The 102832-nt window shown below is 69.7% G+C and carries 102 protein-coding genes and 1 rRNA gene; 52 read left to right on the top strand and 51 right to left on the bottom strand.

Annotation, left to right across the window (positions count from 1 at the left end):
* Positions 1-83, top strand: a 5S ribosomal RNA gene (gene rrf, locus ACIBI5_RS49890); the annotation flags it as partial.
* Between the two features lie 663 nt (positions 84-746).
* On the opposite strand, the gene ACIBI5_RS49885 is transcribed toward rrf, so the two are convergent.
* Complete coding sequence (locus ACIBI5_RS49885; RefSeq protein ID WP_397258166.1) at positions 747-1208, bottom strand: Lrp/AsnC family transcriptional regulator; 462 nt, start codon at positions 1206-1208, stop codon at positions 747-749.
* Between the two features lie 218 nt (positions 1209-1426).
* On the opposite strand from ACIBI5_RS49885, the gene ACIBI5_RS49880 reads away from it, so the two are divergent.
* Both ACIBI5_RS49880 and ACIBI5_RS49875 read left to right on the top strand, forming a co-directional pair.
* Complete coding sequence (locus tag ACIBI5_RS49880) at positions 1427-2308, top strand: phenylalanine 4-monooxygenase (protein WP_397258164.1); 882 nt, start codon at positions 1427-1429, stop codon at positions 2306-2308.
* A gap of 48 nt (positions 2309-2356) precedes the next feature.
* Positions 2357-3388: a serine hydrolase gene (locus ACIBI5_RS49875; protein WP_397258162.1), complete on the top strand. Its 1032-nt coding sequence runs from the start codon at positions 2357-2359 to the stop codon at positions 3386-3388.
* Between the two features lie 4 nt (positions 3389-3392).
* On the opposite strand, the gene ACIBI5_RS49870 is transcribed toward ACIBI5_RS49875, so the two are convergent.
* Genes ACIBI5_RS49870 through ACIBI5_RS49850 form a run of 5 tightly spaced genes read right to left on the bottom strand, consistent with a single transcriptional unit; the run spans position 3393 to position 7785 of the window.
* Positions 3393-4097 carry a response regulator transcription factor gene (locus ACIBI5_RS49870; protein WP_397258160.1) on the bottom strand — a complete coding sequence of 235 codons (705 nt, stop codon included), beginning with the start codon at positions 4095-4097 and terminating at the stop codon, positions 3393-3395.
* Positions 4097-4924, bottom strand: a complete 828-nt coding sequence (pstB, locus tag ACIBI5_RS49865) for a phosphate ABC transporter ATP-binding protein PstB (RefSeq protein ID WP_221341587.1) — start codon at positions 4922-4924, stop codon at positions 4097-4099. The genes ACIBI5_RS49870 and pstB overlap by 1 nt, the downstream gene beginning before the upstream one ends.
* A 19-nt stretch (positions 4925-4943) precedes the next feature.
* Positions 4944-5840 carry a phosphate ABC transporter permease PstA gene (gene pstA, locus ACIBI5_RS49860; RefSeq protein ID WP_397258159.1) on the bottom strand — a complete coding sequence of 299 codons (897 nt, stop codon included), beginning with the start codon at positions 5838-5840 and terminating at the stop codon, positions 4944-4946.
* A complete protein-coding gene (gene pstC, locus ACIBI5_RS49855; RefSeq protein ID WP_397258157.1) occupies positions 5840-6781 on the bottom strand; it encodes a phosphate ABC transporter permease subunit PstC in 942 nt (313 codons plus the stop codon). The genes pstA and pstC overlap by 1 nt, the downstream gene beginning before the upstream one ends.
* On the bottom strand, positions 6781-7785 hold the full coding sequence (locus tag ACIBI5_RS49850; protein WP_397258155.1) for a PstS family phosphate ABC transporter substrate-binding protein: 1005 nt from the start codon (positions 7783-7785) through the stop codon (positions 6781-6783). Before ACIBI5_RS49850 ends, pstC begins: the two co-directional genes overlap by 1 nt.
* 150 nt (positions 7786-7935) lie before the next feature.
* Between ACIBI5_RS49850 and ACIBI5_RS49845 the strand changes: the two genes are divergently transcribed.
* Together ACIBI5_RS49845 and ACIBI5_RS49840 are read left to right on the top strand one after the other, a co-directional pair.
* Positions 7936-8406 carry a low molecular weight protein-tyrosine-phosphatase gene (locus ACIBI5_RS49845; RefSeq protein ID WP_397258153.1) on the top strand — a complete coding sequence of 157 codons (471 nt, stop codon included), beginning with the start codon at positions 7936-7938 and terminating at the stop codon, positions 8404-8406.
* The gene (locus ACIBI5_RS49840; RefSeq protein ID WP_397258151.1) at positions 8403-9188 is read left to right on the top strand and encodes a fructosamine kinase family protein; all 786 of its coding nucleotides are present in this window, start codon (positions 8403-8405) and stop codon (positions 9186-9188) included. The genes ACIBI5_RS49845 and ACIBI5_RS49840 overlap by 4 nt, the downstream gene beginning before the upstream one ends.
* Here the strand turns inward: ACIBI5_RS49840 and hisN are convergent, their stop codons facing one another.
* On the bottom strand, positions 9189-10007 hold the full coding sequence (hisN, locus tag ACIBI5_RS49835) for a histidinol-phosphatase (protein WP_397258149.1): 819 nt from the start codon (positions 10005-10007) through the stop codon (positions 9189-9191).
* 94 nt (positions 10008-10101) lie between these two features.
* Between hisN and ACIBI5_RS49830 the strand changes: the two genes are divergently transcribed.
* The gene (locus ACIBI5_RS49830) at positions 10102-10545 is read left to right on the top strand and encodes a DUF4442 domain-containing protein (protein WP_397258147.1); all 444 of its coding nucleotides are present in this window, start codon (positions 10102-10104) and stop codon (positions 10543-10545) included.
* A 241-nt stretch (positions 10546-10786) separates the two neighbouring features.
* Here ACIBI5_RS49830 and ACIBI5_RS49825 read toward each other — a convergent pair whose 3' ends face one another.
* The 3 genes from ACIBI5_RS49825 to aroA all read right to left on the bottom strand — a co-directional run bounded on the left by ACIBI5_RS49825 (position 10787) and on the right by aroA (position 14213).
* The gene (locus ACIBI5_RS49825; protein ID WP_397258146.1) at positions 10787-11686 is read right to left on the bottom strand and encodes a zinc-binding dehydrogenase; all 900 of its coding nucleotides are present in this window, start codon (positions 11684-11686) and stop codon (positions 10787-10789) included.
* A 185-nt stretch (positions 11687-11871) separates the two neighbouring features.
* Positions 11872-12915 carry a ribosome small subunit-dependent GTPase A gene (gene rsgA / locus ACIBI5_RS49820; RefSeq protein ID WP_397258173.1) on the bottom strand — a complete coding sequence of 348 codons (1044 nt, stop codon included), beginning with the start codon at positions 12913-12915 and terminating at the stop codon, positions 11872-11874.
* Entirely contained in the window at positions 12912-14213 is a 1302-nt protein-coding gene (aroA, locus tag ACIBI5_RS49815; protein WP_397258144.1) for a 3-phosphoshikimate 1-carboxyvinyltransferase, read from the bottom strand. The genes rsgA and aroA overlap by 4 nt, the downstream gene beginning before the upstream one ends.
* An 87-nt stretch (positions 14214-14300) precedes the next feature.
* On the opposite strand from aroA, the gene ACIBI5_RS49810 reads away from it, so the two are divergent.
* On the top strand, positions 14301-15047 hold the full coding sequence (locus tag ACIBI5_RS49810; RefSeq protein WP_397258142.1) for an SOS response-associated peptidase: 747 nt from the start codon (positions 14301-14303) through the stop codon (positions 15045-15047).
* A 152-nt stretch (positions 15048-15199) separates the two neighbouring features.
* Positions 15200-15532, top strand: a complete 333-nt coding sequence (locus ACIBI5_RS49805) for a TraR/DksA C4-type zinc finger protein (RefSeq protein ID WP_184972441.1) — start codon at positions 15200-15202, stop codon at positions 15530-15532.
* Here ACIBI5_RS49805 and ACIBI5_RS49800 read toward each other — a convergent pair.
* The gene (locus tag ACIBI5_RS49800; protein WP_379638938.1) at positions 15529-16263 is read right to left on the bottom strand and encodes a class I SAM-dependent methyltransferase; all 735 of its coding nucleotides are present in this window, start codon (positions 16261-16263) and stop codon (positions 15529-15531) included. The two genes, ACIBI5_RS49805 and ACIBI5_RS49800, sit on opposite strands and share 4 nt — an antisense overlap.
* 253 nt (positions 16264-16516) lie before the next feature.
* On the opposite strand from ACIBI5_RS49800, the gene ACIBI5_RS49795 reads away from it, so the two are divergent.
* From ACIBI5_RS49795 to ACIBI5_RS49765, 7 genes are all read left to right on the top strand, one after another.
* Positions 16517-17122 (top strand): sigma-70 family RNA polymerase sigma factor, encoded by a 606-nt coding sequence (locus ACIBI5_RS49795; protein ID WP_397108455.1) that lies wholly within the window; start codon positions 16517-16519, stop codon positions 17120-17122.
* A complete protein-coding gene (rsrA, locus tag ACIBI5_RS49790; RefSeq protein WP_184972447.1) occupies positions 17119-17385 on the top strand; it encodes a mycothiol system anti-sigma-R factor in 267 nt (88 codons plus the stop codon). Before ACIBI5_RS49795 ends, rsrA begins: the two co-directional genes overlap by 4 nt.
* Positions 17386-17395: 10 nt before the next feature.
* Positions 17396-18334 (top strand): NAD-dependent epimerase/dehydratase family protein, encoded by a 939-nt coding sequence (locus ACIBI5_RS49785; protein ID WP_397258140.1) that lies wholly within the window; start codon positions 17396-17398, stop codon positions 18332-18334.
* Between the two features lie 236 nt (positions 18335-18570).
* Positions 18571-19920: an HD-GYP domain-containing protein gene (locus ACIBI5_RS49780; protein WP_397258139.1), complete on the top strand. Its 1350-nt coding sequence runs from the start codon at positions 18571-18573 to the stop codon at positions 19918-19920.
* Positions 19917-21179: an HD-GYP domain-containing protein gene (locus ACIBI5_RS49775; RefSeq protein ID WP_184972453.1), complete on the top strand. Its 1263-nt coding sequence runs from the start codon at positions 19917-19919 to the stop codon at positions 21177-21179. Before ACIBI5_RS49780 ends, ACIBI5_RS49775 begins: the two co-directional genes overlap by 4 nt.
* 176 nt (positions 21180-21355) lie before the next feature.
* On the top strand, positions 21356-22738 hold the full coding sequence (locus ACIBI5_RS49770) for an acetyl/propionyl/methylcrotonyl-CoA carboxylase subunit alpha (protein ID WP_397258137.1): 1383 nt from the start codon (positions 21356-21358) through the stop codon (positions 22736-22738).
* A gap of 42 nt (positions 22739-22780) precedes the next feature.
* Entirely contained in the window at positions 22781-22993 is a 213-nt protein-coding gene (locus ACIBI5_RS49765; RefSeq protein WP_397258135.1) for a biotin/lipoyl-binding carrier protein, read from the top strand.
* Here ACIBI5_RS49765 and ACIBI5_RS49760 read toward each other — a convergent pair.
* The gene (locus tag ACIBI5_RS49760) at positions 22983-23363 is read right to left on the bottom strand and encodes a thioesterase family protein (RefSeq protein ID WP_397258133.1); all 381 of its coding nucleotides are present in this window, start codon (positions 23361-23363) and stop codon (positions 22983-22985) included. The genes ACIBI5_RS49765 and ACIBI5_RS49760 overlap by 11 nt on opposite strands.
* A 239-nt stretch (positions 23364-23602) precedes the next feature.
* Between ACIBI5_RS49760 and ACIBI5_RS49755 the strand changes: the two genes are divergently transcribed.
* Positions 23603-25168 (top strand): protein kinase, encoded by a 1566-nt coding sequence (locus ACIBI5_RS49755; protein ID WP_397258131.1) that lies wholly within the window; start codon positions 23603-23605, stop codon positions 25166-25168.
* A 5-nt stretch (positions 25169-25173) separates the two neighbouring features.
* On the opposite strand, the gene ACIBI5_RS49750 is transcribed toward ACIBI5_RS49755, so the two are convergent.
* The 4 genes from ACIBI5_RS49750 to ACIBI5_RS49735 are packed head-to-tail and all read right to left on the bottom strand — an operon-like array spanning position 25174 to position 29428.
* A complete protein-coding gene (locus tag ACIBI5_RS49750) occupies positions 25174-26820 on the bottom strand; it encodes an acetolactate synthase (protein ID WP_397258130.1) in 1647 nt (548 codons plus the stop codon).
* A 39-nt stretch (positions 26821-26859) separates the two neighbouring features.
* Positions 26860-27627 (bottom strand): DUF4097 family beta strand repeat-containing protein, encoded by a 768-nt coding sequence (locus ACIBI5_RS49745; protein ID WP_397258128.1) that lies wholly within the window; start codon positions 27625-27627, stop codon positions 26860-26862.
* The gene (locus ACIBI5_RS49740; RefSeq protein WP_397258126.1) at positions 27624-28277 is read right to left on the bottom strand and encodes a response regulator; all 654 of its coding nucleotides are present in this window, start codon (positions 28275-28277) and stop codon (positions 27624-27626) included. Before ACIBI5_RS49740 ends, ACIBI5_RS49745 begins: the two co-directional genes overlap by 4 nt.
* Positions 28268-29428, bottom strand: coding sequence for a histidine kinase (locus tag ACIBI5_RS49735; RefSeq protein ID WP_397258124.1), 1161 nt, complete (start codon positions 29426-29428; stop codon positions 28268-28270). The genes ACIBI5_RS49740 and ACIBI5_RS49735 overlap by 10 nt, the downstream gene beginning before the upstream one ends.
* Before the next feature lie 147 nt (positions 29429-29575).
* Between ACIBI5_RS49735 and ACIBI5_RS49730 the strand changes: the two genes are divergently transcribed.
* Positions 29576-30208 (top strand): hypothetical protein, encoded by a 633-nt coding sequence (locus ACIBI5_RS49730; protein WP_397258122.1) that lies wholly within the window; start codon positions 29576-29578, stop codon positions 30206-30208.
* Between the two features lie 31 nt (positions 30209-30239).
* Here the strand turns inward: ACIBI5_RS49730 and bioD are convergent, their stop codons facing one another.
* The 3 genes from bioD to ACIBI5_RS49715 all read right to left on the bottom strand — a co-directional run bounded on the left by bioD (position 30240) and on the right by ACIBI5_RS49715 (position 32304).
* Complete coding sequence (gene bioD / locus ACIBI5_RS49725; protein ID WP_397258120.1) at positions 30240-30956, bottom strand: dethiobiotin synthase; 717 nt, start codon at positions 30954-30956, stop codon at positions 30240-30242.
* Between the two features lie 149 nt (positions 30957-31105).
* Entirely contained in the window at positions 31106-31825 is a 720-nt protein-coding gene (locus tag ACIBI5_RS49720) for a GntR family transcriptional regulator (protein WP_184972473.1), read from the bottom strand.
* On the bottom strand, positions 31822-32304 hold the full coding sequence (locus tag ACIBI5_RS49715) for an aminotransferase class I/II-fold pyridoxal phosphate-dependent enzyme (RefSeq protein WP_397258119.1): 483 nt from the start codon (positions 32302-32304) through the stop codon (positions 31822-31824). Before ACIBI5_RS49715 ends, ACIBI5_RS49720 begins: the two co-directional genes overlap by 4 nt.
* A gap of 549 nt (positions 32305-32853) precedes the next feature.
* Here ACIBI5_RS49715 and ACIBI5_RS49710 point away from each other — a divergent pair.
* Positions 32854-34344, top strand: a complete 1491-nt coding sequence (locus ACIBI5_RS49710; RefSeq protein WP_397258117.1) for a histidine kinase N-terminal domain-containing protein — start codon at positions 32854-32856, stop codon at positions 34342-34344.
* 381 nt (positions 34345-34725) lie between these two features.
* Here the strand turns inward: ACIBI5_RS49710 and ACIBI5_RS49705 are convergent, their stop codons facing one another.
* On the bottom strand, positions 34726-34977 hold the full coding sequence (locus tag ACIBI5_RS49705) for a WhiB family transcriptional regulator (protein WP_184972476.1): 252 nt from the start codon (positions 34975-34977) through the stop codon (positions 34726-34728).
* Positions 34978-35250: 273 nt separating this feature from the next.
* Positions 35251-36192, bottom strand: coding sequence for a diacylglycerol/lipid kinase family protein (locus ACIBI5_RS49700; RefSeq protein WP_397258115.1), 942 nt, complete (start codon positions 36190-36192; stop codon positions 35251-35253).
* A 456-nt stretch (positions 36193-36648) separates the two neighbouring features.
* Here ACIBI5_RS49700 and ACIBI5_RS49695 point away from each other — a divergent pair, with 456 nt between their 5' ends.
* Positions 36649-37008, top strand: coding sequence for a hypothetical protein (locus tag ACIBI5_RS49695; protein WP_397258113.1), 360 nt, complete (start codon positions 36649-36651; stop codon positions 37006-37008).
* Here the strand turns inward: ACIBI5_RS49695 and ACIBI5_RS49690 are convergent.
* The 3 genes from ACIBI5_RS49690 to sodN all read right to left on the bottom strand — a co-directional run bounded on the left by ACIBI5_RS49690 (position 37005) and on the right by sodN (position 38773).
* The gene (locus ACIBI5_RS49690) at positions 37005-37784 is read right to left on the bottom strand and encodes an RNA polymerase sigma factor SigF (RefSeq protein ID WP_379612213.1); all 780 of its coding nucleotides are present in this window, start codon (positions 37782-37784) and stop codon (positions 37005-37007) included. The two genes, ACIBI5_RS49695 and ACIBI5_RS49690, sit on opposite strands and share 4 nt — an antisense overlap.
* Positions 37785-37801: 17 nt before the next feature.
* Complete coding sequence (locus ACIBI5_RS49685; protein ID WP_184972484.1) at positions 37802-38227, bottom strand: anti-sigma factor; 426 nt, start codon at positions 38225-38227, stop codon at positions 37802-37804.
* 144 nt (positions 38228-38371) lie between these two features.
* A complete protein-coding gene (sodN, locus tag ACIBI5_RS49680) occupies positions 38372-38773 on the bottom strand; it encodes a superoxide dismutase, Ni (protein WP_221341572.1) in 402 nt (133 codons plus the stop codon).
* A 72-nt stretch (positions 38774-38845) separates the two neighbouring features.
* On the opposite strand from sodN, the gene ACIBI5_RS49675 reads away from it, so the two are divergent.
* Positions 38846-39181 (top strand): S24 family peptidase, encoded by a 336-nt coding sequence (locus ACIBI5_RS49675; RefSeq protein ID WP_397258111.1) that lies wholly within the window; start codon positions 38846-38848, stop codon positions 39179-39181.
* Here the strand turns inward: ACIBI5_RS49675 and ACIBI5_RS49670 are convergent.
* Genes ACIBI5_RS49670 through ACIBI5_RS49655 form a run of 4 tightly spaced genes read right to left on the bottom strand, consistent with a single transcriptional unit; the run spans position 39130 to position 42348 of the window.
* Positions 39130-39897: an ABC transporter substrate-binding protein gene (locus ACIBI5_RS49670; RefSeq protein WP_397258109.1), complete on the bottom strand. Its 768-nt coding sequence runs from the start codon at positions 39895-39897 to the stop codon at positions 39130-39132. The genes ACIBI5_RS49675 and ACIBI5_RS49670 overlap by 52 nt on opposite strands.
* Before the next feature lie 47 nt (positions 39898-39944).
* A complete protein-coding gene (locus ACIBI5_RS49665) occupies positions 39945-40691 on the bottom strand; it encodes an amino acid ABC transporter ATP-binding protein (protein ID WP_397258107.1) in 747 nt (248 codons plus the stop codon).
* Positions 40688-41497 carry an amino acid ABC transporter permease gene (locus ACIBI5_RS49660; protein ID WP_397258105.1) on the bottom strand — a complete coding sequence of 270 codons (810 nt, stop codon included), beginning with the start codon at positions 41495-41497 and terminating at the stop codon, positions 40688-40690. Before ACIBI5_RS49660 ends, ACIBI5_RS49665 begins: the two co-directional genes overlap by 4 nt.
* Positions 41497-42348 (bottom strand): ABC transporter substrate-binding protein, encoded by an 852-nt coding sequence (locus ACIBI5_RS49655; RefSeq protein WP_397258103.1) that lies wholly within the window; start codon positions 42346-42348, stop codon positions 41497-41499. Before ACIBI5_RS49655 ends, ACIBI5_RS49660 begins: the two co-directional genes overlap by 1 nt.
* 274 nt (positions 42349-42622) lie before the next feature.
* Between ACIBI5_RS49655 and ACIBI5_RS49650 the strand changes: the two genes are divergently transcribed.
* From ACIBI5_RS49650 to ACIBI5_RS49635, 4 genes are all read left to right on the top strand, one after another.
* A complete protein-coding gene (locus ACIBI5_RS49650; protein WP_397258101.1) occupies positions 42623-43813 on the top strand; it encodes an NADP-dependent malic enzyme in 1191 nt (396 codons plus the stop codon).
* Between the two features lie 109 nt (positions 43814-43922).
* A complete protein-coding gene (locus ACIBI5_RS49645; RefSeq protein WP_397258099.1) occupies positions 43923-44375 on the top strand; it encodes a hypothetical protein in 453 nt (150 codons plus the stop codon).
* 103 nt (positions 44376-44478) lie between these two features.
* Positions 44479-45837, top strand: a complete 1359-nt coding sequence (locus ACIBI5_RS49640; RefSeq protein WP_397258097.1) for a hypothetical protein — start codon at positions 44479-44481, stop codon at positions 45835-45837.
* A gap of 36 nt (positions 45838-45873) precedes the next feature.
* Positions 45874-46095, top strand: a complete 222-nt coding sequence (locus ACIBI5_RS49635) for a sigma factor-like helix-turn-helix DNA-binding protein (protein ID WP_397258095.1) — start codon at positions 45874-45876, stop codon at positions 46093-46095.
* A 48-nt stretch (positions 46096-46143) separates the two neighbouring features.
* On the opposite strand, the gene ACIBI5_RS49630 is transcribed toward ACIBI5_RS49635, so the two are convergent.
* The 6 genes from ACIBI5_RS49630 to ACIBI5_RS49605 all read right to left on the bottom strand — a co-directional run bounded on the left by ACIBI5_RS49630 (position 46144) and on the right by ACIBI5_RS49605 (position 54517).
* On the bottom strand, positions 46144-47628 hold the full coding sequence (locus tag ACIBI5_RS49630; protein WP_397258094.1) for a trypsin-like serine peptidase: 1485 nt from the start codon (positions 47626-47628) through the stop codon (positions 46144-46146).
* A gap of 181 nt (positions 47629-47809) precedes the next feature.
* The gene (locus ACIBI5_RS49625; RefSeq protein WP_397258092.1) at positions 47810-49378 is read right to left on the bottom strand and encodes a trypsin-like serine peptidase; all 1569 of its coding nucleotides are present in this window, start codon (positions 49376-49378) and stop codon (positions 47810-47812) included.
* Positions 49379-49811: 433 nt separating this feature from the next.
* Positions 49812-51341, bottom strand: a complete 1530-nt coding sequence (locus tag ACIBI5_RS49620; protein ID WP_397258090.1) for a trypsin-like serine peptidase — start codon at positions 51339-51341, stop codon at positions 49812-49814.
* A 312-nt stretch (positions 51342-51653) separates the two neighbouring features.
* A complete protein-coding gene (locus tag ACIBI5_RS49615) occupies positions 51654-52073 on the bottom strand; it encodes a hypothetical protein (RefSeq protein WP_397258088.1) in 420 nt (139 codons plus the stop codon).
* Positions 52074-52140: 67 nt separating this feature from the next.
* Complete coding sequence (locus ACIBI5_RS49610) at positions 52141-53223, bottom strand: trypsin-like serine peptidase (protein WP_397108402.1); 1083 nt, start codon at positions 53221-53223, stop codon at positions 52141-52143.
* A 202-nt stretch (positions 53224-53425) separates the two neighbouring features.
* Positions 53426-54517 (bottom strand): trypsin-like serine peptidase, encoded by a 1092-nt coding sequence (locus tag ACIBI5_RS49605; RefSeq protein ID WP_397258086.1) that lies wholly within the window; start codon positions 54515-54517, stop codon positions 53426-53428.
* Positions 54518-54785: 268 nt separating this feature from the next.
* Between ACIBI5_RS49605 and ACIBI5_RS49600 the strand changes: the two genes are divergently transcribed.
* Entirely contained in the window at positions 54786-55055 is a 270-nt protein-coding gene (locus ACIBI5_RS49600) for an SSI family serine proteinase inhibitor (protein ID WP_397258084.1), read from the top strand.
* A gap of 64 nt (positions 55056-55119) precedes the next feature.
* On the opposite strand, the gene ACIBI5_RS49595 is transcribed toward ACIBI5_RS49600, so the two are convergent.
* The gene (locus ACIBI5_RS49595; RefSeq protein WP_397258082.1) at positions 55120-56244 is read right to left on the bottom strand and encodes a trypsin-like serine peptidase; all 1125 of its coding nucleotides are present in this window, start codon (positions 56242-56244) and stop codon (positions 55120-55122) included.
* Between the two features lie 321 nt (positions 56245-56565).
* Here ACIBI5_RS49595 and ACIBI5_RS49590 point away from each other — a divergent pair, with 321 nt between their 5' ends.
* From ACIBI5_RS49590 to ACIBI5_RS49575, 4 genes are all read left to right on the top strand, one after another.
* Positions 56566-58005: an acetyl-CoA synthetase gene (locus tag ACIBI5_RS49590; protein ID WP_397258080.1), complete on the top strand. Its 1440-nt coding sequence runs from the start codon at positions 56566-56568 to the stop codon at positions 58003-58005.
* 83 nt (positions 58006-58088) lie between these two features.
* A complete protein-coding gene (locus ACIBI5_RS49585; RefSeq protein WP_397258078.1) occupies positions 58089-58367 on the top strand; it encodes a DUF6364 family protein in 279 nt (92 codons plus the stop codon).
* The gene (locus ACIBI5_RS49580; protein WP_397258075.1) at positions 58354-58782 is read left to right on the top strand and encodes a type II toxin-antitoxin system VapC family toxin; all 429 of its coding nucleotides are present in this window, start codon (positions 58354-58356) and stop codon (positions 58780-58782) included. Before ACIBI5_RS49585 ends, ACIBI5_RS49580 begins: the two co-directional genes overlap by 14 nt.
* Positions 58783-58827: 45 nt before the next feature.
* Positions 58828-59715 (top strand): hypothetical protein, encoded by an 888-nt coding sequence (locus tag ACIBI5_RS49575; protein WP_397258073.1) that lies wholly within the window; start codon positions 58828-58830, stop codon positions 59713-59715.
* Positions 59716-59965: 250 nt separating this feature from the next.
* Here ACIBI5_RS49575 and ACIBI5_RS49570 read toward each other — a convergent pair whose 3' ends face one another.
* The 7 genes from ACIBI5_RS49570 to ACIBI5_RS49540 form a co-directional block, all read right to left on the bottom strand.
* Complete coding sequence (locus ACIBI5_RS49570) at positions 59966-60823, bottom strand: oxygenase MpaB family protein (protein WP_397258071.1); 858 nt, start codon at positions 60821-60823, stop codon at positions 59966-59968.
* A 75-nt stretch (positions 60824-60898) separates the two neighbouring features.
* Positions 60899-61855 (bottom strand): zinc-binding dehydrogenase, encoded by a 957-nt coding sequence (locus ACIBI5_RS49565; RefSeq protein ID WP_397258069.1) that lies wholly within the window; start codon positions 61853-61855, stop codon positions 60899-60901.
* Positions 61856-61877: 22 nt separating this feature from the next.
* Positions 61878-62582 (bottom strand): PadR family transcriptional regulator, encoded by a 705-nt coding sequence (locus ACIBI5_RS49560; protein WP_397258067.1) that lies wholly within the window; start codon positions 62580-62582, stop codon positions 61878-61880.
* Positions 62579-63382: a DUF4097 family beta strand repeat-containing protein gene (locus ACIBI5_RS49555; protein ID WP_397258065.1), complete on the bottom strand. Its 804-nt coding sequence runs from the start codon at positions 63380-63382 to the stop codon at positions 62579-62581. Before ACIBI5_RS49555 ends, ACIBI5_RS49560 begins: the two co-directional genes overlap by 4 nt.
* Positions 63383-63470: 88 nt before the next feature.
* Positions 63471-63647, bottom strand: coding sequence for a DUF6104 family protein (locus ACIBI5_RS49550; RefSeq protein WP_184972535.1), 177 nt, complete (start codon positions 63645-63647; stop codon positions 63471-63473).
* A gap of 57 nt (positions 63648-63704) precedes the next feature.
* Positions 63705-67358 carry a multifunctional oxoglutarate decarboxylase/oxoglutarate dehydrogenase thiamine pyrophosphate-binding subunit/dihydrolipoyllysine-residue succinyltransferase subunit gene (locus tag ACIBI5_RS49545; protein WP_397258064.1) on the bottom strand — a complete coding sequence of 1218 codons (3654 nt, stop codon included), beginning with the start codon at positions 67356-67358 and terminating at the stop codon, positions 63705-63707.
* Between the two features lie 204 nt (positions 67359-67562).
* Positions 67563-68207: a B3/4 domain-containing protein gene (locus ACIBI5_RS49540; RefSeq protein ID WP_397258062.1), complete on the bottom strand. Its 645-nt coding sequence runs from the start codon at positions 68205-68207 to the stop codon at positions 67563-67565.
* Between the two features lie 71 nt (positions 68208-68278).
* Here ACIBI5_RS49540 and ACIBI5_RS49535 point away from each other — a divergent pair, with 71 nt between their 5' ends.
* Genes ACIBI5_RS49535 through ACIBI5_RS49525 form a run of 3 tightly spaced genes read left to right on the top strand, consistent with a single transcriptional unit; the run spans position 68279 to position 71405 of the window.
* Positions 68279-68839 carry an ArsR/SmtB family transcription factor gene (locus tag ACIBI5_RS49535; RefSeq protein WP_397258060.1) on the top strand — a complete coding sequence of 187 codons (561 nt, stop codon included), beginning with the start codon at positions 68279-68281 and terminating at the stop codon, positions 68837-68839.
* Positions 68836-70089, top strand: coding sequence for an MFS transporter (locus tag ACIBI5_RS49530; RefSeq protein ID WP_397258058.1), 1254 nt, complete (start codon positions 68836-68838; stop codon positions 70087-70089). Before ACIBI5_RS49535 ends, ACIBI5_RS49530 begins: the two co-directional genes overlap by 4 nt.
* On the top strand, positions 70086-71405 hold the full coding sequence (locus ACIBI5_RS49525) for an MFS transporter (RefSeq protein WP_397258056.1): 1320 nt from the start codon (positions 70086-70088) through the stop codon (positions 71403-71405). The genes ACIBI5_RS49530 and ACIBI5_RS49525 overlap by 4 nt, the downstream gene beginning before the upstream one ends.
* 5 nt (positions 71406-71410) lie before the next feature.
* On the opposite strand, the gene ACIBI5_RS49520 is transcribed toward ACIBI5_RS49525, so the two are convergent.
* Both ACIBI5_RS49520 and ACIBI5_RS49515 read right to left on the bottom strand, forming a co-directional pair.
* Complete coding sequence (locus tag ACIBI5_RS49520; RefSeq protein ID WP_397258054.1) at positions 71411-72016, bottom strand: DNA-binding response regulator; 606 nt, start codon at positions 72014-72016, stop codon at positions 71411-71413.
* Entirely contained in the window at positions 72013-73113 is a 1101-nt protein-coding gene (locus ACIBI5_RS49515; RefSeq protein ID WP_397258052.1) for a sensor histidine kinase, read from the bottom strand. Before ACIBI5_RS49515 ends, ACIBI5_RS49520 begins: the two co-directional genes overlap by 4 nt.
* Positions 73114-73228: 115 nt before the next feature.
* On the opposite strand from ACIBI5_RS49515, the gene ACIBI5_RS49510 reads away from it, so the two are divergent.
* The 5 genes from ACIBI5_RS49510 to ACIBI5_RS49490 all read left to right on the top strand — a co-directional run bounded on the left by ACIBI5_RS49510 (position 73229) and on the right by ACIBI5_RS49490 (position 77654).
* Positions 73229-74293: an MBL fold metallo-hydrolase gene (locus ACIBI5_RS49510; RefSeq protein WP_397258050.1), complete on the top strand. Its 1065-nt coding sequence runs from the start codon at positions 73229-73231 to the stop codon at positions 74291-74293.
* Between the two features lie 180 nt (positions 74294-74473).
* Complete coding sequence (locus ACIBI5_RS49505) at positions 74474-75157, top strand: ABC transporter ATP-binding protein (RefSeq protein WP_397258048.1); 684 nt, start codon at positions 74474-74476, stop codon at positions 75155-75157.
* 144 nt (positions 75158-75301) lie between these two features.
* Entirely contained in the window at positions 75302-76588 is a 1287-nt protein-coding gene (locus tag ACIBI5_RS49500; RefSeq protein WP_397258172.1) for an LLM class flavin-dependent oxidoreductase, read from the top strand.
* A complete protein-coding gene (locus ACIBI5_RS49495; protein ID WP_397258046.1) occupies positions 76585-77151 on the top strand; it encodes an NADPH-dependent FMN reductase in 567 nt (188 codons plus the stop codon). The genes ACIBI5_RS49500 and ACIBI5_RS49495 overlap by 4 nt, the downstream gene beginning before the upstream one ends.
* The gene (locus ACIBI5_RS49490) at positions 77148-77654 is read left to right on the top strand and encodes a flavin reductase family protein (protein ID WP_397258044.1); all 507 of its coding nucleotides are present in this window, start codon (positions 77148-77150) and stop codon (positions 77652-77654) included. The genes ACIBI5_RS49495 and ACIBI5_RS49490 overlap by 4 nt, the downstream gene beginning before the upstream one ends.
* Positions 77655-78027: 373 nt before the next feature.
* On the opposite strand, the gene ACIBI5_RS49485 is transcribed toward ACIBI5_RS49490, so the two are convergent.
* Positions 78028-79077: a dihydrodipicolinate reductase gene (locus ACIBI5_RS49485; RefSeq protein ID WP_397258042.1), complete on the bottom strand. Its 1050-nt coding sequence runs from the start codon at positions 79075-79077 to the stop codon at positions 78028-78030.
* A 182-nt stretch (positions 79078-79259) separates the two neighbouring features.
* Between ACIBI5_RS49485 and ACIBI5_RS49480 the strand changes: the two genes are divergently transcribed.
* From ACIBI5_RS49480 to ACIBI5_RS49450, 7 genes are all read left to right on the top strand, one after another.
* Positions 79260-80132 (top strand): SDR family oxidoreductase, encoded by an 873-nt coding sequence (locus ACIBI5_RS49480; RefSeq protein WP_397258040.1) that lies wholly within the window; start codon positions 79260-79262, stop codon positions 80130-80132.
* Positions 80133-80279: 147 nt separating this feature from the next.
* Complete coding sequence (locus ACIBI5_RS49475) at positions 80280-81380, top strand: sensor histidine kinase (protein WP_397258038.1); 1101 nt, start codon at positions 80280-80282, stop codon at positions 81378-81380.
* 124 nt (positions 81381-81504) lie between these two features.
* The gene (gene lanKC, locus ACIBI5_RS49470; RefSeq protein WP_397258170.1) at positions 81505-83991 is read left to right on the top strand and encodes a class III lanthionine synthetase LanKC; all 2487 of its coding nucleotides are present in this window, start codon (positions 81505-81507) and stop codon (positions 83989-83991) included.
* A 5-nt stretch (positions 83992-83996) separates the two neighbouring features.
* Entirely contained in the window at positions 83997-84128 is a 132-nt protein-coding gene (locus ACIBI5_RS49465; protein ID WP_397108348.1) for a SapB/AmfS family lanthipeptide, read from the top strand.
* A gap of 71 nt (positions 84129-84199) precedes the next feature.
* On the top strand, positions 84200-85858 hold the full coding sequence (locus ACIBI5_RS49460) for an ABC transporter transmembrane domain-containing protein (RefSeq protein ID WP_397258036.1): 1659 nt from the start codon (positions 84200-84202) through the stop codon (positions 85856-85858).
* Positions 85855-87558 carry an ABC transporter ATP-binding protein gene (locus ACIBI5_RS49455; RefSeq protein WP_397258034.1) on the top strand — a complete coding sequence of 568 codons (1704 nt, stop codon included), beginning with the start codon at positions 85855-85857 and terminating at the stop codon, positions 87556-87558. Before ACIBI5_RS49460 ends, ACIBI5_RS49455 begins: the two co-directional genes overlap by 4 nt.
* Positions 87555-89567 (top strand): prolyl oligopeptidase family protein, encoded by a 2013-nt coding sequence (locus tag ACIBI5_RS49450; RefSeq protein WP_397258033.1) that lies wholly within the window; start codon positions 87555-87557, stop codon positions 89565-89567. The genes ACIBI5_RS49455 and ACIBI5_RS49450 overlap by 4 nt, the downstream gene beginning before the upstream one ends.
* On the opposite strand, the gene ACIBI5_RS49445 is transcribed toward ACIBI5_RS49450, so the two are convergent.
* Positions 89553-90164 carry a DNA-binding response regulator gene (locus ACIBI5_RS49445; RefSeq protein WP_397258031.1) on the bottom strand — a complete coding sequence of 204 codons (612 nt, stop codon included), beginning with the start codon at positions 90162-90164 and terminating at the stop codon, positions 89553-89555. The genes ACIBI5_RS49450 and ACIBI5_RS49445 overlap by 15 nt on opposite strands.
* 355 nt (positions 90165-90519) lie before the next feature.
* Between ACIBI5_RS49445 and ACIBI5_RS49440 the strand changes: the two genes are divergently transcribed.
* Genes ACIBI5_RS49440 through ACIBI5_RS49415 form a run of 6 tightly spaced genes read left to right on the top strand, consistent with a single transcriptional unit; the run spans position 90520 to position 97321 of the window.
* Positions 90520-91677, top strand: coding sequence for an ROK family protein (locus ACIBI5_RS49440; RefSeq protein WP_397258029.1), 1158 nt, complete (start codon positions 90520-90522; stop codon positions 91675-91677).
* 8 nt (positions 91678-91685) lie between these two features.
* The gene (locus tag ACIBI5_RS49435) at positions 91686-93164 is read left to right on the top strand and encodes a sugar ABC transporter ATP-binding protein (protein WP_397258027.1); all 1479 of its coding nucleotides are present in this window, start codon (positions 91686-91688) and stop codon (positions 93162-93164) included.
* Complete coding sequence (locus tag ACIBI5_RS49430; RefSeq protein WP_397258025.1) at positions 93161-94150, top strand: ABC transporter permease; 990 nt, start codon at positions 93161-93163, stop codon at positions 94148-94150. Before ACIBI5_RS49435 ends, ACIBI5_RS49430 begins: the two co-directional genes overlap by 4 nt.
* Positions 94147-95202: an ABC transporter substrate-binding protein gene (locus ACIBI5_RS49425; protein WP_379612160.1), complete on the top strand. Its 1056-nt coding sequence runs from the start codon at positions 94147-94149 to the stop codon at positions 95200-95202. Before ACIBI5_RS49430 ends, ACIBI5_RS49425 begins: the two co-directional genes overlap by 4 nt.
* 14 nt (positions 95203-95216) lie before the next feature.
* Positions 95217-96317 (top strand): Gfo/Idh/MocA family protein, encoded by a 1101-nt coding sequence (locus ACIBI5_RS49420; RefSeq protein ID WP_397258023.1) that lies wholly within the window; start codon positions 95217-95219, stop codon positions 96315-96317.
* The gene (locus ACIBI5_RS49415; protein WP_397258021.1) at positions 96314-97321 is read left to right on the top strand and encodes a sugar phosphate isomerase/epimerase family protein; all 1008 of its coding nucleotides are present in this window, start codon (positions 96314-96316) and stop codon (positions 97319-97321) included. Before ACIBI5_RS49420 ends, ACIBI5_RS49415 begins: the two co-directional genes overlap by 4 nt.
* Positions 97322-97354: 33 nt before the next feature.
* Here ACIBI5_RS49415 and ACIBI5_RS49410 read toward each other — a convergent pair whose 3' ends face one another.
* Positions 97355-97909, bottom strand: coding sequence for a TetR/AcrR family transcriptional regulator (locus tag ACIBI5_RS49410; RefSeq protein WP_397258019.1), 555 nt, complete (start codon positions 97907-97909; stop codon positions 97355-97357).
* Positions 97910-97996: 87 nt separating this feature from the next.
* Here ACIBI5_RS49410 and ACIBI5_RS49405 point away from each other — a divergent pair, with 87 nt between their 5' ends.
* A complete protein-coding gene (locus ACIBI5_RS49405) occupies positions 97997-98413 on the top strand; it encodes an organic hydroperoxide resistance protein (RefSeq protein ID WP_397258016.1) in 417 nt (138 codons plus the stop codon).
* A gap of 141 nt (positions 98414-98554) precedes the next feature.
* Here the strand turns inward: ACIBI5_RS49405 and ACIBI5_RS49400 are convergent, their stop codons facing one another.
* The 3 genes from ACIBI5_RS49400 to ACIBI5_RS49390 are packed head-to-tail and all read right to left on the bottom strand — an operon-like array spanning position 98555 to position 100295.
* Positions 98555-99640 (bottom strand): Zn-dependent alcohol dehydrogenase, encoded by a 1086-nt coding sequence (locus ACIBI5_RS49400; RefSeq protein ID WP_397258014.1) that lies wholly within the window; start codon positions 99638-99640, stop codon positions 98555-98557.
* Between the two features lie 14 nt (positions 99641-99654).
* Positions 99655-99846: a ferredoxin gene (locus tag ACIBI5_RS49395; RefSeq protein ID WP_397258012.1), complete on the bottom strand. Its 192-nt coding sequence runs from the start codon at positions 99844-99846 to the stop codon at positions 99655-99657.
* The gene (locus ACIBI5_RS49390) at positions 99843-100295 is read right to left on the bottom strand and encodes a pyridoxamine 5'-phosphate oxidase family protein (protein WP_397258010.1); all 453 of its coding nucleotides are present in this window, start codon (positions 100293-100295) and stop codon (positions 99843-99845) included. Before ACIBI5_RS49390 ends, ACIBI5_RS49395 begins: the two co-directional genes overlap by 4 nt.
* 85 nt (positions 100296-100380) lie before the next feature.
* Here ACIBI5_RS49390 and ACIBI5_RS49385 point away from each other — a divergent pair, with 85 nt between their 5' ends.
* On the top strand, positions 100381-101010 hold the full coding sequence (locus ACIBI5_RS49385; protein WP_397258168.1) for a class I SAM-dependent methyltransferase: 630 nt from the start codon (positions 100381-100383) through the stop codon (positions 101008-101010).
* 84 nt (positions 101011-101094) lie between these two features.
* Here the strand turns inward: ACIBI5_RS49385 and ACIBI5_RS49380 are convergent, their stop codons facing one another.
* A complete protein-coding gene (locus ACIBI5_RS49380) occupies positions 101095-102702 on the bottom strand; it encodes a rhodanese-like domain-containing protein (RefSeq protein WP_397258008.1) in 1608 nt (535 codons plus the stop codon).
* Between the last annotated feature and the right edge of the window lie 130 nt (positions 102703-102832).

The following is a 102832-nucleotide window of genomic DNA, read 5'->3' as shown; positions in this document are numbered from 1 at the left end:
ACATTCCGAACCCGGAAGTTAAGCTTCTCAGCGCCGATGGTACTGCACTCGGGAGGGTGTGGGAGAGTAGGTCACCGCCGCACAAACACGTATGCACGATGAAGGGGTCCAACCTTAGGGTTGGGCCCCTTTTTCGCGTTCACCCCACCACACAACACGCAACACGACCTTCGTGCGCGCCTCCCAGCACACCACCCCCGCCTGCACCTTCCACCCCCGCCTGCGCCTCCACCACACCACCCCGTGCGCGCCACCGCCCCCGCCTGCACCCTCCACCCCCGTCTGCGTCTCCATCCCCCCTCGTGCGCCTCCACCACACGACCCCCCTCGTGCGCCTCCACACGCCAACCCGCCAGCCGGGCCTGGCCACCCCGCCCTGCGGCCACCTTGCCCCGGACGAGGTGGCCGCACCGCCCCGGCGAGCGCCCGCCGGCCCCACCTCGCCCTCCCCACCCACATCGCCGCCCTCCCCACCTCGCCTCGACGCCCACCCACCCCTCGATGCCCCACCCTCGACGCCCACCCATCCCCCGCCACCTCCCCGACGCTTGTCCGGCGCTTGTCCGGCGCCGGTGCGACGAACACCCCCACGGGCGCGAACGGCGCAACGCGCACGGCGCTCGGGTCCGTCTCGTCGCTTGTCCAGCGCCGGTCCTGGGAGAGCTCGGGCGGGTGTGTTGGGCCGGGGCGGATCCGTCGTGGCATTCTGCATCCCCGCCGCCCCGGTGGGACGGATCCTTCTTGGGTTATGGGGTTGCTGCTGTGTTGAGGAGGGGCTCTATGCGGAACGGGATCTGCGTGGAGAGGGCGATGGTGGAGTCGGTGCGTTGGACGGCGGGCGAGGCCAGGACTGTGGCGATGATCTCCTGGAGGTGTTCGGTGCTTTTCGCCACCACTCGGCACAGCAGGTCGTGCTGGCCGCTGGTGCCGTGGACCTCCAGGATCTCCGGGATCTCGTGCAGGGCCTCTACGGACTCGGTCAGCCGGCCCTGGGCTATCTGGAGCCACACGAACGCCAGGATCGGGTAGCCGACCCTGGCGGGTTCGACCGTGGGGCCGAAGTCGGTGATCACGCCGCGGGTCGTCAGCTTTTCCACGCGGGCCTGGACGGTGCCCCTGGCCACCCCCAGGAGGCGGGCCAGTTCGGTCAGGCCGATGCGGGGGTGTGCCCGCATGGTCGTCAGCAGGCGGGCGTCCAGTTCATCCATGCGTCTACCCCTGTGCGATACGACCAGGGATCGAGGCCGTCCCTGTATGAGGCGGAGCCTATCTGGCGTTGGGCTGTACGTTTCGGCCAAGGGTGGCACGACCTATGCGCTGTGCGGAATGACTAGCTTCCGCAGATCATGGCGGGCGATTTGAGGCGGATCGTGCAGTCCAACTGCTCGCTCTTGCCAGCGAATCAGGAAATTGCTGTCATGTGCACATGTTCGAGGAAGCACAGTACTTCGCCCCGGTCGAGACGCAGGGGGATGGCTCGGTCGTGGTCGAGCTTGCGCAGTCGCATCCGGGGTTCGCCGATCCGGTCTACCGGGCGCGGCGTAACGCGATCGCGGGGCTGGCCGTGAACCATCGGCGGGGGATGCCGATTCCGGCCGCCGAGTACACCGAGGAAGAGCACGGCATCTGGGCGCTGGTCGCGGGGGAGCTGGCCGTCAAGCACAAGCGCTACGCCACTGAGGAGTACCTGGAGGGAGCTGCTCGGCTCGGCCTGCCGTATGAGCGGATTCCGCAGTTGGAGGAAGTGAGTGAGCTGCTGGAGCCGCTCACCGGGTTCCGGTATCTGCCGGCGGCGGGGCTGGTGCCGCTGCGGGAGTTCTATGGGGTGCTGGCTGATGGGCTGTTCCACTCCACTCAGTACATTCGGCATCATTCTGTGCCGTTCTACACGCCTGAGCCTGATGTCATCCATGAGGTGATCGGGCATGCCAACGCGCTGGCGAACGATCGGTTCGCGGCGCTCTACCGGCTGGCCGGGGATGCCGCGCGGCGGGTCGAGGGGGACGAGGCGCTGGAGTTCGTGTCCAAGGTCTTCTGGTTCACGATGGAGTTCGGCGTGATGGCGGAGCGGGACGAGCTGCGCGCCTATGGGGCGGGGATTCTGTCGTCCTATGGGGAGATCGAGGAGTTTCGCGGGATGCGGATCCGGCCGCTCGATCTGCGCGACATGGGGCAGACGGAGTACGACATCACGAAGTACCAGGATGTCCTGTTCCGGGCGGAGTCCATGCGGCATCTGGAGGACGTGGTCGGGGAGTTCTGGGCCACCTGCGACGACGACTCGATCGCGAAACTTACCCACGTCTAGCAGTCCCCGTGATTTATCACGATAATGCGTGACAAATCACGGGGGAGAGTGGGATACGTGTGGTGGCGGGTGTTCGCGGCCTCCGCGCTCGTCCTGCCCACCAGCCTGTACGGCCTGCCGCCCGTCAACCACAGATCACCCGCCCGGCAACCACACACGGCCCGAGCCGCCCCGTTGATCGGCCCCACCCGGCCGACCACCGAAGAGGATCACGGCACGCCACCGGACGGCACCCAAGCGCCGCCGCCGGACGGAACCTGGGAACCACAGGCCACGCCGCCGGACGGAACCCGGGCCACACAGGCCACGCCGCCGCCCAAGGAAGGCACGGACGAGCATGAGCCCAAGCCGCCCCCACTCAACCCCAAGGCGATCACCAAGCGGCTGAACCGCTACCTGGCCGGCCGTCCGGGTCCGGTCACCGCCACCGTCAAGGACCTGGCCACCGGCCGCGTCTACCGCTACCACAAGGGCGAGCGCCTCATCACCGCCAGCACCGCCAAGGCGCTCATCCTGATGGCCCTGCTCCGCAAAACCCCGTGGCGCAAACTGGACAAAGCCACTCGCCGCGACGCCGACATCATGATCCGCTACAGCGACAACCACGCGGCCGACCGGCTGTGGACACGCATCGGCGGCGCCGCCGGCTTCACGAAGGCGGCCAGGAAGTTCGGGCTGCGGCACACGAGCGGTGTGCCCGGCGACTGCCTCGACCTGTACTGCTGGGGCATCACCAGGACCTCGGCCGACGACCAGGTCAGGCTCATGAACGCGCTGGTGTCGAAGAGGAGCCCACTCCCGGAGAAGGAGCGCGAGCGAGTGCTCAAGCTGATGGGCGCGGTGATCGACGGCCAGAACTGGGGCGTGAGCGCGGGCGCGTGCGAGGGCCAGCGGACAGCGCTGAAGAACGGCTGGCTCAAGCGGGTCTCCACCAAGCGCTGGGCCGTGGTCAGCGTGGGCCTGATCGGCAGAAGGTACGCGGTGGCGGTCCTGACCGAGGGCAGCCCGCAGGTGGGCGACGGCATCGCCATGGTCGAAGGCGTGGTCACCCGGATCCTGCGCTCATTCAGGAAGTGCTAGGAAGCTAAGGCGTCACCAGGCGATAGCCCACACCTCTGACCGTCTGGATGAGCTGGTCGTCCTCGTCGCCGAGCCGTGCGCGCAGCCGTTTGACGTGGACGGCGATGGTGTTGGTGGACGTGGCGTCGGTGGCGTTCCACACGTGCCGCATGATCTGCTCGCGCGTCACCGTGCGGTCCGCGTTGCGCATCAGGTAGTGCAGCAGCTCGAACTCACGCAGCGGCAGGTGTACGGCCCGGCCGCTCACCCGCACCTGGTAGGCGCGTACGTCGAGCTCCACCTCACCCACCCGCAGCAGCGTGCGCGACTCCGGAGAGGCGGCCTGCACGAACGGGAGCAACTCCAGCACCCGGTACGGCCGGGCCACACAGGCCGCCGCTCCCGCCGCCAGAGCCTGCACCGCCTGCTCGGCATGCCCTTCGCCGACGCCGAGCAGTACGGGAACGGCTCGCGTCAGCCGTACTGCTCGCACGAACTCCACGGCGCTGATGACCGGCAGGGTCGCCGAGACCAGCACCACATCGGGCCTGAGAGCTCCAGCTTGGAGCAACGCCTGCGCGCCGTCGCTGACTCCGGCGACGGTCACGCCCTCGCGTTCGAGCGCGGTGGCCAGCTCCTGGACGATGCTCTCGTCGGGATCGGCCACCAGCAGCACGGGCGCCGTACGAGTGTCCCCGTGCACCTCGGATGCCGTCTGCTGGTGGGCCATCAGCCGAATCGTCCGGTGATGTAGTCCTCGGTGCGCTTGTCAGAGGGATTGGTGAAGATTCGGCTGGTCTCGTCGAACTCCACCAGGCGGCCGTGCCGTACGCTCTGCTCGTCCACTTCGGCGGTGAAGAACGCCGTGCGGTCGGACACGCGTGCGGCCTGCTGCATGTTGTGCGTCACGATCACGATCGTGTAGTCGCGCGACAGCTCCTGCATCAGATCCTCGATCTTGGTGGTGGCGATCGGGTCGAGGGCGGAGCAGGGCTCGTCCATGAGGATGACCTCGGGCCTGACCGCGATCGCGCGGGCGATGCACAGTCGCTGCTGCTGGCCACCGGACAGGGACAGGGCGTTCTGCTTGAGCTTGTCCTTGACCTCGTCCCAGAGGGCCGCCTGGGTGAGCGCCTGCTCGACCAGGTCGTCCATCTTGCCCTTCATGCCGTTGACGCGGGGGCCGTAGGCGATGTTGTCGTAGATCGACTTGGGGAAGGGGTTCGGCTTCTGGAAGACCATGCCGATTCGGCGGCGTACCTCGATGGGGTCGACGTGGTCGCCGTAGAGGTCCTCGCCGTGGTACATGATCGAACCGGCGGCACGGGCGCCTGGGATGAGGTCGTTCATCCGGTTGAAGCAGCGCAGCACCGTGGACTTGCCACAGCCGGACGGACCGATCATGGCGGTGATCTCGCGGTTGCCGATGGTCAGGTCGACTCCGCGGACGGCCTCGTAGTCGCCGTAGAAGACGCTGAGATTCGAGACGGTGAACACCGGGTCCAGAGCCTCGATGTTCCGGGGGGCCTCCGGCCCGCGAACGGTGATGTTCGGCATGATCTCGGTCATTTCTTCCTTACCACCGCTTCTGGTAGCGGTTACGGAGCCAGATGGCCGCTGAGTTCATCAGCAGCAGGATCGCGAGCAGGACCACGATGGCCGCCGCGCCCACGACCTGGACCTCGGGACGAGAGTTGGTGATCAGGTTGTAGATCTGGACCGGCAGGACGGAGAAGCTGCTGCTCAGCCCGTCAGGGTTGAAGCGGACCAGCGTGGCCGCACCGAGCAGCAGGAACGGCGCCGCCTCGCCGATCGCGCGAGACAGCGCCAGGATGGAGCCGGTCGCGATGCCGGGCACCGAAGCCGGCAGCACCTGCCGCCAAATCGTCTGCCACTGCGTGGCGCCGAGGGCCAGCGAGCCCTCGCGGATGGACGGCGGCACCGCCTTGATCGCTTCGCGGGCGGCGATGATCACGATGGGCAGCACCAGGAGCGACAGCGTGATCGCACCGGTGATCACGCTCGGGCCGAGGCCGAAGCCGCGGGAGATGACGCCGAGACCGAGGATGCCGTAGACGATCGAGGGGACCGCCGCCAGGTTGGCGATGTTCAGCTCGATCAGCCGGTTGTACCACTTGGTCTTGTCGGCGTACTCCTCCAGGTAGACCGCGGCGAGCACACCCGTGGGCAGTGCCATGATCGCGGTCAGCGCGACCACCCACAGCGTGCCCATGATGCCGGACAGCACACCGGCCGTCGCGGCGTTGACCGACCGCAGCGACGGGAAGTTCTGGATGAGGTTCAGGTCGAGACGCTGCCAGCCCTGCGTCACCACGTAGACGAGCAGGACCACCAGGAAGATCATGGCGATGCCCAGGCTGGCGAGCAGAGCGATCCGGAACAGGTGCTCCTTGACCGGTCTGCCCTGGCTGGCCAGCCGTACGGTCGAGGCAGGCGTGGACAGGATTGCCATCAGTCGTACACCTCGCGGTACTTCTGCACCATCCGGGCGCTGAACCAGTTCATCGCGAAGGTGATGATGAACAGCAGCGAACCCACGGCGAAGATCGTCTTGTAGGGGATCGAGCCGGTCGAGAGGTCGCCGGCGCCGGCCTGGGCGATGAAGGCCGCCATGGTGGCCATCTCGTTCGTCGGGTCGAAGGTGAAGATCGACTTGAAGCCGCCCGCGACCGCCACGATCATCGTCTCGCCCGCGGCGCGGGAGATCGCCAGGATGACCGCGGCCACGATGCCGGAGAACGCCGCGGGCACCACGACGCGGACCGAGGTCAGCATCTTCGAGGCGCCCAGCGCGAAGGAACCCTCGCGCAGGCCGTTCGGCACCGCCGCCATCGAGTCCTCGGCGAGGGAGGCGACGATCGGGATGATCATGATGCCGACGAGCAGGCCGGCCGAGAGCGCGTTCTTCGCCTCAAGGTTCAGGAAGGGGAAGACGTCCTTCAGCAGCGGAGTGAGGAAGGACAGCGCGAAGTAGCCGAAGACGACGGTCGGCACACCGGCCAGGATCTCGAGGACCGGCTTGAAGAACTTGCGGACGCCCGGCTTGGCGTACTCCGAGAGGTAGATCGCCGCGGCGAGGCCCAGCGGCACCGCCACGATGACGGCGATCAGCGTGATCTCCAGCGTGGCCACGACGATCGGCCAGACGCCGAACGTGGCCGGCTTGATCAGCGGGCCCCAGTTGGTCGAGCCGAAGAACTGGGCGAGGCTGACCTCTCCGAAGAACTCGATCGTCGGCTCGACGAGCGAGTAGATGATGCCGACCGTGGTCGCGATGGAGACCAGCGCCGCCGCAAGAAGCAGCGCCTTGACGATCGCCTCTCCGTAACGCGGGCGCGACCGCGCCAGGGACCTTCCGGTCCCCGGTGCGGTCGCCCGGTGCTGTGCAGCCATCAGCCCGCCTTCAGCGCCGTGATGTCACTCTTGAGCTTGGCCTCCTGCTCGGCGTTGAGCGGGATGAACTTCGCCTCCTTGGCCAGCGAGCCGATGTTGGCGCTCAGGTAGTCGAGGAAGCCGGCGACCTCGGGCCGCTTCACGGCCGCGGTCGACGGGTAGACGAACAGCGAGCGAGCCAGCGGGGTGTACTTGCCACCCTGGGCGGCCTCCACGCTGGGGGCGACGCAGCCGCTGCCGGAGTCGATCTCCACGGCGGTCAGCTTGTCCATGTTCTCTTCGTAGTAGGTGAACCCGAAGTAGCCCAGGCCGCCCTTGGCGCCGGCGACGCCGTTGACGATGTCGTTGTCGTTCTCGGAGGGGCTGTAGTCCTTGCGGCTCGCGCCCTCCTCACCGTTGATCTCGTCGGTGAAGTAGTCGAACGTGCCGGAGTCGGCGCCGGGGCCGTAGAGCTTCAGGGCCTCCGCGGGGAACTTGGCGTCGACGTCCTTCCAGGTCTTGACCTTGCCCTCGGCGGCGGGCTCCCACATCTTCTTGAGCTGCGCCGTGGTCAGGCACTTGGCCCAGGTGTTCTCCTTGGGCACCACGACGGTCAGGGCGTCGGTGGCCACCGTCAGTTCGGTGAACTTGATGCCCTTGCCCTCGCAGAGGGTCTTCTCCTCGTCCTTGATCGGGCGGGAGGCGTTGGAGATGTCGGTCTCGCCGGCGCAGAACTTCTCGAAGCCGCCACCGGTGCCCGAGGTACCGACCGGAACCTTGACCTGCGGCTGCTCCTCGCCGAACGCCTCGCTCGCAACCGAGATGAGCGGGGCGACGGTGCTGGAACCGTCGATCTTGATCTCGCCGCTCAGGCCCGCGGGGGGCTCGGAGGCGCCGGCCGAAGAGGGGGCGGAGGCCTCGGGGCTGGTGGCCGCTGTGTTACCGCCGCCGCCACAGGCCGCCGCGAGGGAAACGACGAAGGCGGCCGTCGCCACCGCGCTGAGGCGGCGCTGTCCACTGGTCACGGTTTGTGTCCTTCTCGTATGGAGATCCTTGCTTGCTACGTGACCGATAAAACTTGGGGAAAGTGAACGGAAATGAAACGAGTCGTGACCGGCGACGGAAGTCGTGCCTCGCCTCGTGTGAATAGCTCCTCAAGCGGCATGCTTGACCCCATGACCTACCGCGTATGCCTGGTGTGCATGGGAAACATCTGCCGCTCGCCCATGGCCGAGGTGGTCCTGCGGGCCACGCTGGCCGAGCACGGACTGGACGAGGTGGTGGTGGACAGCGCGGGAACCGGTGACTGGCACGTCGGCGGGCCCATGGACCAGCGGGCCGCGCAGACGCTGGCCGAGCGCGGCTACGACGGTTCCGCCCATCGGGCCAGGCAGTTCACCGGGGATTGGTTCGGCCGTTATGACCTGGTCCTGGCCATGGACACGGCCAACCTTCGGGCGCTCAGGCGGCTCGCGCCCGCCGGGCGGGAGGTCAGGTTGTTCCGCTCGTTCGACCCGTCCGCGCCGGCGGAGGCGGAGGTGCCCGATCCCTATTACGGTGGCCAGGATGGCTTCGACGAGGTGTTGCGGCAGGTCAAGGCGGCTTCGGAAGGGCTTGCCAAGCACTTGGCCGACGAGCTCCGGTGAGGGTGGTCGAGCGGCTCGGCTCCTCGCACGGATGGCGGTTGGAGCGGGGTTTCCTGGCCGACGGGCGCGAGGTCTTCGCCAAGTCCGGAGTTGTTTCCCCTTTGTTCACTTCCGAGGCGGCCGGACTGCGGTGGCTGGGCGAGGTGATCGACGTGCCCGAGGTGATCGAGGCGGGCGCGGACCGGCTCGTGCTGTCCTGGGTACCGACCGAGCCGCCCACACCGGACGCGGCCGAGCGTTTCGGGCGGGGGCTCGCGCGGATGCACCGCGCCGGGGCCGACGCCTTCGGCGCGCCGTGGCCGGGATTCATCGCCGAGCTCCCGATGGACAACTCGCCCGCGCCCGACTGGCCCGCCTTCTACGCCGCGCGCCGCGTTCTTCCCTTTGTACGGCGGGCCGCCGCGTTGACCGCCGAGGACAGAGACCGGCTGGAGCGGTCCGTGGCGATGTTTCCGGAGATTTCGGGGCCGGTGGAGCCGCCGGCGCGGATCCACGGCGACCTGTGGGGCGGGAATCTGCTGTGGTCCGGCGGGACCGGGGTGCTCATCGACCCGGCGGCACATGGCGGACACCGGGAGAGCGATCTGGCCATGCTGGCTCTGTTCGGCGTGCCGTACCTGGACCGGATTCTTGGGGCCTATCAGGAGGAGCACCCGCTCGCGGACGGATGGCGGGAACGGGTGCCCCTGCACCAGTTGCATCCGCTGCTGGTGCATGTCGTGCTTTTTGGCGAGAGCTACCGGGGACAGCTGATGCGCGCTGTGGATCGGCTTCTGGGCTGATCAGGCGTTGAGGTGGTTCAGGACCGTGTCGTGGAGCGCGCCGTTCGTGCACACGAGGCTGCCGCCTTCGAGGCTGGGCGCGCCGGCGACGTCGCTCCACCGCCCGCCGGCCTCCTCGACGATCACCGTGAGCGCCGCCATGTCCCACGGAGACAGCTCCGGCTCGGCCGACAGGTCGACGGCGCCCTCGGCGACCATCATGTGTGACCAGAAGTCGCCATACGCCCTGGTACGCCAGCAGGCGCGGTTCAGGTCGAGGAAGTTGTTGAGCTTGCCCTGCTTCTCCCAGCCGCCGAAGCTGGAGTAGGAGAACGAGGCGTCGCCCAGATCGGTCACCGCCGAGACCCGCATGCGGCTGGCCTTGGTGAGGCTCTTGCCGGTCCACGCGCCGCCGTCTCTGGCCGCCCACCAGCGCCGGCCGAGCGCGGGCGCCGAGACGAGCCCGACGACGACCTCGCCGTGGTCCATGAGCGCGATGAGCGTGGCCCAGACGGGCACGCCGCGTACGTAGTTCTTGGTCCCGTCGATCGGATCGATGATCCACGATCGGGCGCCCCAGCCGGTCCGCCCGAATTCCTCGCCCACCACGGCGTCGCGCGGACGGGCCCGCCGCAGCGTGCCGCGGATCGCCTCCTCCACCGCACGGTCGGCGTCGCTGACCGGCGTGAGGTCCGGCTTGGTGTCGACCTTGAGATCGACCGCCTTGAACCGCCGCAGGGTCATGTCATCGGCGGCGTCCGCCATGACGTGCGCGAGGCGTAGATCGTCGTTGTAACCCGTCACGATGAGCCACGCTACCGTGCCGGGCACACGCCGCATCAGAGGCCGATTCCCCCTTTCTTGCTGACATTCCCCACCATTTGCCGCAACTCTGGACGTGGCTTCATGTGTTACTGGTGAGTAGCATTGCGGCATGTCTTTTGATGTGGGCGCTTTCATGCTCCAGACCGTGCCGTTCGCGAACACCCTCGGGGTCGTCTTCGACAAGGTGAGCGACGGGTACGCCCTGTGCCGTCTGCCGGACCGTGCCGACCTGCACAACCATGTGGCGGGACCGCATGCCGGGGCCCTGTTCACGCTGGCCGAGTCGGCGTCCGGGGCGGCCATGCTGTCGGCGCTGGGCGACCAGTTGTCGCGCGCGGTGCCGCTGGCGACCGGGGCGACCATTCGGTACCGGAAGCTGGCGATGGGCGAGGTGACCGCCGAGGCGCATCTCCAGGTCGAGCGGTCCGAGGTGGTGGGGCGGTTGGACGCGGGGGAGCGGCCGGAGTTCGAGGTGGCGGTGGAGCTCAAGAACGCCGAGGGCGTCCTGGTCAGCGAGATGACCGTCTCCTGGACCCTCCGCCCCAACCGCTGACCCCGCTACCACCACCCCATGAGCCCCACGCGCTGGGCCCAGCGGCACCCACCCCGTGGCCTCCGCCCGACCAGGGGCTCTCGCCTCAGCCAGGACGCTCGTCACCCGGTCCCAGGCGCCGGCCAGGCGAGCTGACACCCCGGGGCGCAACCCCTGTGGTGGGCTCCTCGTGCGGCCGCCGGTGCTCGTCGCGGGGTCGGGTCGTGGCTCGCTCGATGGGCGCTTCGGCCCTTCCGGGTGATCAGGGGAGGGTGAGGACGGCCTTGCCCCGGACTTCGCGGGACAGCAGGGCCTCGGCCGCGACGGTGGCCTGGTCCCACGGGCCGCGCCAGCCGATCTCGACCTCCAGCTCGCCCTGCTCCAGGAGCGCGAGGAGATGGGCGAGGTCCGGGCCGAAGGGCGCGCTGACGTTGAAGTTCTCGATCCGGCCGCGTGCCGAGGCCGAGCCCGCCCGTTCGAAGTCGATCAGCGTCGGCTGTTTCGCCGCCCGGCCGATGGCCTGGACGACGCCGTCGTCCTCAAGCCGGTAGAACGCCTCGGCCAACTGCTGGCCGCCTACGGTGTCCAGCACGCCGTACACGCGCTCGGTCAGGTCTGCGGGGCCGCTGACGATCTCGGCGGCGCCCAGCGCGCGCAGGCCCTCCGCACGGGCCGGGCCGCTCGCCGACGCGATCACCCGCGCACCCTCACGAGCGGCCAGTTGTACGGCGAAGCGCCCCACCCCGCCCGACGCCCCGGTGACCAGGACCCGCCGCCCGGCGATCGGGCCAAGCCGACGCACGGCCTGCACGGCTGTCACCCCAGCCACCGGCAACGCCGCAGCGACCCCCAGATCCACAGAATCGGGAACCACCGCGAGCTCAGCGGTGTCCACGGCCCGCAACTCCGCCCAGGCCCCCGACCAGTCAAAGCTCACGACCCGGGTGCCGACGGCCGGCCCCGATCCGTCGGCGGCCGCCCGCACGACCACACCCGCGGCGTCCCACCCGGGCACCCGCCGCGACCGAGGATCGTGGTAGGCCACCTCACCGAAGTTGAGCGACACCGCCGACACCCGGATGAGCACCTGAGACGCGGTGGGCACAGGCTCGGCGACGGTGGCGATGGACAGTTCCGGCTGGAAGATCAGCGCTTTCATCATGCCGAGAACCCTGCCACCCACCCCTCACGACCCACGCACACCCCACGCACGACCCGCCGACCTCCACGACCCGCCCGAGCGCTGGCCCGCACGGTGGGCCGCCCGTGTCCACCCCGTCGGCCAACAGACACCCCACCCACGCCCTTGGCGGCTCTGGTCCGGCCTCTGTCCCCGCGAGAGCGGAGTTACTCGGCGGAGGGTTCGGGGTCGCGGGTGGCGAGGAGGCGGCGGAGGCTGTCGAGGCGGGCCGGGTCGGCGTGGCCGTCGGCGACCCAGGCGTCGAGTGCGCAGTCGGGGCCGCGGTGGGTGCAGCCCTTGGGGCAGTTGACGGTGACCTCGATGAGGTCGGGGAAGGCGGCCAGCACGGTTTCCACCGAGATGTGGGCCAGGCCGAAGCTGCGTACCCCGGGCGTGTCGATGATCCAGCCGCCCTCGGGCAGCTCCAGCGCCACGGCGGAGGTGGAGGTGTGGCGGCCGCGGCCGGTCACGGCGTTCACGTGGGAGACGGCCCGGTTCGCGTCCGGGACCAGGACGTTGACCAGGGTGGACTTGCCCACGCCTGAATGGCCCACCAGCACGCTGACGCGACCGGTGAGGTGGTCGCGCAGTTCCTCCAGTGAGCCGCCCTTGTGGACGACCACGTGGGGGACGCCGAGCGGTTCGTACAGGGAGAGCAGCTCGTCCGGCGGCGCCAGGTCCGACTTGGTCAGGCACAGCAGGGGCTCGATGTCGGCGTCGAAGGCCGCCACCAGGATGCGGTCGATCATGCGCGGCCGGGGTGGCGGCTCGGCCAGGGCGGTCACGATGACCAGCTGGTCGGCGTTGGCCACGACCGGGCGCTCGATGCCGTCGGTGTCATCGGTGTCGTCGGCGGAACGGCGCAGCATCGAGGTGCGGGGTTCGACGCGGACGATGCGGGCAAGGGTGTCGGGTTCGCCGGAGACATCACCGACGATCGCCACCCGGTCACCCACGACGATGCCCTTACGCCCGAGTTCGCGCGCCTTCATCGCGACCACCAGACGGCGAACGGGCTTGGCCTTCCTACGCCCCCGGCCCCCGGACGCGGCGGGCGCCGCCTCCACCAGCGTCGTGTAGCGGCCCCGGTCGACGGCGACCACGAAGCCCTCGACGGCGTCCTCGTGGGCAGGACGAATCCGGGTCCTCGGCCGCGAACCCTTACCCGGCCTGACCCTGACGTCGTCCTCGTCGTATTCCCGCCGCTTCAGCGGTCTACTCCCCCCAGCATCTCCCCCCACATGCGGGTGAACTCCGGCAGGGTCTTACCCGTTGTCGCGATGTTCTCCACTTCGACGCCGGGCACCGCCAGCCCGATGACCGCTCCGGCGGTGGCCATGCGGTGGTCGGCGTAGCTGTGGAAGACACCGGCGTGGAGCGCGCGCGGCCGTACGATCAGGCCGTCGTCCGTCTCCTCCGCGTCGCCGCCCAGGCGGTTGATCTCGGTGACGAGCGCCTCGATGCGATCGGTCTCGTGGCCCCGGATGTGCGCGATGCCGCGCAGCCTGCTCGGCGTGGTGGCCAGGGCGGCCAGCGCGGCGATCGTGGGCGTCAGCTCGGACACGTCACGCAGGTCGGCGTCAATACCGATGATCTGCCCGGCACCGGCGCTGGTGAGGGTGAGAGCGGCCACGCCCTCGCCGGTCGGCGTCAGTTCGATGGTGGCGCCCATCCGGGTGAGCAGGTCGCGCAGGACGTCGCCCGGCTGGGTGGTGCGCAGCGGCCAGTCGGGGATGGTGACCGAGCCGCCCGCGACCATGGCGGCGGCCAGGAACGGCGCCGCGTTGGACAGGTCGGGCTCGACGGTCGTCTCCCGTGCCGCGATCGGGCCCGGGGCGACTCGCCACACGTCGGGTTCTGTGTCGTCGACGCCCACGCCCGCCGCCCTGAGCATCTGGACCGTCATGAGGATGTGGGGCTGCGAGGGGACCGGCGGGCCCGCGTGCCTGATCGTGACGCCCTTTTCGAAGCGGGCCGCCGCCAGCAGCAGTCCTGAGACGAACTGGGATGAGCCCGACGCGTCTATCGTCACCTCGCCGCCGCTCAGCGGGCCTCGGATGGTGAACGGCAGCGCGTCGTTGTCGATCGATGCCCCGAGGGCGCGCAGCGCGTCGAGGATCGGACCCATCGGGCGCCTGCGGGCGTGGGCGTCGCCGTCGAAGCGCACCTCGCCGTCGGCCAGCGCCGCCATCGGAGGTACGAACCGCATCACCGTTCCGGCCAGGCCGACGTCGATGCTCGCGCCGCCGGTGACGGGGCCGGGGGTGACGCGCCAGTCGATGCCCGCCGCGGTTTCGGCCACGGTCTCGAAGCCCGCTCCGAGCGCGCGCAGGGCCGCCACCATGAGGTCGGCGTCGCGGCTGCGCAGCGCCTGGCGGACCAGGCCCGGACCGTCGGCGAGCGCGGCCAGCAGGAGCGCGCGGTTGGTCACCGACTTGGAGCCGGGCAGGGCGACGGTGGCCACGACGGGAGCGGTCGCGACCGGGGCTGGCCAGTGCTGAGCGGGCATGGTCAAAGACTACTGGCAGCCGGTACGGCAGGCCGCAGCCTGTGGATGGAGCGCGAACGCCGCCCCCGAACATGGCAGGGTGGTGCTATGTGCGGTAGATACGCCTCGGCGCGGAAGAAGCACGAGCTGCTGGAGGAGTTCCAGGTCGAGCTCGACGCCGAGCCCGACAAGGAGCTGAGCCCCGACTACAACGTGGCCCCCACCAAGCAGGTCTACGCGGTCCTGAGCCGCGTGCCCGAGGAGGCCGAGCGCGCGGTCAGGCAGTTGCGGGTGGTCAAGTGGGGTCTGGTGCCCGTATGGGCGAAGGACCCCTCGGTGGGCTCCCGGATGATCAACGCGCGGGCCGAGACGCTGGCCGAGAAGCCGGCCTACAAGCAGGCCTTCGCCAAGCGCCGCTGCCTGATCCCGGCCGACGGGTACTTCGAGTGGATGCCGGTCGAGGGCGACAAAAAGAAGAAGCAGCCCTACTTCATCCATCCCGAGGACGGCGGGGTGCTGGCGATGGCCGGGCTGTACGAGTTCTGGAAGGACAAGACGCGCGCGGACGACGACCCGCTGAAGTGGCTGGTCACCTGCACGGTCATCACGACGGACGCCGAGGACGACCTCGGCCACATCCACGACCGGATGCCGATGATGATCGAGCGGGAGCGGTGGGCGGAGTGGCTGGATCCGAAGCTCACCGACACCTCGGCGGCCCAGGGGCTGTTGATCCCGGCGCAGTCAGGCCGGCTGGTTGCGTACCCGGTGTCCACAGATGTGAACAATGTCCGGAACAACGGGCCGGACCTCATCAAACCCCTGCCTGACCCAGGAGAAAGCGGACTTTTCTAGAAGGTGTAAGAACCTCGCCAAGTGGGCATCCGGTGGAAAAGCGATGCGACCGTTCACTCGGTGTCACCGCGACATTCACCCCCTATTTGCGCAGGGCGGGACCACCGGGGAGTCTCGCCAGGCTCCCCTCACCTGCCCGGAGGTGCGGATTCGTGGACCACACGACCGCTCGTGAACGCCTGGACAGCATGCTCGCCGAACTCGACCGCTCCATCAGGGTCCTGACCGGCGAGCCCGTCGCCGTGCGTGAGCGTTCGGCGGCCGACGCCGGGTCCGATCTCACCGAGGCCGACCGCGCCCAGGCCATGCTCGACGTGGCCGTCGCGCAGCGCCGCGCCGTCGTGAACGCGCTTAGGCGCATCGACGACGGCGTCTACGGCGAATGCGTCGACTGCGGCAAACCGGTCCCGGAAGGACGCTTGGAGGCCCGCCCAGAGGCCGCCCGCTGCGTGCAGTGCCAGTCGAAGCAGGAGCGGCGCCGCTAGGACTTGCGGGCGCTGGCCACCAGGTGGATGCCGACGGTGTCGTCGTCGTCGGGGTGCGCCTCCAGTTCGGTGCGCACCAGCCAGGCCAGCGACCGGGAGTCGGAGCCGAGCACGTGGTCGACGGTCGAGGGGGACAGGACGGTGCGCGGCCGTACCCACTCGACCTCCAGGCCCGCGCCCATCAGCAGCTCGCGCAGCTGACCGCTGCTGAAGCAGCGGGTGATGCCGCCGTCGGGCCAGGGGACGAGCATGACCTCGCCCGTCTGGCGCAGGTGCTGCCACTGGCCCTGCTCGGCCAGGATCGCCATGCCCAGCACCAGCGAGTCGACGCACAGCAGCGCGCGCCCGCCGGGGCGCAGCACGCGGGCCACGTCGGACATCGCCGACTCGGCCATGAGCTCCACCGACATGGCGCGCTCCTCCGCGAGCACCGCGTCCACGCTCTCGTCGGGCAGGAAGGACAGATCGTCCGAGCGCACCTGGCGGACTCTGACGTCGCGCAACCTGGCCTGATCGGCGGTTCTGCGGAAGTCGACGACCTCGATCACCTTGTGGCCGGCGCGCGCGGCCTGGCCGGACCAGCGTCCGCGCCCGCCGGACAGGTCGAGGATCACCGAGGGCTGGCCGGGAAGCCACCTGCTCAGCTGTTCGGCGACGACCGCGCGATAGAACGTCCAGTACGGCCCGAGGGTCCCCGAGCCGTTCAGTTCCTCGGCCGGAATGGGCAGCACACGCGACTCCTGGGTTGCGGGACAATGGCTACCAACCGGTACGTATTCATCTTCCCCGCACCGGGTTGTTCGTCACCTTCTATCTTGCGGGAACAGACGCGGGCGCGGGTGGGTTGAGTCGAGCATGCTCGCAGTTGCAGGTCGTCCACAGCCACCGTCACCCGGCCCCAGTGACCGGCGACTTGGTGCCAAGCAGGTATTCTCCCCTGAGTACGGTGTACCGCAGCAGCCGGCCACCGGTGATCTTAGGGGGGTGGGTCCGGTGCCCGCGACAGGCGCGGAGACTCTGGAGCAGCGCAGTGAGCGGTTCGAGCGCGACGTCATGCCGTATCTCGAGCAGCTCTACTCCGCCGCGCTCCGGATGACCCGGAACCCGGCGGATGCGGAGGACCTGCTTCAGGAGACCTTCGCCAAGGCGTTCGCCTCGTTCCATCAGTTCCAGGAGGGCACGAACCTCAAGGCGTGGCTCTACCGGATCCTGACCAACACCTTCATCAACAGCTACCGCAAGAAGCAGCGGGAGCCGAAGCAGTCGGGCACCGAGGAGATCGAGGACTGGCAGCTCGCGCGCGCCGAGTCCCACACCTCGTCCGGCCTGAAGTCCGCCGAGGTGGAGGCGCTTGAGCACCTGCCCGACGGCGACATCAAGCAGGCGCTCGCGGCGCTGCCCGAGGAGTTCAGGATCGCGGTCTACCTCGCCGACGTCGAGGGGTTCCCCTACAAGGAGATCGCCGACATCATGGGCACCCCGATCGGCACCGTGATGTCCCGGCTGCACCGCGGCCGCAGACAGTTGCGGAGCCTGCTCGAGGACTATGCTCGCGACCGTGGCCTTGTCCCTGCGGAGGGGTCGAAATGAGCTGTGGCAACCCGCATGACACCGACTGTCGTGAAGTGCTGGACAAGGTCTACGCCTACATCGACGGAGAGCTCGGAGAGGGCGACTGCGTCGACATCCGGGTGCACCTCGACGAGTGCGACCCGTGCCTCAAGGAGTACGACCTCGACAAGGTCGTGAAGCAGCTCGTGGCCAAGCACTGCGGTTGCGATCCGGTGCCGGCCGATCTCAGGTCCAAGGTGCTCGGCCGTATCGAGCAGGTCCGGGCGGAGCTGTCCGACTAAGATCTTCCCCATGCGCGTGGTGGTCACCGGAGGAGCCGGTTTCATCGGGTCGAATCTCGTCGACCGCCTGCTGGGTGACGGCCACGACGTGGTCGCCGTGGACGACTTCTCCTCCGGCAGCCGTGCCAACCTGGCCGGCGCCCTGGCGCATGAGCGCTTCCGCCTGTGCGAGCTGGACATCCGCGACCCTGCGATGATCGCGCTGGGCGCGGAGTGGAAGCCCGAGGTGATCTGTCACCTGGCCGCGCAGATCAGCGTCCGCAGGAGCGTGGCCGACCCGGTGCACGACGCGCGGGTCAACGTCGAAGGCACCGCGTCGGTGCTGGCCGCCGCGCGCGAGGGTGGCAGCCGCAAGGTGGTGTTCGCCTCCTCCGTCGCGGTGTACGGCCGGCCGCCCGCGATCCCGGTTCCCGCCGACGCCCCGGCCGACCCCCGCTCGCCGTACGCGGCCTCGAAGCTCAGCGCCGAGACGTATCTGTCGACCTTCCACGCTCTGTACGGCCTGGAGTACACCACGCTCGTCCTCTCCAACGTCTACGGCCCGCGCCAGTCCCCCGACGGCGAGGCCGGCGTGGTCGCCATCTTCACCGACGCCCTGCTCAACGGCGTGCCCACGGTCCTGTACGGCGACGGCACGCAGACCCGCGACTACGTCTTCGTGGACGACGTGGTCGACGGCTTCGTGCGCGCGTGCGGCGCCGACGGCAACGCGTGCCGCTTCAATTTGGGCACCGGCATCCAGACCACCGACCGCCGCCTGCACTCGCTCATCGCCGACGCGGTGGGCGCCCATGACAAGCCGGGCTTCGCGCAGCCCAGGCCGGGCGACCTGCCGGCCATGGCCGTGGACCCGGTGCCCGCCTACGACGGGCTGTCCTGGCAGCCCGCGAGTGACCTCGCCAGTGGCCTGCGCGCCACAGTCGAGTGGAGGCGGAGTTGCCGCAGGTAGTGGCTTGATTACGCTTTGCTTGCGATTCTCGACTCCGCCCGTTTCAGCACGTCAACTTCTGTAGCGTGAATCACAGAATTCGACGTGGAGGAAGTGGATGTTGAAGGTTTCGACCGCCCGGCTGATCACGGCGCTCGTGCTGATCACACCGGTCGTTCTCCTCTTGGCGACCGGCGGGGGCGGTGGCGCCCTCCCGCCCGGAGTCTCCTGGACCTGAGCTCCAAAGGGGAGCCGCAATGCGTGATCTCTCGTGGCCTGCGAAGGTCTATCTGTTCGCCGTGATCGGCGCGGCGACCGCGCTGTTCGCCCACAGCCTGATCACCAAGGGGCAGCTGGTCGCCTCGGAGAGCCTCGGCATCCTGCTCGTGCTCGCGCTGCTGTTCCTGGTGTGCGAGTCGATGCCGACGCTGCTCAACGTGGAGCAGTTCGCCGTGTCGGTGAGCTTCTCCGCCGCGCTGGCCGCGGTGGTGCTCATCGGAATGGAGGGCGCCGCGCTGGTCGGCCTCACGGCGGTCCTGAGCGTACGGCCCGGCCTGCCGTTGATCAAGCGGCTGTTCAACGGCGCCCAGTTCGCCCTGTGCGGTTATGCCGCCGGCTGGGTCTACCAGCAGTTAGGCGGAGTCTCCGGGGTCCCGCAGGTCAACGCGTTCGACGACCTGATCGGCCCCTACGCGGCGGCCACGGCCGTCTTCGTGCCGCTCAACATCGTGCTGACGCTCACCATGATCTCGCTGGCCACGCAGGTGAGCGCGGGCGAGGTGCCGATGCGGGGCATGGTGCAGTTCCTTCTGACCTATCTCGGCTACGGCACGTTCGGCCTGCTGGTGGCGGGACTGTGGGCGACGATCCAGTCGATCTCGGCGGTGCTGGTGCTGCTGCCGCTGTTCGTGGCCAGGTGGGCCTTCGGCCAGTACCACGCGCAGCAGCGCTCTTACGACGCCACGATGGCCGCGCTGTGCCAGGCCGTCGAGACGAAGGACTACTACACCCGCGGCCACTGCACCCGCGTCTCGCTCGCCTCCACCATGATCGCGCAGGAGATCGGCATGGGCATGGACCGGCTGCGGGCCATCCGCTACGCCGGCATGCTCCACGACGTCGGCAAGCTGGGCGTGCCCACGAAGGTGCTGCAGAAGGAGGGCCCGCTGACCGAGGAGGAGTTCGCCGCGATCCAGCTGCACCCGATGCGGGGCCTGGAGATCGTACGCGGCATCGACTTCCTCGACGAGGCCTTCGCCGGGATCATGCACCACCACGAACGCCATGACGGCAAGGGATACCCGATGGGGCTGGCCGGGCCGGAGATCCCGGAGTTCGCCCGGGTCATCGCGGTGGCCGACGCGTTCGACTCGATGACCTCCGACCGCTCCTACCGGGGCGCGCGCCCGGTCGAGGTGGCGGTGGGCGAGTTGGAGCGGGGCGCGGGCACCCAGTTCGATCCGGTCATGGTGGCGGCGTTCATCAAGGCGCTGGAACGCAACCCGTGGCAGCCGCAGCGCCGTGTGGAGCCGCCGCCCGAGGACGCCGCCACGATCAAGGACCACGACGACCCGACCATGCCGATCCAAGTAGTGACGGGCCAATGAAACGCGCCTTTCAGGGCCTGGACTCCGGGCAGTTGTTGCTGATCTGCGCCGCCGGGCTGGTGGCCGTGGCGGGGGTGGCCCACACCGCGGCGGTCGGGCTCGACCGTCCGGAGGTGGCCATCGGCTTCGGCGCGCTGATCGCGGTCGGCGAGCTGGCCCGGCTGACCATGCCGGGCAACAGGGAGGTGGCCCCGATCGGCGCCGCCGCCGCGCTCGGCTACACGCTCCTGCTCGACCTGGCCACCAACCCGCTGCGTCACTCGGCGCTGCAGGTGGTGGCGGTGATCGCGGTCGGCATGATGGCCGGTGCGCTGCCGCATCTGGCGGTGGGCCGGCCGCCGCGCCTGGACGCGATGGCCAGGCGGCTGCTGACCGGCGCGTTGCTGGCCTTCGCCTTCCGCCCGCTGGCCGGCACCCTGCACGAGCTGACGCTGGGCGATCGCGGCACCTGGTGGCCCGCGCTGACGGTGATGGTCACGCTGATCGCGCTCACCCTCGGCATCGACGTGCTGATCGCCGCGATGCTCCGCGCCGAGCAGGTGCGCACCGCGTTCAAGGTGGCGGTCAGCGACGAGGTCCGCACCGCCTTCCCGCTGGGCGCGGCGGTCGCCGCCTCCGGCGTGCTGCTCGCGCTGGCCTCCCACAGCATGGACCTGGTGGCGCTGGTCGTCTTCGCCGCGCCCCTGCTGGTCACGCAGGTCGCCTTCCGCAAGTACGCCGGCATCCGCGCCACCTACCTGCAGACGGTACGCGCGCTGTCGCGGGTGACCGAGGTGGGCGGCTACGTCGAGCCCGGCCACTCCCGCAGGGTGAGCCGCCTGTCAGTGGCGATCGGCCGCGAACTGGGCATGTCCGAGCCGGAGCTCCTGGAGCTGGAGTACGCGGCGCTGATGCACGACATCGGCCAGCTGTCGCTGCGCGACCCGATCCCGGGCGGCGCGACCGTGCTGACCGATCCCGAGCAGGCCAGGCGGATCGCCGAGCTGGGCGCGGAGGTCATCAGGCAGACCGGCGTGCTGGACCGTGTGGCCGACGTGGTGCGCCGCCAGTGCGACCCGATCGACGAGGATCCGCCGCTGTCGAGCCGCATCATCAAGGTGGCCAACGCCTACGACGACCTCGTCGGCGGCTCCACCGACCGCGACCGCGCCGGCGCCGCACTCGAACGGCTGCGCCTGGCGGGCGGCTCCGAGTACGACGCCGCCTGCATCGGCGGGCTGGCCCGCGTGGTCGACCGGGCGCCTGCCCACCGGATTTAGGGGGGTCGGGACGGAGATCAGGAGGGTTTCCGGCCTCGTACAAAGCGGCGGGCCGTTCGGGGCGACATAGCGGTCCTCTTGCCCCTCTCCTTTGTGTGGTTCCTACAGAACACCCTCCCGGGATCGATGGTTTTGCGGGGAAGGGGTGGCTGAGGGCGCGGTCGTAGGGTTGGCGCGTGCTTACAGCGACCCTGGGGACCCTGGGACCCGTTCTGATCGCCAACAGAGGTGAGATCGCGCGGCGGATCAACCGCACGGTCCGGCGGCTGGGCCTGCGCGCCGTCGCGGTCTACTCCGAGGCCGACGCCGATCTGCCGTTCGTCACCGAGGCCGACGAGGCGGTGCCGCTCGGCCCGGCCAATCCCGCGCAGTCCTATCTCGACGTGGACAAGGTGCTCGCGGCGGCCCGGCTGACGGGGGCGCGTGCCGTACATCCGGGATATGGCTTTCTCGCGGAGAACGCGGCGTTCGCCCGCGCGGTGACCGAGGCCGGGCTGGTGTGGATCGGACCCGCGCCCGAGGCGATCGAGCAGATGGGCGACAAGATCAACGCGCGCAACCTGATGGAGGCCGCCGGTGTGCCGGTGGCGGCGGGCACCCGCGAGCCGGCCACCGATCTCGAGCGGGCCGTGACCGCGGCCGCCGAGATCGGCTATCCGGTCATGGTGAAGACGGCCGGCGGCGGTGGCGGCATCGGGATGAGCGTCGCGCACGACGAGAAGGGGCTGGCCAAGGCGTTCGAGCAGGCGTCCAGGGCGGCGGCGCGCTTCGCCGGCGCGGCCACGGCCGGTGGCGAGGGCGACGTGCCGGCCGGTCCGGCGATCCTGCTGGAGCGCTACATCGAGCGGGCCCGCCACGTCGAGGTGCAGATCCTCGGCCTGCCCGACGGCCGCGTCGTGGCGCTGGGCGAGCGCGACTGCTCGGTGCAGCGCCGCCACCAGAAGGTCGTCGAGGAGTCCCCGTCGCCCGGCGTCACGCCCGAGCTGCGTGAGCGCATGCTGGCCGCCGCGGTGCGGGCCGGCGAGGCGGTGGGATATCTGGGCGCTGGCACCGTGGAGTGCCTGGTCGACGCCGACAAGCAGGACTTCGTCTTCCTGGAGATGAACACCAGGCTCCAGGTGGAGCACCCGGTCACCGAGCTCGTCACCGGCCTCGACCTGGTGGAGCTCCAGCTGCGGGTGGCCGCGGGCGAGAACCCCGAGGTAGGCCCGGAGCCGCGCGGCCACGCGATCGAGTTCCGCGTCTATGCCGAGGATCCCAAGCGTTTTTTCCCCGGACCTGGAAAGATCACGGTCTGGCGGGAGCCGGCCGGCGCCCGGGTCGACTCCGGCTACGTGGAAGGCAACACGGTCACCCCGTTCTACGATCCCCTCATGGCCAAGCTGTGCGTGTACGGCGACAGCCGCGCGCAGGCCATCGAGCGGGCCAAGGACGCGGTCGCCGGGTTCGCCGTCGAGGGCCCCAAGAACAACCTGCCGTTCTGCGCGGAGCTGCTGGACAACGCGGAGTTCGTCAGCGGGGACTATGACACGGGTCTGGTCGGGCGTATGCGTGCATAACGCACGTGACATGGTTGGATCGTCAGGAAGAGGGGAGCACCCGTGGCCGAGGTACACGCGGAGATGGTGGCGAACGTCTGGAAGGTCGTCGTCAAGGAGGGCGACACCGTCGAGGACGGCGACACGCTGGTCATTCTCGAGTCGATGAAGATGGAGATCCCCGTCCTCGCCGAGGACCCCGGCGTGGTGGTGGCGCTCAAGGTCGCCGAGGGTGACGTGATCCAGGAAGGCGACCTGATCGCCGTCATCGAGTAGCGCGCTCGATGAACCGTTCGCGGTCGACGACGACCCGCTCGATGGTGCCCTGACCGACCAGCGTGGTGCGGTCGCGGGCGACGAAGCTGAAGACCAGTCGCCGGCCGTCGACTTCGGTGAGCTCGGTGGTGATCTCGACGTGGGTGCCGACCGGGCTGGCCGCCAGGTGTTCGAGCTGGACTCGGGTCCCGACTGACGTCTCGCCCGCGCCCAGATGCGGGCGTACGGCCTGCACCGTGGCCATCTCGGCCAGCGCGAGCAGCCGCGGCGTGGCCAGCACCGGCACATCGCCGCTGCCGATCTTGGTGGCGGTGTCCTCACGCTCGACCATGATGAGCAGCTGAGACCGGAGGCCGGGAGCGAGCGTCATGGCCTCAGCCTACTGGTGGTGCGGATGGCACCGGTGGGGCCCGGATCTCCGGGAAACGCGGACAAGGTCCATCAGAAGGCCGCAGGATAGGGTTTGTACGGCTTGTGGCATATGAGTGGCGTGTGGGACGCCAGGGTCATACACTCTCGAAGTTCCGTGACCTCTGTGTTACCCCGCTGCGACACAAGTTCGCTTTGTTGGTGTCTGGGGTTGGAGAGGCAGGGGGTACCGGGGGAGACATGGTCGCGCAAGGGACGACGCTGGCGGGGAGGTATCGCCTCGACACCCGCATCGGCGCCGGTGGCATGGGCGAGGTCTGGCGTGGCGAGGACATCGTCCTCGCGCGAACCGTCGCCGTCAAAGTGCTGCTCCCAGGTCGGATGGACGACCCCGGCTTCGTGGCCCGCTTCCAGGGCGAGGCACGAGCCATGGCCACGATCAACCACCCGGGCGTCGTGGACGTCTACGACTACGGAGTCAGCGGCGACACCGTCTACCTGGTGATGAAGTTCGTCGACGGCGAACCGCTCGACCGCCTGTTGATTCGCCTCGGCCGCATCGCGCCCGAGCCGGCGATGGAGCTCATCGCGCAGGCGGCCTCCGCGCTGCAGGCCGTACACGACCAGGGCATCGTGCACCGGGACGTGAAGCCGGGCAACCTGATGGTCCAGCGCGACGGCACGCTCGTGCTCACCGACTTCGGCATCGCCCGCTCCGACCTGGCCAACCGGCTCACCGACGCCGGCATGGTGCTCGGCACCGCCGCCTACTGCGCGCCCGAGCAGGCCGAAGGCGCCCCCGTGACCCCCGCGGTCGACATCTACGCGCTCGGCGTGGTCGCCTACGAATGCCTCGTCGGCCAGCGCCCCTTCGACGGCGACAGCGCGGTCACGATCGCGCTCAAGCACATCAGGGAAGCTCCGCCACCCCTGCCCGCCGAGATCCCGCCGGCCGTGCGCGCGCTGGTGGAGAAGGCGCTGTCCAAGGACCCGGCCAGGCGTTTCGCCAGCGCCGCCGAGATGAGCCGCGCCTCCCGCCAGGTCGCCGCCGGCGAGGTGCCCGACGTGGTCACCGGCGCGACGATGGCGCCGCCGGTCGAGGCGTACCAGACGGGAGCGGTCCAGGGGCCGCCCGCCCCGCCCTCCGACGACAACACCACCGTCGCCCAGCCGCGCCGCGGCAACCGGCGCGCCGCCAAGGCCCGTCGCAGGGGCGGCCTGGTCGCCGCGATCGCGGTCGCCCTGGTACTCGGCGTGGGCGCGGGCGCGATCGCGATCACCGGGATGACCACGGACGGCGACCCGGAGACGCCCGCCACCCGGGTCGGCTCCGAGGTGACCACCACCAAGCCCTCGGCGCCCAAGAACACCAGGACCAAGCACCGGCCCGTCACGACTCCTCCCGAGGAGCCGACGCGCCAGCCGACCAGGGCTGAGCCCACCGAGGACCCGGAGCCGACCAGGACGCCAGACCCGACGAAGACGCCCACGACCACGCCGTCGGCCACGAAGGGCACCAAGACGCCGTCGCCCACTCCGGCGATCAAGAAGCCGGTGCCGGGAGTGGTCAACATGAAGTACCCGGACGCCCGTAGGATCATCACCTCCGCCGGGTTCACCGTCCGCGTGGACGACCAGGAACGCGGCCAGTTCCCCGAGCGCTGCCTGACCGTGGTCGAGCAGAGTCCGGGCGCCGGCGCCAAGCTGGAGCTGAAGAAGGTCGTCCAGCTGACGCTGGTCAACACCGAGCTCTGCTCCCCGACGCCGACGCCTTCCCCGACGCCGACGCCGAGCCTCAAGCAGTAGCCGCCTCAGACCCCCGTGGTGTTGCGGGGGTAGGCGATCTGCGGGTCCGTCGCGATGTTCACCATGTACGGCACGCCGGAGTCGAAGGCCCGCCGCAGCGCGGGACCGATCTCCGACGGCCTGGTCACCAGCTCGCCGCCGCCGCCCAGCGCCGTCACCACCTGGTCGTAGCGGGTCTGCGGCCGCAGCTCGGCGGCCACGTCGTAGCCGTAGAGCATCTGCATCGGGTGCTTCTCCAGGCCCCAGATGCCGTTGTTGCCGCAGATCATGACGACGGGCAGGCCGTGCCGTACCAGGGAGTCGACGTCCATGAGGGAGAAGCCCGCGGCGCCGTCGCCGAGCAGCAGCACGACCTGCGAGGACGGGCGGGCCAGACGGGCGGCGATCGAGTAGCCGAGACCGGTCCCCAGGCAGCCGTACGGGCCGGGGTCGAGCCAGTTGCCCGGCTGCTTCGGCTCCACGTACTTGCCCGCGTAGGAGACGAAGTCGCCGCCGTCGCCGATCACCACGGCGTCGTCGGCGAGGATCTTGTTCAGTTCGCCGTAGATGCGCATGGGGTGGATCGGGTCGGAGCCGGCGGCCAGGAGGTCGGCGTCGGCGGCGACGGCCGCGGCCGCGGTCTCGGCCAGCCTGGCGGTCCAGGGGGCGTAGCGGGCGGGCTTGATGTCGGCTTCGCCGCATGCCGTACCCAGGCTCCAGAAGACCACCGACAGGTCGCCCGCGGCCGACGCGGCCGGTTGCATGTGGGTGGCGAGCTGCGACGGCGCGTCCACGATGTGCACCACGCGCGCCAGCGAGGTGCCGTTCTTGCCGCCGAACCAGCCGTAGCCCAGGCGGAAGTCGAGCGGGGTGCCGACCACGATGACCAGGTCCGCCTCGCCGAACGCCTGTCCGCGGGCACGCGTGACCAGCAGGTCGTGGCCGGCGGGCAGGATGCCGCGGCCCTGGCCGTTGAGGATCACCGGCAGCTTCCACGACTCGGCGAAGTCGCGGGCCGCCTCCTCGGCGCGGTCCATCCACACGTCGGAGCCGAGCACCAGCACCGGCCGCTCCGCCTCTCCGATCAGACGGGCGATCGTCGCGACGTCATCCGGGTCCGGCTCCAGCGGCGACGGGGTCTGGGTGTCGGCGGCGTGCACGGGTGAGGGGGAGAACAGGTGGTCCATGGCGAAGTCGATGAACACCGGGCCGCGGTGCGGCGCGATCGCCGTGCGGAAGGCCATCTCGACGTCCTGGCCGATCGAGTCGGGGCCGGTGGCGGTGAAGGCCAGCTTGGTGATCGGTTCGAGCAGGGGAGGATGGTTCAGCTCCTGGAGCGCGCCGCTGCCCCAGCGCGACTGCGGCGCCCGGCCGCCCATCACGACCAGGGGCGAGCCGTTGAAATGCGCGGTGGCGACGCCGCTGACACCGTTCGTGATGCCGGGGCCGGCGGTCAGCACCGCCAGGCCGGGCTTGCGGGTGAGCCTCGCCGTGGCCTCGGCGGCGAAGACGGCGCTCTGCTCGTGGCGTACGTCGAGGATCCGCATGTCCTCGTGCACCGCGCCGTCGTACAACGGGAAGACGTGGCCTCCGGAGAGGGTGAACATGGTCTCGATGCCATAGGCCTTGGACACGGCGACGGCTGCGTCACCGGCATGCTTCGCGGACTCCATGCCGGGAACCTACCAACCAGTCACCTCCTCAAACAGAGGTCATCCACAGCAGATGTCGACCCGGCCGTACTGGGCACGGGCGTCGATCTTGCGGACCGAGGAAGGGTCGTGGACCACGTCGACGTCGGGGGTCTCCGCCTGGACGGTGACGTCATAGGCGCCGTCCTCCACGTTGATCCTGATGTCGCCCTGCGTGCGGACCAGCGCCTTCACGTTCATGGGCCGCTCACGGAAGTTGAGCTCGACCTGTCCCTCGCCGGTCTCGGTGTCGGCCGTGTCGCCGCGCAGGTCGTAGGCGCGGATGCTGCCGGAACCACTGCGCGCCCACAACGTGCCCACGGTCTGGGTGACGCCGATGTCCCCGGAGACCGTGGTCATGCGGACGTCGCCGTACAGGCTGTCGACCCGGAGGGTGCCGGCCTCCACCGTCGCGTCCAGGTTGGTCTCCGAGGGCACGAAGACCGTGTAGTCGGTGTCGCACGTGAGGCGGCGGTCGTTGTTGATGTTGGGGCAGTCCGCGGCCAGGCGCAGGGTGGTGCCGTTCCAGTCCTCGGAGACGTTCGGCCGCGTCTCCGACCAGCGCAGCCGCTGGTCGAGCTGGATCTCGCCGGCGGCGCCCGGCACGATCGACACGCTCACGTCGCCGCGCGCCTCGACCTGGAGCTTCTTGCCGACGAAAGGGATGGTGCGCGTGCTCTGGTGCGTCGGCGGGCGGGCACGGGCGAAGCCCGCCCACATCCCGCCGCCGGCCAGGAACAGCGCGAGCACCGTCAGCACGGCGCCGAACGTCAGCCAGACCGCCCTCACAGCGCGCTCCTGATCTTGAGGAAGTGCAGGACCGCCAGCACCCGGCGGTGGTCGCCTTCGGCGGGCGAGAGGTCGAGCTTGGTGAAGATGTTGCCGATGTGCTTGCCGACCGCCCCTTCGCTGAGCACGAGCTCCTGCCCGATGCCGGCGTTCGAGCGGCCCTCGGCCATCAGCTTCAGCACCTCCTGCTCGCGCGGGGTGAGCCGGTCGAGCGGGTCGCTGTGCCCGCGCAGGAGAAGCTGGGAGACCACCTCGGGGTCCAGGACCGTGCCGCCCGCCGCCACCCGGCGCAGCGCGTCGATGAACTCGGTCACGTCGGCCACCCGGTCCTTCAACAGGTAACCGACGCTGCCGGTCGCCGAGGAGAGCAACTGGGCGGCGTAGCGTTCCTCGACGTACTGCGAGAGCACCAGAACGGCCAGCTCCGGCTGCTGGCGGCGCAGCACGAGCGCGGCGCGCAGGCCCTCGTCGGTGTGCGTGGGCGGCATCCGGACGTCGGTCAGCACGAGGTCGGGCCGGTGCTCGTCGGCGGCCCGCAACAGCCCCTCGGCGTCGCCCGAGGTCGCCACCACCCGCATGCCGGAGGCTTCGAGCAGCCGGATGAGCCCTTCCCTGAGCAGAACGGAGTCCTCGGCCAGCACTACTCGCACGGTAGCTCCACTTCGATCATCGTCGGCCCGCCGAGCGGGCTTTCCAGGTGCAGCGATCCATCCACCGAGCGGACGCGTTGCGCCAGCCCGCGCAGCCCGGTTCCGCCCTCCATGCTGGCCCCGCCCCGCCCGTCGTCCACGATCGTCAGCGTCAGCCATTGGTCGCGCCGGCGCACCGAGATCTCGGCGGACCGCGCCTGGGCGTGCTTGGCGATGTTGGTGAGCGCCTCGGATACCACGAAGAACGCGACCGCCTCGATGGTGGGCGAGACCCGTTGGGCGATGTCGACGCGCAGCCGTACCGGCACCAGGGAGCGGGCGGCGACGCCGGACAGGGCCGCGTCCAGGCCCTGGTCGTTGAGTACCGCGGGGTGCAGGCCGCGCACGAAGTCGCGTAGCTCGCGCAGGGCCTGCTTGGCCTCCTCGTGCGCCTGCTCGATGGCTTCCTTGGCGGGCGCCGGCAGGTCGGTGAGGGTGGCGCGGGCCAGGCCCAGGTTCATGGCCAGCGACACCAGCCGCTGCTGGGCGCCGTCGTGCAGGTCACGCTCGATGCGGCGGCGCTCGGCGTCGGCGGCGTCGATCACGCCCGCCCTGCTCTCCTGGAGGTTCTCGATGCGCTCGCCGAGCTCAGCGTGGCTCGGCCCCAGCAGCGCCCGCGCGATCGAGATCTCCAGTACAGCCATCGCCCGCGCCGCGATCGGAGCCAGCATCAGCATGGCCAGTCCCACGGCCGTGAACAACGACGCCACGACCGGATTGCGCAGATCGAACCTGAACACCCCCGGCGGCGGCTGCAGCACCGGCTGCAGGAACGCGGTCAGCCCCACCAGCCCGCCGCCCCACAACCCGCAGACCAGCACGACAGCGAACGCGCTCAGCACCGGCGCCAGCAAGTGGAAGCCGATCTGCCGCCACAGCCGCCGGTCGCGCCAGGCCGTGCTGCGCGGCACCGGCGGCAGCACGAACCCCAGGAAGGCGGCCAGGCGCGAACGCTGCACCGCGGTCAGGCCGCGCACGCTGCGCCGCAGCACCGGCGGCAGGACGGCCAGCACGACCGTCAGCACGGCGAGCACCACGGCGATCGGCACACCGGTCACGACATGCGCCGTGTCCAGCCAGGTACGCGCCGACCAGGGGCGGGGGACTTTCATGCTCTCCAACCTATGGACTGGCCGCCGATCCTCGACAGGGGTCTGCTGGGCGAAGTGGGGGTGGTGCTAGCCCCACCCTGCCTTACGTCCGAACCAGTGGGCCACGATCCGCATCTCACGAAGGGGGACCGGGACAGGGGAGGAACGATGATGAAGACAGGGATCGTCCTCGCGGCGGTGACCGCGACGCTGGTGTGGGGCGTACCCGCGCAGGCCGCCTCTTCGGCGCTGCCGAAGGGCCTCCTGCTGACGGAGCCCGCCGCGCGCGGGCTGCACAAGGACGTCGAGCAATGGAAGATCAGCGACGCGCGTACGGCGGGCCTGCTGCTCGACCCGTGCGAGCACCGCTACTGGTCCGGCAAGAAGGCGGCCGACCGGGGCCGGATCGCCTCCCGGACGATCGTCAAGACGGTCGAGGTCGAGTCCTGGGGTGAGCAGGTGGCCCTCTACCGCGACGTGAAGGCGGCCAAGACGGTCATGAACGGCCTGCGCGCCGACCTGAAGCGCTGCGCCGTCAGCGGCGACGACTTCCTGAAGTCCACCTACACCAGCCGTCCGCTCAAGGTCGGCGACGAGGGCATCAGGGCGGTCCAGCGGGACTACGAGGGGGCCATGCGCTTCGCCGCGGTCAGGAAGGGCGCGGCCGTGCTCATCTACATCGAGGTCGGCGACTCCGGGCGTGGGCTGCCGGTCAAGGACTTCAAGGCGCTGGTGAAGCAGGCCAGGACGATGGCGGCACGGGTGTGCGGACTGCCGCAGGCCCGCTGCCGGAACGCCTGACGGTCACCACGCGGGCTTGAACGCCTGACGGTCACCGCGCGGGCTTGAACGTCTGGCGGAACCTCGCGGGGTCGAAACCGCCCCCCAGCGTGGGACCGAGGGCGGCGTGGGCCAGTGCGGCGAAGTCGGGGTGGCCGGCGGCGTTCGCGGGAAGCGCGCCGGCCAGCGGACGGGCGGCCAGCATCTCCAGGTCGGCCACGTTCAGGCGCTCGGCCAGGTCCGGCTCGTCCGGCCACGACCCGATCACCAGCCCGGCCAGGTCGAGGCCCCGGTGCGCGAGCGCCTCCAGCGTCAGCGCGGTGTGGTTGAGCGTGCCGAGCCCGGGGCCCGCCACGACCAGCACCTGCGCGGTCAGCAGCCGGGCCAGGTCGGCGAGCGTGGTGCCGTCCTCGTCGAAGCGCACCAGCAGGCCGCCCACGCCTTCGACCAGGACGAGCTGGTTCGACTCCGCCAGCTCCCGCACCCGCACCGCCACCTCGGGCAGCGACACCGGCGGCAGACCGCTCGCGCGGGCAGCCGCCGCGGGCGAGAGCGGGTCCGGGTAGCGGGCGAACTCGAAGGTGGTGGTGACCCCGGAGAGCCTGATCACCTCGTCCAGGTCAGCGGGTTCGCCGGGCCTCACGCCGGTCTGGGCGGGCTTGACCACGGCCACGTTCGCGCCCCGCCGCCTGGCCAGGGCGGCGACCGCGGCGGTGACGACCGTCATGCCCACTCCGGTGTCGGTCCCCGTGACTACCACGACACTCATGAGGCCCACGATAGCGACCGCACGGCCGGCCCAGGGCGCGGCCGTCACGGCGAGGTGGCGGCGCGCCCGATGGGCGTGGAAGCGACTTGGGGTGCGCGGGTGGTGGCGGGGGGTGGGTGGTGCGGCTTGCCGTAAGGGGGAATGGAGTTTTAGGGGCGGCGTAGGCGGGTGACGAATTTGTAGCGGTCGCCGCGGTAGAGGGATTGTGCCCACTCGACCGGATTGCCGTCGGCGTCGAAGGCGTGGCGGGTCAGCAGGAGCATCGGGAGGCCGACGTCCACGCCGAGGGCCTTCGCGTCGTACGGCGTGGCGAGGACCGTCTCGATGATCTCCTCGGCGTCTGTGAGGCGCACGTTGTAGGCGTTGTGCAGCGTCTCGTAGAGCGAGGAGTGCACTTCCAGCTCGCGGCGCAGCCTGGGGAAGCGGCGGGCCGAGAGGTGGGTGGTGTCGATGGAGACGGGTTCGCCGTTGGCCAGGCGCAGGCGGTGGATGCGCAGCACGCGTCCGCCCGGGTTGATGGCCAGGCGGCGGGCGAGCGGCTCGTCGGCGGTGATGTAGCCGATCTCCAGGATCTTGGTGTCCGGTTCGAGCCCGGCGGTGCGCAGGTCGCCGATGTAAGAGGTCAGCTGCAGGACCTGCGCCACCTTGGGCTGGGCGACAAATGTGCCCTTGCCCTGGATGCGCAGCAGCCTGCCCTCCACCACGAGCTCGGTGAGCGCCTGGCGCACCGTCGTGCGCGACGTCTCGAAGCGTACGGCCAGCGTCCGCTCGGGCGGCAGCGCGGTACCCGGCGGCAGGCTCTTGGTCAGTTCGAGCAGGCTGCGTTTGACGTCGTAGTACTTAGGTACGCGAGGGGGGTCCTCAGTCACGCTCTCACCTTCACTTCTGCCACGGCGGTGAGGGCGTGTCTGATCACCGCGAGATCATCGGAACTCAGATTGGCCCGAGCGGTCAACCACAGGCAAGAGTGTCGTGTGGGCACTGGCGGCGGCCGGAGGCATCCGACGCGTACGCCGTGCTCCGCACAGGTGGCGGCGACCCCCAGTGCGGTCTCCGGCGCCCCTCGGACGACCGGCACGACAGCTCCTGCCGGGACGCCGGTATCCAGGCCGGACTCGCGGGCCACGGCGGCCAGCTCGCCCGCCTGGACACGCGCGCGTACTGGCAGCTCAGGCTGACTGAGAAGGATATCCACCACGGGGCATGCGGCGCTCACGCGGGCCTGGGCTGGGGCCGTGTCCGAGGTGAACGACCTCGCTGAGTCGATCAACGTGCTGGTCACCTCCGGGGTCGCTCGCACAGTTCCGGCTGGGAAACTGAGCGATGGGGACAGTGTGACGGTTCTCACAATGTGAGATTCCCGAAAAAACCCATTTGAGTGCACAATCCCCCACCCTTCCCCGCCCCTGCCCCACCCCGCCGCCCCTCACCCACCCCACCACGCCTCCTGCCTCGGGCCGCCCGCACCTCCGGCATCTGCCACGCCCGCACCCCCACCAGGCCCGCACCCCCACCTGTCTGCACCTCCACCCGCCCACCACAGCTCCGTCTTCCCGCCCGCCGCGCCTCGCCCCCACCGCGCCGCGTCCCTCCGGCCAGGCCTGGCCCTCCACCTGCCCCGCGACTCCACCCGTCCACCGCACCAGTGGCCGCCGGTTCCGCACCCCGGCGTCTCCGCTCGGCCACCGCACCAGCGGCCTTCGGCCTCGTGTCTCCTGGGCCGCCTGTGCCCGACGTGCTCGGGTCGGCGTCGTCCGTGTGCCCTTCGGTGTCCGGTCTTCCGCCCCCATGGGCAACCGGGTAGTTGTGCCCGGGATTGGTCCCGTAGGGCGCGAAACGGCTCGGGCAGCGGGTGGTCGGTTTGGTTGTAGCGGTGCTAAGCACGCATGATGCACTCGTGCCGACTCTCAGCGACCTCGTCGTCCGCCACACCGCCCTTGACGAGGCTGATCTTGACTGGCTGCACTCGCTGGTCTCCGACTGGCAGCTGCTGGCCGACCTCTCGTTCGCCGATCTCATCCTGTGGACGCCCCTGCTGGAGGAGCGTGGCTGGATCGCGATCGCGCAGATGCGTCCCACCACCGGCCCCACCGTCTACCACGACGACATCGTCGGCAGCGTCGTCGGCCGCGGCGAGCGCCACCTGATCGACACCGCGTGGAACGAGCGCCGCATCTGCCGCGAGGGCGACCCCGACTGGTCGACGGGCGTTCCGGTCCGCGAGGAGACGATTCCGGTACGCCGCACGCTGCCCGACGGCTCCGGCCGCTTCATCGGCGTCATCCAGCGCTCCACGAACCTGTCGTCGGCCCGCACCCCCTCCCGCCTCGAACTCACCTACCTCCAGAGCGCCTCCGACCTGGCCCAGATGGTGGCGGAGGGACGGTTCCCGTTCTCGGGGGAGGAGCCGATCCTGGTGCGGTCGCCCCGGGTGGGCGACGGCCTGCTCAGGCTGGACCGTGCCGGACGCGTCACCTACGCCTCCCCGAACGCCCTGTCCGCCTACCGCCGCCTGGGCCTGCACGCCGACCTCGTGGGCGCCGAGCTGGGCCGCGTCACGGCGCAGCTCTGCTACTCCGACGAGCCCATCAACGAGGACCTCATGATCGTGGCCAGCGGGCGCGCGGCCAAGGAGACCGAGGTGGAGTCGGGCGGCACGATCGTTCAGCTCCGGGCGATCCCGTTGATCGTGGGCGGCGGCCGTATCGGAGCGCTGGTCCTCATCCGCGACGTCACCGAGCTGCGCCGCCGCGAACGCGAGCTGATGACCAAGGACGCCACCATCCGGGAGATCCACCACCGCGTCAAGAACAACCTCCAGACCGTGGCCGCCCTCCTCCGCCTCCAGGCCAGGCGCCTACGCGTCCCCGAGGGCAGGGAGGCGTTGGAAGAGGCGGTGCGCCGCGTGGGTTCGATCGCGATCGTGCACGAGACGCTCTCGCACGCCCCCGAGGAGTTCGTGGACTTCGACGACATCGCCGACCGCGTGATCGCCATGGCGGGAGAGGTGTCGGCTCCCGAGGCCGCCGTCACCCCGCGCCGGGTGGGCGCGTTCGGCATCCTCCCGTCGCTGATCGCCACCCCGCTGGCCATGGCCCTGACCGAACTCCTCCAGAACGCCCTCCAGCACGGCCGCCCCAAGCGCCTCCAGGTGGTGGTGAAGGCCGAGCCCGAGCGCCTGAACATCCTCGTCTGGGACGACGGCCTGGGCCTCCCCGAGGACTTCGACCTGGAGAACTCCACCAGCCTCGGCCTGCAGATCGTCCGCACCCTGGTGGTCGGCGAACTCTCCGGCAAACTCGCCCTGGCCCCTCGCGACGGCGGCGGCACCGAGGCCTCCCTCTCGATCCCCCTCCCCACCGCCCCTCCCGACACGTCCCGCCCCTAGGACGCGCCGCAACAGGCCATTTCGAGGGTACGGCGGGCGTGTTCCTGGGGATACGCGGGATGCGAGCCCTGGGGCCGGAGGCAGGGCTGACGGCACCACTCAGGGCGCGAGCTTGGGGTGACGCGGCGTTGGCCTGCGATTTTGGTGGTCGGCGCTTGGGCTGGGCCGGTCAGGCGTTGCGGGGGTGGCATGCGGAAGCCGCCACGGCGCGTTCTTGGTCGTCCAAGGGGTCGGACCACTTGGGCGGCCAAGGATGCGCCGTGACGGCGGGTACCACGTCCGACGTGAGAAGCGATCCCCACGATCGGCGCCCGCCAAGGGCGGCGGGTGGTGTCAGGCCGGCTGCGCCGTACCTTATGATGATCTTCAAAGACCTTGTGCTCAGAGGGCGGCGGCGCGAGTGCGGGCGCGGCGGCGCTTGAGTGCGCGGCGCTCGTCTTCGCTCAGGCCACCCCACACGCCGGCGTCCTGACCGGACTCCAGCGCCCACTTCAGGCACTTCTCGACGGCCGAGCAGGAACGACAGACCTGCTTGGCCTCCTCGATCTGCATGAGCGCGGGGCCGGTGTTGCCGATCGGGAAGAACAGCTCGGGGTCCACGTCACGGCAGGCAGCTCGGTGGCGCCAGTCCATGCGTCACTCCTTAGTGGATGGAGCCGGTGGTTGACTCCGTGCGGCTAGTACTTTGTGAAGAGATTCACTAACTCGCGCGAACCTTTCCCGAATCCTGTGGACCCGGGGATGCCCGCTGAACACCGGCAGACCTCTAAGGGGCTGATTAAAGGTCCTACGTTCCGATGTCATTCACGAGCTTTTCAGCCACGCAGAGTGCACGCAAGAGGGTTGGTGGGAAGTTTTGGCGGAGATGGATGTCGGATGCGTCACACAATGACCGAATGTAACCATCTAGACCAGAACTTGTAACGCGTTCGGTGTAGCCCGGAATGTGATGGATTCTCGCTCGCCGAGGTAGTCACCGTCGAGCTGAAAGGCGACGGGGCGTTCGGCGGTCAGCGTGAACTCGGCCTCGTCGTGCAACTGGACCAGGTGGCGTCCGGACGGAAGGCGATCACTCTCCGTGAGGATCTTGCGGATCAGCGGCACCATGGTCGGGAGCCCCAGCCGCTGGAGCCCCAGCAGGTCGAGCCCGGTCTCGAAACTCGCCCACGGAGTCGGGGTGACCGGATGCGTGCCCACGTAGGTCCAGGGCGAGGTGTTCGAGATGATCGCCATGAAGATCCCGTGCGCGGTCGGGATGCCGGGGCCGGTGAGCGTCATGGCCGGGGTGCGCTTGTCGGTGGCGACATAGTGGCGTAGCGCGGTGTTCACATAACGTGCGGGAGTGGCCTTCCTGCCGCTCCCGCGCAGCCCCTCGACGGCCCTGATCACCTCGGCGTCATAGCCCATGCCCGAACAGAAGATGAAGTACCTGCCCTCATCCTCCCATTGGGCATGTCCCAAACTCACGATCCGCCGCCGGTCCTCCCGCAGCGCCTCCAGTACCGCCCCCGTGGCCTCGACAGGGTCGTTGGGCAGGCCGAGCGCGCGGGCGAAGACGTTCGCGCTGCCGCCGGGGATCACGATGAGCGCGGGCCGCTCGGTCGCGCTGGTGGCGGACGTGTTGAGCAGGCCGTTCACCGTTTCGTTGACAGTCCCGTCCCCACCGAGTACGGCTACCGCGTCGAACCCCTTCGCCGCCGCCTTCCCGGCCAGAGCCGCCGCGTGCCCGCGATAGCCGGTCTCCTCGACGGTCAGATCAACGGCGGCGCCCAGGGCGCGGATGAGGACGTCGCGGGTCCGCGAGTTCGTGGTGGTCGCCTTGGGGTTGACCAGCAACATCGCACGCATGCTTCCACCGTAACCGCTACCTGATCGCCCCACTCCTCCCACACCCACCCAAAAACCCCACACCCACCAAACCTCAAGAACCAGAACAACCCGACCACCCGGGTGAAGCGGCTTCGACGAGCCACAACCCGGCGGCGTTAGCCCGCGCTCTTCCCGGCGCCGAGACGGCGGGACGTTGGACGGTGGGGCTCGGCGCTGCCGGCAGGTGGCCGGCCTGGGGCACGGTGGCTGGTCAACGTGGGCCGTGACGGCGGGGACCACGTCCGACGTGAGAAGCGACCCCCACGATCGGCGCCCGCCCGCGACGGCGGGTGGGGGCGGCTGGGCTTGCCGTAACGGAGCGTGGGCTTGTGAGGGGGGCCTTGTGAGGGGGGCTTGTGAGAGGAGAAGAGCAGCGACGGCCGGGGAGGGAATGGCGGCTAGGGTGAAGGGGTGACGCGTCCTGGGACTTTGTTGGTGGCGGCGGTGTTGGTGGCCCTGGAGGGGCTGGTGGCCCTGGGCCTGGGGGTTTACGTCGCCGTCGAGGCCATCGTGGGCAGGCCGGAGAGCATGACGAGCGCCGTCGCTGAGGCCGGGTTCGGGCTGCTGGTCGGGGCCGGGCTGCTGTGGGTCGCGTGGGGCGGGTTGTTCAAGGTGGAGCGGTGGGGGAGGGCGCCGAGCGTGCTCACCCAGATCTTCATGATCCCGGTGGCTGTCACGCTGATCCAGGCGGACCGGCCGGCCCTGGGGTTCCCGCTGATGGCGGTCGCCCTGGTCGGCCTCGGCGTGCTGCTGGCGCCCCCCACCACGAAGGCGCTCTACGGGGAGGACGGCTAGTCCTCGGCGGTCAGTCCCTCGCGTAGCTGCGCGAGCGTGCGGGCCAGCAGGCGCGATACGTGCATCTGCGAGATCCCGAGCTCGGTGGCGATCTGCGATTGCGTCATGTTCCCGAAGAACCGCAGCAGCAGGATGCGCTTCTCGCGCGGCGGCAGCCGTTCGAGCAGCGGTTTGAGCGATTCGCGGTACTCGACGCCTTCGAGCGACTCGTCCACGATGCCGAGCGAGTCGGACACGGCGGGCGCGTCGTCGTCGCCGGAGTCGGGCGCGTCGAGCGAGACGGTCGAGTAGGCGTTGGCCGACTCCAGGCCCTCCAGAACCTCTTCCTCGGTCATCTTGAGGAAGGCGGCCAGTTCGGCCACGGTCGGGGCGCGGCCCTCGCGCTGCGACAGTTCGCTTATCGCCTTCGTCAGCGACAGCTTCAGCTCCTGCAGGCGGCGTGGTACGCGGACCGCCCAGCCCTTGTCGCGGAAGTGACGCTTGATCTCGCCGACGATCGTCGGCGTGGCGTAGGTGGAGAACTCCACGCCGCGAGCGAGGTCGAAGCGGTCGATGGACTTGATCAGGCCGATGGTGGCGACCTGGGTGAGGTCGTCCAGCCATTCGCCGCGGTTGCGGAAGCGGCGGGCCAGGTACTCGACAAGGGGAAGGTGAAGCTCGACCAGCTCGTCCCGGATGCGCTGACGGCGCGGCTCGTCGGGACCTAGCTCGGCCAGCTCGGCGAAGAGCATGCGGGCACGCACCCTGTCGGGGACGGCGTGTTCGCTGGTGGCCATGGCTCCAGTCCTTTCCGTCACGCCGGCCTCGCCGCGCCTCGGCGCTTACGCAGGACGATCGCCATGCGGTCGGGGGAGTCGGTCACGGCGTCCACGTCATCCGCAAGGGCGGTCAGCACCATCCACGCGAAGTCATCGCGTTTGGGCGCCGAGTTGCCCACGGTCGCGACCTCCACACTGACCTGCATCTCCTGCCCGGTCAGCTCGAACTCGGCCGTCAGGTCGGTGCCTGGCACCGCCTCGGTCAGCAGCATGGCGCACGCCTCGTCGACGGCGATCCGCAGATCCTCGATCTCGTCGAGCGTGAAGTCAAGCCGCGCGGCCAGCCCGGCGGTTGCCGTACGCAGCACGGACAGGTAGGCGCTCGCTGCGGGGAGCCTGATGCTCACCACGTCGCGGATGCCCGCCACGCCCTCAGCGCGCGTCTCGGTTTCCTCGGTCACGTTCCTCCCTCGGGTCAGCGACCCCGTACGGTTTCGACGCTGACTGCAACTTACCGCCCCGGAGAGGTGCTTGGCGGATTCAGACTCGCCAACGAACGAAAAGGCTCTGCGTGGCTGGTACCACACAGAGCCTTATCTCCCGATTTAGGCGGCCTTAGTCGCCCAGAAGATCTTGGAGATTTCGTCGATCTTGCCGAGAAGGTCGTCGGCCTTGGCCACGTCTACCGTGCCCTTGCCGCCCGCCGCGCCGGCCAGCTTCGTGGCCTCCCAGAACAGCTGGTGCAGCTGCGGGTACTGCTCCAGGTGCGGGGGCTTGAAGTAGTCGGTCCAGAGCACCCACAGGTGGTGCTTGACGAGCTCGCTGCGCTCCTCCTTGATCGTGAGGGCGCGCGAGCGGAAGACCGGGTCCTCGTTGCCGGCGTACTTCTCCATGATCGCCTTGACCGACTCCGCCTCGATCCGGGCCTGAGCGGGGTCGTAGACGCCGCAGGGCAGGTCGCAGTGAGCGGAAGCGACATGCTTGGGTCGTAGCAGTCGTGCGAGCATCAGAAAGTCCTTCCTTGATGCTGAGTCAGCTTGGTCCGGTTACCGACCTTACTCGGCTGCAAACGCCCATGGATGAGGGGGTCACAGCACATGAGAGTGCGTGTCGAAGGGGACTCCATGCGGCCCGCGCTCCGTCCGGGCGACTGGCTGCTGGTACGGCGGGGCGCCACGGTCCACCCGGGAGACCTGGTCGTCGCCCGCCTGCCCGGCGATCCCGCGCGCCTCATCGTCAAGCGGGCCCAATGGCACGGCGAGGAGGGATGGTGGCTGGAGAGCGACAACCAGCGCGCTCCGGGCAGACGCGACAGCTGGGACTTCGGCCCGGTCGACGACATCGTGGGCCGTGTCGTGCTGCGCTACTGGCCGTTGCTCAGGTTGCCCAGCCATTTGTCGCGCAACCGCGTGTAGGTTCCGTCTTTTCTGGCACGTTCCAGAACCGTGTTCACCGTGCGGAGCAGCTCGGTGTCTCCCTTGCGTACGGCGATGCCGTACTCCTCGCCGGTCTCCAGGCTCTCCAGCAGCTTCAGCTCCTTGCCGAGCTTGAGCTTGGTCAGCCAGAGCGCGATCACCGGCCGGTCCTGGATCAGCGCGTCCACGTGCCCGGCCTGCAGCCCGATCAGCTGCTGCAGCGAATCGTCGTACTCGACGACGGTCAGACCCTTCTCGCGCGCGTAGTCGGCGCCCGTGGTGCCCGTCTGGACGCCGACCTTGATCTTGGCGCCCGTCAGCTTCTTCAGCTTGCTGTCCCTGCGCACCAGGACGGCCTGGGAGGCCTCGAAGTAGGGCGTGGAGAAGTCGAGGTTCTTCTTGCGCTCGGCGGTGATCGTGATTCCGGCGGCGGCCAGGTCGCAGGTGCCGTCGTTGAGCGCGCTGCCGTTCTGGATGGCGTCGAACTCGACGCTGACGACCTTGAGCGGCCGGCGCAGTTCCTGGGCCACCAGGGAGACCAGGTCCACGTCGAAGCCGACGATGACGCCCTCCTGCTCGAACTCGAACGGCTCGTAGGGCGTGTTGGTGCACATGGTGAGGGCGCCGGAGGGGTCGCCGTGCCGTACGCGCTCGGTTCCGCAGGCGGCGAGCGCGAGCAGCGCGAGACCGGCCGAGATCACCGCGCGACGTCTCACGCGGGCGGGGGAGCCCGCATGAGACGTTCTGCCGCGTGCGGTGCTCATCAGCCCTCGGGGTGCAGGACGCGCCGCAGGAACGCCCTGGTCCGCTCGTGCTGCGGGTCGCCGATGAGCTGGGCGGGGGTGCCCTCCTCGACGATCACGCCGCCGTCCATGAACACGACCCGGTCGGCCACCTCGCGGGCGAAGCCCATCTCGTGGGTGACGACCATCATCGTCATGCCCTCCTCCGCCAGCTTGCGCATGACCGTGAGCACGTCGCCGACGAGCTCGGGGTCGAGGGCGCTGGTGGGCTCGTCGAACAGCATCAGGTCGGGGTTCATCGCCAGCGCCCTGGCGATGGCCACGCGCTGCTGCTGGCCGCCGGAGAGCTCGGAGGGGCGGGCGGAGCACTTGGCGCCCACGCCGACCTTGTCCAGGTTCTCCCTGGCGATGATCTCCGCTTCCTTCTTGCTGCGCTTGAGGACCCGCTGCTGGGAGATCATGACGTTCTGCAGAGCCGTCATGTGCGGGAACAGGTTGAACTGCTGGAAGACCATGCCGATGCGGCGGCGTACGGCGTCGATGTCCACGTCGGGGTCGGTCACCTCGACGCCCTCGACGAACACCTTGCCCTCGGTCGGCTGCTCCAGCATGTTCACACAGCGGAGCAGCGTGGACTTGCCCGAGCCCGACGGCCCGATGACGCAGACGACCTGTCCGGGATCGATGGTGAAGTCGATGCCCTTGAGCACGTGGTTGTCGCCGAAGCTCTTGTGCAGGTTCCTGACGTCGATGGCGTGTGGCGTCATCGTTTCTCCAGCCTGCGTGCGAGGTAGCCGAGCGGGATCGTGACCAGGAGGTAGGTGATGCCCGCCGCCATGATCGGAGTGGCGTTGGAGTGCTCGGAGGCCAGGTCGTTGCCGAACTTGGCCAGCTCCACGTACTGGCTCGACACCCCGAGGAACAACACCAGCGAGGAGTCCTTGAGCAGCATCACGAACTGGTTGGTCGTCGGCGGGATGACGATCCTGACGGCCTGCGGGACGACCACCGTGAACAGCGCCCTGCTCGCCGACATGCCGAGCGATCGGGCGGCCTCGGTCTGGCCCTTCGGCACGGCCTGGAGTCCGGCGCGGAAGACCTCGGCCTGGTAGGCCGCGCCGATCACGCCGAGGCCGAGGAAGACCGAGCCGTAGATGCCGAAGGGCAACACGAAGCCGGGCAGCGCCACCGGAAGGAAGGTGATCATGATGAAGATCAGGACCGCGGGCAGGCCGCGGAAGATCTCGATGTAGATCGTCGCGATCCACCTGTAGACGGCCACCTGGGACATGCGCATGAGCGCGAAGAGCAGCCCGAAGACGAAGGCGAGGATGAACCCGCCCAACGTGTAGACGACCGTGTTCTTCAACGCGATCGTAAACAACTCGGGAAGCGTTTCCCGGGCGACATCGAGTTTGGCGAAGTTCTGGGCCAGGTTCGGCCAGTCCACGTAGAAGACCAGCCCGATGGCGGCGAGGCCCAGGACGACGTACTGGACGATCCGCGTGACCCGCTGCTTCTGGCGAGGGCTGAGCCGGGCCCGGCCCGGCTCAGCCACCGTAGACGGCTTCATCAGCCCAGCTCACCAGGCTTCTTGTCGAACCACTTCACGAAGATCTGCTCGTAGGTGCCGTCCTTCTTGGCGGCCTCGATCGACTCGTTGATGGTCTTGAGCAGGACCGGGTCGGCGTTCTTCTTGAGGCCGATGCCGTACTGCTCGCCGGTGTCGAGGCTGGCGATCACCTCGAACTTGGCGGCCACGTCCGGCTTCTTCAGCCAGGTGAGCACGACGGGCAGGTCCTGGACGATGACGTCGGCCTGGCCGGCCTGCAGGGCGAGCAGTTCCTTGGCCGAGTCGGCGTACTCGACCGGGTCGAAGCCCTTGCCCTTCACGAACTCCAGGCCGGTGGTGCTGGCCTGGGCGCCGAGCTTGAGTCCCTTGGCCTTGACGTCGTCCAGTGACGTGGCGCCGGTGCCCTTCTTGGCCAGCAGGGCCTGGGTGGCGTCGAAGTACGGCACGGAGAAGTCGATGTTCTTCTGACGCTCAGGAGTGATCGTCATGCCCGCGGCGGCGACGTCGCACTTGCCGGAGGCCATGGCCGCGCCGCTCTTGATCTGGGCGAAGTCGATGTCGACGATTTCCTGGGTCACGCCGAGCTTCTTGGCGGCCAGGTCGACGATGTCGACGTCGAACCCCACCACCTTGTCGCCTTCCTTGAACTGGAAAGGTTCATAAGGGATGTTCGTGCATGTCGTGAGCTTGCCGGGGTTCACCAGCTTGGCGCCGCCCGCGGCGGTGCCGCCCGTCGGTTGCGCGGTGTCGGTGCCCGCCTGCTGGCCGCCGCAGGCGGACAGCGTCAGGGCGGCGGTGATAGCGAGCGTGCCTACGGCGTAGCCACGGCGTCGCGAGGACCAGAGGGCCATGTTCGGCCTCCTCATGAGGTATGCCACGAAAGTAAGGTTTTGTGAAGTTTAGATGGCGGTTAGTAGCAGTCCGTGCGTTCTGATTTAACGATGCGTCAACAGAACGGCGTCAGCTCCGACACCTGATCTATCTCACCATGTGGCACAATCATGAAACGGGTGACCCCCGTACCCCTCACGAGACGACCCATCGACGAGGGGAACCTGGCAGCTACCGAAGCCAGGCCTCCTTGTGGCGTCTGTCCTTCCGTCCGATGAACCTACAGGGGTCTCTGTGGCTGTCACGCCCGCTTCCACCTCGCTCGATTCCTTCGACCTGGATCCCGCTTTCGCGCTGCACCGCGGCGGCAAGCTGGAGGTCCGCTCGACCATCCCCGTCCGTAACAAGGACGACCTCTCCCTCGCCTACACCCCCGGAGTGGCCCGCGTCTGCTCGGCCATCGCCGACTCCCCGGAGCTGGTCAACGATTACACCTGGGTCTCGAATGTGGTCGCCGTCGTCTCCGACGGCACCGCTGTGCTAGGCCTCGGCGACATCGGCCCGGCCGCCGCGATGCCCGTCATGGAGGGCAAGGCCCTCCTGTTCAAGGAGTTCGGGGGCGTCGACGCGGTCCCCATCTGCCTCGCCTGCACCGACGTCGACGCGCTCGTCGAGACGGTGGTACGGCTCGCGCCCTCCTTCGGCGGCATCAACCTGGAGGACATCAGCGCCCCCCGGTGCTTCGAGGTCGAGGACCGGCTACGCGACCTGCTCGACATCCCGGTCTTCCACGACGACCAGCACGGCACCGCCATCGTGGCCCTGGCCGCGCTCAAGAACGCCGCGCGGGTCACCGGACGCTCCCTGTCCGACCTGCGCGCCGTGGTGGCCGGAGCGGGCGCCTCCGGTGTCGCGGTGAGCCGCATCCTGCTGGAGGCCGGCATCGGCGACATCGCCGTGGCCGACTCCAAGGGCCTGCTCCACCTGGGACGTACCGACCTCAACCCGGTCAAGGCCGCGCTCGCCCGCGACACCAACAAGGGCGGCCATTCCGGCTCCACCGAGTCGGCGCTCGCCGGCGCCGACGTCTTCATCGGGCTGTCGGGCTCGACCGTCGCCGAGGAGGCCATCGCCTCCATGGCACCCGACGCGATCGTGTTCGCCCTGTCGAACCCGACCCCCGAGATCGACCCGGCCGCCGCCCGCCGCCACGCGAGCGTCGTGGCCACGGGCCGCTCCGACTACCCCAACCAGATCAACAACGTGCTGGCCTTCCCCGGCGTCTTCCGCGGCGCCCTCGACGTGCGCGCCCGCACGATCACCGAGAACATGAAGGTGGCCGCCGCCGACGCCCTGGCCGACGTGGTGGCCGACGACCTGACCCCCGACTACATCATCCCGAGCCCGTTCGACGCCCGGGTGGCGCCCGCGGTGACGGCCGCCGTCGCCGCCCAGGCCCAGATCGACGGGGTCAGCCGCATCTAGTCCCGCACGATCGCAGCGCCCGGCCGGAGCAATCCGGCCGGGCGCTTTCTGCAAGCCGTTCTTAAGCGACGTTTGAGAAGCTCGCGGAAACGTCGATCTTGGAGGACAGATGAAAGCCGTTCTGGTCAGCGCGGCGGCCGCCGCGATGCTTCTCGTCGCGACCACCCCGGCCTCCGCGGAAACCGCCACAGGCCTCAAGACCGTGTACGGCTGGGCGAAGATCTCCGGCAACTCCCACCTGATCCTGACCCCGTACAAGGCGTCGCTGGGCGAGATCGGGGAGAGCGGCCTGCTCGGCTGGTCACTGGACAAGAAGACCGGCAAGCCGATCCGGATCGCCTACACGGAAGGGCTGGACTACCGCCAGGTCAACAAGAAGTGCGGCAACCGGGCCGCCGGATACCCCCACGACAGCGCCACCAAGAAGGCCTACGGCAAGACCAAGTGCGACCCGATCCACCTCTGGCAGCGGCTCAAGAAGGGCCGCATGGCGGTGCGCGTGGTCTTCGACGACACCAAGCGCCCGATGGCCGTACGCGTCTGGGAGCTGAACCTGCCGTAGCCCGCCTCGTCTTTAGGAACTGCAGAAAACCTCTTTACTCTTCGTGCTATAAAGGGAGCGCTCTGTAAGGATGGCGGGCGCCGGCTCCCGGGCGAGGAGAGCTATGGAACGCGAGCCCAACCGACTGCTCCAGCGAGTCATCGTGGAGGCGGGCTTCTCACACAAGGGCCTTGCCCGGCGGCTGAACGATCTGGGAGCAGCGCGCGGCACCCCCGGCCTCAAGTACGACCACAGCTCCGTTCTGCGCTGGATCGGTGGTCAGCGGCCGAGGGAACCGGTTCCATGCCTTCTCGCGGAGATCTTCGCGCTCCGGCTCGGCAGGCCGGTGACCGCGGAAGAACTCGGCATGCCGGCCATGACCACACCCCTCGATCTCGGGCAGGAGTTCACGCACACCTGGCAGGAGGGGGTCGCTACCGTGACAGCACTGTGGCGCGCGGATGTGGAGAGGCGGAGGTTCCTGCTCGACTCGACGTTCGCGATCGGGGCGGGCTCGGTGGGGGCCCTGCGCTGGTTGGCGGCGCCGGCGGAGGGGAGGCCGACCGGCGGGGGAGGGCGCAGGGTCGGCAACGCGGACATCGCCGCGATTCACGAGGTGACCCGTTCGTTCGGGGAACTGGACAACCGATTCGGCAGCGGCCGCGTGCGCTCCTCGGTCGTGAAATATCTGGACACCGCCGTCTCGCCGCTCCTCAAGGACGGCTCCTACGGCGAAGCCACCGGCCGCCAGCTGGCCTCGGCAGCCGCCGAACTCACCCGCCTGGCCGGCTGGATGGCCTACGACCTCGAACAGCACGGCCTCGCCCAGCGCTACCTGATCCAGGCGCTGCGCCTGGCCCGCGGCGCCGCCGACCACGCCCTGGGCGGTGAGATCCTGGCCGGGATGGCCCACCAGGCCATCTACATGGGTCAGCACGGCCACGCACTCGACCTGGCCCGCGCCGCGCAGCTGTCGGCCGGGCGGGCGGGCGTACGGACGCTCCTGGCCTCCGCCCACGTCCTGGAGGCCCACGCCCACGCCGGACTCGGCGACGCCCGTGCCTGCGGCGTCTCGCTCAACGAGTCCGAGCAGGCCTTCGCCGCCCGCCGTACCGAGGAGGAGCCGGCGTGGCTCGGGTACTTCGACGAGGCGTATCTGGCGGCCAAGTTCGCCCACTGCTTCCGCGACCTCGGCGACGGCGAGCGCGCCGTCCGCCACGCGCGCCGCTCGCTGCAGATGGACGGCCGCTTCGTGCGCGGCCGCATGTTCAACCTCTCCCTGCTGTCGGCCGGGCTCCTGCAGGACGGCGAACTTGAGGAAGCCTGCGCCGCCGCGACCGACGCGCTGGTCCTGGGCGCCGAACTCCAGTCGGCCCGCTCCCGCTCCTACGCCGCCGACCTACGCCGCCGCCTCGAACCGCACCAGCAGGAGCGGGCCGTACAGGAACTCACGGAACGCACCCGCGACCTGGCCTCCGTCTGACGTCACATCCGGCGCCCGCGAATCGTCACTGCGGGTATGGACAGCAGTGATGACGAGGACAAGCTCTTGGCCGACGCCGTGCGGCTGGCCTTGCTGGACGTGCTGAAGACCCTGTCACCGGCCGAACGGCTCGCCTTCGTGCTGCATGCTCTGTTCGGCCTGCCGTACCAGGAGATCGCGGCCCTCTTGAACCGCTCACCGGCGGCGACGCGGCGGCTCGTCGACGACGCCCGCCGCCGCCTGGACGGCCACCTCTGAACACGCGAAAGCCCGCGGCATGGCCGCGGGCTTTCGTCGTGCCGCTCGCTAGTGCAGGATCTCGCCGTTCGGGCCCACGACGGACTTCGTCTCCGCGTAGGTCGCCTTGTTGTAGACGTCGGCGGTCTCGCTGTCGAAGTAGGCGGAGCTGATGAAGTCGATCCGCTGGTTGCCGTCCTGGTCGTGGAAGATGCTGGTCACGCCGTTCAGGTAGCCGGTGCGCTTGGCGTTGTTGTACCTGAGCAGCCAGGGCCCGCCGTCGGCACCGCCGGTCAGCGAGCACTTGAGCACCTGGTGCTCCTCCACCCTGAAGCTGTTGACCTGGTAGGTCTTGGTGCCCGTCTTGCCGTAGCAGAACTTGGGGGTGACGCCGGAGTACGGCTTGTCGCCGTCGGGGTGCGGGTCACCGGGGTAGCCGAAGGCGTAGACCGGCTGGCCCTTGGGCTGGTTCCACGCGAACCCCTGCCCGCCCACGACGTCCCCGAGCTTCCCGGTGTCCTTGGCGAGACCGATGATGTACTCGGCCACGAAGTACTTGCGGCTGGTGCCGGGCTTCACCCACTTCTGCGTGTAGAAGTGGGTGATGGTGTAGTTGCCGTACTTGTCGGTGCCGGGCTTGCCCGGACCCTTGTAGGCGTCGTGCACCGCCTTGGTGACCTGCTCCACCACGGGCTCGCCGAACTTGAAGCCCTGACCCTTGCCGATCTTGGCGTCGGTGTAGGTCTTCTCGTTGACCTCGACCTTCTCCAGCACCGCGCCGGGGAAGTCGGGACCGACCAGGTCGGCGGGCTTGTCCTCGCCCTCGGACCAGCAGTCGCCGAGGTTCAGCTTGCACTTGGCGAACTCTTCTGCGGTGATCTCGCGAGGTTTGATCCACTTGTCGCCGGCCCAGGCCTTGTACTGCTGCGCGGTGACCTTCTTCTCCTCGGTCAGCGTGAAGCCGTTGTGCACGGCCACGAAGGCGTAGTCGCCGTCGTAGTCGTCGTACACGTCGAGGTCATACGTGGTGAAGGCGTACGCGCCCGCGTAGACGCCCCAGGGGGCGTTGCCCTGGTAGTAGCCGGGTACGAAGACCCACTTGCGGTAGACGTCCTTGCCGTCCTCGTACACGCAGTGGCCGGCGGTCGCGACCAGGTTGCGGTGGCGCGACTGGATCGAGGTGGCCGAGCACCAGCGATAGTTGCCCTTGCGGTCGAGGAAGAAGACCTTGCCGATGCTGCGGGGCAGGTTGACGTTCTTCACCTTGGCACCGGGCTTGGACGAGGTGATCGGGGCGGTCATGCCGGGTTTGCCGTCGAACTTCTTGGCCTGGGTGGTCACCAGTTTCGGGACATCCTTGGCGTCCCAGTGGTACTGGGTGGCCTTCTTCAGCGCGGCGGCGTTGCCGTCCAGCCAGAAGAAGGCGTTGCTGTAGGCGTCGGCCGGCTTCGGAGCGAGCGGATCCTGGACCCAGCTGGGCTCGGCGGCGGCGGGGAAGGCGACGGCGGCAGCACTCAAACCGGCGACGGCGAGGGGGACGAACAGGCGCTTCACAGGGGGGCTCCACAGGAGTAACAAAGGGGATGTCAGGACCCTATCGACCCTTGCGCCCCTCTGATAAGGGATCTTCGCGGAAAATTCCTGAAGAATGCCGAAGGGCCCGGCACAAGCCGGGCCCTTCGGGTGATGCTGGGGCGAGTCAGAGTTTGGACCTCCGACTCAGGTGATCACGAGGTTACTTGGCAACCGCGGTGATCGGGCCGGACCACACGTTCGCAGCGGCGGAGTACACCGAGTGCGTCTCCTCGTCGAAGTACGGCGAGGACATGTAGTCCCAACGGTCGTTGCCGTCCGTGTCGTACAGAACGCTGGTCACGCCGTTGACGTAGCCCATGCGCTTGGCGTTGCTGTACTTGAGCAGCCACGGGGCGCCGTTGTAGCCGCCGGTGACGGCGCACTTCAGCGACACGTGCTCCTCGATCTTCAGGCTCGCGACCTTGGTGGCCTTGGGGCCGGTCTTGCCGTAGCACCACTTCGGCGTAACGCCGGAGTAGGGCTTCGAGCCGTCGGGGTGCTTCGAGTAGGGGTAACCGAAGGTGCGAACGACCTTGCCGGTGCCCTGGTTCCACGAGAAGCCCTGGCCACCGACGTTGTCACCGAGGCGACCGACATCCTTCAGCGCAGCGCTGAAGAGGTAGTAGTCGGTGCGGGTGTACTTGGTGGCCTTGCCCGCCTTGTACCACTGCTGCACGAAGTAGTGCGTGATGGTGGCGTTGGTGTTGCCGTCGACCGCGACAACGCCCGGGTAGTCCTTGGTGGGCGTGGGCAGCGCGTCGCCCGGCTTCCAGCTCGGCTTCTGCTTCTTGATGTAAGCAACAGCCTCGTCGTAGGTCACGTGCTCGACCACGGGCTCGCCGTACTTGAAGCCGTTGCCCTTGCCGACCTTGGCAGCGTCGTAGATGAACTTGCGAACCTCGACCTTGCCGACGACAGCGCCGGGGTAGTCGGGGCCGGAAGCCTCGTCAGAGCTGCCCTCTTCGACGTTGTAGTCGTCGGTCGTGGCGGGGTCGAGCTTGCCCTTCTTGTACTCCTCGGCGGTCACTTCGACGACCTTGGTGTCCTTGGACCCCGTGAAGGCGTCGTACTCCTTCTTTGTGACCTTCTTCGCGTCCGCCTGCACGCCGCCGATACCGTTGTAAACGGTGACGAAGGCGTAGTCGCGGTCGAAGTCCTCGTAGTTCGAGAAGTCGTAGTGGGTGAAGGCCTGCTTACCCACGTAGATGCCCCACGGAGTCTTGCCCTGGTAGTAACCGGGAACGAAGACCCACTTGGAGACGACTTCGCCGTTGTTCTTGTAGTCGTACGCGCAGTGGCCAGCGGTCGAGACCAGGTTGCGGTACTTGGCCTGGATCGAGGTACCGGAGCACCAGTAGAGGTTGCCGTCGCGACCCTCGAAGAAGACCTTACCGATGGACTTCGGCAGGTTCACGTTGTGGGACTTGACGGTGACCTTCTTCTCGGCACCGATCGGGGGGAGCTCGCCGGGCTTGGTGTTGCCGACGTAGCCGCCCTTCTCGACGATCTTCTTGACGTCCTTGTTGTCCCAGTAGTAGGCCGTGGCCTGCCGCAGGGCAGCGTTGTTGGACTTGGTCCAGAAGTTGAGAACCTCGGCCGCCTTGGCGTTCGACGCCGCGAGGGCGTCGGCGTCAATGTTCGGCTCGGCCTGGGCGGCACCGGCGAGGCCGGCGGCCAGAAGACCAGTGGCCAGGATGGCGCCACCGGCGGGGAGGAGGATGCGCTTCAAGGTAACTCCTTGCGCTGTCGTGGAACGCCTCTTGCGTCCCATGCGTCAGTAAAGGGATAGCCAGGAACATACAGCGCCGATCTTGAAAACAGGAACCCGCTTCGGGCGGAAAAGATGGGACAAGTCGGCCGTGATCGCTTCGTGATGTTTATGCAGCCGATGTGGCTGACCGGGCGAGAGGCCAGACCTGTGATGTTTTCGCAGATCAACAGATGCTTGTTGCTGGTGTGACGTGTGGGGTTGGGGTGTTGCCCTGATGGGCGGTTCGCCCCCAATGTGACGCAGATCACATCAAGTTCATGGCACCGTCTGCGGACCCCATGCGTCCAAACGGCTTCAACTTTCGGCGGGACAGCCGTGGGGCCCGGCGATTGCCGGGCCCCACGGGTTGTTCACGATCTACGAACAGCTAGTGCCGCTCGCGTTGCGTTACCTAGAACGCCTTGCCGGACCACACCTTGGCGGCGGCCTTGTAGACAGCCGCGGTCTCACCGTCGAAGTACGGCGAGGTGATGGTGTCGACGCGGTCGTTGCCGTTCTGGTCGGCGAACGTGCTCGTGACACCGTTCACGTAACCGATGCGCTTGGCGTTGCTGTACTTGAGGAGCCAGGGGCCACCGTCGGCGCCCTCGGTCATCGCGCACTTGAGCGCGACGTGCTCCTCGATCTTCTTGGCGGCCGAGGCGGCCAGCTTCGAAGAGGTCTTGCCGTAGCACCACTTCGGCGTGATGCCGGTGTAGTTCTTGTTGCCGTCGGGGTGCGGGGCGGCCGGGTAGCCGAACACACGGACGTACTTGCCCGTGGGCTGGTTCCAGGCGAAGCCCTGGCCGCCGACGTTGTCACCGAGGCGACCGGCGTCCTTGACGAAGCCCTCGATGATGTAGAACTCGGTCTTGTAGAACTTGGTCGCCTGGCCCGGCTTGTACCACTGCTGCACGTAGTAGTGCGTGATGGTCCAGTTGCCGCGCGCGTCCTGCTTGACCGTGGCCGGGTACTTGACCGGGTCCTTCTTCTGGTTCTCGACGTAGGCCTTGGCAGCCGGGTCGGTCACGATCTCGGTGACGGGCTCGCCGAACTTGAAGCCGTTGCCCTTGCCGATCTTCGCGTCCTTGTACTTGTCCGCGCTGACCTCGACCTTGGCGACCTCGGCGCCGGGGTAGTCGGGGCCGGTCGGCTCGGCGTCCGAGCCCTTCTTGACCCAGCAGGCCTCGATCGAGGTGGGGTCGAGCTTGCACTTGCGGAACTCCGCGCGAGTGATCTCGACGTCCTTGGCGTCCTTGACGCCCTGGTACTTGTCGAACTCGGCCTTGGAGACCTTCTTGGCGGTGCCGTTGCCGAGCTGGACGCCGTTGTAGACCGTGACGAACGCGTAGTCGCGGTCGTAGTCCTCGTAGGTGGAGAAGTCGTAGTGGGTGAAGGCCTGCTTACCCACGTAGATGCCCCACGGCGTCTTGCCCTGGTAGTAACCGGGGACGAAGACCCACTTGGACATGACGTCCTGGTTGTTCTTGACGTCGTACACGCAGTGGCCGGCCGTGGCGACCAGGTTGCGGTACTGCGACTGGATCGAGGTGGCCGAACACCACTTCTTCTCGCCCTTGCCGTTCACGAAGAACACCTTGCCGATGGTCTTCGGCAGGTTCACGTTCTGAACCTTGGCGGTGGTCTTCTTCTCGGCGCCGATCGGGGGCGTGGTGCCGGGCCGGCTGTCGGCGGTGTAACCGCCCTTCTGCTTCAGCTTCTCGACGTCTTTGCCGTCCCAGACGTTGGACTCCTTGGCGCCCTTGAGGGCGGCGCCGTTGTTGTCCGCCCAGAAAGCGGCGATGGCCTTAGCGGTGGCTGCGCTCTTCGCCATCGCGTCGGTGTCGACGTCGTTGGCGGCCGAGGCGGTGCCGGCCAGGCCGGCAGCCAGCAGGCCGGTTGCCAGAACGGCTCCACCGGCGGGGATGAGGATGCGCTTCAAGGGAACTGCTCCTTGGTCTGTCGTGGGTCGCAACATGCGTCCCATGCGTCAGTAAAGGGATAGCAAGGAACATACCCGTGTGATCTTTGCAGGTGGAAGCCGTTTCGCCCGGTCTGGTAGTCACCCTTACCGCCGTGACCGTGCTGTTATCTGTCAGATACAATTACCCGCGGTGATCGTTTGGGCATGTTTTCACTGGCCAATCGGGGGCATGTGGCGAACGGTGCAAATGAGCGGTAAGTGCCTCGACACTCCCCGTGGCCCGGTGAATGTGACATAGATCACAGGAACCAGATGGGGCCCTCACCCCGTCTAAGTCGCTCCGATCATGAGCGGGCACGGGTGCGCGGCGGTCCTATTCGGGCAGCAGACGACCGCCAGGGATGCGAACCGGCCGCCCGTGAGCCAGAAACCCCACTGGACGTCGACGCCGCCCGTGAGGGATTCGGTCGCGTTGGCCAGCCGTACGGCACGCCCGACGCGCTCTTCGTCGGCGGGCAGGAGCAGCTTGCGGCACGCCGCCGTGTACTCCCGGCCCAGCCAGCCCACCGCGTCGGCGGCGGACTCGAAGGTGGCGGCCACCTGGCGGCGCGGGCGCGCGAGCCAGTCGGCGGTGCGCACCGGAGGCAGCGGCGAGCTCGGGAACTCGGGCGTGCCGGTCCGGCGCTCCTCCTCCAGGCGCAGTTCCTCGCCGATCCCGGTCCACCGGTAGGCGTGAAAGTGGCCGGCCATGCTGGGAGATATGCCCAGAAACGCGGAAGGGGCCCGGCATCGAGCCGGGCCCCTTCACACGGTGGTCTTACTTGTAGAGCTCGCCGTTCGGGCCGACGACCTTGCCGGACCACACGTTCTTCGCGGCGTTGTAGACGTCAGCCGTCTCGCCGTCGAAGTACGGGGAGGTGATCCAGTCGATGCGGTCGTTGCCGTCCTGGTCGGCGAAGGTGCTGGTGACACCGTTCACGTAACCGAGACGCTTGGCGTTGCTGTAGTTCTTGAGCCAGGGGCCGCCGTCGTAACCGGGGGTCACGGCGCACTTGAGGCCCACGTGCTCCTCGATCTTCAGCCAGGAGGCGCCGACCTTCTTGCCGGTGGTCGGGCCGTAGCAGGTCTTCGGGGTCACGCCCGAGTAGACCTTGTTGCCGTCCGGGTGCGGCGCGTACGGGTAACCGAAGGCGCGCACCGGCTTGCCGCTCGGCTGGTTCCAGGAGATGCCCTGGCCGCCGACGTTGTCACCGAGGCGACCGGCGTCCACGAACTTCTTGCCGTTGTGGCCGATGCCGTTGTAGACGGTGACGAACGCGTAGTCGCGGTCGTAGTCCTCGTACGTCGTGAAGTCGTAGTGGGTGAAGGCCTGCTTGCCCACGTAGATGCCGAACGGCGCCTTGCCCTGGTAGTAGCCGGGGACGAAGACCCAGCGGTCCATGACGTCGCGGTTGCCGTCGGTGTCGTACACGCAGTGCGCGGCGGTGGAGACCACGTTGCGGTAGTTCGACTGGATCGAGGTGGCCGAGCACCAGCGGTACTTGCCGGACGCGTCCACGAAGAAGACCTTGCCGATGGTCTTCGGCAGGTTCACGTTCTGGGACTTGCCGGAGCCGGCGGACTGCGGCGCGGTCTGGCCGGGACGTCCGTCGGGGCTGTAGCCGCCCTTCTGGACGACCTTCTTCACGTCGGCGGCGTCCCAGGTGTAGGCCGTCGCGTTGCGCAGGGCTGCGTAGTTGGACCGCATCCAGAACGCGGCGACAGAGTAGGCCGCCTTGGTGTTGGTGGCCATCGGGTCCTTGGCGATGTCGTCGGCGGCCTGGGCGGTACCGGACAGGCCGGCAGCCACGAGACCGGTCGCCAGCAGAGCGCCACCGGCCGGGAGAAGGATTCGCTTCAAGGTAACTCCAGGTTGCGCTGGTATGGGCGCTCCAAGCGCGCCGAACTCAGCAAAAACGGACAGCCCGGAACCTACAGCGCTGACTCGTGTCATGTGAATTTTCGGTAGATCATGTCAACCGGTCCAACACGCGGTGTGATCGTTCCGAGACAGAAGGAGTGCCTGATCACAGAGTCGACCTATGGGGCCGATGTGACTTGCCTCACTTTTCGCTGCTGCCCTGTGCGTCGGCCTGCCGGTAGACGTCGGCGGTGGTGGCGATGAAGGGGGGCGCGGACACCGCGTCGTACGCCCCGCGGGCGTCGCGGTTCCAGGTCAGGCTGTTGACCCCGTTGAGGTAGCCGAGCTTGGTCGAGCTCTGGAACTTCCACAGCCAGGGGCCGCCGCTCGCGCCCGCGGTGAGGTTGCAGGGCTGGAGCAGGACGCCGTACTGCAGTTCCCGGCTCGGCGCGGTCGTCTTGCTGGTGCCGCCGGCGCAGGTCTCGAGCGTCTTGCCGTTGAAGGGGCGGGTGCCGTCGGGCTGGGCGCCCGCCGGGTATCCGAAGGCGTTGACGCGGTTGCTGTACCCCTTGGAGATCGCCAGGCCCTGGCCGCCGACGTTGTCCTGCAGCTTGCCGACGTCCTTCATGGAGTAGGTGCCGTCCTTCTGCTTCTCCCAGACGAAGCCGCGGTGGACGGTGACGAAGGCGTAGTCGAAGTCGTAGTCGCCCTTGACCCAGTCCTCGTGCAGGCTGAGCGAGGCGCCGACGTAGATGCCGTCAGGCGTGGTGCCGTCGGCCTGCGGGTTGGGGACGAAGATCCAGTTGTGCGCCTCGCCGGGCTGGCGTGGGTCGTAGGCGCAGTGTCCGGCCGTGGCGACGACGCTCTTGCTCTTGGACGCCACCGCGCTGGCCGAGCACCAGAACTCCTTGCTGCCGAACCGGAAGAAGACCTTGCCCATGGTCTTGGCGGCCGAGCCGCTCTTGGGCAGCGCGGGCGCGACGTCGCGGGGGCCCGTCTTCGCCTTCTTCGCGGTGGCGGAAGCGGCCTGTACGGCGGCGCCGGCCGACGACCCGGCGGCGGTCGAGGAGGCAGCGGGAGCGTTGCCCGCGGGCGTGGCCGGCGAGTAGCTGTCGGCCTTCTTGAGCCGGTCGGGCTGCCAGTACTCCGCGACCTTCTTCATGTCCGCGTCGGTCTTGGCCAGCGGGACCGTCATGACCTTGCTGGGCGCGGCGTTCGCGATCCCTGTCAGGGCAGGCACCATCAGCAGCGCGCCGAGGGCGGCGGCCGCGAGGGACCTGACCGGGGGGATCATGAAATGCCTTTCTTGGGGTCGTAAGGGAGGATTTTTCCAGATCGACTCACTCTATGGCAGCTCGGATGGAGATTCGTTATCTGATCAAGGTTGACGTGTGTCCCATAAAGCCCATGTGAGGCATGCGTCCCGCGCGTCGGTCGTTGGCCGCCGATGATCTGCGAGCAAGGCTGCCAGTATGCGACTCATGTGTCTCGCCGTCCTTTCATGTACGGCTATCGCCGCTGGTCCAGCCGCAAATCCCGCGGAACCACCGAAGAACGGATTCGTGCTCACCCACGGCGCCCGCCACGTCCTGCTCGTCTGCGACGGCAACCCCAGCGTGCACCCGCGCGCCACCGAGGCCTGCGCCGCGCTGACGGCCACCGCGGGCAACCCGGCGCGCATGCCGGTGGCGCAGGTGCTGTGCACGGAGGAGTACAGCCCGGTGAAGGTCACGGCCACCGGCGTCTGGGGGGAGCGGCTGATCAACCACACGGCGGTGTACGGCAACCGCTGCAGGATGAGCGCCGCCACGGGCCCGCTGTTCGCCTTCTGAAGGGCCTCGGAAACGGGGAAAGTCCCCGGGGAGGGCCCGGGGACTTTCAGCTCGCGTCAGACCGCTACAGGGGGAAGTTGCCTGTCCACCGGTTGGCGGCGGCCTTGTAGACCTTGTAGGTGTCGGCGTTGAAGTACGGCGACGAGATGTGGTCGTACCTGTCGTTGCCGTCGGTGTCCCACGCCACGCTGTTGACGCCGACCAGGTAGCCGGTGCGCGAGGCGCTCTTGTAGTTGTAGATGAACGGCCCGCCGCTGGCGCCGGCGGTGAAGGAGCACTTGAAGCCGATGTGCTCCTGCAGGTTGTACTTCGGCGCCGACGGCATCGGCTTGGTCTTGCCGTAGCACCACTTCATGGTGCGGCCGGTGAACGGCTTGTCGCCGTCGGGGTGCTCGCCGGCCGGGTAGCCGAAGGAGAAGACGTTCACCTTCGTGCTGCGGTTCCAGGCGAAGCCCTGGCCGCCGACGTTGTCACCGAGGCGGCCGACGTTCTTGACCGTCCACTGCCACTTGCCGTTGACCTTCTCCCACTTGACCTTGATGCCGTTGTAGACGTTGACGAACGCGTAGTCGAAGTCGTAGTCCTCCTTCACCACGAAGTCGTCGTGCGCGTTGAACGTCCTGGCGGCGTAGATCCCGTAGGGAGCCTTGCCCTCCCACGCGTTGTTGCCGTCCCAGTACGACGGGATGAAGATCCAGTTGTCGTAGAAGACGTCCTTCTTGGTGTCGTAGACGCAGTGCGCCGAGGTCGCCACCATGTTGCGGAACTTGCCCTGGACAGAGCTGGCCGAGCAGAAACGCCAGCTCTTCGGGTCGTTCGGGTTGGCGCCGGGCAGTGTGAAGAAGACGCGGCCGACCGTGTTGGGCAGGTTGACGTGCTTGCTCTTGGCGGTCTTCGTCTTCTCCTCGCCGATCGGCGGGACCGATCCGGGCGGACCGTCAGGGCTTTGGGTGCCGCCCTTGACGCCTCTGGACGAGATGTCCAGGGAGTCCTTCATGTCCGTGGCCAACCGGATGCGGTCGGGCGTCCAGAACTGGACTGCCTGGGTCGCGGGCGTCGTCGCGTTCTTGGAGACGACGTCCTTGGGTGCCTGAGTCGCCGAAGCGGTGCCGCTCATCATGCCGGCGGCCAGTCCGATGGCCACGAGGCCGGCGAGCGGAATCGCCATGCGCCTTGCTCGGGAATTCATGGAGCTCCTTCCAGTTCTCGGCGGCCCAGAGCGGGGTACGGCGCCCCGGTGGGCCAGGAAAACGCTGGGAACGCTAATGAATGGCGCGGGGCGAGTTCCAGGAAACGACGCGAAAAAGTCTGGGCCGGTTCCGTTCTGTTATAGAAATAGCAATTGGGCATGTATTCTCAATCGGTATTCGCGCAGGTCTCCAAGGCGCCCGGAATTCATTTTCCTCACAGATAACAGGGGCCACTTATATCCGTGCGCCGCCTGTGCTCACTCCGGTCAGAAACGTCACAGGCGAGCTGAACCGAATCTTGTTCTGGTTAGATGGGTGGCATGGATCCGCGCACCCCCTGCCTCGTCGGCGCCGCCCAGCTGACCGTCCGGACGCAGCCCGGACCGGAACCCCTCGACCTCTGGGAGCACGTGGCCAGGCAGGCCGCGCGCGACGCCGGTCTCGCGCCGTCGCGGCTCGACTCGATCGGGCTGGTCTACACCGATTCCTGGCAGTACGACGCGCCGCCGTACCGGCTGGCGGAACGGCTCGGCGCGGCGCCGCGCCACAGCGTCTACTCCAATGTCAGCGGTACGGCCCCGCAGATGCTCATCGGCGCCGCGGCGGGACGGATCGCGGCGGGGGAGCTGGACAGCGCTCTGGTGGCGGGGGCGGAGGCGCTGGCCACGCGCAGGTACGTGCGCAAGCTGGGCGAGCATGTGGCGTGGAGCCATCCGGCCGATCCGAAGCCGCCGTACGGGTGGGACCGGCCGCCGCATCCGGCGGAATTGGCGCACGAGTTGTTCCTTCCTGTCCACACTTATCCGATCCTGGAGACGGCGCACCGCTTTTCCCGAAATATGGCGATAAGTCGGGAAATGTCGGAGCGAGCGCGGTTCATGTCGCTTATGTCGGAGGTGGCGGCGGCCAATCCCCATGCCTGGCGGCGGGAGGCGTTTTCTCCGGAGGAGCTGGAGTCCGGGCGGTTCGTCGGCTGGCCGTACACCAGCAACACGGTCGCGACGCTGGAGGTCGACCAGGCCGCCGCCGTCATCCTGGTCAGCTCGGAGCTGGCCGACCGGCTGGCGATCCCGCTGGAGCGGCGCGTGTACCTGCGCGGCTGGGCCTACGCCGAGGACACCTGGGAGGTCGCCGCCCGTCCCTCGCTCGCCTCCTCCCCGGCGATCGCCAAGGCGGCCGAGGCCGCGTTCGCCCGCGCCGGGCTGGGTCTGGACGACATGGCCGCGCTCGACCTCTACAGCTGCTTCGCCATCGCCCTGCGGCAGGCCTGCGACGCGCTCAAGCTCGACCTCCTGGACCCGCGCGGCCTCACGGTCACCGGCGGCCTGCCGTACGCCGGCGGCCCCGCCAGCAACTACGTCCTGCACTCCACGGCCACCATGGCCGGGCTCCTGCGCTCACAGCGCGGCCACGGCCTGGTCACCGGCGTGGGCATGCACCTGACCAAGCACGCCTGCGCCGTCTGGTCCACCGAGCCCGGCGGCACGCTCGGCGACGCCGCCCCCGTGCACACCGCCACCCCCGTCCCCATCCAGGACCTTTACGAGGGCCCCGCGACGGTGGCCGGCTACACGGTCGCCCACGGCCGCGACGGCGCCCCCGAGCGCGCCATCCTGGTCGTCGACGTCCCGGGCGGCGTCTCCAGGGCCCACGCCGTCGTACGGCGGGCCGACCTGCTGGCCGACGCCGAGACCCGCGAACTGGTGGGCCGCCAGGTGCGCCTGCGCCCCGAGGGGCAGGCGAACGTAGCCGATTGGTGACAGGCCAACCCGATGCGCGACCGTAGCCGAGCGGCTACCCTTCGTGTGTTGACATTTTTATGTCACCCGCGAACGAGGGAGTCATGCGGAGGACCACGGTGCGCATCGACGAGACGCTCCTCAACGAGGCGAAGGCGTACGCAGCACGCAACGGACGCAGTCTCACCTCGGTCATGGAGGACGCCTTGCGGCAACTACTCAACCGCTCCACCGAGGCGGCCCAACGCCCACGGGTGGAGCTCCCGGTCTCCGGATCTCGTCTCCGGCACGGGATCGAGCTCACCCCCGAGTTCATCAAGGACCTGCTCGACCGGGAGGACGTCGAGCATCATGTCAAGGCGGTGGACGATGCTGCTGAGTGACGTCAACGTCCTCGTCAACGCCTTCCGCTTGGAGGCGAAGGAGCACCGGTCCTGCCGCGCGGTCATCGAAGAGCTGGTCAACGGCGATTCGGCCTACGCGGTCTCGGATCAGGTGATCAACGGCTTCCTCCGGATCCTCGCGAATCGGCCGCTCTATGAGAACCCGGCCACGATGGAGGAGATCCTCGCCTTCGCGGAGCTGGTCCGCAACCAGCCCCACGCGATCGTGGTCAGCCCGGGTGAGCGTCATTGGGAGATCTTCACCGTTTTGTGCAAGCGGATAGGCACGAACCACAAGCTCGTGCCCGACGCCTACCTGGCTGCGCTGGCGATTGAGCACGGTTGTGAATTTGTGACCTGTGACAAGGACTTTGCCCGGTTCGAGGGGTTGCGCTGGAGGTCGCCGCTCAACTGAACTGGGGCCGAGGGCGTAAGCCGCACTACTCCGCGAGGATCGCTGGTGGCGGATCAGTTCGACGTCATCGAGGCCGGCGAGAAGGGGCGTCGGCGGTGGATCGGCATCGTGGTGCTGGTCGCGGTACTCGCGGTGCCCGTCGTCGGCCTGCTGGCCAGCCGGGCGCCGGAGGCGGAGCCGCCCGCGCGGCCGACGGCCGACCCGATTCCGACGTTGACGACGCTCACGTCCGCACCCAATGTGCTGCATGCCCAGGCGCGTGCCAAGGGGGCCGACGAGGTCATTCAGGTGGTCTTTCCGCATGGGCTGCGGGCTGATGTGCGGTATCCGGCCGAGCTGGGGCTCGACGACCTCGGGTCGCGGCCGTTCGTGGGGCTGTGGATCGCCGGCGGGGAGTTCTCGCAGTACCGGCAGCTCGCGGCGCCCTACGGGGGTGACGTCGAGGTGACTCGGGGGGAGAAGCCGCTGCGGTCGTTCACCGGCAACGTCACGCTCTGGCCGCGCCCGCCGGGGCCGGGGCTGGTGGGGCAGGTGATGTTGTTCGCGTTCGGGCCGTGGCGGATGGCGATGTACGACCGGCCGACCGGGATGCGCTTCGAGCAGCGGATGGAGCTGGCCACGAGCCTCAAGGGAACGGTGACCAAGGACGGCTACCTGGTGCTGAAGTCGGCGGGGCGGATCCGGCTGGCCGCGCCGGGTGACGGGCGGCGTAGTGATCCGGTGGGGCCGCAGTTGCTGTTCGGCGGCGGGTCCAGCGACATGCTGGCCCTCGTGCCCACACCGGGCTGCGCGCTGCCGGAGGTGCCCAGCGCGATGGGCGCGCGCGGGCGCCACACCGAGTCGGTCTGCATGGGCGACTTCATGGTGGCCGCCTCGGGCTCCCGGGAGTTCGTGCGAACGGCGGTCAGCAAGATCCGCATCACCGTGAAGTAACCGGCCGGCGGTCTGTGGGAGCGACGCGAAACCGGTCCGTGAGGGTGCCGTGACTCCGGTCCGTGAGGGTGCCGTGACTCCGGTCTGTGAGGGTGCCGTGACTCCGGTCTGTGAGGGTGCTGCGGAACCAGTCTGTGAGAGCGCCGGGAAGCCAGCTTGTGAGAGTGCCGCGGAATCAGTCTGTGAGGGTGCCGCGAACCGGCGGTGGCGGGGATCAGGGTGGTCTTCGCGGCAGGAACGCAGCGGTGGGTCAGTGGGTGGCGCTGGTCAGGTGGCGGTGCGGGCGGGTGCGGGCGGCGCGGCGGGCCTGGTAGGCGAGGGGCATGTACCGCAACCGCTCGGGCAGCCGCGGCGTCACCATCGCCACCAGCCGCCCGATCCGCCGTAGCCGCCGCTCGTCGCGGGCCGTCCACCTCAGGCCGAGCGTCGCGCGGACGGCGGGCGGCAGCGTCCCCACGGTCACGAACGCGTTGAACCCCCCGGAAGCCACCCCCACCGGCATCCACAGCCGCCGCACCGCCGCGGGCAGCCGAGGCGGGGCGGGTGTGCCGCGCATGACCGCGAGCACGTCCAGCGCCGTGGGGTGCGCCTCCAGCCGGTGGGCGACCATGTCGTCGAAGTAGGCCCAGAAGGCCGGCATGTCCGGCGGCATCTCCCGCTCGGGCACCCGCAGGATCCGGGCGAGCCGCCGTGACTCGGCCAGCATCCGTTCCTCGTCCGCCGCCGAGTAGGGGGTGCCGAACACCCGGTTCAACGTCAGGAACCGCTCGAACAACGACCAGTGCACCCACGCCCACGCCTCGCCGTTGAGCGCGTGGTAGGCCCGGCCCCGCTCGTCCACGCCACTGATCGGCTCGTGGAGCTCGCGGAGGCGCCGGCCTTCCGCCAGGCCGTTCTGCCCGCCGTACACCCAGGTCTGGACGGAGGTGAGCGTGCGGTCCAGGCGGCCCCACGGGTCTTGTTTGAACGTGGAGTGCTCGGCGACGGCGGCGCCCACGGCGGGGTGCATGGTCTGCAGGATCAGCGCGCTGCCGGCGACCAGCAGGTTGCGGTACTCGCCCGCGGTGTCCCAGTGCATCGATCCCGGGCCGAAGGGCTCCACGTCCATGACGTCGCCTCCTGGGTGATACATCCTCTCTTTCGTTGTATCACCCAGAAGTCACCCGAGTAACCCATCACTTATCTAGAGGGTGAAGACGATCTTCCCGAAGATCTCGCCCTCGTGCATCGCGGAGAACCCGGCCGCCGCCTCGGCCAGCGGAAGCGTCCTGTCGATGACCGGGCGTACCCCGGTCTGCTCCAGGAAGACGGCCAGGCGCTGGAGCTGGTCTCTGGTGCCCATCGTGGAGCCGACCACGGACAGCTGCAGGAAGAAGACCCGGTTCAGGTCGGCGGGCGGGACCGCGCCGCTGGTGGCGCCGGAGACCACGATGCGGCCGCCCGGCCTGAGCGACTTCAGCGAGTGGTCCCAGGTGGCCTGGCCGACGGTCTCCATGACCGCGTCCACGCGCTCGGGCAGCCGCGCGCCGGGCTCGAAGACCCGGTCGGCGCCCAGTTCGAGGGCCCGCTCCCGCTTGTCCGCCGACCGGCTGGTGGCCCATACCCGGTAGCCGCCGGCCCGGCCGAGCGCGATCAGCGCCGTGGCCACGCCGCCGCCGGCGCCCTGCACCAGCACGGTCGCGCCCGGCTGCAGCCCGGCCTTGTCGAACAACATCCGGTAGGCGGTCAGCCACGCCGTGGGCAGGCAGGCCGCCTGCTCGAAGCTGAGCGCCGCCGGCTTGGGCACCAGGTTCCGCTTCGGGACGGCCACGCGCTCCGCGAAGGTGCCGTCGTAGGTCTCCGACAGCAGGGAGCGCTTGGGGTCGAGCGTCTCGTCGGCGCCCGAGCCGATCACCGAGTGGACGATGACCTCGTTGCCGTCCTCATCCAGGCCGGCGGCGTCGCAGCCGAGCACGATCGGCAGCCGGTCCTGGCGGATGCCGACGCCCTTCAGCGTCCACAGGTCGTGGTGGTTGAGCGCGGTGGCCTTGACCGTGACGGTCGTCCACCCGTCGGGCGTCTTGGGCTCGGCGTGCTCGCCGAGCCTCAGGCCGGCGAGCGGGTTGTCGGGATCGGTCTGTGCGGCGGTTGCGGCGAACATGGCCGCACCCTACTTCAGCCCGTCAGCCGAGCGTGTCGCGGATCTGCCGTGCGGCCGTGTCGAGGGTCTGGCGGACCTCCTCCAGGCGTTCGCGGGTGAGCTGGCTCTCCGACGCCTCCTCGCGCACCTGCCCCACGAAGTCGGCCAGCATGCCGCCGAGCTCGTTGTCCAGCTCGACCCGGTTGGGGGAGACGCCGCCGATCGTGGTCCAGATGTCGCCCCAGATGCGCCGCCACTCGTGCTTGAGCCGCTCGCTCTCGCCCTGCCACGAGCTCACGTTCTGGGTCCACTGGCGCTTCTGCTCCTCCTTGAGGCGCCGCATGTCGGCCTTCTGCCCGGTACGCACGTCCTTGGCCATCTTCGTCAGCTCCTCGCGGAGCGACTTGACGGTGTCGCGGACGTCCTCCTTGACCTCGCGGGCGATGTCGCGGACCGAGGCGGAGATCTCCTGCTCCAGGTCGGCCAGTTCGTCGAGGCGCTCGTCGAGCTCTTCGCGGCCCTTGTCGGTGATGGAGAAGACCTTCTTGCCGTCTACTACCTCGTGGGTGACCAGGCCCTCCTCCTCCAGGCGGGCCAGACGCGGGTAGATGGTGCCGGGGGAGGGCGAGTAGACGCCGAGGAAACGGTCCTGGAGGAGGCGGATCACCTCGTAGCCGTGACGGGGGCTCTCTTCCAGCAGCTTGAGCAGGTACAGGCGCAGGCGGCCGTGACCGAAGACGGGGCTCATTCCTTCTCTCCCTTGAGCAGCGCGACCTCGCCGGAGACGGTGGTCACCGTGAGCGAGGCCATGCCGCCGCCGAGCCGTCCCGACATCGACTGCGAGCCGGGCTTGCTTTGGTTGACGAGCCGGTCGAAGGTGCTGACGACGCGGCCGGAGGTCGAGCGGACGGCGACGTCGGCCTCGACGTTCTCCGGCAGCCTGACCAGGATGCCGCCCGAGACGCTGTTGAGCGTCACGTGGCCGGTGGGCCGCAGCGCCAGGTCGGCGGTGATGCGGCCGGACACGGTGTTGGCTTTCAGCCGTCGTGGTATCCCGTCGGCGACGGTGAGGTCACCGGAGATGCTCTTGAACGCCAGGTCGCCGGCCATCGCGCGGCTCTCGACGTCGCCGGAGACGGTGGTGGCGCTCACGTCGCCGCTCACGCCGTCGAGCACGATCTCGCCGGAGACGCTCCTGACCTGCGTCTGCCGCTCGAACCCGGCGACCACGGCGGGCGCGGAGACGACTCCCGCGTTGACCCTGCAGGTCTTCGGCACGGTGAGCGTCAGCACCGAGCGCCGCTTGTCGCGGCGCAGCCAGCCGAGCAGGCCGTCCCAGGTGAGGTCCTTGTAGGTGACGCTGAGCTCTTGGGCCTCCTCGTCATAGGTGACGATCAGCGGCGAGGCCGACTCGACCTCGGACACCTCCAGCACCGGCGGTCCGTCGCTGGCCAGCACGTTGAGCTTGCCCGCGACGATGCGCACGTCCAGCGCCGTCACGGGGCCGAACGTGAGCTCTTCGGGCCCGTCGATAGTCCACTGAGCCATGACCCCTCCGCGTTAGGTTTCCTCCATACACGATATGTCGCGTCAAGCCAAAACTCAAGATGTATCGCGTTTGCTCGCGAGGTCGCGCCTACTCGTCGTCGTCATCCAGCCGGGCCAGCCACGTGGCCAGACGCTCCACGGGCGTCTCGAACTCCGGGTTGAGATCGACGAACTCCTTCAGCCGCTCCCCGAGCCAGAGGATGCTGACCTCCTCCTCGCCACGGCGCTCGACGAGCTCCTCGATCCCCCGATCGGTGAAGTACATGGTGCTCCGTTCTAACAGAAAGCCCCCGCCGGAGCGGGGGCTTCCAGGTGGAATCGACTAGCCGAAGAGCTCGTGCACGATCTCCTCGAGCTCCTTGTCGTGAGCGGCGTGGGAGCCGGTCGCGGGGGAGCTGTTGGGGGTGCGCGAGACCCGGCGGAGGGCACGGCCGCCGAGCAGCTGCGGGTCCTCCGCCAGCTTCAGCGTGAGGTACGGCCACGGCCCCATGTTGACCGGCTCGTCCTGGGCCCAGAACAGCTCGGCCTGCCCGCCGTACCGGGAGAGCTCGGCGGTGAGCTCCTCGGCCGGGAACGGGTAGAGGCGCTCCAGACGGACGATCGCGACATCCTCGCGGCCTGCCGCGTCACGACCCGCCGCCAGGTCGTAGTAGAGCTTGCCGGAGGTCAGCACGACCTTGGTGACCTTCGACGGGTCGACGGTGGTGTCGCCGATGACCGGCTGGAAGGTGCCCGAGGTGAAGTCGGCCGCCTTCGAGGTCGCCTTCTTGTGCCGCAGCAGCGACTTGGGCGTGAAGACCACCATCGGCTTGTGCCGCCCGGACTCCACCTGCCACCTGAGGAGGTGGAAGTAGTTGGCCGGGGTGGTGGGCTGCACGACCGTCATGTTGTCCAGGGCGCAGACCTGCAGGAAGCGCTCGATCCGGGCGCTGGAGTGGTCGGGCCCCTGGCCCTCGTAGCCGTGCGGCAGCAGCAGGACGACGCCCGACTTCTGGCCCCACTTCTGCTCACCGGACGAGATGAACTCGTCGATGATCGTCTGTGCGCCGTTGACGAAGTCGCCGAACTGGGCCTCCCACGCCACGAGGGCGTCGGGGCGGACCACGCTGTAGCCGTACTCGAAGCCCAGCGCCGCGAACTCGCTGAGCAGCGAGTCGTAGACGTAGAACTTCGTGGTGCCGTGGTTGAAGGTCTTCAGCGGGGTATGGTCCTCGCCGGTCATCCTGTCGACCAGCACCGCGTGGCGCTGGGTGAAGGTGCCGCGGCGGGTGTCCTGGCCGACGAAGCGGACCGGGTGGCCGTCGATGAGCAGGGAGCCGATCGCCAGCGCCTCACCCATGGACCAGTCGATCGCGTCCTGCTCGACCATCTGGCCACGCCGCTGCAGCACCGGCGACAGGCGCGGGTGCACGGTGAAGCCCTCGGGCAGGTTGAGCTGAGTGTCGACGATGCGCTTGAGCGTCTCGTCGGTGATCGCCGTGGGCGTGTCCGTGTGCGACCACTTGATCACCTCGGTCGGCGGCACGCGCAGCTCGCCGGAGTCCTGACGCGGCTGCTTGGCCGCCTCGCGGACCTCGGTGAACGCCTGCTCCAGCTTGGCCTGGTAGTCGCGCAGCGCCGACTCGGCCTCTTCGACCGTGATGTCGCCGCGGCCGATCAGGGCCTCGGTGTAGAGCTTGCGCGTGGAGCGCTTGGCGTCGATGAGGTCGTACATCAGCGGCTGGGTGAAGGCGGGGTTGTCGCCCTCGTTGTGGCCGCGGCGGCGGTAGCAGATCAGGTCGATGACCACGTCCTTGCGGAACGCCTGACGGTACTCGTAGGCCAGCTGGCCCACGCGGACCACGGCCTCCGGGTCGTCGCCGTTGACGTGGAAGATCGGGGCCTGGATCATCCTGGCCACGTCGGTGGCGTACACGCTGCTTCGGGAGGAAGCGGGCGAGGTCGTGAAGCCGACCTGGTTGTTGACCACGATGTGGATCGAGCCGCCGGTGCGGTAGCCGCGCAGCTGCGACAGGTTGAGCGTCTCGGCCACGACGCCCTGGCCGGCGAAGGCCGCGTCGCCGTGGATGAGGACGGGCAGGACGGTGAAGCCCTCCTCGCCCCGCTCCAGGAGGTCCTGCTTGGCGCGTACGACGCCTTCGAGCACCGGGTCGACCGCCTCCAGGTGGGAGGGGTTGGCCACGACCGAGGCGGTGATGGTCTTGCCGCCGGGTGCGGTGAAGGTGCCGGAGGCGCCCAGGTGGTACTTCACGTCGCCGGAGCCGTGGGCGGTCCGCGGGTCGATGTTGCCCTCGAACTCGGTGAAGATCTGCCCGTAGGACTTGCCGACGATGTTGGCGAGCACGTTGAGCCGGCCGCGGTGGGCCATGCCGATGACGACCTCGTCGAGGTCCTGGTCGGCGGCGTCGCTGATCACCGAGTCGAGCAGCGGGATCAGGGACTCGCCGCCCTCCAGGGAGAAGCGCTTCTGGCCGACGAACTTCGTCTGCAGGAACGTCTCGAACGCCTCGGCGGTGTTGAGCCGGCCGAGGATGTTGAGCTGCTCCTCGCGGTCGGGCGAGGCGTGGGCCATCTCCACCCGCGCCTGTATCCAGGACCGTTCCTCCGGGCTCTGGATGTGCATGTACTCGATGCCGACGGTGCGGCAGTACGAATCGCGCAGCACGCCCAGGATCTCGCGCAGCTTCATCAGCGGGCGGCCGCCGAAACCGCCGGTCGCGAACTCGCGCTCCAGGTCCCACAGCGTCAGGCCGTGCGACTGGATGTCGAGGTCGGGGTGCTTGCGCTGCTTGTACTCCAGCGGGTCGGTCTCGGCCATGAGGTGGCCGCGTACCCGGTAGGCGTGGATCAGCTCGATCACCCGCGCCGACTTGGAGACGTCGTCGTCGTGGGAGGCGGAGATGTCCTGGACCCAGCGGACCGGCTCGTAGGGGATCCGCAGCGCCTCGAAGATCTCGTCGTAGAAGCCGTTCTCGCCCAGCAGCAACCGGTGGATCTGCCGCAGGAAGTCGCCCGACTGGGCGCCCTGGATGATCCGGTGGTCGTAGGTGCTGGTCAGCGTCATGACCTTGGAGACCGCCAGCCTCGACAGGGTGTCGGGGGCGGCGCCTTGGTACTCGGCCGGATACTCCATGGCGCCCACGCCGATGATCGTGCCCTGGCCGGGCATCAGGCGTGGCACGGAGTGGACGGTGCCGATCGTGCCGGGGTTGGTCAGCGAGATCGTGGTGCCGGCGAAGTCGTCGACGCCCAGCTTGTTGCCGCGCGCCTTGCGGACGATGTCCTCGTAGGCCATCCAGAACTGGCGGAAGTCCATGTCGTCGGCCGCCTTGATGGACGGCACGAGGAGCTGGCGCTCACCGTTGCTCTTCTGGACGTCGATGGCCAGACCGAAGTTCACGTGCTCCGGCTTGACCAGCGTCGGCTTGCCTTCGACCTCGGTGTAGGAGAAGTTCATCTCCGGCATGGCCTTCAGCGCCTTGACGATCGCGAATCCGATCAGGTGCGTGAAGGAGACCTTGCCGCCGCGTCCCCGCTTGAGGTGATTGTTGATCACGATGCGGTTGTCGATGAGCAACTTGGCCGGAATGGCCCGGACGCTCGTCGCCGTCGGTACCGACAGCGACAGGTCCATGTTGGCCGCCGTACGGGCCGCGGCGCCGCGCAACTTGACCTCTTCGGCGCCCTTGGGCACCGCAGCGGCCGGCTGCTTCGGCTTCTCGGCCGCGGGCGCCGGGGTGGCCGGCGCCTTGGCGGGAGCTGGTGCGGGGGCGGGCGCGGTTGTAGTGCCGTTCGCCGCCTCCCTGGCCGGGGTTCGGCCCGGTCCGTAGTCAGGGTTGTAGTCAGCGAAGAAGTTCCACCAGGCCTTGTCCACAGACTCGGGATCCTGGAGGTACTTCTGGTACAGCTCGTCGACAAGCCACTCGTTTTGCCCAAAGCTTGCCAGCGGGTTTGACCGCGACGACTCAGACGACACGGCGGAAATCGCCCTCTTCCGCAGATCGGCGTTGATGTTAGAGAACCGGTCCAAGGCTACTCGCACAGACCGGCAGAGCGCGCCGGAGAGACCACCGCGCCCCGCCTGATCCTCTCAGGAGAGTCCAAAGAGGTCACGTCCCCCTAGTCAATCCAGGTGGTGCAGCCAATATTACTGTTTGGTCTCAACAGGCTGACAGGAGGTTTAGTTCCCGGCGGAGATGACTCTGCTGGTGATCCGCACGCCGGGGGAGAGCTCGGTCACGAGTTCCGCCAGTTCCTCGCCGGCGACCTTGAGCTCCTCCAGCGTCATCGGCTCCAGGCGCTCCAGCAGGAACAGGCCGTTGACCGTCTCCTCGGTCAGCCGGGTGCGCGCCACCTGACGCCAGTTCCACCGCCGGCAGGTGACGCCGAGGTCGTCGCGCCAGATCACCTCGCCGGGTTCCGGCGTGCCGAGCGCCTCCTCCGACGCCTCGTCGCCGCTCGCCCTGATCAGCCGGGCGGGGCCCGCGTACCGGTCGAGGTCCTCGCCGCCGATCGGCAGCGCGTGGGTGACGCTCACGGAGTTGTAGGCGTCGACGATCCGGTTGATCTCCGGCAGCGGCAGCCTGCGGGTCAGCGCGTCGACGCTCGGGCGCGTGCGCTGGGGCTTGGCGCCGAACGCGCGGTAGGCGTCCTTCCAGGCGTCGATCTTCTCGGTCTGAACGGCCCGCGCCGAAGCCTCGGCCAGCCAGCCGCGCGCCCGCTCGTCCGTGGGCCCGTTCTTCATGCCGTGGGCCGTCATGACCAGGACCGCGAAGTCGGGACGGAGCTCGAAGATCGCCTCGTCCACCCGGATGTGCTCAATCATGCCTGGCAGCTTAGGCGGCCAATTCGCAAAAATCACTTTGCAAAATTGTCTTTGCGGATTACCGTCGAGGCATGGAAGAGGGATACCGGATCACCGATCCCGAAGTGCTCAAGGCGGTCGCGCACCCGCTGCGGGTCCGGATGCTGGGCATGCTGCGCGCCGACGGCCCCGCGACCGCCAGCCAGCTGGCCAGGCGGGTCGGCGAGAGCTCGGGATCGACCAGCTACCACCTGCGCGAGCTGGCCAAGTACGGCTTCATCGAGGAGGACCCCTCCGCGGACGGCAGAGAACGCCGCTGGCGCGCCCGCCACCACTACACGAGCTGGGACAACGTCCAGATGGGCGCCACCCCCCAGGGCCGCGAGGCCCTGAAGATCATGAAGATGCGCCAGGTGGAGGCGCTCGTCCGCGCCATCGAGCGCTTCGACGAGAGCGACTGGTCCATCGCGTGGGTCGAGGCGGGCGGCATGACCGACATCCTGGCCAGGCTTCCGCCCGCCGGGCTGCGCGAGTTCTTCGAGCGCTCCGACGCCCTGATCACCGAGCTGGAAGAGCGCTACGCCGACGACCCCGAGACCGTGCAGGCGCACGTGTTCCTCGCCGGATACCCCAGAAGGGAACTGGACGCGTGACTCCCTTAAGCGCGCGCCGCCGCTACGCCCTCGTCAGCTTCCTCACCTGGCTGCCGCCCGGACTGATGATGGCCCCGATGGTGCTGCTGATGACCGAGCGGGGGCTCAGCCTGCCGCAGGTCGGCCTGACCGTGACCGTCTTCTCCGTCGTGACGATCGCGCTGGAGCTGCCGACCGGCGGCCTGTCGGACGTCATCGGCCGGCGCACGGTCCTGGCCGCCTCGGCCGCCGTCAGCGTGCTCGCGATGGTGACGATGGCCTTCGCCACCACCCTCGGGGTGTTCCTGGCCGCCGCCGTGCTCAAGGGCGTGGCCAGAGCGCTCTCCAGCGGCCCCGCGGAGGCCTGGTACGTCGACACCCTCCACGCCGCCCAGGGCCCCGCCGCCGATCTGCGCCCGGGACTGGCCAGGGGCAACGCGATGGGCTCCGTGGCCCTGTGCGCCGGCATGCTGGCCGGCGGCGTCCTGCCGCTGGCCGTGCCGCCCGGCGCTCCCGTCCTCCCGCTCGCCGCGCCGGCGCTGGCCGCCGCGCTGGCCGCCGCCGTACTCCTCGTCGTGGTCCTGCTCGCCCTTCCGGAACCGCCGCACCCGCGCCGCTCGATCGGCGGCGTGCTGCGCGAGGTGCCGCTCACCGTGGCCGCCGGGCTGCGCCTGGCCACCGGCGGGCCGCAACTGCGCCGCCTCATGCTCTACGCGGTCGCCAACGGTGTCGCCCTCACCGCCGTCGAGCTGCTGACCCCCGGACGCCTGGCCGACCTCGCCGGTACGGCCGAGCGCGGCACCACCGCCTATGCCCTCGTGGCCGCCGTCGGCTTCGCGGGCAGCGCGGCGGGATCGTCGTTCGGACCGGCGCTGGCCAGGATCGCCGGCGGCAACGCCAGGGGCGCGAGCGCCGGCGTCGTGCTCGCGGCGCTGTCACTCGGCGCGCTGGCCGCCACCGCCGGGCTGGACGGGGCACCGGGCCTGGTGAGCGCCGGGATCGCCTATGTGCTGATGTTCACCGGGATCAGCGCCACCGGCCTCCTGGCCCAGACCATGACGCACAACGCGGTCACCGCCGCCGAACGCACCACCGTCACCTCGATCGGCTCCCTGTCGCTGCAGGCCGGCGGCGCGCTGTCCAACATGGCGCTGGGCCTGCTCGCCGCGGGCTCGGGAGTGGCCGCTGCCTGGGGCCTGGTGGCCTTCGTGCTGCTGCTGTCGAGCCTGCTGTTCGTCCGGCTGCCGGAGCGTGTGAGGGAGGCGGTGTGAACGCGACCTCCGCCGCCCGCCGGTACGCGCTGGTCAGCTTCCTGACCTGGCTGCCGGCCGGGCTGATGATCGCCCCGCTGGTCCTGCTCATGCTCGACCGGGGGCTGACGATCGTGCAGGTGGGCGTGGTCATGACCGTGTACTCACTGGTCATCGCCGTGCTCGAGCTGCCGACCGGCGGGCTCGCCGACGTGGTGGGGCGGCGGGCGGTGCTCGCGGTCGCCGCGGCCTGCACCGCCCTGTCACTGGGGCTGCTGGTGCCGGCCGACTCGTTCTGGGAGTTCGTGCTGGCCTGCGGGGTCCTCGGGGTGTCCAGGGCGCTGTCCAGCGGGCCCGCGGAGGCCTGGTACGTCGACACCCTGCACGCGATCGAGGGGCCCGAGGCGGATCTGCGTCCGGGGCTGGCGCGCGGGCACGTGATGGAGGACGTCGCGCTGGGCGTCGGCGTGCTGGCCGGCGGCTTCGTGCCGCTCCTGAATCCGCCGCTGGGTCTGCCCGCGCTGGCCGTGCCGCCGCTGGCCGGGGCCGTGGCGGCGCTGGTGTGGCTGGGTGTCGTGCTGGTGGCGCTGCCGGAGCCGCCCCATCCCCGGGTGCCCCTGGGCGAGGTGCTGCGCGGCGTGCCGCTCACCGTGGCCTCGGGGGTGCGCGTGGCGGTGCGTGACGGGGTGCTGCGGCGGCTCGTGCTGCTGTCGGCGGTGGTGGGGATGGCGCTGACCTGCGTCGAACTGCTGGTGCCCGGTCATCTGGCCGGGCTCACCGGCTCGGCCGAGTTCGGGGCCACCGCCTACGCGGTCGTGGCGGCGGTGGGGTTCGCGGGCGGCGCGCTCGGCAGCGGTCTGGCTCCCGCGCTCGCGAGAAGACTGGCCGGGCGGGAAGCCGTCGCGAGCGGCGACAAGGGAGGGGAAGCCGTCGTGAGCGGTGCCAGGGGTTCTGTGCGCGGGGCGGTCGCCGGGCTGGTGCTCTCGGGGCTCGCGCTGGCGGGCCTGGCCCTGTCCGCGCTGTTCGCCGGCGCGTCCGGGGTGGGCTCCGTCGTGCTTGCGGGGCTGCCGTACGCGGTGCTCTTCGCCGGGCTGGGCGCGTACGGCGTGCTGCGGGCGGAACTCGGCCATCACCGGGTCACCGCCGCGGAGCGGGCCACGATGGCCTCGGCCGGGTCGCTGGCCGGTTCCGGCGGCGCCGCGCTGGCCAACCTGACGCTGGCGCCCCTGGCCATGGGCCTGGGGACGTCGGCCGCCTGGTGGCTGGTGGCGGCGGTGGTACTGCTGTCGAGCCTGCTGTTCTTCCGCCTGCCGATCAAGGAGCGGACGGCGGCGTGAGCCGGTCACAGCCACCCGTGCCGCTTGGCCAGCTGGTAGGCCTCGGCGCGGGTGGCGGTGCCGAGCTTGGCGACGGCGGCGGCCAGGTAGTTGCGGACGGTGCCGTTGGACAGGTGCGTACGGCGGGCGATCACCGCGACCGGCGTGTCCAGTTCGGCCAGGCGCAGCACGTCCAGTTCGCGCGGGGTGAGCGGGCACTCGGGGGCGGTCAGGGCGTCGGCCGCCAGTTCGGGGTCCACGTAGCGGGCGCCGCCGTGTACGCGCCTGATGACGTCGGCCAGTGCGCCGCCGGGTGCGCCCTTGGGGAGGAAGCCGCTGGCTCCGGCGTCGAGGGCGCGCTTGAGGAGGGGCGGCCTGCCGTACCCGGTGAGGATGATCACTCGGCAGGACGGCAGCACGGCGGCCAGCTCGGCGCTGACCTCGAGCCCGCCGAGGGCGGGCATCTCCAGGTCGACCACGGCCACGTCGGGGCGGTGGGACAGCGCGGCCTGGACGGCGGCGCGGCCGTCGGGGGCCTGCGCGACCACCTCCAGGTCGGGTTCCAGCCCCAGCAGCGCGGCCAGCGCCGTGCGGATGAGCTCCTCGTCGTCGGCGAGCAGGACCTTGATCACCTGAGGGTCGCCTCCAGGGTGAACACGCCGCCTTCGAGGCGGGTGTGGAGTGTGCCGCCGGACTCGGCCAGCCGGTCGGCCAGGCCCCGCAGACCGGACGAATGGGGGTCGGCCGGGCGCTCGGCGGCGCCGTCGTTGGCCACGGTGACGCCGTCGGGGCCGACCTCGATGGTGCACCAGGTGGCCTTGCTGTGGCGCAGGACGTTCGTGCCGGCCTCGCGCACGACGGGCGCGAGGCGGGCCGCGACGTCCTGCGGGAGGTCCTGCTCGGGCAGGGTCGCGGTGCAGCGCACGCCCGAGGAGCGGAGCACCTGCTCGATCGCGGTGATCTGCGCGCGCAGATCGACCTCCCGATACCCGTGTACGGCCCGCCGCAGGTCGCTCAGCGCCGCGGCGGCCAGCCTGCGCAGGTCCGCGGCCTCCTCGGCGGCGCGGCCGGGATCGCGCTCGGCCAGTTCCGCCTTGAGCGCGATGACCGACAGGTCGTGCCCGAGCAGGTCGTGCACGTCGCGGGCGAAGCGCAGGCGTTCCTCGGCGGCGGCCAGCTTGACCTGCGCCTTCCTGCCCTCGTCGGCCTCGACGAGCAGCGTCCACAGCCACAGGTGCAGGCCGCTGGCGGCCACGAGGCAGAGCCCGATCCCGACGGTGATCGTGAAGTAGCCGATGTCGCCGTGCCACCAGGTCAGCAGCGCGGCGGCGACGAGCGTCGCGGCGACGGTGGTGACGGCGACCGACCGGCGGCCGAGCACCGGCGCGGTCGCCAGGATCGAGGCGCCGATCCAGGCCCACGACTCCCACCGGCCCGCTTCGGGCGTGGCGGCGAGGGGCCCGACCAGCGGGACGGAGGCGAGAGCGGTCACGCCGAAGGTCTGGGCGAGCCGGTGCTGGATGTTCCTGGAGATGCCGGGCGTGACGGTCGCGTACAGCAGAGCGGCCTGCGCGGCGGCGAAGAGCAGTGTGCCCGTGGCGCCGAGCACCGCGCGGACCGGATCGGGCTCTCTGAACACCCCGATGCCCGGCAGGATCAGGCTGGACATCACCGCCATGCTGAGCGTCGCCAGGGTGGCGAGCCGCGCGCGGCGCAGGCGTACGTGCACGGGCGTGATTCTAGGCGCGGTTGTCATGCTTCAACGGTCGGGCCGGGCGCGCGCAAAGGGCAGATGCGGAGCGCATGATGCCGCCATTAGAATATGATTCTGTAACAATGGGTGAATGGCTAAGTTTGTGGTGACCCCCGCCAACGAGGAACAGCGCGCCGCCTGGCAGAGCAGAGTGGCGATGCCGGAGGTCGAGCGGGTCCGGCCCGGATTGTGGTCGATCCCGGTGCCGATCCCGATCAATCCCCTGCGATACGTGCTGGTCTACGCGTTGGAGCTGCCCGGCGGGGTGGTGATCGTCGACGCGGGCTGGAACACCGACGAGGCCTACCGGGCGCTCTGCGACGGGCTGTCGGTGGCGGGCTACTCGATCACCGACGTCAAGGGCGTGCTGGTCACCCACATCCACCCCGACCACTACGGCCTGGCCGGCCGCGTGCGCGAGAGCAGCGGCGCCTGGATCGCCCTGCACCCGGCCGACGCGAACCTTCTGCACGACCGCTACGACGACGGCGCCATCGACGCGCTGGTGGAGAAGGAACGCCGCATCCTCGTACGCTCCGGCGTGCCCCGGCTGACCCTCGACGAGCTGGCCGGAGCGTCGATGATGATCAGGCACATGGTCTCCATGGCCAAGCCCGACCGCCTGGTGGAGGACGGCGAAGCGCTCGGCCTGCCCGGCTGGGACCTGCGGGCGATCTGGACGCCCGGACATTCGCCCGGCCACCTGTGCTTCGTCTCGCCCGAGCGCCGGATCCTGTTCTCCGGCGACCACGTGCTCGCCAAGATCACCCCGATCGTCGCCGTGCACCCGCAGTCGGGGCCGAATCCACTGGCCGACTACCTCGACTCGCTGACCGCCGTGCGCAAGTGGGACGTGGACGAGGTGCTGCCCGCCCACGAGTACCGCTTCCTCGAACTGGCCGAGCGCGTGGACCACGTGATGCTCCACCACGAGGAGCGGCTGGCCGAGATCGAGGCCGTGGCCGCCGACGTGGCCTCGGGGATCTCCTGCTGGGACATCGCCACGCGGCTCACGTGGTCGCGGCCGTGGGAGACGATCCCGCCGTTCATGCGCCGCTCGGCCAACAACGAGACGCTGGCGCACCTGGTGTGGCTGGAGTCGCGCGGACGGCTGCGCCGTATCGCGGGTGACGTGGACCTCTGGGTGCCCGCCTGATATTTCATGTATATCAAGTAGGGAATGTTGACTACGTCGAATCTCCCGCGTAGCGTCGTCGTCATGAGCCCGGATTTGACCCGGCGCGCGCATGTCGACTTCTGCCGCGTCGTCAGCGCCCAGTGTCAGTGATCACGATCTTTCGCTCCCTGACCCTCGATCGCCTCGGGAGGGCGCTCGATGAAGATCCAGATCAACCATGTGACCAAACACTTCGGCTCTCTCACCGTCCTGTCGGACATCACCTTTGACGTACGGCAGGGCGAGTTCCTGACCATCGCCGGCCCCGGCGGATGCGGCAAGTCGACCCTCCTCGACCTGATCGGCGGCCTGCTCAAGCCGAGCGCCGGCGAGATTCTCCTCGACGGCGCGCCGCCGGCCGGCACCGGGTTCGACCGCGGCGTCGTGCTCCAGCAGCACGCGCTGTTCCCCTGGCGCACCGCGCTGGGCAACGTGGAGTTCGGGCTGGAGGCCACGGCCGTGCCGCGCGGCGAGCGGGCCGGTCTGGCGCGTCATTACCTCGGCCTGGTCGGGCTCGGCGCCCTCGGCGACCGCTACCCGCACGAACTGACCGCCGGCACGCGCCAGCGCGTGGCCATCGCCAGGAGCCTCGCCTACGACCCCGACGTGCTGCTCATGGACGAGCCGTTCGCGGCGCTCGACACCCGGACTCGTTCCTCGCTGCGCGAGGACCTGCTGTCGGTCTGGGAGAAGACCGGCAAGACCATGGTTCTCGCCACCCGGTCCCTGGACGAGGCCGCCTACCTGGGCCGGCGGGTCGCCATCCTGACCTCGTCGCCGGGCCGCGTCCTGTCCCTTCACGACACGCAGCCCCTCCGCGAGGGGGCGGGCTCCCTTGCCTAGGCCGTCGCCGGTCGCCCCCGGCCTCGCCACCTCTTCTCTCGACGACGACGGCCCCATCGCGCCCGGCGTCCCCGCTTCCGCCGCGCTCGGGGCGGCGGAACCGGCGAACGCCGGCGCGAGCACCACGTGGAGGACCCCTTGAGCATGCATCTGAACGCCTTTCTCATGGGCGTCGGCCATCACGAGGCCGCCTGGCGGCACCCGCTGACCGACCCCGGCCGCATCACCGACATCCGCCACTACGAGGAACTGGCCAGGATCGCCGAACGCGGCAAGCTCGACTCGCTGTTCCTGGCCGACGGGCTGGCGTTGTGGGGCGACGTGCGGCACAACGCGCTCGGCGGGCTGGAGCCGCTGACCCTGCTGTCGGCGCTGGCCACGGTGACCGAGCACATCGGGTTGATCGCGACCGTGTCGACGACGTACAACGAGCCGTTCCACGTGGCGCGCAAGTTCGCCTCGCTGGACCACATCAGCGGCGGCCGGGCCGGTTGGAACATCGTGACCTCCGCGGGGGAGGCCGAGGCCAGGAACTTCGGCATCGAGCGGCCCGCGCACAGCGTGCGGTACCACCGGGCGGAGGAGTTCCTGGAGGTGGCCGACGCCCTGTGGAGCAGCTGGGCCGAGGGCGCCGTGATCAATGACCGGGCAAACGGGATTTACGCCGATAAATCAAGCATTGGGCCGATTAATCACTCTGGAACGCACTTCACCGTCCAAGGGCCGCTGAACGTCCAGCGCTCGCCCCAGGGACGGCCGCTGCTGGTGCAGGCGGGCTCGTCGGAGGACGGCAAGGAGTTCGCCGCCAGGTTCGCCGAAGCGGTCTTCACCGCCCAGCAGACCCTGGAAGACGCCCAGGAGTTCTACGCGGACCTGAAGGGGCGGCTGCCCGCCTATGGGCGCACGCCGTACCAGCTGAAGATTCTTCCCGGCATCTCGCCCATCATCGGCTCGACCGAGCGTGAGGCGCTGCAGCGGGAGAAGGAGCTCGAAGACCTCATCACTCCCGCGTACGGCCTGCGCCAGCTCTCCAACATCTTCGGCGCCGACCTGACCGGCCACCCCCTCGACGGGCCGCTGCCGGAACTGCCGCCCAACCCCGACGGCCAGCAGAGCCGCATCAAGCTCGTGCGCGACCTGGCCGACCGGGAGGGGCTCACGCTGCGCGGCATCATCAGCCGCCTGGCCGGAGGACGCGGTCACCGGGTGGTCGTCGGCACCCCCGAGCAGATCGCCGACCAGCTTCAGGAGTGGTACCAGAACGGCGCCGCCGACGGCTTCAACATCATGCCCCCGTACCTGCCCGCCGGGCTGGCCGACTTCGTCGACCTGGTCGTGCCCGAGTTGCAGGTGCGCGGGTTGTTCCGTACCGAATACGACGGGCGCACGCTGCGCGAGCGCTACGGCCTGTCCCTGGCGGAGGTCTCATGAGCATCGTGACGGTCGTCGGCAACCCAAGGGCCGGTTCCAGGACGTACGGCGCGGCGGTGGCGGCCGCCGCCGCGATCGCGGACCGGCTGGGCGGATCTGGCGGGTTCGGCGGGTTCGGCGGCGGGGCTTCGGAGTTCGGCGGCGGGGACGGGCACCAGGCCGAGGTGGTGGACCTGTCCGCGCTGGCGCCCGTGATCCTGGACCCGGGCCCGCACGCGGCCCTGGAGGTCGCACTCGAACTCGTGGCCTCCGCCTCCGTCGTCGTCTTCGCCAGCCCGACCTACAAGGCCACCTACACCGGCCTGCTCAAGGCGTTCGTCGACCGGTTCCCGCCGGACGCGCTGGCCGGCAAGACCGCGCTGCCCGTCCTCGTCATGGGCGACCCGCGGCACGCGCTGGCGGTCGAGACCCACTTCCGTCCGCTCCTGGTCGAGCTGGGCGCGCACGTGCCCACCCCCGGGCTTGCCCTCCTGGAGTCCGAACTGCCCGGCGAGGACGTCATCGCGCGCTGGGCCGACCGGGTGGGGCCGCAGATCGTGACAAGACAGGAGGCGCTCAGATGACGGCCCACGCGTACGAGCCCGGTTATGGCGTGGACGTCGACGGGTTCCGTACCGCGCTGGCCCAGCACGCGGCGGGGGTCGTGATCGTCACCGCCCGCCCGGAGGGCGTCCCGGTCGGCCTGACCGCGACGTCGTTCTCCTCCGTCAGCCTCGAACCGCCGCTGGTCTCCTTCTACGTCGACCGTTCCTCCACCACCTGGCCGTGGCTGCGGCTGGCCGACCACTTCGCCGTCAATGTCCTGGCCGGCAACCAGCACGACCTGGCCACCCGCTTCGCCCGCCGCGGCATCGACCGCTTCGCCGGGCCGACCCGCTGGCACCCCGGGCCCTTCGAGACGCCGTTGCTGGACGACGTGGCCGCCCACCTGATCTGCGTGCCGCACACGACCGTGGACATCGGCGACCACACGCTGGTGGTGGGGTTGGTGGTGGAGTGCGCGGCCGGGGTCAACCGGCCCCTCCTGTACCACCGCGGCCGCTACGGCCGTTTCCTCCCGCACTAAGGGACTCCGCCCGAGGGCCGGGCGGGCTGAGGGGGCCCGGACGAAGGCTGGCGGCCCGGCCCCCTCAGCACTTCACCACCTCAGACCCGGGGCTGTCCGGGCTTGGACGGCCTTTCGGACCCGGCCGGCCCGGGACCCGGACAGCGCCGGGCCTGAGGAACCCCATGCCCCGACTTTTGGGGGCAGGGCCGGCGCAGACCTGGGTCTGGGAGGCACCCAGGTCTGCGCCGCCCGATGGCCGTGCCACGCGGACCGGACAACCACGAAACCCGAACACCCCAGGGCGTCGAGCGGGCCCGAGCCTCGTGCGGCGCAGGGGGCGGATGGGCTGGGGAGCCGGGTGGAGCAGGGAGCCGGGGCGAGGCGGGTGGGGTCAGGCGAGGCGGGCGAGGCCGCGGGCGGTGGGGAGGGGGAGGTCGAGGAGGGTGCGGATGCCGGGCTTGGCTGACACCACGGCGGGGATGGAGTTGACGGCGTGGGAGGCGGCCGCGGCCAGGCCGTGGGAGACCTCCTCCACCGACACCGTCATCTGCGGCACCCCCTCGATGTGGATCGAGAACCCGGGATCGGGCCAGCGCCGTACCTTGGCGGCGTCGGCCTTGTAGACCACTTCGATGGTCATGAAGGGCCGCCCGCGTACCAGACCGCTGAAGACCCAGCGCGAGGCGCAGACGGTGCCCTCGCTCACCAGCCCGGCGGCGATCTCGAACTCCTCCGTCGCCAGCTCGAACTCGTCGCTCTCCTCCACCTCGTCCAGTTGGACGCCGAGCGCGTCGGCCACGAGCTGGGCGCTCTCGGCGAACAGCGAGCGCTGGAAGGCCCGGTACGGCCGGACCGCGGCGATGTAGTCCTTGGCCGATCGTGTGAACCCGACCAGGTCGACGACGATCTGCCGGGACGGGTGGCCGCGGAAGTCGGACGACTCGCGCACGTAGATGTGGTCGACCCTGGACGAGAGTCCGCTCAGCGCCAGGGGCAGGAAGTCGCTCATGAAGCCGGGGTTCACGCCGGTGCCGTGGAGCGAGGTGCCGCCTTCCGCGCAGGCGGTCTCGATGCGGTGGACCACGCCGGGGCCGTAGGACTTGGGGTAGACGAAGCCGGTCGTGGTGATGACGTTCTTGCCGGAGGCCAGCAGGGCGCAGATCGTCTCCAGGTCGGCGGCCTGGTCGGCGCCGAAGTACGAGGCGGGCAGCGGCATGTGCAGGACGCAGTCGGCGTCGGTGGCCAGGATGCGTTCGACGTCGTCGGTGCAGGTGACGCCGGTGCGGGGGAGCGCGACGAGGTCTCCGGCATCCTTGCCGGTCTTGTCGGGGTCGTAGACGAGCACACCCGCCAGCTCTAACTCTGGTCTGCTGAGCACGCTTCGCAGCGCGTAGCGACCAACAGCGCCGGTGGCCCATTGGACCACGCGGATTGCGGGCATGGAGAGCCTCCAAGCCGGATGGAGGGCGGGCGCAGAGCCCAGAACTCTAGCAGAAAAAGACCTGTCTGATCACTATCCGCGACGATCAACCCTCCGTGATCGCCGGCACCCCTTCTCCGGAAGGAGGGGGCGGGTACTAGAATGTTGTTCTCTTTAACCGAGGTCGACGAGGTGGAGGTTCGATGCTTCGGTTCGATGACAGGGTCGCGATCATCACGGGGGCCGGACACGGTCTGGGCAGGTCACACGCGCTGCTGCTGGCGGAGCGGGGCGCGAAGGTGGTGGTCAACGACCTCGGCGGAGCACTGGACGGCACCGGGGCCTCGACCGGGCCCGCCGCGGACGTGGTCGAGCTCATCCAGAAGAACGGCGGGCAGGCCGTCGCCAGCACCGACAACGTGGCCACGCCGGAGGGCGCCCAGGCGATCGTGCGCACGGCGGTCGAGGCGTTCGGCGGCGTGGACGTCGTCGTCAACAACGCGGGCATCCTGCGTGACAAGTCGTTCGGGAAGATGACGGTGGAGGAGTTCGACGGCGTGCTGGCCGTGCACGTACGCGGCTCCTACCTGGTCAGCCAGGCGGCGTACCCCTATATGAAGGAGGCCGGATACGGCCGCGTCGTCAACACCTCCTCGCCGGCCGGGCTGTTCGGCAACTTCGGGCAGGCCAACTACTCCACCGCGAAGATGGGCCTGGTCGGCCTGACCAAGACGCTCGGGATCGAGGGCGCGCGCAACGGCATCAAGGCCAACGCCATCGCCCCGATCGCCTGGACCCGCATGACCGAGGCGCTGCTGCCGGCCGAGTTCGAGGCGAAGTTCACGCCGGAGCGGGTGAGCGCGCTGGTCGCCTACCTGGCCCACGACTCGTGCGAGGCGTCGGGCGAGGTGTTCAGCGTGGGCGGCGGCCGGGTGGCGCGCGTGTTCGTGGCCGAGGGTCCCGGCTGGAAGTCCGACGACCTCTCGCCCGAGGCGATCGCCGACAACTGGGCGGCGGTGATGACGGAGCAGCCGTACGTGCTGACGGCGGGCGACTCCATGAAGGCCATGCTCTGAGAAGCGAAGATCCCCAGCGGGCCTCCCCGGCGGGGGCCCGCTTTCCATGTCCCGGGGCCGAAGGATGTTCCGTTAGAAGCCGGTGATTCGAGGAAGAAATAATCGCGGCAGTTACGGTCACGACTCGCCTGCTCGCGAAGGGTACCCATGGAGCCTCCCTCCCGGCTGCGCTCGTTAGGGATCGCCGCCTTGTCGCCGCTGGTGCTGTGCGGCTTCGCGCTGGCGCCGGGGATCGTGGGGATGGTCGTCGTCGGCGTGCTCAGGGTGCTGCCGTCGGGCTCCGACATGCTGGCGGTGTGGCTGGGCTGCCTGGCCGCCGTGATCGGGCTGCACGCGTGGGCGGTGCTGGCGACGTTGCGCCGGCGCAGGACGCCCTGGCTGCCGCTGGCCGGGCAGGTGGCGCTGACGGTGACTCCGCTCCTCTACTGGACGGGGTGGGCACCGGTCACCGTACTGCTGACCGGGACGCTGCTGGTGGTGGCCGAGAGGAAACGGTCCTGGACGCTGGTGGTCGTGGCGCTGGGGTGCGGGCCGGTGATGCTGAGCGTGGTCGACCAGCCGTGGCTGCTCGCGGCGCCGGTGGTGGGGTTCGCCGAGTACGCGGTGGTCAGCCTGACCGTGCGGGCGCACTCGCTGCGGGCCGTACTGACCGACCAGGTCTGTCGCGCGGTCGAGGACGAGCGGCACCGGCTGACCCGTGACCTGCACGACCTCGTGGGCCACCGGCTGACGCTGCTGATCCTGCGGATCGAGCTGGCGCAGCGGCAACTGGAGAAGAACAGCGAGCGGGGGCGCGAGGAACTGGACGAGGCGCTGGAGCTCGTGCGCGGGGTGACCGAGGACGTGCGCTCGGTGGCGCACCTGGGCCGCAGCTACTCCCTGGAGACCGAGCTGAGCTCGGCCCGCTCGGTGCTGGAGTCGGCAGGGCTGAGCTGCCACGTCCACGTCGCCTGCGGCGGGCTCCCGCAGTCGGCCATCCAGGTGCTGACCTACGTCCTGCGCGAGGGCGTGACCAACATCCTGCGGCACACGACCGCCCGTGAATGCTCGATCCAGGTTCTGGAGGAGGGCGGCATGGTGTTGCTGTCGATACTCAACGACGGCGCCAAGAAGCCGCGCCACCAGCCGGGCCAGGGGCTGCGGAACCTGAGGGAGCGGGTCGTCGAGTACGGCGGCTGGTTCGAGGCCAGGGCCATGCACCACGGCCGATTTAGAATGTCAGTATATATTCCGGGGAATTCCAACTAATCGCCTGTGAAACCTTCACAAATGGCTGTGTGGTCTTCCTACCTGCTGATGATTCGTGTAACTAGACGAATAGCCCCGTCAGCTCGCATTCTCTAGAGGTGTTCCCACCAGGGAGGCGGGCTTGATGGAGCAGTACGAGATGTATTGTCTGGCGGATCCAGTCTTTTATGACGTGCTGGACGAGCGGAAGTCGCCGGACGCTCTTTTCCCCGTCGCCCGCCGCCCGGTGCCCGACGGCTGGACCCATCACCCCACCGACACCTGGATGTACTACGCGCCGGTCAACGAGGAGCCGTTGCCGGCCCAGGGATGGAAGATCCACGTCTCCGCCCGGGTGGACGACGCCGAGAAGGCGCTCTCCGCCGTCTGGGACTACTGCGTGCCCCGCGGCGTGGCCTTCAAGTTTCTGCGCGGCCTGCCGGTGCTGGTGATGCTCGGCTCCAAGGCCGCGTCCCGCGCCTCCAGCGGCAAGCTCGTCACCATCTACCCGCGTGACGAGGCCCAGCTCGAACTCGTGCTCAAGGAGCTCAACGAGCTGCTGCGCGGGGTCAAGGGCCCCTACATCCTGAGCGACCTGCGCTACGGCGACGGCCCCCTGTTCGTCCGGTACGGCGGCTTCGCCGAGCGCCACTGCCTGTCCGAGAGCGGCGAGCGTGTGCTGGCCGTCGAGGACGGCGAGGGAAACCTGGTGCCGGACGTGCGGAACGCGGTGTTCTCCGTGCCGCCCTGGACGAGCCTGCCCGACTTCCTCCAGCCCCACCTGGACGTCAGGAACGCGGTCAAGCTGGACGGCCTGCCGTACAAGGTGGAGAGTGTCCTGCACTTCTCCAACGGCGGCGGCGTCTACCTCGCCGCGGACCTGCGGACCGGCGCGCGCGTCGTGCTCAAGGAGGCCAGGCCGCACGCAGGGCTCGACGCGGCCGGACGGGACGCGGTGGCGCGGCTCGGGCACGAGCGCGACATGCTGGCGCGGCTGGCCGGCCTGGACGCCTCGCCCGCGCTCATCGACCACTTCGAGCTGGGCGAGCACCACTTCCTCGTGCAGGAGTTCGTGGAGGCCACGACGCTGCAGCGCAGGCTGGTCCACCGCTATCCGCTGACCAGGGCGACCTGTACGGCCGCCGACATGGAGGAGTACACCGCCTGGGCGCTGGAGACCCTCGCCCAGGTGGACGCGGCGGTGCGCTCGCTGCACGGGCGCGGGGTCGTCTTCGGCGACCTGCACCCGGACAACATCCTGCTCACCGACGACGGCCGGATCGTGCTGATCGACTACGAGGTCGCCACGCTCGTCGAGGACGGCGCCCGCGCCGCCCTGGCCCACCCCGCCTTCGTCGCCCCGCAGGAGCGGCAGGGAGTGGAGGTCGACGAGTACGCGCTGGCGTGCCTGCGGATGGCGTTGTTCGCGCCCCAGTGCACGATCATGCAGCCGCTCCACCACGGCAAGGTGCGCCACCTGGGCGCGATCGTGACGGAGACGTTCGGCGCCGACCTCGGCGAGGCGGTCGAGACGATCGCCGGCGGCGCGACCTGGACACCCCCGCCGCTCCCCGGCGAGGACCCCTGGCCGCGGGTACGCGACGCGCTGGCCAAGGCCATCACCGCGAGCGCGACACCCGAGCGCGACGACCGGCTCTTCCCCGGCGATCCGGCGCAGTTCAAGCCGGGCGGGGGCCTCGGGCTGGCCCATGGCGCGGCCGGTGTGCTCTACGCGCTGGTCAACGCGGGCTGCGAGCCGGTGCACGAGGACTGGCTGCGCGAGCGGGCGACCAAACCGGCGCCGGGTTCCGGCCTCGGGTTGTACGACGGGCTGCACGGCATCGCGCACGTCCTCGACCTGCTGGGCCACCGCCAGGACGCGCTCGACGTGGCCGACATCGTGCTGCGCGAGAAATGGGAAGGCCTGGAGGCGTCCCTCTTCTCCGGCCTGTCGGGCATCGGGCTGAACCTCTTCCACCTCGGCCTGGACGAACCGGCCAACCGCGCCGTGGAGCTGTGCGCCGGCCGTCTCGACGTCGAGGTGCCCGAGATCAGCGGCGGCACGAACCCGCACGCCGGGCTCATGAACGGCTTCACCGGCCCCGCGCTGCTCTTCGTCCACGCCTACGAACGCACCGGCGACTCCGGCCTGCTCGACCTGGCCGAGAAGGCGCTCCGCCTGGACCTGCGGCGCTGCCGTACCGCGGAGGACGGCTCGCTCCAGGTCAACCAGGGCTGGCGGCTGCTGCCCTACCTCGACGAGGGGTCGGCCGGCATCGCTATGGTCCTCGAACGTTACCTGCGCCACCGGCCCTCCTCCGAGCTCGCTCCCGAGCTGGAGAAGCTGCGGCTGGTCGCGCGATCAGGCTTCTTCGTGCAGTCGGGCCTGTTCACCGGCCGCGCCGGCATCCTCGCCGCCTTCGGGAAGGGCACGCGCGATCTGCGCTGGCACGCCCTGCCGTACGGCGGGGGCCTGGCCTTCCCCGGTGATCAGCTGCTGCGGCTGTCCATGGATCTGGCTACAGGAAGCGCGGGTGTGCTACTCGCTCTGGCAACGGCGGTGCCGGAGCCGCGGGCTCACCTCCCCTTCCTGGAGTCACCTGCCCGAGACGAGCACAGGAAGGAGGTGTAGACACCATGACTCTCCTCGACCTTCAGGGCCTGGAGGCACCGGCAAGCAGCGACGTCGCCAGCGGCGGCAGCACGCTTACCATCCTTTCGTGCCACTCCGGCAAGCCGAGCAACCTCAGCGTCGCTCTGTGCCACTAAGAAAGTGAATGGGGTCCCGGGGCGTCTGCAAAGGACGTCCCGGGATTCCGGGTTTGAGCGAAGGGAACATCGTGCGGTCTGGTGATCGGCTCGTCTTGGACGCGGCACGGCGCAGCGGCCCCTGGCCCCTCGTCCTGGCGTTCACGGCGACCGCCGCGGCCGCGGCCGAGCTGGCCCTGCCGTACCTGATCGGACGGACCATCGACGGCCAGGACCGCACCTCGTGGCTCACCGCCGCCGTCGGCGCGGTAGCCGTGATCATGGTCTGCGAAAGCCTGTCGGTCTGGACCCGCGGCGTGAGCGGAGCCGCCGCGGCGGCCCGGATGCGCGGCGCGCTCATGCGGCGCGTGCTGGGCGTGGGCCCCGGGATGACCCGCCGCTTCGGCCAAGGCGACCTGGTCACCAGAGCGGGACTGAACGCCGAGGAGCTCGGCGGCGCGCCGGACGCGGCCGTCAGCGTGATCACGCTGCTGGTGCCAACCGTCGGCGGCCTCGTGGCCCTCACCCTCATCGACCCCCGGCTCACGCTGACCCTGGCCGCCGGTCTCGTCGCCATCATGTTCGTGCTGCGCGCCTTCATGCGGGCCAGCGGCGAGATCGCCGCCGCCTACCAGGAGACGCAGGGCGAGATCGCCACCCGCCTGGTCGACGCGCTCGCCGGAGCCAGGACCATCGCCGCGGCCGGGACCGAGGAGCGCGAGGTACGCCGGGTCCTCACGCCGCTGCCCACGCTGCGCACGCACGGTCTGGCCCTCTGGCGGGCCACGGCGGGCGCCGGGGTCAGGGCCGGGATCATGGTGCCGGTGCTGGAGGTGGCGGTGCTCGCCATGGGCGGGTTCCTGCTGGCCTCCCGGCAGATCACCGTCGGCGACCTCTACGCCGCCGCCCGGTACGCCGTTCTCGGCGCCGCGCTGAGCGGCGCGCTCGGCTTCGTGGCCAGGCTGGCCAGGGCGCGCGCGGCGGCCGACCGCGTGGCCGAGGTGATGGACGAGCGGGAGGCGGAGACGGGCGCGGCGACGCTGCCCCCCGGCGACGGGACCGTGGAGTTCCGCGCCGTGACCGCGGGCGGCCTGGAGGTCGGCGATCTGGTGCTGCCCGGTGGGTCGGTGACGGCCGTGGTCGGGCGTTCCGGAGCGGGCAAGTCCGCGCTGGCCGCGCTGGCCGGGCGGCTCACCGACCCTGACCGGGGAACGGTGTCGCTGGACGGGGTGAACCTGCGCGAGCTGTCGCCCTCGGCTCTGCGGCAGGCGGTCGCGTACGCCTTCGAACGCCCGGTGCTGCTGGGGGAGACCGTGGAGGAGGCCATCGAGTTCGGCCGGGCCCCGGCCGGCGCCGCGGAAGGGGCGGCACGGGCCGCACGGGCCGACGGATTCCTCTCCCGGCTGCCCCAGGGCTTCCTGACGCCGCTGGAGCGCGCGCCCATGTCCGGCGGCGAACGCCAGCGGGTCGGCCTTGCCCGCGCCTTCGCCCAGGGCGGCCGCTTCCTCGTGCTGGACGACGCCACCTCCGGCCTCGACACGTTGACGGAACAGCAGGTGGGCGAGGCGCTGACCGGTGAGCTCGGCGGGCGTACCCGGCTGGTCGTCACCCATCGCGCCGCCACCGCCGCCCGCGCCGACCGGGTGATCTGGCTGGACGGCGGCCGGGTACGCGGCCACGCCCCCCACGCCAGCCTGTGGAAGGACCCCGGATACCGGGCCGTCTTCGAGCACGCCGGGGTCGCGTCGTGAAGGCCGGCCGCGTGGTGTGGACGGCGTTGCGGGCCCGGCCCGGGGCGCTGGCCAGGATCGCGGGCTGGTCGGTGGTCGAGGTGGCGCCCGCCTTCCTCATCGGGCTGGCGATCGCGCGCGCGATCGACGACGGCTTCGCCGCCGGGCGCGTGGACGTCGGGCTGGCCTGGCTGGCGGCGCTCGGGACGGCGTGGCTGCTGGCGGCGTTCGCGGCCCGGCAGGTGATCCTGGCTGTGGCCGCCGTGGCCGAGCCGTTCCGCGACGACCTGCTGACGCTGGCCGTACGCGGGGCGCTGTGCGAAGGGCCCCAGGACGCGCCGGCGAGCGCGGTCGCCCGGATCAACCTGCAGGTCGAGCTGGCCAGGGACGCCTTCGCGGCGGTGGTCACCGTCGTGCGCGGGTTCGCGTTCACGGCGGCGGGCGCGGTGCTCGGGCTGGTCGCGCTGCATCCGGCGCTGACCGTGCTGGTGGTGCCGCCGTTCGTGCTGGGGGCGGTGCTGTTCACGATCTCCCTGCCCGCTCTGTACCGCCGCCAGCGCGCCTACCTCGAAGCCGACGAGCGCACCGCCCAGACCCTCGTCTCGGTCACCGGCGGGCTGCGCGACGTCACCGCCTGCGGCGCGGAGGAACGCGTCGAGGCCCTGGTCGGCCGCCGCATAGCAGCCCAGGCCCGCTCGGCCGGGCGCCTGGCCGGGATGACCGCGCTGCGCACCGCCGCCCTGGGCGTCGGCGCGTGGACCCCGGTCGTCCTGATCCTGGTCGGCGGGCCGTGGGTGGCGGGCGGCACGCTCGGCGCCGGCGTGATCGTGGGCGCGCTCGCCTACGTCACCCAGTCGCTCGCCCCGGCGCTCGGCGGCCTCGTGGAAGGCGTCGGCGTCAGCGGCGTACGCCTGTTCGCCTCCCTCGACCGCATCCTCCACACGACTTCCCCTTCCCCTTCCCCTTCCCGCGAACGCACCGCCTCCCCCAAGGTGGCCGACCCGCCCGCGCTCACGTTCACGGGCGTGAGTTTCTCGTACGGCGAGCACGCCGCCCCCGTCGTCCAGGACCTCGACCTGGAGATCCGGGACGGCGAGCACCTGGCGATCGTCGGCCCGAGCGGCGCGGGCAAGTCCACGCTGTCCGCCCTGGCCGCGGGACTGCTGCACCCCGGCGCCGGCACGGTCACCGTGGCCGGAGTCCCCGCCCACCTGGCCGACCCGGGCATCAGGGTCCTCATCCCCCAGGAGGCCTACACCTTCCGTGGCTCGCTGCGCGAGAACCTGGCCTACCTGTCCGACGCCCCGCCGGAGCGCATCCTGGCCGCCGCCCGCGAGGTGGGCGCCGACGAGCTGATCGAGCGCCTGGGCGGCCTGGACGCCGACCTGGACCCCGGCGGCCTGTCCGCGGGGGAGCGGCAGCTCATCGCCCTGGTCAGAGCCCATCTGGCCGACGCCCGCCTGGTGATACTCGACGAGGCCACCTGCCATCTCGACCCGGCCGCGGAGGAGCGGGCCGAGCGGGCGTTCGTACGGCGGGGCGGCACGCTGATCGTCGTGGCCCACCGGCTCACCTCGGCCCGCAGGGCGGGACGGGTTCTCCTGCTCGACGGCTCCCGGGCGAGCATGGGCACCCACGAGGAGCTCGTCGCGGCGGCACCGCTCTACGCCGACCTGGTCGGTCACTGGGAGACCACCCGCGAGGAGGCCCAGCTTTCATGAAATATCCGGACGCATCCCGGCTGCCGCTGGTCGACGAACTCCACGGCCACCGGATCCCCGACCCCTACCGGTGGCTCGAAGACCCGGCCGACCCCGCCACCATCACCTGGCTCGACGCCCAGGACGCTCTCTGGCGCGAGCACGCCGCCGCCCTCCCGTGGCGCGAGCGCATGCTGACCCGGCTGGGCGAGCTGAGCCGTACCGGCATCGCGACCCCGCCCGTCTGGCGCGGCGAGCACCGCTTCGTGGAGCGCCGCGCGGCCGACCAGGAACACCCCGTCCTCTACCGCGACGACGAGATCCTGCTGGACCCGATGCGCCTGGACCCCACCGGCCTGACCACCCTGGACGAATGGCAGCCCGGACCGGACGGCACCCTGCTGGCCTACCAGCTGTCGCGGCGCGGTGAGGAACGGGCCGAGCTGCGTGTCATGGACGTCAGGACCGGCGCCGACGTGGACGGTCCGATCGGCGACTGCCGGTACTCGCCGGTCGCCTGGCTGCCCGACGGCGCGGCGTTCTACTACGTCCGCGCCCGCACCGGCGTCTACCTGCACCGGATCGGCTCGCGGGAGCCCGACGAAGAGGTCTTCACCGCCGACGGCGCCGGCTCCTACGGGCTGACGCTCAGCGCGGACGGCCGCTGGCTCACGCTGTCGGCCGCCCCCGGCCCGAGTACCCCGAACGAACTGTGGCTGACCGACCTGGCCGGCGGCGAGCGGCGGCGGGTGCAGCCCGGCGGATCGGCCAGGAGCGTGGCGGCGGTCGGCGCGGACGGGCGGCTCTACATCCTGACCGACCGCGACGCGCCGCGCCGGCGGTTGTGCGTGGCCGACCCGGAACGTCCCGACGCGTGGAAGGACCTGGTGGCCGAGGATCCGGAGTCGGTGCTGGCCGCGTTCACGATCCTGGAGGGCAACCGTCTGCTGGTCTCCCGCGTACGGCACGCGGTCGCCGAGGTCGTCGTGCACGAGCTGGACACGGGGCGGCCGGCCGTACCGGTGAAGCTGCCGGGTGCGGGGACGGTCGGCCCGCTCACCGCGCGGCCCGAGGGCGGGCACGAGGCGTGGTTCCTCTACACCGACGCCGTCACGCCCGCGGGCGTGTGGCGCTACGACGCGAAGGACGGCTCGCTCACCGCGTGGGAGGCGAACCTGCCGGTGCCGGGCGTCGTGAGCAGGCAGGTGACGTTCACCTCGCGCGACGGCACCGAGGTGCGCATGACCGTCGTGGCCATGCCGGGCGACGGCCGCCCGCGTCCGGCGATCCTGACCGGTTACGGCGGTTTCGGGATGTCTCTGACGCCCGGCTACGCCGCCGACTCGGTGGCCTGGATCGAGGCGGGTGGCGTGCTGGCGGTCGCCGGCATCAGGGGCGGCGGCGAGGAGGGCGAGGCCTGGCACCGCGCGGGCATGCGCGAGCACAAGCAGAACGTCTTCGACGACTTCGCCGCCGCGGCGGAGAAGCTCGTCGCCGACGGCTGGACCACCCCCGCCCAGCTGGGCATCTGGGGCGAGTCGAACGGCGGGCTGCTCATCGGCGGCATGCTGACGCAGTACCCCGGGCTGTTCACCGCCGCGGTCTGCTCGGCGCCGATCCTCGACATGACGCGTTATGAGCGCTCGGGCCTCGGCGCGTCCTGGAAGCAGGAGTACGGCACCGCCGACCGCCCGGAGGAGCTGGCCTGGCTGCTGGCCTACTCCCCGTACCACCGGGTGGCCGAGGGCACGGCCTACCCGGCGACGCTGTTCACGGTCTTCGGCGAGGACACTCGCGTCGATCCCGCGCACGCGCGCAAGATGTGCGCGGCGATGCAGCGGGCGGACGCGGGGGGCCGGCCGCTGCTGCTGCGCCACGAGGGCGACGTCGGCCACGGCGCGAGGGCCGTCAGCCGCTCGGTGGCGCTGGCGGCGGACGCGCTGGCCTTCCTCGCCGAGCACACCGGCCTTCCGCTGCCGTCAGATCCAGCGCTGCCGCCCGATCCTGAGCTGCCGTCAGATCCAGCCTGATTCGCGGGCGATGCGGATGGCGTCGATGCTGCTGCGCGCGCTCAGCTTGGAGCGCGTGCGGCTGAGGTAGTTGCGCACGGTGCCCTCCGCGAGGAAGAGCGAGCCGGCGATCTCCGAGACGGACGAGCCGTCGGCCGCGGCGGTCAGCACGTCGAGTTCACGGGAGGTCAGCGGCGTCTCCGGGGTGGTCATGGCGGCGATGGCCAGCGAGGAGTCCACCACGCTCCCGCCGGACGCCACCCTTCTGATGGCGTCGGCCAGCTGCGCGGGTGGCGCGTCCTTGGCCAGGAACCCGCGCACCCGCGCGTCTAAAGCCCGTTTCAGCATGGCGGGGGTGCCGACCGCGGTGAGGATCAGCACCCCGCAGCCGGGCAGGGCCTCGTGCAGCTCGCGTGCCGCCTCCAGCCCGTCGGCTCCCGGCATCACCAGGTCGATCACGGCCACATCAGGTTTGGTGGCCCGCGCGGCTTCGAGGATGTGGTCACCTCGGTCCACTTCGGCGACGACCTCGATGTCCTCCTCGTAGGCGAGGAGGGCCACGATCGCCCCGCGGACGAGCTCCATGTCCTCAGCGAGCAAAGTACGGATCACCGGCATCCTTTCGGAACACAGCGTGATGTACGACTACATCCTGACTAATGGCTTAAGGGTTGAAAAGCCAGAACGTTGCAGAGGTATAGCTTAACTATTAGGTGTTTGTTTGTTTTTCCGGCTTACTGACGCTTTTAAGGGTGCATTTCGGTGAGGTCAGAACCCGCCTGGTGAACCGACGGTCCTTACGAGTGCATCGCCATTTACTATGCGTGCTCTCCGCATCTGTGAAACCAGATTCTCATTCTCTTTTGCGCCTTTGGGCCCTGGTCGGGACTTTGTTCGATCGTCGGCGGAAGTCCGCCAGGTTTGTTGGATCAGGGTCTTGCTTCTGACCGACGAGTGCTCCTATGGTCGGCGCATGAGCTCACCCCCCGGCTCTCCCGGCGACGTGCTGACCCTGATCAGCGCCGGGTCGGCCACGACCCGCTCCGACCTCGCGCGGGTCACCGGCCTGGCCAGATCCACCATCTCCCAGCGGGTCGACGCGCTCATCGAGCGCGGCCTGGTCGAGGAGAGCGACAGCGGCGAGTCCACCGGCGGCCGCCCGCCGCGCCAGCTGCGCCTGCACACCGACGAACACAGCGTCGCCGGCGTCGACCTGGGCGCCACCCACTGCCGCGTCGCGCTCATGGACCTCACCGGCGCCGTCCTGGCCGAGTCCGAGGAGCCGCTGCACATCGCCGAAGGCCCGGAAGCCGTCCTGCCCCAGGTCGATCGGCTGGTCGACCAGCTACTCGCCGAGGTCGGCCGGCCGCGCGCCGGGCTCAGGTCGCTGGGCATCGGGGTGCCGGGGCCGGTCGAGTTCGCCACCGGCCGGCCGAACAACCCGCCGATCATGCCCGGCTGGAACGACTACCCCATCCCCGACTACTTCCGCGGACCCACGGTCCTGGTCGACAACGACGTCAACGTGATGGCGCTGGGCGAGCACCGCAACGCGTTCGCCGCCACCGGCCACCTGCTGTTCGTCAAGGTCGGCACCGGCATCGGCTGCGGCATCGTGACCGAGGGCGCCCTGCACCGCGGGGCCAGCGGCTCGGCCGGCGACATCGGCCACATCAGGGTCAGCGGCCACGAGGAGGCGGGCTGCCGCTGCGGCAACAGCGCCTGCCTGGAGGCGGTCGCCGGCGGCGCCGCGCTGGCCCGCAGGCTCACCGAACTCGGATTCCCCGCCGAGTCCGGCGCCGACGTGGTGCGGCTCGTGCAGAGCGGCAACACCCAGGCGCTGCGGCTGGTCAGGGAGGCCGGCCGGCTCATCGGCGAGGTCCTGGCCGGCCTGGTCAACTTCTTCAACCCCGAGGTCATCGTCATCGGCGGCGCCCTGTCACGCGTGCACGAGCACCTGCTGGCCGGGATCCGCGAGACCGTCTACCGCCGGTCGCTGCCGCTGGCCACCCACCATCTGACGATCGTGCCGAGCCGTACGGGGGTGAACGCGGCCGCGCTGGGCGCGGGCATCCTCGCGATCGAGCACTACCTCTCACCCGAGAACATCAACCGGATCATCAACGCCTGAGAGGGCCCATGCTGGTCATCAGGGGAGTCGTCAAGCAGTTCCCCGGCGTGCGCGCGCTCGACGGGGTCGATCTCGACGTGCGGGCGGGCGAGGTGCACTGCCTGCTCGGCCAGAACGGCGCGGGCAAGTCCACGCTGATCAAAGTGCTGGCCGGCGTGCACCAGCCCGACCAGGGCACGATCGAGTTCGGCGGCGTCCAGGTACGCCCGAGCAGCCCCAACAACGCCATCAGGCTCGGCATCGCCACCATCTACCAGGAGCTCGACCTCGTCGACGGCCTCAGCGTGGCGGAGAACATCCTGCTCGGCCACGAGAAGTCGTCCCTGGGCTTCGTCCACCGCTCCGCCACCAACCGCGCCGCCGCCGAGGTGCTGGCCCGCCTCGGCCACCCGGAGATCCGCCCGTCCAGCGAGGTCGGCCGCCTGTCCCCGGCGGCCAAGCAGATCGTCTCCATGGCCAGGGCGCTCTCCCACGACGCCCGCCTGATCATCATGGACGAGCCCTCCGCCGCCCTCGCCCACGACGAGGTCGCCAACCTCTTCCGCATCATCCGCGAGCTGACCGCCCAGGGCGTCGCCGTCGTCTACATCTCCCACCGCCTGGAGGAGATCCGCGAGATCGGCGACCGCGTCACCGTCCTCAAGGACGGCCGCACCGTCGCCGTCGGCCTGCCCGCCCACGAGACCCCCACCTCGCAGATCGTCTCCCTGATGACCGGCCGCAACGTCGAGTACGTCTTCCCCCCGCGCGGCTCCGACCGCGGCCGCGAGGTGCTGCGGGTGGAGGGCCTCAGCTCGCCGGGCGCGTTCGCCGGCGTCTCCTTCTCCGTGCACGCGGGCGAGATCGTCGGCCTGGCCGGCCTCGTCGGCTCCGGCCGCTCAGAGATCCTGGAGGCCGTGTACGGCTCCCGCCCCAGCACAGGCCGGGTCCTGCTGGAAGGCAGGCAGATCAGGAGCGCGGTCGGGGCCGTCAGGCAGGGCATGGGTCTGGCCCCCGAAGAGCGCAAGGCCCAGGCGCTCCTGCTCGACCAGAGCGTCACCGCCAACATCACCCTCGGCACGCTGCGCGGCTTCTCCACCTTGGGCTGGCTGGACCGCGCCCGCGAACGCGCCGAGGCCAAGCGCCTCGTGGACACGCTCGACATCCGTCCCCACGACCCGGAACGCCCGATCAAGACCCTGTCCGGCGGAAACCAGCAGAAGGCCGTGCTGGCCCGCTGGCTGCTCGACGACCGCAAGCTGCTCCTGCTCGACGAGCCCACCCGCGGCGTGGACGTCGGCGCCCGCGCCGAACTGTACGCGGTCATCCGCAAGCTGGCCGACCAGGGGATCGGCGTGCTGCTGGTCTCCAGTGAGGTGCCCGAGGTGCTCGGCCTGGCCGACCGGGTGCTGGTGCTGCGCGAGGGCCGGGTCATCCACGAGAGCGCGGCCGAAGGACTCGACGAGCACCGGGTACTCGACATGATCATGGAAGGGAGCGCGGCGTGAAGGTGGACACCCGTGGCGTCGCCGTACGCGAGGCCTGGTGGGGGCGGGTCGGCGAGGCCCGCCACCTCGGGTTGGTGGCGGCGCTGGTGCTGCTCGCGATCGTCGGCCTGATCACCAAACCCGACAACTTCGCCACCGCCTCGAACCTGGTCAGCATCCTGTCGCTGGCCGCCACCATCGGCGTCATCACGGTCGGCATGACGTTCGTGATCATCGGCGGTGGCATCGACCTGTCCGTGGGCGCGATCATGGCGCTGGCCTCGGTGTGGGCGACCACGCTGGCCACCCAGGACTGGGGGCCGCCCATGATGGCGCTCTGCGCCGTCCTGGTCGGCACCGGGGCCGGGCTGGTCAACGGGTTGCTGATCTCCTTCGGGCGGATGGTGCCGTTCATCGCCACCCTGGCCATGCTCGTGGCCGCGCGCGGTCTGGCCCAGCGCATGTCCGACCGCAAGACCCAGATCGTCCAGCCGGAGAACTCCGCCATCGTGGACCTGTCGACCACGCGGCTGCTCGGCATCCCGCTGCTGGTCTACATCTTCGCGCTGGTCGTGGTGCTGGGCTGGATCCTGCTCAACCGCACCACGTTCGGGCGCCGCACCTACGCGGTCGGCGGCAACCCCGAGGCGGCCAGGCTCGCCGGGATCAACGTACGCCTGCACACGATGCTGCTGTACGCGCTGTCCGGCCTGTGCTGTGGCATCGCCGCGATCCTGATCATGGCTCGCACCACCACCGGCTCGTCCACCCACGGCGACCTGTACGAGCTCGACGCCATCGCCGCCGTGATCATCGGCGGCACCCTGCTGACCGGCGGCCGGGGCACCATCGTCGGTTCGATCCTCGGCCTGCTCATCTTCACGGTCATCACGAACCTGTTCATCCTCAACGGCCTCAACACCAGCGACCAGCTGATCGCCAAGGGCCTGATCATCGTCGTCGCCGTCCTTCTCCAGCGGCGCAACCTCAAGGAGAGAGCACCATGACCGAAAACGTCGCGCGCCGGGGATTCCTCATCGGCGGCCTGGGCGGTGCCGCATTACTGGCCACGGGCTGCACCTCGAACGAGCCGGCGGCGGCGCCCACCAGCGCGGCCCCGGCACCCGCCCCCGCCGCGAGCGGCAACGACCAGCCGGGGGAGAAGGTCGTCATCGGCTTCTCCGCGCCGGCCGCCGACCACGGCTGGATCGCGGCCATCGCCAAGAACGCCGAGGCGACCGCGAAGCAGTACACCGACATCGAGTTCAAGCCGGTCGAGCCGACCAACGACATCAACGCCCAGATCTCCGCGGTCGAGTCGCTGATCGCGGCCAAGGTCGCCGCGCTGGTGATCCTGCCCAACGACGGCCAGCAGCTCAACCAGGTCGCGCTGCAGGCCACCGCGGCGGGCATCCCCGTCGTCAACCTCGACCGCGTCTTCCCCGACAAGCTCGCCTACCGCACCTGGGTCGGCGGCGACAACTACGGCATGGGCGTGGCGGCCGGCCACCACGTCGGCAAGAAGCTCAAGGACAAGGGCGTCGCCAACCCGGTGATCGTGGAGATCCAGGGCATCGCGACGCTCCCGCTCACCCAGGACCGCAGCAAGGGCTTCGCCGACGCGCTCAAGACGTACGGCTTCAGCGTCACCGCCAAGCAGGACGCCAAGTTCACCGTGGAGACCGGCAACCAGGTGGCCGCCAGCCTCCTGCAGGCGCACAAGAAGATCGACGCGCTGTGGAACCACGACGACGACCAGGGCGTCGGCGTGCTCGCCGCGATCAAGGAGGCGGGCCGCAGCGAGTTCTTCATGGTCGGCGGCGCCGGTTCGCTCAACGCCATGAAGGAGATCCAGTCGGGCAGCTCGGTCCTTGAGGCCACGGTCACCTACAGCCCCACGATGGCCTCGTCGGCCATCAAGCTCGCGCGACTGATCGCCCAGGGTAAGGGCATGAGCGATCTCGTGGAGAACCAAGTGCCCCAGTCGATCACCCTCGCGTCGGAGACCATCACCAAGGAGAACGTCGAGAAGTACCTGCCATTGGGGTTTGAATCTTGATTAACGGCGTAGGCATGATCGGTTATGCCTTCATGGGACGCGTCCACTCCCAGGCGTGGCGGAACGTCTCCGCCTTCTTCGAGTTGCCCGCGAAACCCGAGATGCGGGTGATCTGCGGGCGCTCGAAGGAGGCGACCGAGGCGGCGGCCGCCCAGATGGGCTGGGCGGAGGCGGTGACCGACTGGCGCGAGGTGGTCGCCCGCGACGACATCGATATCATCGACATCTGCACGCCCGGCGACTCGCACGCCGAGATCGCCATCGCCGCGCTGGCCGCGGGCAAGCACGTCATCTGTGAGAAGCCGCTGGCCAACACGGTGGAGGAGGCCACGCGGATGGCCGAGGCCGCCGCGCGCGGGCCGGGTAAGAGCATGGTCGCCTTCAACTACCGGCGGGTGCCCGCCGTCGCCCTGGCCAGGCAGCTGGTCGCCGAGGGCCGGCTGGGCGAGATCAGGCACGTACGGGCGCAGTACCTGCAGGACTGGATCGTGGATCCGGACTTCCCGCTGGTGTGGCGGCTGCGGAAGGACAAGGCGGGCTCGGGCGCGCTCGGCGACATCGGGGCGCACATCATCGACACCGCCGAGTTCGTCACCGGCCAGCGCGTCGTGGGCGTGACCGGGCTGACCGAGACCTTCGTCAAGGAACGGCCGCTCGAGGGCGGCAGCCGTACGGACAAGGGCACGGAGATGGGCACGGTCACCGTGGACGACGCGGCGCTGTTCGTCGGCCGGATGTCGGGCGGCGCGCTGGCCTCGTTCGAGGCCACGCGCTTCGCCACCGGGCGCAAGAACGCGCTGCGCATCGAGCTGAACGGCGCGCTGGGCAGCCTGTTCTTCGACTTCGAGGCGATGAACGAGCTGTGGGTCAGCGACGGCGGCGCGGGCTTCACCCGGATCCTCGTCACCGAGCCCGACCACCCCTACGCCGGGGCGTGGTGGCCGCCGGGGCACGGGCTCGGCTACGAGCACACGTTCACCCACGAGATCAAGGACTTCCTGGAGGCGATCGCCGCCGGCGCCGACCCCTCGCCCTCGTTCGCCGACGGGCTGCGGGTGCAGCGGGTGCTGGAGGCGGTCGAGCAGAGCAACGGCGCGTACAAGGAGATCCCATGACCAGACCGGTCACGCTCTTCACCGGACAGTGGGCCGACCTGCCCTTCGAGGAGGTGTGCGGGCTGGCGGCGGAGTGGGGCTACGACGGGCTGGAGATCGCCTGCTCCGGCGACCACTTCGACGTGGCCGCCGCCCTGGAGGACTCCGGATACGTCACCCGCAAGCTCGAACAGCTCGACAAGCACGGCCTGAAGGTGTGGACGATCTCCAACCACCTCGTCGGCCAGGCCATCTGCGACCACCCCATCGACGAGCGGCACCAGGCCATCCTGCCCGCGCGCATCTGGGGCAGCGGTGACCCGGAGTCGGTGCGCCAGGCCGCGGCCGAGGACATGAAGAACACCGCCAGGGCCGCCGCCGCGCTCGGCGTGGACACCGTGGTCGGGTTCACGGGTTCGTCGATCTGGCACACCGTGGCGATGTTCCCGCCGGTGCCGGCCTCGATGGTGGAGGCCGGGTACCGGGACTTCGCCGACCGCTGGAACCCGATCCTGGACGTCTTCGACGAGGTGGGCGTCCGCTTCGCGCACGAGGTGCACCCGTCGGAGATCGCCTACGACTACGTGACGACCCAGAAGACGCTGGAGGCGATCGGCCACCGCCCCGCCTTCGGCCTGAACTGGGACCCCTCGCACATGGTCTGGCAGGACATCGACCCGGTGAACTTCATCCTCGACTTCGCCGACCGCATCTACCACGTGGACTGCAAGGACACCCGGATGCGCGTGGGCGACGGCCGCCGGGGCCGCCTGTCCTCGCACCTGCCGTGGGCGGACCTGCGGCGCGGCTGGGACTTCGTCTCGACCGGGCGCGGCGACGTGCCGTGGGAGGACTGCTTCCGGGCGCTCAACTCCATCGGCTACACGGGCCCGATCTCGATCGAGTGGGAGGACGCGGGCATGGAACGCCTCGACGGCGCCCGCGAGGCCCTGGGCTTCATCCGCACGCTGAACTCCATCACCCCGCCCGCCACGGCCTTCGACGCCGCGTTCTCCACCACGTGAGACCCCGGCCGGCCTTCTCGCGAGGCCGGCCTCTCACTCGCCTGAAGGGCCCAGGACGCGCTCCGCGGTCTCGCGGATGGAGGCGTGCACCACGGCCGGGTCGTCGAGGTCGAAGCCCACGGCTACGCCATCGCGCACGATCATGAGGATGTCGGCCGTGGTGTCGGGCGTGGGGTGCCGCGCCTCCTTGAGCAGGCCGAGCATCAGGTCGCGGAACCACTCCCGGTAGGCGGAGACGGCCTTGCGCACCGGGTGCGAGCGGTCGGGATACTCCGCGGCCGCGTTGATGAACGGGCAGCCCCGGTAACCGGGCAGGCTCCCGAACTCGCCCATCCGCTCGAACATGGCCAGCACCCGCTCCCGCCCGGACCCGTCCGGCAGTTCGCCGGCCAGCGCCCGCTGCCGTTGACTCTGGTCCTCCACGTACGCGGTGACCAGGTCGTCCTTGGCCGGGAAGTGGTGGTAGAAGGTCGCCTTGGCCACTCCCGCCTCGGCGATGATCCGGTCGATGCCCACCGCGCGCACGCCTTCGGCATAGAACAACCGCGTCGCGGTATCCAGGATGCGCTGGCGGGCAGGACTCGTCATGCCTTGACATTACCAGACAGGTCTGTCTAGTGTCTTGCTGTATCTAGACAGACCTGTCTGTCTCCATCTGCTGCGAGGAGCACTCCGATGAGCAAGGCCCTGTACACCGCGGTCGGCACCGCCTCCGGCCGCGACGGCCGCGGCGTCACCACGGACGGCAGGCTCGACGTCAAGCTGTCCCCGCCCGCCGAGCTCGGTGGCGCCGGCGCGGGCACCAACCCCGAGCAGCTGTTCGCGGTCGGGTACGCCGCGTGCTTCGCCAGCGCCATGCAGCTCGTCGGCAAGAAGCAGAACCTCGACGTCACCGACGTGGCCGTGACCGCCGAGGTGGGCCTGGTGTCCAACGGCGCCGGCGGCTTCGGCCTCGAAGTCACGCTGCGCGTGGAGCTGCCCGACGAGATCTCCGCCGAGGCGGGTCACGCCCTGCTGGAGGCCACCCACCAGGTCTGCCCCTACTCCAACGCCACCCGCGGCAACATCCCCGTCAACCTCGTGGTCGAGTAGCCCTCGCAGCGGGGCCGCGGACGCCCAGCGCCACGGCGGAGGATCGGGACGCCATCGCGTAGCCGGCTCGCGACAGTCGCATCGCGCTTTCGGTGGCATGCGAAAGGGCCGGGGTGTCGGCCCCGGCCCTTCCCTGTGTCGCTAGTCCATGACCACGATCTGGCGCAGCACCTCGCCGCCCTTCAGCGCGGCCACGGCGTCGTTGAGGTCGGCCAGCTTGATCCTGGCGCTGATCATCGACTCCAGGTCGAGCTGGCCGGCCTTGTACAGGGCGGCGAAGTAGGGGAAGTCGTGCCGCACGTCGGCCTCGCCGTACATGCTGGACAGCAGGTTCTTGCCCTCGAACAGCAGGCTGAACGCGGAGATCTGCACCATGTCGTCCATGGCGCCGGCGCCCACGACGATCACGTCGCCGCCCGCGCGGGTCGTCTGCCACGCGCTGGTGATGGTCGCGGACTTGCCCACGACCTCGAAGCCGTAGTCGAAGCCGCTGCCGCCGGTCAGCTCGGCCAGGGCGCCGGGCAGGTCGTCGGGGGTGACCGCGTGCGTGGCGCCGACCTTCCTGGCCAGCTCGTGCTTCGACGTCAGCGGGTCGACGGCCAGGATCACGCGGGCGCCGGAGACCCGCGCGCCCTGGATCACCGACAGTCCCACGCCGCCGCAGCCGATCACCGCGACCGTGGAGCCCGGACGCACCTTGGCGGTGTTGAGCGCCGCGCCGACGCCCGTGGTGATGCCGCACCCGATCAGCGCGGCCGCCTCCCACGGCACCTCCGGGTCGATCTTGATCGCTCCCTGCCACGGCACCACGCACTCCTCGGCCCACGTGCCGCAGCCCGCCATGCCGAAGACCGTGGAGTCGCCGCCGATGCGGAAGTTGCCCTTGGAGAACGACTCGATCACATACTTCATGCACAGGTACGGCTGGCCGCCCAGGCACAGGGCGCATTCCTGGCACGACGGGCGCCAGTTGATGATCACGTGGTCGCCCGGCTGCAGCGAGGTGACGTGCTCACCCACCTCGACCACCTCGCCCGCGCCCTCATGGCCCGGGATGAGCGGCACCGGCTGGGGCAGCACGCCGGACATGGCCGACAGGTCGGAATGGCAGACACCGGTCGCCCGGATCCGGACGCGTACGTCCGCCGGCCCGACCGGGGCCAGTGTGACGTCATCGCGGAGGTCGAGCTTGTCGTCGCCTACAGCGTGCAGAATGGCGGCGCGCATGGGGGTTCCTCCTGTTACTCCTCTAGGGAGAGGGCGGCTTTCGGGCAGGAACGTACGGCGTGCCGTACCCGGTCCTGCATGTCGGCTGGCGGCTCGGGGAGAAGGACGTGCAGGTTGTCCTCCTCGTCCACGTCGAACACTTCAGGGGCGAGCCCCATGCATACGGCGTTCGCCTCGCACACCAGGTAGTCGACCTTGATTCTCATGTGAGCCTCCTGTGATCCCATGAGACCACCCTGGCGCGCTCGACCACGTATGCGATGCGTTTTCTTCCGGTCAGTTCCACGTACGGGCGTAGTTCCGCGTCGGGCACTCCGGGCGTCATCCGGCGGGCGATCTCCATGCCGATCTCCAGCACGCGCTCGTGCTCGGCGACCTGCTTGGCCACGCCGTACAGGAGGACCCCGCGCAGTTCCGCGTAGTCGTCACCGGTCTCGATCAGGCAGCTGACCCTGGGGTCGCGGGCGAGGTTGACGGCCTTCTGGGCTTTGCCGTAGGTCCAGAAGGCGATCCGGCCCTCGTCGAGGCCGTAGAACATGGTCACCAGGTGCGGGGTGCCATCGGGGTTGATGGTCGCCAGCTGGAGCTTGCGCGAGCCCTCGATGAGGGCTGTGACGTCCGCTTCCGGCATCGCGATGCGCGCGCGCTGATTCACGTTGCCCAGTAGAACAGGTTCCAGAATCGCCGACAAGAGGGCAATGGAATGTTGTTCGGTTCCACTAGGGTGCTTCTCCATGACGATGCCGCCTGACTTGCGTTACGCAGCCGAGCACGCCAAGGGATTCATGCCGGCCGGCGAAGGGCTCGCCCTCTTCCACGCCGCCCTGAAATACGGAGGGCAGGGCCCCATCTGCGAGATCGGCACCTACTGCGGCAAGTCCGCGATCTACCTCGGCGCGGCGGCCCGCCAGGCCGGCAGCGTCGTGATCACCGTCGACCACCACCGGGGGTCGGAGGAGATCCAGCCCGGCTGGGCCCACCACGACCCGACGCTGGTCGACCCGCGCTTCGGCAAGATGGACTCGCTGCCCGCCTTCCGCACCGCCATCGCAGCGGCCGGGCTGGAGGACGAGGTGATCGCCGTGGTGGGGCAGTCGGGGAGGGTGGCCGCGTTGTGGAACACGCCGCTGGCCCTGCTGTTCATCGACGGCGGGCACTCCGAGGAGCCGGTGACCGCTGACTACGAGGGGTGGGCGCCACATGTGATGGAGGGCGGGGCGCTGGTGTTCCACGACATCTACCCCGACCCTGCCGAGGGTGGGCAGGCGCCGTACCGGGTGTATCTGCGGGCGCTGTCGTCCGGGGCGTTCAAGGAGGTGGGGGGTGAGGGGTCGCTACGGGTGCTGGAACGCGTCGGCCCCGGCATCTAGGCCATGGCCTTATCCGGACGTAGAGCTTTATCCGGACATAGAGCTTTAGGCGGGACATGGAGCTTTAGGTGGGGACGTGGAGCTTTAGGTGGACATCGGAACGCCTTGGTCGGCGGCGCGGGCGAACGCGTCGTCGATGACCACGACCTCGCGTCCCGCCTTCGCCAGGAGGGACGCGGCGGCGGTGGCACGGTAGCCGCTGCCGCAGTGCACCCAGATCTCGCCCGGCGGGATCTCGGCCAGCCTTGTGGTGAGCTGGGGGAGCGGGATGTTGAGCGAACCGGCCACATGCCCGTCCCGCCATTCCCCCGCCAACCGCACATCCACCACAACCGGCCCCCCACGCACGCCATCCCCGGCACCCGCCGCGCCGCTCGTCGCGCTTCCTGCTTCGCCCACGCCACCTGCTGCCGCGCCGGCGCCGCTCGCCGCGCTTCTCGCTTCGTCCGCGCCACCCACCGGAGCGCCTGCATCGCTCGCGGCGCTTCTCGCTTCGTCCGCGCCGCCCCTTGGCGTGCCGGCGCCGCTTCTGTTGTGGGCTGTGCCGGGCGCCTCGTCGCCTGGGGTTGCGGGGTTGGTGGTCAGGGCCTTGGCCAGGTCGGTGAAGGTGGCTCGGCGTAGGGAGCCCAGGCGGGTGGTCGAGGTGGTCAAGGCTTCTGGGGTGCCTACGGCCACGGCGGCCGGGTGGTCGATGCCGATGCGGACCAGTTCGCGCTGGGCCTCGGCGACCGATTCGCGGGTGGCGCCGATCAGGGTGATGGGGGCGCCGCGGGCGGTCAGCCAGCCGAGCCAGGTGGCCATGCTGCCGTCCAGGCCCAGGCTGACGGTGCCGATCAGGTGCGAGGCGGCATAGGCGGTGCGGGAGCGCAGGTCCACGACCCACTCGCCGGCGTCGATGCGCCGGGCCAGTTCGTTGGGGGTGGCGGGTTCGGGCAGGCGCAGGTCCACGGGGGCGGGGCCGGCGGCGTTGGTCGCGCCCATGTGGGCGTAGTAGGCGGGGTAGGCGTCCAGGCCGGACAGGACTTCGGTGACGAAGGCGTCCTCGGCGAGGCGCAGGGCCGGGTTGGCCAGTTTCTCCTGGCCCAGGGTTGAGGCGTCGCCGCCGGCCGTACCGACCGCGCAGAAGCTGCCGAACCCGTGTGTCGGCCAGATGCGCGCGCCGTCGGGCAGGGCGTCGGCGAGTCTGCGCGCGGAGGCGTGCTGGTGGCGGGCGAGGGTCTCGGTGTGTTCGTTGCCGAGCAGGTCGGGGCGGCCGGTGGTGCCGAACAGCAGCGAGCCGCCGGTGAAGACGCCCTCGGGGGTGCCGTCGTGGTCGAGGACGTACGACAGGTGGTGGAACGTGTGGCCGGGGGTGTGCAACGCCCGGAGGCGCAGTGTGGGCGAGATGTCGAGCGTGTCGCCGTCGCTCAGCGCCCGGTGCGGGAAGTCCGCCGCGTCGGCCAGACCGTAGACCGCGCCGGTCAGCCGGGACAGTTCCAGGCCGCCGGAGACGTAGTCGTTGTGGAGGTGGGTCTCGGCGACGGTGGTGATCCGGACGCCCAATCTGCCCGCCAGAGCGAGGATCCGGTCCACGTCCCGCTGGGGATCCACCACCGCGGCCGATTTCCCGTCGGTGACCAGGTAACTGCGGTCGCCTAGGGTGGACGTCTCGATCACGTGCACGTCGAACATCTGCTCAACCTCCTCACCCATCGCAACGGCTACCCTCCGGGGGTATATTCCGCGACGGATGCTCCTATAGATGTCAAGCGGCGGATTCTTGATCGTTTTTGGTGATGATCTGGTAGAGCTCGCGGGCGATGTAGCGTTTGAGGCAGCGGAT

Origin of the sequence: Nonomuraea sp. NPDC050540 (genome assembly GCF_044457485.1) — a bacterium.
Lineage (GTDB): Bacteria > Actinomycetota > Actinomycetes > Streptosporangiales > Streptosporangiaceae > Nonomuraea.
This window is presented reverse-complemented; position numbering and strand designations above follow the sequence as displayed.

Excerpts from the sequence above, each read along its gene's own strand:
- ACIBI5_RS49885 (WP_397258166.1), bottom strand. The coding sequence starts at position 1,208 with ATGGATGAACTGGACGCCCGCCTGCTGACGACCATGCGGGCACACCCC.
- ACIBI5_RS49880 (WP_397258164.1), top strand. The coding sequence starts at position 1,427 with ATGTTCGAGGAAGCACAGTACTTCGCCCCGGTCGAGACGCAGGGGGAT.
- ACIBI5_RS49870 (WP_397258160.1), bottom strand. The coding sequence starts at position 4,097 with ATGGCCCACCAGCAGACGGCATCCGAGGTGCACGGGGACACTCGTACG.
- pstB (WP_221341587.1), bottom strand. The coding sequence starts at position 4,924 with ATGCCGAACATCACCGTTCGCGGGCCGGAGGCCCCCCGGAACATCGAG.
- pstA (WP_397258159.1), bottom strand. The coding sequence starts at position 5,840 with ATGGCAATCCTGTCCACGCCTGCCTCGACCGTACGGCTGGCCAGCCAG.
- pstC (WP_397258157.1), bottom strand. The coding sequence starts at position 6,781 with ATGGCTGCACAGCACCGGGCGACCGCACCGGGGACCGGAAGGTCCCTG.
- ACIBI5_RS49845 (WP_397258153.1), top strand. The coding sequence starts at position 7,936 with ATGACCTACCGCGTATGCCTGGTGTGCATGGGAAACATCTGCCGCTCG.
- hisN (WP_397258149.1), bottom strand. The coding sequence starts at position 10,007 with ATGCGGCGTGTGCCCGGCACGGTAGCGTGGCTCATCGTGACGGGTTAC.
- ACIBI5_RS49830 (WP_397258147.1), top strand. The coding sequence starts at position 10,102 with ATGTCTTTTGATGTGGGCGCTTTCATGCTCCAGACCGTGCCGTTCGCG.
- ACIBI5_RS49825 (WP_397258146.1), bottom strand. The coding sequence starts at position 11,686 with ATGATGAAAGCGCTGATCTTCCAGCCGGAACTGTCCATCGCCACCGTC.
- aroA (WP_397258144.1), bottom strand. The coding sequence starts at position 14,213 with ATGCCCGCTCAGCACTGGCCAGCCCCGGTCGCGACCGCTCCCGTCGTG.
- ACIBI5_RS49810 (WP_397258142.1), top strand. The coding sequence starts at position 14,301 with ATGTGCGGTAGATACGCCTCGGCGCGGAAGAAGCACGAGCTGCTGGAG.
- rsrA (WP_184972447.1), top strand. The coding sequence starts at position 17,119 with ATGAGCTGTGGCAACCCGCATGACACCGACTGTCGTGAAGTGCTGGAC.
- ACIBI5_RS49785 (WP_397258140.1), top strand. The coding sequence starts at position 17,396 with ATGCGCGTGGTGGTCACCGGAGGAGCCGGTTTCATCGGGTCGAATCTC.
- ACIBI5_RS49780 (WP_397258139.1), top strand. The coding sequence starts at position 18,571 with ATGCGTGATCTCTCGTGGCCTGCGAAGGTCTATCTGTTCGCCGTGATC.
- ACIBI5_RS49775 (WP_184972453.1), top strand. The coding sequence starts at position 19,917 with ATGAAACGCGCCTTTCAGGGCCTGGACTCCGGGCAGTTGTTGCTGATC.
- ACIBI5_RS49760 (WP_397258133.1), bottom strand. The coding sequence starts at position 23,363 with ATGACGCTCGCTCCCGGCCTCCGGTCTCAGCTGCTCATCATGGTCGAG.
- ACIBI5_RS49755 (WP_397258131.1), top strand. The coding sequence starts at position 23,603 with ATGGTCGCGCAAGGGACGACGCTGGCGGGGAGGTATCGCCTCGACACC.
- ACIBI5_RS49750 (WP_397258130.1), bottom strand. The coding sequence starts at position 26,820 with ATGGAGTCCGCGAAGCATGCCGGTGACGCAGCCGTCGCCGTGTCCAAG.
- ACIBI5_RS49735 (WP_397258124.1), bottom strand. The coding sequence starts at position 29,428 with ATGAAAGTCCCCCGCCCCTGGTCGGCGCGTACCTGGCTGGACACGGCG.
- ACIBI5_RS49730 (WP_397258122.1), top strand. The coding sequence starts at position 29,576 with ATGATGAAGACAGGGATCGTCCTCGCGGCGGTGACCGCGACGCTGGTG.
- bioD (WP_397258120.1), bottom strand. The coding sequence starts at position 30,956 with ATGAGTGTCGTGGTAGTCACGGGGACCGACACCGGAGTGGGCATGACG.
- ACIBI5_RS49705 (WP_184972476.1), bottom strand. The coding sequence starts at position 34,977 with ATGGACTGGCGCCACCGAGCTGCCTGCCGTGACGTGGACCCCGAGCTG.
- ACIBI5_RS49700 (WP_397258115.1), bottom strand. The coding sequence starts at position 36,192 with ATGCGTGCGATGTTGCTGGTCAACCCCAAGGCGACCACCACGAACTCG.
- ACIBI5_RS49690 (WP_379612213.1), bottom strand. The coding sequence starts at position 37,784 with ATGGCCACCAGCGAACACGCCGTCCCCGACAGGGTGCGTGCCCGCATG.
- sodN (WP_221341572.1), bottom strand. The coding sequence starts at position 38,773 with ATGCTCGCACGACTGCTACGACCCAAGCATGTCGCTTCCGCTCACTGC.
- ACIBI5_RS49675 (WP_397258111.1), top strand. The coding sequence starts at position 38,846 with ATGAGGGGGTCACAGCACATGAGAGTGCGTGTCGAAGGGGACTCCATG.
- ACIBI5_RS49665 (WP_397258107.1), bottom strand. The coding sequence starts at position 40,691 with ATGACGCCACACGCCATCGACGTCAGGAACCTGCACAAGAGCTTCGGC.
- ACIBI5_RS49660 (WP_397258105.1), bottom strand. The coding sequence starts at position 41,497 with ATGAAGCCGTCTACGGTGGCTGAGCCGGGCCGGGCCCGGCTCAGCCCT.
- ACIBI5_RS49655 (WP_397258103.1), bottom strand. The coding sequence starts at position 42,348 with ATGGCCCTCTGGTCCTCGCGACGCCGTGGCTACGCCGTAGGCACGCTC.
- ACIBI5_RS49645 (WP_397258099.1), top strand. The coding sequence starts at position 43,923 with ATGAAAGCCGTTCTGGTCAGCGCGGCGGCCGCCGCGATGCTTCTCGTC.
- ACIBI5_RS49640 (WP_397258097.1), top strand. The coding sequence starts at position 44,479 with ATGGAACGCGAGCCCAACCGACTGCTCCAGCGAGTCATCGTGGAGGCG.
- ACIBI5_RS49635 (WP_397258095.1), top strand. The coding sequence starts at position 45,874 with ATGGACAGCAGTGATGACGAGGACAAGCTCTTGGCCGACGCCGTGCGG.
- ACIBI5_RS49615 (WP_397258088.1), bottom strand. The coding sequence starts at position 52,073 with ATGGCCGGCCACTTTCACGCCTACCGGTGGACCGGGATCGGCGAGGAA.
- ACIBI5_RS49605 (WP_397258086.1), bottom strand. The coding sequence starts at position 54,517 with ATGATCCCCCCGGTCAGGTCCCTCGCGGCCGCCGCCCTCGGCGCGCTG.
- ACIBI5_RS49595 (WP_397258082.1), bottom strand. The coding sequence starts at position 56,244 with ATGAATTCCCGAGCAAGGCGCATGGCGATTCCGCTCGCCGGCCTCGTG.
- ACIBI5_RS49590 (WP_397258080.1), top strand. The coding sequence starts at position 56,566 with ATGGATCCGCGCACCCCCTGCCTCGTCGGCGCCGCCCAGCTGACCGTC.
- ACIBI5_RS49585 (WP_397258078.1), top strand. The coding sequence starts at position 58,089 with ATGCGGAGGACCACGGTGCGCATCGACGAGACGCTCCTCAACGAGGCG.
- ACIBI5_RS49580 (WP_397258075.1), top strand. The coding sequence starts at position 58,354 with ATGCTGCTGAGTGACGTCAACGTCCTCGTCAACGCCTTCCGCTTGGAG.
- ACIBI5_RS49570 (WP_397258071.1), bottom strand. The coding sequence starts at position 60,823 with ATGGACGTGGAGCCCTTCGGCCCGGGATCGATGCACTGGGACACCGCG.
- ACIBI5_RS49565 (WP_397258069.1), bottom strand. The coding sequence starts at position 61,855 with ATGTTCGCCGCAACCGCCGCACAGACCGATCCCGACAACCCGCTCGCC.
- ACIBI5_RS49560 (WP_397258067.1), bottom strand. The coding sequence starts at position 62,582 with ATGAGCCCCGTCTTCGGTCACGGCCGCCTGCGCCTGTACCTGCTCAAG.
- ACIBI5_RS49555 (WP_397258065.1), bottom strand. The coding sequence starts at position 63,382 with ATGGCTCAGTGGACTATCGACGGGCCCGAAGAGCTCACGTTCGGCCCC.
- ACIBI5_RS49550 (WP_184972535.1), bottom strand. The coding sequence starts at position 63,647 with ATGTACTTCACCGATCGGGGGATCGAGGAGCTCGTCGAGCGCCGTGGC.
- ACIBI5_RS49540 (WP_397258062.1), bottom strand. The coding sequence starts at position 68,207 with ATGATTGAGCACATCCGGGTGGACGAGGCGATCTTCGAGCTCCGTCCC.
- ACIBI5_RS49535 (WP_397258060.1), top strand. The coding sequence starts at position 68,279 with ATGGAAGAGGGATACCGGATCACCGATCCCGAAGTGCTCAAGGCGGTC.
- ACIBI5_RS49510 (WP_397258050.1), top strand. The coding sequence starts at position 73,229 with ATGGCTAAGTTTGTGGTGACCCCCGCCAACGAGGAACAGCGCGCCGCC.
- ACIBI5_RS49505 (WP_397258048.1), top strand. The coding sequence starts at position 74,474 with ATGAAGATCCAGATCAACCATGTGACCAAACACTTCGGCTCTCTCACC.
- ACIBI5_RS49500 (WP_397258172.1), top strand. The coding sequence starts at position 75,302 with ATGCATCTGAACGCCTTTCTCATGGGCGTCGGCCATCACGAGGCCGCC.
- ACIBI5_RS49495 (WP_397258046.1), top strand. The coding sequence starts at position 76,585 with ATGAGCATCGTGACGGTCGTCGGCAACCCAAGGGCCGGTTCCAGGACG.
- ACIBI5_RS49490 (WP_397258044.1), top strand. The coding sequence starts at position 77,148 with ATGACGGCCCACGCGTACGAGCCCGGTTATGGCGTGGACGTCGACGGG.
- ACIBI5_RS49485 (WP_397258042.1), bottom strand. The coding sequence starts at position 79,077 with ATGCCCGCAATCCGCGTGGTCCAATGGGCCACCGGCGCTGTTGGTCGC.
- ACIBI5_RS49480 (WP_397258040.1), top strand. The coding sequence starts at position 79,260 with ATGCTTCGGTTCGATGACAGGGTCGCGATCATCACGGGGGCCGGACAC.
- ACIBI5_RS49475 (WP_397258038.1), top strand. The coding sequence starts at position 80,280 with ATGGAGCCTCCCTCCCGGCTGCGCTCGTTAGGGATCGCCGCCTTGTCG.
- lanKC (WP_397258170.1), top strand. The coding sequence starts at position 81,505 with ATGGAGCAGTACGAGATGTATTGTCTGGCGGATCCAGTCTTTTATGAC.
- ACIBI5_RS49465 (WP_397108348.1), top strand. The coding sequence starts at position 83,997 with ATGACTCTCCTCGACCTTCAGGGCCTGGAGGCACCGGCAAGCAGCGAC.
- ACIBI5_RS49450 (WP_397258033.1), top strand. The coding sequence starts at position 87,555 with ATGAAATATCCGGACGCATCCCGGCTGCCGCTGGTCGACGAACTCCAC.
- ACIBI5_RS49445 (WP_397258031.1), bottom strand. The coding sequence starts at position 90,164 with ATGCCGGTGATCCGTACTTTGCTCGCTGAGGACATGGAGCTCGTCCGC.
- ACIBI5_RS49440 (WP_397258029.1), top strand. The coding sequence starts at position 90,520 with ATGAGCTCACCCCCCGGCTCTCCCGGCGACGTGCTGACCCTGATCAGC.
- ACIBI5_RS49435 (WP_397258027.1), top strand. The coding sequence starts at position 91,686 with ATGCTGGTCATCAGGGGAGTCGTCAAGCAGTTCCCCGGCGTGCGCGCG.
- ACIBI5_RS49425 (WP_379612160.1), top strand. The coding sequence starts at position 94,147 with ATGACCGAAAACGTCGCGCGCCGGGGATTCCTCATCGGCGGCCTGGGC.
- ACIBI5_RS49420 (WP_397258023.1), top strand. The coding sequence starts at position 95,217 with ATGATCGGTTATGCCTTCATGGGACGCGTCCACTCCCAGGCGTGGCGG.
- ACIBI5_RS49415 (WP_397258021.1), top strand. The coding sequence starts at position 96,314 with ATGACCAGACCGGTCACGCTCTTCACCGGACAGTGGGCCGACCTGCCC.
- ACIBI5_RS49410 (WP_397258019.1), bottom strand. The coding sequence starts at position 97,909 with ATGACGAGTCCTGCCCGCCAGCGCATCCTGGATACCGCGACGCGGTTG.
- ACIBI5_RS49405 (WP_397258016.1), top strand. The coding sequence starts at position 97,997 with ATGAGCAAGGCCCTGTACACCGCGGTCGGCACCGCCTCCGGCCGCGAC.
- ACIBI5_RS49400 (WP_397258014.1), bottom strand. The coding sequence starts at position 99,640 with ATGCGCGCCGCCATTCTGCACGCTGTAGGCGACGACAAGCTCGACCTC.
- ACIBI5_RS49395 (WP_397258012.1), bottom strand. The coding sequence starts at position 99,846 with ATGAGAATCAAGGTCGACTACCTGGTGTGCGAGGCGAACGCCGTATGC.
- ACIBI5_RS49385 (WP_397258168.1), top strand. The coding sequence starts at position 100,381 with ATGCCGCCTGACTTGCGTTACGCAGCCGAGCACGCCAAGGGATTCATG.
- ACIBI5_RS49380 (WP_397258008.1), bottom strand. The coding sequence starts at position 102,702 with ATGGGTGAGGAGGTTGAGCAGATGTTCGACGTGCACGTGATCGAGACG.